Below are 115343 nucleotides of genomic sequence, written 5' to 3' on the forward strand. Positions count from 1 at the left end.
TTCTTGAAAGAGATCTTACTACCTTCAACAGGTTTAAGCTTTTTCCTAATGCAAGTGTTCAATACAGCCTGATGAACCAGGTATATATAGCAGCCAACTATAACAAAAAAATCAGCCTTCCGAGTATTTCTGCCCTAAACCCGAATAACGTAACGTTCGGCAGCCCAAATACACAGGTTACCGGTAACCCGGATCTTCAACCTACGATCTTTGATAATTATGAATTAAAAGTTTCAGCTTTTGATTATGCTTTTATCGGCTATAGCGTAAGTTCTGCTAAAGATCAGGTAGCACAGATCGTCATGAAAGACGGCAAGAACCTTTTCAACAAGCAGGTGAATATTTCGAATATGAGAATTCACAACTTTAACCTGGGTCTTCCGATTCCGTTTATGATTTTCAGCAAACCGATGAGCGAGATTATGAAGTTTAATTTTAATCCTGATAAAATTAATTTCATGTACTTGTACGCAGGCTACCAGAAGCATGAGATCGATAATTTAAATAACAAAGGGTTCTGGATATTTAATATCATGACCCAGTTGCTTTTACCGAAAGATATCAAAATGACGGCTAACTATAGCTATCTGACTCCAAAAGCAGGATATTTCTATTTTACGGCAGATAAACCATTCAACAATAATCTGGATATCACGCTGACGAAGAAGTTTATGAACAACCGTCTTACAGTTTCTGTGTTCGCGAATGATATTTTCAACGGACAGGTGATGCAGGTATATTCCAATCCACCAGAAGGACAGGCTGTGATGATCAGAAGTAAGTATGACACGAGAAATTTCGGAATTTCAATCAACTATAAAATTCCAACGAAAAATAAACTGGCGAAGGAGGATCCAAATATCCTGAACCAGACTAAAAAAGAGGATTCGGGCGTAATGCAAAGTCCACAGTAACTTATCCACATACAATAAGGCAGTAAAGAAATTTTACTGCCTTATTTTTTTCCCGCAAAGCAAGACAAAGGTTTTGTATTTCGTCCTAATTTTAAGATAAACAAAGCCGCTAACGCTTATTATCGAAATACAAGATCGGAGCCGAATACTTTTACTCTATACTCTTCTTTCTTGGTTAAAAATTTATCGTTTGGAATCTCCAGTGCAAAGTATCAATAAGGGTAAGTTGATCCGACTGTATAGAAAGTCCTGTGATGATCTTTAAAACCTGCATAGCCATCATACTTCCAATAATACCTGGCAGTGCTCCCAAAACTCCGAGACTGTCACAATCCGGGATATCTTCATCAAAAGGTGGTTCCGGGAAGAGATCTCTGAGATTTTTACTGCCTTTAAAATTAAATAAAGCAACTTGGCCCGAAAAACCCAGGATACTTCCGTAGACTAAAGGTTTCTCCAATTTCACACAGGTATCATTGATCAGATATCTGGCAGTAAAATTATCAGATCCATCAACAATAATATCGTACTGTGAAAGGGTCTCTTCTGCATTTAAGCTGTCAATCTTTTTATCGATTCCTGTAAATTGAACCTTGTGATTCAGTTTATTGACAAAAGCTTCCGCACTTTTGACTTTTGAAACCCCAACTGTATTTTCGTTATGAATGATCTGGCGGTTCAGGTTGTGAAGTTCCACCTCATCAAAATCTGCCACGCCTAAAGTTCCGACTCCGGCTGCTGCGAGGTATTGAATAACGGGACTTCCTAAACCTCCCGCTCCAATGACAAGAACTTTGGACGACCTGATTCTTTTCTGTCCCTCCAACCCGATTTCTTCTATGAATATCTGCCGGCTGTATCTTTCAAAAACATCTTCGCTTTTCATTTTGCTATAGTTATTTTAAACCATTAAGATTTTTTAAGCTATTAAGGAATATTAAGATGAGCCGTGCTTTAAGATTTAAAATCTATTTGATTTTTTCTTAATTAAACTTAATGACTTCATTCTTCTTAATGGTTTAATTTTTTAAATCCACTGTACGCAGGATCCCAGTCTTTCATTACCGGATCGTAACCTGCTTTTCTGATGCTGGTTTTCACTTCTTCCATGCTTCTTTCGTCACTGGTTTCAAACTGTTCCAAAGATTCTACATCTACGGCATAGCCTCCCGGATTTGTTTTAGAAGCGGCACTCATGGCTGTTGCCCCAAGTGAGATGATATTGTTCCTGAATTTTTCATTTTCTCTGGTAGATATGGAGATTTCCAGGTCTTCGTTCCATATTCTGTAAGCACAGATGAGTTGCAGCAGGTCTTTATCTTCCATGATAAAATTAGGTTCAATGATTCCTTCTGCGGGTCTGAGTCTTGGAAAGGAAACTGAAAAACGGCTTTTCCAGTATTGCTTCTGGAGATAATCAATGTGAAGGGCATTAAAGAAACTATCTACCCGCCAGTCTTCAAGCCCAAGCAGAACGCCAAGTCCGATCTTATGAATTCCCGCTCTGCCGATCCTGTCCGGAGTATCTAAGCGAAAATGAAAGTTTGATTTTTTCCCTTTGGGATGGTATTCTTTATAAACCTCCTGATGATAGGTTTCCTGATACACCAACACCGAATAAACACCTTCCTGATGCAGCTCCAAATACTCCTCTTCTGATAAAGGCTGCACTTCAATCGAGATATTGGCAAAATGAGGTCTCAGCAAACGAACGGCATTCAGAAAGTAAGAAATACCCACTGTTTTATTGGCTTCTCCACTGACCAGCAGAACGTGATTAACGCCCATCGATTTCAAAACGGAAGCTTCTATCATCAGTTCCGTGTCAGAAAGCGTTTTTCTCCGTACGTCATTATCCAGGCTGAAACCGCAATACGTACAGATATTCTGACATTCATTGCTAAGGTACATCGGTGCATACAGCTGAATGGTTTTCCCAAAGCGTTTTTGGGTAAGGCGTTGGGTCATTTTAGCCATCAATTCCAGCTCCTGTGTGGCAACAGGAGAAAGCAGATTCAGAAAATCATCCAATGTTTTATGCTTCTTCTGAAGGCTGCTCAATACATCTGAATGAGTCACTTTTCCGAGTCTGGCTTTTACCTCATCCCATTGATAGCGTTCAAAAACATCTTTAAAGCTGTTCATTATGTATCCGCTGTATTATTCAAATAAAAATGAGGTCAAAGGGCTTGAAGCTTCAGCGTGATCTGCTATAGCTCCCAACCCTGATTCAAAAGCTCTTCTTCCGGCAATAACCCCTTCTTTAAAGGCTAAGGCCATATTGACAGGATTTCTGGCAACGGCAATTGCAGTATTGACAAGAACCGCATCAGCTCCCATTTCCATTGCTTTTGCGGCATCTGAAGGTGCCCCGATTCCGGCATCTACCACAACGGGAACATTGCTCTGACTAATAATGATCTCCAGAAAATCTAATGTCCTCAAACCCTTATTGGTCCCGATTGGAGCTCCCAAAGGCATTACCACAGCAGTTCCGGCATCTTCCAGACGTTTACACAAAACAGGATCGGCATGGATGTAAGGCATTACAATAAATCCCAGTTTGGCTAATTCTTCCGTTGCATAGAGGGTTTCAATAGGATCTGGAAGAAGGTATTTCGGATCGGGATGGATTTCCAGTTTCACCCAGTTTGTTTCCAGCGCTTCTCTTGCAAGCTGAGCGGCCAATACTGCTTCTTTTGCCGTTCTGGCTCCTGAGGTATTGGGAAGAAGATGAACATGGGTTTCTTTTAATGAATCCAGCAATCCGTCTTCTGCTGCACCGGAATCTATTCTTTTCAAGGCCATGGTGACCATATCTGTTCCTGATGCAATTACGGAAGTTGCCATTTCGCTGAGGTTTCCGAACTTTCCGGTTCCGAGGAACAGTCTGGAGTTGAATATTCTGTCTGCTATTATTAATTTCTGATTATTCATATCATTGCTTTTTTAAATTCGCTGATTGCAGCTGGACGGTTGGTGATCTGTCCAGATACCGCAACTCCATAGATTCCGATCTGCTGCAGCTGTTGTATATCTTCAAGCACAACTCCACCAATCGCAAAGATCTTCGGAATGGTGATGGATTTTTCTTTTAAACTGTTAATCATATGCTGATAACCTTCAAACCCCAGCACCGGGCTGAGTTTTTCTTTTGTAGAAGTAAATCTCAATGGTCCGAGGCCGATATAATCACACTGCTCTTCAATTCTTTGAATCACGTCCGACACTGTGTTGGCAGTTCCTCCAATGATCTTACGATCTCCTAAAACAGTTCTTGCTTCTTCAATTGACAAATCATTTAAACCTAAATGAACCCCATCAGCATCAATTTCTTTTGCGATCTGAACATGATCATTGATGATACAGACTACCTGATATTCTGAACAGAGCTTTTTTGACACTTGACAGAGCTCGGTTAAGTCTTTCTCCGAAGCATTTTTCCAGCGGACCTGGACCCATTCTATACCATTGTCCAGCGCAGTTCGGATATTGAGTTCCTGTTCCTCTCTTGTCTGTCCCTGTGATATGTATTGTAATTTTTCCATGATTAATTAAACTGAATGATCTATGACTTTCTCTTTTCCGGATCTGTCTCTATGATAAAAGGACTTTCTCTCTGCACTTTCTGAATGAATGTATTGGGTCATCACTTTCCCATATTCCTCCTAAAAGCGCTGCTCCGTCTGCTCCATTTTCAAAGACCTTACTGATATTATTTTCATTAATTCCACCTAATGCAATCAGTTTGACATCATGATTTGCCCTACTTTTCAAATCGTCCATAACAGTAGACTGCTCACCATATCCCTTTTTAGAAATACTTGGAAAAACAGGACTTACAAATGCATATTCCCATTCTTTTCCCAGCGTATTAAAGGTTTCGATATCATGTACCGAGGTGGAAATACTATATTCGTCTGCATAAGACTTAAAACCTTCGGTTAAACGATCTGCTTCCCTGAAATGAAACCGGGAAATAGGATACTCCATTGCAAGATCATAAAATCCGTGCAATACCAATTGAGGATAAAATGTCTCATCAATACCATTCAGGAAGCTTTTCATTTCTTCCCTACTGATCATAGGTTTTCTGATATGCAGCCAATCCAATCCTTCCTGAAACAGCTGATTAATTATTTCCGTCTCGTTTTGAACAGGAGCCTCAGGAGTGATCACAAGGATCATATATAAATTTCTTTTCCTTTTTCAATAAACTCCTGTGATTTATCGAACATTCCTTTTTCTGCGGAATCACGGATTTCCTGAGTGATTTTCATGGAACAGAATTTTGGACCGCACATGGAACAGAAATGGGCTATTTTAGCACCTTCTGCCGGCAACGTTTCATCATGATAAGCTCTCGCTGTATCGGGATCCAGTGAAAGATTGAACTGATCTTCCCATCTGAATTCAAAGCGGGCTTTGCTTAATGCATTGTCTCTGTACTGGGCACCCGGATGTCCTTTTGCAAGATCTGCAGCATGGGCAGCGAGTTTATAAGTAATTACTCCGACTTTTACATCTTCTTTATTGGGAAGGCCTAAATGTTCTTTTGGCGTTACATAGCACAGCATCGCACAGCCAAACCAACCGATCATAGCCGCTCCGATTCCTGAAGTAATATGATCATAACCTGGCGCAATATCCGTTGTCAATGGGCCCAAAGTATAAAACGGAGCTTCCTGACAAACTTCCAATTGCTTCTCCATATTTTCTTTGATCATATGCATCGGCACGTGACCAGGGCCTTCAACCATCACCTGTACATTATGTTTCCATGCGATCTTGGTGAGTTCACCTAAAGTTTCAAGTTCTGCAAACTGGGCAGCATCATTGGCATCTGCAATAGAACCAGGACGCAGACCGTCTCCCAGTGAGAAAGCCACATCATATTTCTTCATGATCTCGCAAATCTCCTCGAAATGGGTGTACAAAAAGTTTTCTTTATGATGATACAGACACCATTTGGCCATAATAGAACCTCCTCTGGAAACAATTCCCGTGACTCTTTTCGCGGTAAGATGGATGTATCTTAACAATACTCCGGCATGAATGGTAAAATAGGAAACTCCCTGTTCTGCCTGCTCGATCAAAGTATCTTTAAAAACTTCCCATGTCAGATCTTCAGGAACTCCTTTTACTTTTTCCAATGCCTGATAAATGGGAACCGTACCGATAGGCACCGGGCTGTTTCTGATGATCCATTCTCTTGTTTCATGGATGTTTTTTCCTGTGGAAAGATCCATAATGGTGTCTGCACCCCAACGGCAGGCCCAAACCGCCTTTTCTACTTCCTCATCTATACTGGATGAAACGGCACTATTTCCTATATTGGCATTAATCTTAACCAGAAAATTACGTCCAATTATCATCGGTTCACTCTCCGGATGGTTGATATTATTCGGGATGATCGCTCTTCCGGCAGCGATTTCGTCTCTTACAAATTCTGGACTGATTTTACTTTTTGGAGTGTTTGCCCCAAAACTGTTTCCCGGATGCTGAAATGCCATTTCTTTCGGGGCAGTATCCAACTGTTCGATCCGTTGGTTTTCCCTGATCGCTACATATTCCATTTCAGGAGTGATGATTCCCTGTTTTGCATAGTAAAGCTGCGTAAGTTCTGATCCTTCTTTGGCAACCTTTGGCTTATGATCATAGGCAAAACGCAGTTCATCAAGACGGGAATCTGCCAGACGTGCTTTTCCGTATTCTGAGGTGATGCCGTTCAGGATATCTACATCCTTCCTGTCCAGAATCCATTGCTCCCGGATTCTTGGAAGTCCTTTCGTAATATCGATAGATGCATTTTCATCCGTATAAGGACCCGAGGTATCATAAATGGTAACCGGGGGATTTTCTTCCAGACTGCCGTTCGTAAGCCTGGTGGGACTGAGGTGAATTTCACGCATTGCCACGCTGATAGGATGTATTTTTCCTTCAACATAAATTTTCTTGGCGTTCGGAAATGGCGAACATGTGATTGAATGAGCCATAAATTTTTGTTTTATTAAATGAGAATTATCCGCCCTGAGTGGCGGTAATGATTAAAACTGAATCTTTGTCTTTAAGAAAGGTTTCTGCCCAGGCGGACAGTGGAATAATACGATTGTTAACAGCTACGGCAATCCCTTTTTTCTTTCCGGGTATTTCCATAGCCATAAGTGCTTCCAGATTATCGGGAAGTACTTCAAATGTTTTCGTTGTGTGGTTGATTGTAAGTTCCATTCCTAATTATTTTATATAAACTTTAGGAATGGCTCTTATTGTACAATAGAATGTACAGCAAAAGTCATTTACTTTTCCCTACGCTGGTATAATCCAGATCAGGTTCAAAGGGTAAAGTCTCAGTCTGTATGTCTACAGACACCCCTAAAGTTGTGACGAAGGTAGGTATTTTTTAAGAACAGGCAAAATCTAAGTTTCAAAAACAAAAGCCCGGAGCTGCTGAGAACTCCGGGCTTTTTATTTTCTGTTTAAAAATTTTATTTTTTAATCGCTTTTACATGAGTGGTACTTCCATCTTTCATAGCAAGATTCAGAATGTACAAACCTGATTTCAAATCTCCCAGATCTATTTCCTTAGAAGGCTGATCAATCGTTTTTATCATTCTTCCCGCACTGTCAAAGATGTGAATGGATTTTACTTTTTCAATATCTGTAATCGTGATGATATCTTTAAATGGATTAGGATATACTTTCATACGATCTTTAGCATCTACCTCTGCTGTACTTAAGCAAGCACTGTTCACTGTCGCAGTAACTGTAGTTCTTGCGCTTTCACATTTGGTGCTTATCTGCCAGTCATAAAAATAATAATACGATGTTGTGGGTGTGTTTGCAGTAAGATTTCCTGCCGTCACAGATAATGCCCCCGGAATGGTAAATGGATAGGCGCCCCAACTGGATCCCGATTCTCTGATCAATCCGGATACACCTCCTGATCTGGTCAGCATCATGAGTTTATAATTGCTTCCCGGTGGAACCGTAAAGTTTAAAGGAACATAGGTCTTTACATATGGAGCCCCAGAGCCTACAAGATTTACCGTAATCGTCTGTAATGTCACAGCGGGAGAAACATTTCCATCCTGCAAAGCAATTTCTACGGTCCCTGCTCCTGTACCCATTGGGTATACATTCACTCCATTAATAGTCGTTATAGAATAAACATCAAAAAGCAGACCTGCATCCAGAGTATAACCAGAGGTGGATATCGCATTCGGCATTCCGGTCGAAGAGGTCCCTCCTATTGAAGCGGCTACATAATAAGGTGTTGTACTGCTTAATGCAGGTGTTGTAAAACTTGGGCCTGTTCCCACTGCACTCCCTGCCGTAGGAGCGTCATACCACGTGATTGTAGCTCCTGTATCTGCGGTGGCTGACAATGTTGCCGGCTGACCAGGACAGACCGTTGCTCCGGCAGTTGTAATAATTGCCGGCGGCTGGCATTGTGTTATCACCTGTATTGGCTGAACCGACCATATGCTTGCATTTCCTGCTCCGCAATTTGATCTGATCCACACATAATATGCTGTAGAAGGCGCTAGTGGCCCGATTGAAGCTGCAGTTCCCGAAACATTCGGATTGTTAGGGGTTGTCGAAGAGGTAGGCGCTGTACTTGAGGTACTGTAATAAATATCATATCCTGAAGGAGATGACAGAGAAGTGATCCACGATATAGCTGCACTGTTATTGGTAGTTGCCCCTCCCGTCAGACCTGATGGAGCATAACATGTCGGAGGTGTCCACAAATAGGTTAATCCGGCGGCAGGCATACCGGGAACTGAGTTCGTGGTATTAAATGCCTGGGTACTGGTATTTGCTGTTCCCAGAGTAGAATTTATAAACTCCAGCGTCGTCCCGTTATTCCGGGTATTAAAATCAGTGGCTGCACTCCCTCGCAGTCCTATCTGGGAAGTTCCTGAAATAGCCGTGGTTCCCGCTAAATAAGCTCCGCTGCCATAAACCATCTGAATCGTATTGGAGGTTTCCTGCAAGCGGATCTGGAACGAAAAGGCATAAGCCGCCGTGGTGGAAGTACTGCTGTTTGGTCTGAAATTCTTCCATTGGACAACAGCTTCCCGATTGGGAGCTGTCCCGGTTACATCCCAGCTGATATCACCCGTAGCTCCACTGATATCGAAGATACTGCTTAAATCCCTTCCAAAAATGGAAATTGCACCATCATAAGCTGTAGTGCTTGATATAGGCGTAGTTGTCGTCGTTGTCGGAGGTGTTGCTCCAAAAGTTATAAATCCGTTTGTGGACACATTCAATGCATTATACGAAGTTCCGTTAAATACAAAATTGAATGGCAGTGTTAAAGGATAAACATTACTGTTAAGATTTGTTACCGAAGCATTACCTGTAGCTGCACCCAATAGAGTTCCCGATATGGGTGTATAGGTTCCGGTTGATTGTGCAAAGCTGTAAGCACTTACCTGCGCTGATATCACATTACTCCCTGCAAGAAACATACTAAAACAGAATAAAGCACTTTTAAAAGAATTTGCTTTTTCGTTTCGTGGAAAAAAGAATCTGTAAAATTTTTTCATATGGAATGGATTAAATTCCTAACTAAGATATGAATTTTTACAAATAATTAACCTTAAAACAGGTTTTAATGAATTATTATCAATTAAAATGATATAAGATGATTAATTTATCACTAATGTTAGAAAAATACAATGAATAAATCCCCAGCAATATCCGCTCTTGAAAGAGTCTAAAAAGAAAATCCTGCAAAGTATGCAGGATTATTTTTTATTCTTCACAGGCTCTCCATATCGCATCATTCTGCGGAACGGGAGCTATAATTTCAACTTTTTCCTTGGTGACGGGATGAATAAACTCCAGCTTTCTCGCATGAAGATTGATTCCACCATCCGGATTCGAGCGGGGCGCTCCGTATTTCAGATCTCCTTTGATGGGAATTCCGGTTTTAGAGAGCTGAGCACGGATCTGGTGATGTCTTCCGGTTTCCAGATCAATCTCCAGAAGCATGTAATTATCTAATGTTTTAATAATATGATAAGTCAGAATGGCTTCTTTTGCACCTTCGGTTACTTTTGGAAAAACACTCGCCTTATTATTCTTTTCATTTTTCTTTAAGTAATGAACAAGTCGCTGGCTCTGAGGAATCATTTCTTTTCCTACTACAGCCCAATAGGTTTTCTTTACTTCCCTGTTTTTTACCATCTGGGTAAGGCGGGAAAGCGCTTTGGAAGTTTTAGCATAAATAACCAGGCCCGAAGTCGGGCGGTCTATACGATGAACCAAGCCCAGAAAAACATTTCCCGGCTTGTCATCTCTTTTCTTTATAAAATTTTTGATGGACTCCAGCAAAGATTCATCGCCGGTTTTATCGCCCTGAACAAGCTGTCCTACTTTTTTGTTAACCACCAAAAGATGGTTGTCTTCATATGCAATCTGCTCCTCCATAATTCACTATTGACGTCTGTTGGATATCGAAAGGATAACTCCAGCCAGAAGACCAATGGTTTTAAGGTATGAAAGCTTTGAATCTGCCGGCAGAAAAGCCCCCAATACACAAGCTCCAGCGGCCGCATACATTCCGTACATAAAATTTTTATTGGCCATCGTAGGAGCCTGAATAAAGAAACTTGCTCCTATCAATATATAAAATACTTTTCCTGAAAGCAGATGGTTAACTTCAGGTGAAAACAGATTAAACCAGCCTATGGCCATACAGATCAATGCTGCAATTGATAAAATCCCCTGGATAGATCGTTGTTGTTGGTCTTTCATCAATTAATAGCTTTCATTTTCGTTAGGAAACTCTACATTTTTCACGTCTTTTACATACTGGGCTACTGCTCCGGTAATTTCTGTGTACAGATCAAGGTATCTTCTTAAAAACTTCGGACTGAAACCTTTGTTCATTCCAACCATATCGTGATAGACAAGAACCTGTCCGTCACAATCAGAACCGGCTCCGATTCCTATCGTCGGGATTGAAATGGCTTCAGTTACTTTTTTAGCCAAATCAGCCGGGATTTTCTCCAAAACAATGGCGAAGCAACCTAATTCTTCTAAAAGCTGGGCATCAGCAATTAATTTCTCTGCTTCCGCTTCATCTTTTGCTCTTACCTTATAGGTTCCGAATTTATAAATCGACTGTGGAGTCAATCCTAAATGTCCCATCACAGGAATTCCTGCGTTGATGATTTTTTTGATAGATTTTGAGATCTCTTTTCCACCTTCAATTTTTACGGCATGAGCACCTCCTTCTTTCATCATTCTTACTGCAGACTCCAATGCTTTCTCAGGATTACTCTGATACGTTCCGAATGGAAGATCCGCTACTACAAGAGCTCTGTCAGTTCCTCTCACCACACTTTGAGCGTGATAGATCATCTGGTCCAATGTGATAGGAAGGGTTGTTTCAAATCCTGCCATTACATTGGCTGCAGAATCTCCGATCAAAACTGCATCAACTCCTCCTGCGTCTACCATTTTAGCCGTGGTAAAATCATAGGCGGTAAGCATTGTTATTTTTTCCTTGTCGAATTTCATTTTTCGCAAGGTTTCAGTCGTAACTTTTTTAATTTCAGAGTGAACAGACATAATTTATCTATTTTTTAAAAGTTAAAAAGTCGGCTTTCGCCGACTTAAGTTTTTGTATGATGGTTATAAAACTACGTGACCTAGTTTCATCAGTTTGTCGTGGTTGAGAATTTTGATATTTCTTCCGTCTACTTCTATGAGACTGTCCTGTTTGAATTCAGAGATCAAACGGATGGCACTTTCAGTAGCCGTACCAATGATGTTGGCAATTTCTTCTCTGGTAAGCGAGATTTTGATAAATCCTTCAGGATCTACCCCCAGTTTCTGTTCCAGAAGGATCAGAATTTCTGCCAGTCTTTCTCTTACGGTCTTCTGAGCAAGGAAAGTAATTGTGTTTGATGATTCTCCCAGTTCATAAGAGATCTTCTGAAGCATAGCAAAAGAAAGTTGCGGATCTACTTCCAGAAGATACATAAAGATATCAGCAGGAAGGAAAATACATTCAATGTCTGTCATAGCCTCTGCTTTTGCCTGGAAATTTTCCCCGCAAAGCAATGAACGATAGCCAATGATGTCCCCCTCTTTGATAAATCTTAGGATCTGATCTTTTCCAAAAGCTCCCGACTTTGACAGCTTAGCTGCCCCTTTTTCTAAAACAAACACCCCTTTAGGCGTTTCTCCGTCCTCGAAAATAGTATCGTGCTTCTGAAAACTCAATCTTTTCTTGCCGTTAATATATTTTTCAAAATCAATGCTAGAAAGTCTTTCCTTAAATGATTTATCATTAAAAACTCTGGCGAACCTCTCTTCAATTGCAATCTGTTGTTCCTGCGACATTTTATATGACATTTATCACAAAAATAGAACTTTTTAACGCGATAAACAAAAAAAATTGTTATAATTTTGTCGTTCAATATATTATGTGGTGAGCGAGAACTGTTTTCATTGTGGTCAAGGGATAGAAAAAGAGAGAATTTTGTTTGATGAAAAGACTTTCTGTTGCAACGGATGTAAGTCTGTTTATGAAATTCTGAATATCAATAATTTAACTAATTTCTACGAGCTTAACAAAAGGGCCGGAATCCGTCCCAGCGACGAGAGTTCTTCACAGTTCGAATATCTTGATACACCGGAGATCTTCGAAAAGGTCACCGATTTCTCAGAGGGAAAGACCAGTCTCGTTACTTTTAAAATCCCTGTAATACACTGTTCTTCATGCATCTGGCTTCTTGAAAGTCTTCATACTTTGAATGAACATATCAACTACTCTCAGGTGAATTTCACCAGAAAAACCTTACAGATTTCATTCAACCATAACGATCTCAAATTAAGCGAACTAGCTAATTTCTTAACCAATCTTGGCTACAAGCCTGTTATCAGCCTTGAAACTGCCGATAAAAATGTAGATCATCTTGATAAATCTCTCCTTATAAAATTTGCGATCGCAGGTTTTGCATTCGGAAACGGAATGTTCCTGGCTTTCCCGGAATATGTAGGAGGCGAAGATTTCTGGATGGAGCATTATAAGGGGCTTTTCAGAACGCTGATGTTCCTTCTGGCCTGTCCGGTGGTATTTTATTCGGCTTCTGATTACTATAAATCGGCATGGTACGGATTAAAAAATAAGATCGTGAATATTGATGTTCCGATTGTGCTGGGGATTTTTGTTCTTTTCGGACGAAGTATTTATGAAGTAGTCACCGATTACGGTCCCGGATATTTTGACACCCTGTGTGGATTGCTGTTCTTTATGCTAATGGGGAAAATTTTCCAGAAAAGAACATACAGCGCTTTATCTTATGACAGAGATTATAAATCATTCTACCCTATCGCCGTTACCAAAGTAGATTTCGAAGGCAAGCAGGACAACATTCTTCTTTCTGAAATTAAAGTGGGGGACAGAATTCTTGTAAGAAATCAGGAAATCATTCCGGTAGACGCGATTTTGATTAATGGGGAAGGAAATATAGACAACAGTTTCATTACCGGAGAAAGTGAAAGCATCAGCAAGCAGCCGGGCGATAAAATTTTTGCCGGTGGAAAACAAATTGGATCTTCGCTGGAGCTTGAGGTGATCAAAGATGTTGACCAGAGTTATTTAACGCAGCTTTGGAATAAGGAAGCATTCAAAAAACACGAAACAGGCCTTGACACATTGACCAATAATGTCAGCAAATATTTCACATTCATTATTTTAGGTATTGCAGTTGTTTCCGGAACTTATTGGGCATTTATTGACCTGAATGTCATGTTCCAGGTGATTTCAGCGATTCTGATCATTGCATGTCCATGTGCACTGGCATTGTCTGCCCCGTTTACTTTCGGGCATATTATGAGAATTTTAGGACGTAATAAGTTTTACGTAAAAGATACCCTGACGATTGAAAAGATCGCGAAACTGGATACGATTGTTTTTGACAAAACAGGAACCATCACCCACAGAAAAAAATCAAACATCAGATATGACGGGATTGAAATCAATGATTTTGATCTACTGAATATCAAAACGTTATTAAAGAACTCCAATCACCCGCTTTCCAAATCGTTATACGAATTCATTGAGGTGAATGACGATTATTATCCTGTTGAAAAATTCCAGGAAATTTCAGGAAAAGGATACGAAGCCAGCATAAGAGGAAGTCTTTACAAGATTGGTTCAGCCCGCTACAACAATCAGGAACCTAAGAATCTTGAAACAGCGGTTTACATCAGCAAAAACGGTGAATTTGTGGGTAAATTCATTTTCAAAAACGAATACCGTCCGAAATTAAAAGATTTGTTTACGAAGTTAAGCACCTACAAAATATTCATTCTGAGCGGTGATAATTCTTCTGAGGAAAATCAACTTAAAGAACTGATCCCGAACTACAAAGGAATGGCTTTTAACCAAAGCCCCGAAGACAAGCTGAACTACATCAAAAACCTTCAGGATCAGCACATGAAAGTAGCTATGCTGGGAGATGGACTGAATGACGCCGGAGCCCTGAAACAGAGCAACGTAGGAATTGCCATCGCTGATGACACCAACAGCTTCACACCTTCCTCCGATGTGATCATGAACGGGGACAAAGTTGTGACTCTGGATAAGTACCTGAGCGTATGCAAAGGCTCGATCACTATTGTAAAAATGACATTCATAATCAGTTTCTTGTACAATATTGTCGGTTTAAGTTACGCAGTTACAGGCCATATGCATCCGCTCTTCGCAGCAATCATCATGCCAATCAGTTCGATCACGGTGGTCACATTCACTACTCTTTCTACCTGGATTTTGGGCAGAAAACATTTCAAAAAGCAGGCGTAGAAGCCCTTATTTAGACTGATTTTAAATTAGCTGAAATCGGCATTTCGTGACGAATGTCATTATTTTTCACTAAATTTGAACCCCGAAAATAGGTTAATTTTGTTGTCCAATGGATATTCTATATTTAATGATCCTCTGCAGTGTTTCTTTGGCTGCGATTTTCTTGGTCGTATTTATAGTGTATGCCCGAAAAGGACAGTTTGAAGATGACGAATCTCCGGCTGTCAGAATCCTTTTTGATAGTGGAGAAATCAAGGAAAAGGAGGAGGGCAACAAAGATAAAGACGAGAAAAAAATAGGAGAGAATAATAAAATTGAAGAAAAAAGTGAATAGTTGATATGGAAACACAAAAGTTTAGTTATGACAACAGTATTGTCCGTGCGTTCCTTTATGCGACCTTAGTTTTCGGTCTTATAGGATTTACGTTTGGGCTTACGGCGGCATTAATGCTTTTCTACCCTGAATTACCGGAATTTATATTCGGTACTGATGATACAACCATCAAGAGTCTTGCATCGGGCAATATTCAAGGGTTAATAAAAACTCATGGTGCATTTGGTTTTGGTAGAATCAGAATGCTTCATACCAATACCGTGATCTTTGCATTTGTATGTAATATCGTTTATACCGGTATTTATTACTCATTACAGAGATTATTAAAAACAAGAATGTACAGTGATACATTATCCTGGTTACATTTCTGGACTTGGCAGTTTATGATCGTTGCTACGTTCGTTACGTTCTTTATGGGGATCAATACCTCAAAAGAATACGCAGAACACGAGTGGCCGATCGACATATTGATTGCGTTCTCATGGATTATCTTCGGGATCAACATGTTCCTGACGATTGCAAAAAGAAGAGTAAGACACCTTTATGTAGCCATCTGGTTCTATATCGGTACCTGGATTGCAGTAGCAATGCTTCACATCTTCAACAACCTTGAGGTTCCATTATCTTTCACAGGCTGGAAATCTTATTCGGCATATGCAGGGGTAAAAGATGCTATTGTACAGTGGTGGTACGGTCACAATGCGGTTGCATTCGTACTGACGACTCCGGTTCTTGGTCTAATGTATTACTTCCTTCCGAAGGCAGCAGACAGACCGGTTTTCTCTTATAAACTGTCTATTATTCACTTCTGGTCATTAATTTTCGTCTATATCTGGGCTGGTCCTCACCACCTTCAGTATACAGCTCTTCCTGCATGGGCGCAGGCTGTGGGAACTGGTTTCTCTATCATGCTTATCGCACCGTCTTGGGGAGGAATGCTGAACGGACTTCTTACACTGAGAGGAGCGTGGGATAAAGTAAGGGAAAACCCTATCCTAAAGTTCTTTGTAGTGGCGGTTACATGCTACGGTATGGCAACATTTGAAGGTCCGCTTTTAGCAACTAAAAATATTAACAAAATTGGTCACTTTACAGACTGGGTTATCGGTCACGTTCACTTAGGAGCTCTGGGATGGAATGGTTTCATGGCATTCGGGGTTATCTATTACCTGGTACCTATCATGTGGAGAACAAAAATGTGGTCTCTAAAATTAGCTAACTGGCATTTCTGGTTAGGGACATTAGGAATTATTTTCTATGCAGTACCCATGTATATTTCAGGATTTACACAAGGGTTAATGTGGAAGCAGTTCAACCCGGACGGAACTCTATTATGGAAAAACTGGTTGGACACAGTAACTGCGATCATTCCTTATTTCAAAATGAGATTCGTAGGAGGTTTATTCTATATTTCAGGAATGATCTTAATGATCATCAACGTAGTTGCTACGGTAAGACAAGGTTCATTCCAGAAAGAAGTTCCTGCTGAAGCACCAGCGTTGGCCAACATCGGAAACAAACGTAAAGAAGGTGAAGGAACTCACTTATGGCTTGAAAGAATGCCGGTATTATTAGGTATTCTATCTTTCATTACCATCTCAATAGGAAGTTCAATTGAAATCATCCCTACATTATCTTTAAAGAAAAGTGTACCTACGATTTCAGCTGTAAAACCATATTCACCGCTTGAATTAGAAGGTAGAGATCTTTATATCCGTGAAGGATGTAATGCTTGTCACTCTCAGATGGTCAGACCATTCAGGGATGAGATCACGAGATTCAACGGTAAGAACGGACAGTATTCCAAAGCGGGAGAATTCGTTTATGACAGACCATTCTTATGGGGTTCTAAAAGAACAGGACCGGATTTACATAGAGAAGGAGGGAAAAACCCAAGTTCTTGGCACTACAAACACATGTATAACCCAAGATCTACATCTGCCGGTTCTATCATGCCTCGTTACCCTTGGTTAATTGCTACCAACCTGGACAGATCTAAAATGGTAGACAAAATGAAGCTGATGAAGAATGCATTTGACGTTCCTTATACAAAAGCTCAGATAGATTCTGCCAACGCATGGGCAGACAACCAGGCAACGAAAATTGTAAAAGATATCTTCTCTGAAGCAAATGACCTTAAAGTGGCCTATGCTAAGAGACCTCAGGGAGAACTGGAGAAAAAAGAGATTGTAGCTCTAATCTCTTACCTTCAGAGATTAGGAACAGATATCAAGACTACAGAAATAAAAACAGCAAGTACTAACTAAACATTAAAAGGTTCACATGATTCCTCAGAACTTTAAAGATATATTATCCAATACAGAAAACGCTGGTCTATACCAGACGCTGGCTCTGATTTTCTTTATGCTATTCTTCATAGCTCTGGTAATCTATGTTTTTAGCAGGCCTAAAAAATATTACAGAGAAGAAGAACAAGCACCGCTTGGGGATGATGAGGATGACGATTTTAATTTAAAAAATTAAACTATTTATTATGAAACAAAGAACACCTGTTGTTGTAAACATCTTAATAATAACTGGACTTCTAATAGTTTTTTATTATTTGTTTGTACAGAGCTACTCGTTCCTAGCTTCACCTTATTTCTGGGGAACTGTGGTAATCAGTGCTATTTTGGCATACATCCACAGCTCTATCGGAGATTTGATTGAAAACAATAAATTCAAAAAATTATCTCCGGAAGAAAAGGCAGCTTATTTAACAGAAAAGAAAGTGCCTTTCCTGAGAAGAATGTACGATGCTGCATTCAAGAAGCAATCTGAAACGGAAGAAAAGGATATCCTTATCGACCACGGTTTCGATGGGATTATGGAATTGGATAATCAGCTTCCAAAATGGTGGGTAGGATTATTCTATTTTGGGACTGCTTTTTGTATTGTATATATCGCAGCTTATTCTTTCACAGATTTCGCACACCCGTTGAGCGAATATGAGCAGGAATATAAGGAGCAGATGGCTAGTATTGCAGAATACGAAAAGTCTCAGCCTCCTGTAACAATAGAAACTGCAAAATATTCAGCTGATAATATCGCAGACGGAAAAGAACTATTCAAAACCAACTGTTCATCTTGTCACAAAGAAGACGGTAGTGGTGGTATTGGTCCAAACCTTACGGATAACTATTGGATCAACCAGCCTGAGAAGACTTTGTTTAAAACTGTTTTCCACATGGACTGGAATGGTTCTCCTACCAACCCTGCGATGAGAGCCTTCGGTAAAAACGGAGAGGTTTCCGGAGCAGAGATTGAGAAGATTGCAGCCTATGTATATCACATCAATCAGGAACAAACACCAGTGACGCAGGCTCAGGGAGGAGCAGCTCCTCAGGGAACTGAAGCGCATTGGGAAAAAGAATAATTTAAAAAATTAGAAAACATATGAAAAAAACATAATTTGTTATTAATAAAAATAGTAACGAATTATGTTTTTTCTTTTTTAAACCTATTACGAAATGTCAGATATAGAAGAAATAGAAGTACGCGGCGGACAGGGACAGGTTCTGGACCCTGAGACTTACAGAGATTCTATCGGGACAATGGAGCAATCCGGTAAGAGAAAATGGATATTTCCCCGAAAACCAAAAGGGAAATACACCAACTACAGAGACCTTGTAAGCTATTCTTTATTAATCATTTATTTTACAGTGCCATTCCTTAAGATCAATGGCAACCCTTTCTTTTTATTCAATGTTATAGACAGAGAGTTTTTCATTCTTGGACAACCTTTCTATCCACAGGACTTTTTCATCCTGACTTTAGGTGCTATCGCGTCTTTAATTTTTATTATCATTTTTACGATTGCGTTCGGAAGAATTTTCTGCGGGTGGATATGCCCTCAGACAATTTTTATGGAATCTATCTTCCGTAAAATTGAATATCTTATTGAAGGTGACCGAAACAGGCAAATGAAGCTGGACAGACAGGAGTGGAACACCGAAAAGATCTTGAAAAGAAGCTTGAAATGGACGGTTTATATCATTATTTCCCTGATCATCACCCACTTTATGCTGATGTATATTGTAGGTTATCAGGAAATCTTAAGAATCATCTCAGAAGGACCGTTTGCCCATCCGACCAATTTTATTATTATGGTGCTTTTCACCTCTGCATTCTACTTTGTATTTGCATGGTTCAGAGAGCAGGTTTGTACACTGGTTTGTCCATACGGTAGATTACAGGGTGTTTTGATTGATAAAGATACCATCAACGTTTTTTACGATTTTAAAAGAGGGGAAAACAGATCAAAATGGAGAAAAGGAGAAGACCGTAAGGCTGCAGGAAAAGGAGACTGTATCGACTGTCACCAGTGTGTAGTCGTTTGTCCTACAGGAATTGACATCAGAGACGGACAGCAGCTGGAATGCGTGAACTGTACCGCATGTATCGATGCCTGTGACGAGGTCATGGAAAAAGTAGGTCTTCCGAAAGGCCTGGTAAGATATGCTTCCGAGAACGAAATTGAGAATCAGACTCAGTTTAAGTTTACAGGAAGAATGAAAGGTTTTGCGGTGGTACTTGTGTTGTTGGTAGGATTCTTAGGATTCCTTCTTTACAGCAGAGGTGAAATGGAGGCTAAATTCATTAAACCTGCAGGAAGTACATTCTTTGTAAGAGACGGAAAAATTACCAACACATACAATTACACCTTCCTGAACAAGACCAACGACAAAAAAATCGTTACGATAAAAGTTCTGGAACCGGCCCATGGTGAGATCATCTACAGTGCATCCAGCAAAATCCAGGTAGAAAGAGACAAAATTTCGAAAGGAACCATCAATATCAGCTTCCCGGAAGACGATATGAAACTTTCAAAACAAAATATAACCATCGGAGTCTATGATATGAAAGGCAAGCTTGTCGATTCCTATCAAACTTACTTCGAGGGACCATTCAAACTGCAATTCTAATGTTAGGAAGCCTGGATAATTTCAAAAAATTGTGAAGGCTTCTTACGATCATAATAAATAAAAAAATCCGGAAGAAATGAAAAACTTTAGTTGGGGACATGGTGTTGTAATTGCATTATTTGCATTCATTGTTTTTATATTATCCATGATGTTTCTTTTCCCGAACGGGCAGAAGAATTCTGAAATGGTAACCGATAATTATTACGAAGAGGAACTTAAGTATCAGGATGTCATTGATGCTAAAAAAAGAGCGGATGACTTACAGGAAAAACCTGCATACAGCCAGGAAAAAGAAGGAATCAAAATTGTGTTTCCAAAAGACTATAACAATAGCAATACTACGGTAAAATTTGTTTTAAACAGAACCGACGACCAGAATTTGGACATCAAAAAACCTGTTCAGCTTGATGCCGCACAGTCTTTCATGATCCCTGCACAGGTATTAAAAGTAGGAAACTACACCCTGAGACTGATGTGGACAAAAGACAAAACAGACTACAGAATGGATTATGATGTGATATGGAAATAGGACTTATTTTATCGGCAATCGCATTAGGTTTTGCTTCCGGTTTTCACTGTATCGGAATGTGCGGACCTATTGCCTTATCGATGGGATTGACGAAAAAACAAGCTACCAATTTTTATCTTCAGAATCTCACCTATCAGTTCGGCAGAATCTTCACCTATTCTTTATTGGGGGCGATTTTGGGAATTATAGGCGAAGGTTTTGAGATGGCGGGATTTCAGCAGTATCTTACAATCGTTGCAGGAATTCTTCTGATCATTATGGCTTTGTTTTCGTTTGGTGGAAAAGATTTTGCCTCCAAAATTCCTTTTCTTTCTAAATTCCTGTATTCTGTAAAACTGAATTTAGGAAAATTACTACAAAAGGCAGATTACCGTTCAAGATTTTCTACAGGTGTTCTGAATGGCTTTCTACCGTGCGGAATGGTTTATATGGCTCTTACGGCAAGCCTTGCAAGCGGAGGAATGTGGCAGGGAGCTTCATATATGGCTTTATTCGGGCTGGGAACCCTTCCGTTCATGTTTGCAGTAGTTCTGGCCGGAAACCTCATGAATCAGGCTTTCAGAGTAAAGGTTTTAAAAGCAGTTCCTGTCATCATGATTATTTTAGGAGGATTATTTATCCTCAGAGGCCTTGAACTGGGAATTCCTTACATTTCTCCCAGAGCTGAAGCCATGACGATCTCCAAAGATCATAACGGCGCCAACTGTCATATTGAAGGACACGACCACAGTTCCACGAACTGTCATTAATACAACTAACTAATTCCATGAAAAAAATACTCTTCTTACTCACGGCAGCACTCTTTGTTTTGCAGTCGTGTACCATCAATTCTGAAATTGTATACCACAAAGATGCTGCATCTACTTCGGTTACAGATATCGACATGAGACAGTTTATATCCGAAATGAAAGCCATGACTCCAGATTCTCTTAAACAGCAGAAAGAATTCGGATATATGGATCAGCTGCCTACCACATGGACCAGTTTTCTGGATATCCAGAAAAAGGATGGAAAAAAGCAGCCTACAGATCCGGACTCTATCAGGATCATGAAAAAGATCTTTATGAAAATGAATAAAGAAAACAATGAGCCTGCCGGTATGTCTTTAAAAATGGATCACTTCACACAAACTGATTATCAGTTTTTGAGCGATTATAACAAAAAGGAAAAGCTGCCGCTGGATCAGAATATTTTCAATAACTGGAATGGAAAAACGCTGACCATCAACACAGAAAATTTCAACGTTAAAAATATTGAGCAGACCCTCAGAAGCAAAACATCAAAAGAGGAAGCCGAAAAAGTAGAAGGAATGATCACCATGTTCTTCAAAAGCATCGGAACCACCCTGAAATTTGAAAACAAAATAAAATCCATCACCGGAAAACATGACTGGGTAAAGCAGATCGATAATTATACCGTAAAAATAGACTACGATCTCAAAGCCATGTACGATAAAGAGGCTAAACTTAAAAATGCCGATAAGACTATCGTGATTGAGACAGAATAGAAACCGAACTTTAAACAGTATATGGAAAATCCCCTCTCAGTTTTGAAAGGGGATTATTTATGATATAGAAATATATTCTAGCTGATCAGATCGAATCTCGCGTATTCTGCGATTTTCTTAGGAATTCTGATTCCTTCTTCAGTCTGGTTGTTTTCAAGCAAAGCCGCCATAATTCTTGGAAGAGCCATAGCAGAACCGTTTAAAGTATGCACCAGCTGGGATTTTCCATCTGTTTTGAAACGGCATTTCAGACGGTTAGACTGGAAGGTTTCAAAATTGGACACAGAGCTTACTTCCAACCACATTTCCTGAGCCGCACTCCATACTTCAAAATCATAGGTCATTGCAGCTGCAAAACCGGTATCACCACCACAAAGTCTCAATACTCTGAACGGAAGCTCAAGGTCTGTAAGAATTTCTTTGATGTGCTCTACCATTTCTTCTAAGGCAGCATATGAGTTTTCAGGCTTTTCAAGTCTTACGATCTCTACTTTTTCAAACTGGTGAAGACGGTTCAGTCCTCTTACATGTGCCCCGTAACTTCCCGCTTCTCTTCTGTAACACTGAGAGAAAGCCGTATTTTTGATCGGAAGTTCTTTTTCTTCCAGCAATACATCACGGTACAGGTTGGTTACCGGAACTTCTGCTGTAGGAATCAGGTATAAATCATCCAGGCCAATGTGATACATCTGTCCTTCTTTATCAGGAAGCTGTCCTGTTCCGTATCCTGAAGCTTCATTTACAACATGAGGAGGATTCACCTCCATATATCCTTTGTCAATGTTTTTATCCAGGAAATACTGAACCAATGCTCTCTGAAGTCTTGCTCCTTTACCCAGATAAACAGGGAAACCGGCACCGGCAATTTTCACGCCCAGTTCAAAATCAATCAGGTTATATTTTTTAGCAAGCTCCCAGTGAGGAATAGCGCCTTCTCCAAGGCCTTCCACATCGTGAGATTGGTAGATATTTTCGTTGTCTTCTGCAGAAACTCCGCTTTTTACCAATTGGTAAGGAACGTTAGGAATCTGGTATAAGATATCCAGTAATTTTTTTTCCGTTACATCTAATTGGGACTGCAGTTCTTTACTCGATTCTTTGTACTGAAGTGTTTTAGATTTTGCAGATTCCGCTTCTTCTTTTTTACCTTCTTTCATCAAAAGCCCGATCTCTTTCGAGATTTTGTTCATTTCGGAAAGTTGGGAATCTAATTCAAACTGAATTCTTTTTCTTTCGTCGTCGGCAGCAACAGCGTCGTCTACCAACCCAAGATTCTTGAATTGTCTTTTCTTAAGACCTTCTAAAACGCGTTCTTTATCGTCGCGTAAAAAATTGACTTGTAACATTTTATTTAGATGTTAAATATTAGATGGTTAACTTACATATTAAGCTACCCGTTTTACAAATTTAAATTATTTTCTTATAATAAAGGTATTTATCGCATTGGGAGCATCCGCAGATTTAGAAAATACCACCTCGCCATTGTAACGCACCTCTGAAATCTGAAATACGGATGGGGTCCACCGGTAGCGGATTTCCATAGCATCTTTGACACTAACCGTCTGATTATTTACAATTTTGCTCAGTGTAAAAGTCAGATTTGATTTATAGGTTCTGTTGTCAGGGCTGATAGAATCTAAAGTAATCCTTTTCGCTCCTTTAATGTATTCAAAATAATATAGGGAATCCGTCGTCATTCTAAGCGGAACAGCCACGGCAGCCACAGCAGTAGCTCCATTATCGTCATTCACAGAATAACTGGTATAGGATCCTGCCTTTTTAGGGTTCATCAGATCCTGCCCTGCCACATTTTTTATGGAGAAATTCATAATCTGATCAATTCTCTGTAAAGAATCATCATCATTTCCGCATGAAACCATTAAAAAAAGGATAGCTATAAGTTTAAGTATGAAAATATGATTTAGCTTAGATTTCATCTTCCGTTAATTTTCAATAATTTTTTTTATGCAAATGTATAATTATATATTTGTTCTCGTAATATTTTACCATGTTTTTAAACAAACTCAAAAGATTAAACGGCAGCCACATCACCACCATCTTTAAGGGGAACTTTATTTCCAAGTTTGTTTTGGTGATCGGCGGGCTTTTGCTGGCTAAATATTACGGCTCATCTGAATACGGCATTTTCAGTATCTACCTGAGCATCATGAGCATATTTACAGTGGTACTCAGCCTTGCTCAGGAACACATGATTATGCTTGAGGGCGATGCAGATGAAGTGAATAATAATTTCAGTACGGCAGGTATTATTTCAGCAGCGGTCATGATTCTGGCTTTTCTGCTGATTCTTATTCCCTTTGACATTCCTAAAAACATTGTATTTCTTGGGATCTTTTCCGGTTTTTTGTATTTATTCACCAATAATGCCAAGTTTCTGCTGGCCAAAAAGAAGCTATTCAAGCTGGTTTCAGTACTTACCATTGTAGATTCGGTGGTGAGCTTTCTGTTTCAGGTGGTATTTGTCTTTATCAAGATAGAAAATGGTCTTGTGATCGGGAGTCTTATCGGGTATATTGCGGCTTTTCTTGCCGCTCTTTATTGCTCCAGAAAATATTTTGTAAAACCGGATCTGAAAAAATATAAGGCCAATGCGAAAAAACGGCCGGAACTTTTTAAATACTCTTACCCTTCGACACTGATCAATGCGTTGGGGAACAATATTATGCCGATCCTGATTTCGCTTTATTTTGCAGATTCGCTGCTGGGAGAATATTCTTTAGCGGTGAAAATCATGTCTGTTCCGCTTCTTCTGATCTCGTCTTCCATCGCAACCGTGTATTATCCGAGAGCTGCAGAACTTAACAACAGAGGGCGAAGCAGAAGTGAGCTGTTTTCGTATACAAAGAAGATGAGTTTAATGAACTTCTACATTATTTTCGCGTTATACATTCTGATCAACGTGGCCGGAATTCCTCTCCTGGAACTATTTTTCAATAAAAACTGGGAGCATCTCGGACTGTTTATTTTCCTGATGTCTTTCGGATATCTTACCCGGAGTCTTATCAACCCTATTTCCGATATTCTTACAATTTTAAAGAAAAACAATGTAGCCCTGATCTTTAATATTTACCTTTTTCTGGTGAATATAGCCGCCATTTTCATTGGAAAGGAGAAAGGAATCAGTTATCTGGTTGGTATTTTTTCGCTGTTTTTATTTATAGGCTATGGATTTTTGTATTTTTACATCATGTTTATTCTGAAGAAAAATGAATCCGTTTAAAAAATTTATTGAATACCAGATCTTCCATAGAATTAATAATTTTTTCTATCCGGACTATTACCGCCAAAAATACGAGTACATGCTGCCCCATGTTCTTTTTTTCTATTACCTGATCCCTCAAAAATTATTGAGAATAAACGGAAATGTCCCGTGGCCGGTGCATTTTACTTCGGAGGTCAGGAACTATACGAAAATTAAGAAAGGAATTATGTGCGACCCGGGTGATAACCCTAATATTTATATCCAGGCTAATAACGGCATCATTATCGGACACAATGTAGGTTTCGGAGCGGGAACTTCTTTAATTTCGGCCAATCATAATCACAATAATCACAGCATCCATGATGAATGCGGGCCTATTGTCATCGGAAATAATGTTTTTGTGGGAACCAATTCTGTGATCCTTCCAGGGGTACAAATCGGGGACAATGTAGTGATCGGGGCGGGTTCCATCGTTGCGAAAGATATTCCATCCAATTCCATTGCGGTGGGAAATCCATGTAAGGTGATCAAACAAAAAGAACCTTATATTGAAGACTTCACAAAGACTGTTTTTAACAGAAAACTTCCTGAAGGCGTCAATCTAAAGTTCTAGTAGATTGTATTTTATATCGGACTAAGCGATCCCTGCTGCCCAGCTTTTCTCAAATGGCAGAAGAAAGTGACTTAGAAAATCCAGATAGGTATTTTTGGAAAAATCAAAAACCTGGATGTCTTTTGGCAATTCTCCGCTTCTCAACTGAGCTTTAAAGTCCTGAAGTTTCAGGGTCTTTACTTCATTATTCTGTACAAAGCTCGCTTTCATTCTGTCGAAAAGGCCAAGCTGATACTGTTCATCGATCTCGCGCATGATCTTCCCTAAGGCGTCAATGCTGCATCCTGAAGCCATTTCTTTCTCTTCGTCTACACATACCACGATAAACTGATTTTTCTCTATTTTAAAGGATGAATCAAGCGGTTTTCCGTGTGCTGCCCAAGTCGCAAGGAAATCGAACAGTTTTTCGGTGATGGCTTTAGCTTCCTTTGTTTCAAAAGGTCTTGATGCGGGGTATATAATGACTCTGTAGTCGTTGGTTTCTACTATACTGGATTCTTCAATTTTCATATCCTGTCAATTTTAAAGTATAAAATTAAGAAATATTCCTGAGTTTATAATCAACAAAAACCCAAGCCTGTGCTTGAGTTTTTATATATCTTTAATGATGCTGTTATAAATCTTCTGCCTCAGCAAGAAGTTCTACAATATCTTTTACAACTACTTCTTCGTTTTTGTTAAAGTGCTTTACACCGTCTGTCATCATCGTATTACAGAACGGACATCCTGTAGCGATCACTTTTGGCTGGAAAGACAAAGCTTCTTCCGTTCTTTCAATATTGATGTCTTTGTTTCCTTTTTCAGGTTCTTTAAACATCTGTGCACCTCCTGCTCCACAACATAAACCGTTGGTTTTACAACGTTTCATTTCTACAAGCTCAGCGTCCAGTTTTTCAAGAAGAATTCTTGGAGCTTCATACTCATTGTTGGCTCTTCCCAGGTAGCACGGATCGTGGAAAGTGATCTTTTTTCCTTTAAAAGCTCCACCTTCGATCTTCAGCCTGCCTTCTTCCATTAAGGTTTTCAGGAACTGAGTATGGTGTACCACTTCATAATGTCCTCCCAGGCTCGGGTATTCATTTTTAAGGGTATTGAAACAGTGAGGGCATGCCGTAACGATCTTTTTCACTTCGTAAGCATTCAGGACCTCGATATTGGTAAGGGCCATCATCTGGAAAACAAATTCGTTTCCTGCTCTTTTTGCGGGATCTCCGGTACAGCTTTCTTCCTGTCCCAGAACGGCAAATTCAACTTCTATTTTATTTAATATCTTGCAAAATGCTTTCGTGATTTTTTTGGCGCGGTCGTCAAAACTTCCTGCACATCCCACCCAAAATAAAACTTCCGGGGATTTTCCTTCGGCAGCATATTCTGCCATTGTTTTTATATTGAAATCCATTTTTTCAAATTTACCAATATGTCAATGTACCAGTTTACCAATGATTGCTACATTGCTACATTATTTTACATTGTTACATTAATTAATCATTTGCCCAGTTCAAACGGTCTGCCTGGTTATACTGCCAAGGGGCAGCATTGTTTTCTACGTTCGTCATCATCAGATTCAGCTCCTGAGGGGCAGCGGACTGCTCCATCACAAGGAATCTTCTCATTTCGAAAATAATAGAAAGCGGATCCAGCAACACCGGACATGCTTCCGTACATGCATTACACGTTGTACACGCCCAAAGCTCTTCTTTGGTAATATAATCATTCAGAAGTTTCTTACCGTCGTCTTCGAATTTTCCGTTTTTGTCGATGTTTCTGCCTACTTCTTCCAGCCTGTCTCTTGTTTTCATCAGGATCAGTCTCGGAGAAAGTTTTTTCCCGGTGATATTGGCAGGACATACCGAAGTACATCTACCACACTCGGTACAGGAATAGGCATTTAGCAGCTGTATCTGATTAAGGTCAAATACATCCTCTGCCCCAAATTTAGACGGAGCTTCTGCAGCATCTCCTTCAGCCGGTGCGGCGTAAGGGTCAGCATTAGGATCCATCATTAATTTAATTTCCTTGGTTACAGAATCAAGGTTATTGAATTTTCCTTTTTTATCAAGATTCGCAAACCAAGTGCTTGGGAACGCCAAAATGATATGAAGGTGTTTTGAGTAATAAAGATAATTCATGAAGAAAAGAATCCCCACAAAATGGAACCACCAGGCTCCTTTTTCAACAAACATCAGAAATCCGTTGTCAAAACTGAAAACCTCTAAAAATGGAACCAATGTCATTTCACTGATCGGAAAGCTTCCATGTTCCGCAAGAACACCTCTCATCTGCAGAACATAATCTGCAGAATTCATGCTAAAGAACGCGATCATTAGTGCAAATTCAATGATAAGAATCCAGTTGGCATCGTTTTTCGGCCATCCGAAAAGTTCTTTCATGGTCAGTCTCTTAACGCCATAAAAGTTTCTTCTGATGAAAAACACAACCACTCCGATTACCACAAGCAACGCCAGAATTTCTAAAGTCGCTGTAAAGAAATTGTAGAAACTGTGTCCGAGGATAGAAGATAAAAATCTGTGGGTTCCAAAGATTCCGTCAACGATAATTTCGATCAATTCAATATTGATAATCACAAAACCTACGTAGACAAAAAGGTGAAGAATACCGGCTACAGGACGTTTTACCATTTTGCTTTGGCCCATCGCTACTCTGGCCATGGTTTCCCAGCGCTCAGATTTCCTGTCGCTTCTGTTGATTTCTCTTCCCAGCTTGATATTTCTGTAAATCTTTAGCAGGCTTTTTGCAAACAGCCCAAATCCAGCAACTAATAAGATCAGAAAAATAATGTTATCGATGTACTGCATAAGGTGATTAGTCTTTATTGTTCTTACCGAAAACTGAGAAATTAATATATCTCTTAGGATTGGCTTTCATATCTTCAATTAATGAATTCAGGTTGGTGGAAGCAGAGTTCAGATTATTGTAAAGCTGTTCATCTTTCATTAGCTTACCTAAGCTTCCTTGTCCGTTATCAACTCCGGAAATGACCTGATTAAGTTTTCCAACGGTAGCGTCTAAATTTGCTATTGTTGAATTCAGTTTTTTAGTATCAATGCTTTCTGCAAGATTCCCGTATTTATCCAATGTTACTTTACCACTTTGCATGGTAATCGCTGCATCATCAAGTACTTTCTGAAGTTTAGGATCATTATGGCCTACAAGGGTATTTACACTTCCTGCTGTAGTTTGCAAAGCACCTACCGTCTTATTAAGGTTGGAAAGTAACGCTTTGATCTCTGCTCTGTTCTGTGCATCTACCAATAGATTAGCATTAGCCATCAGAGAGTCTACACGATGTAAAACAGTTTGCAGCTGATCTTTCACCGGACCTACCTGAGAAGAAAGACTTCCCAAAGTTCCTAATTTGAAAGAACCCAAAAGCGTATCGCCGTCTTTTGCAGTCTGACCACCGTACATAAGGTTTACTCGCATCTCTTTTCCGGACATAAGACCCGGTTCAAAGATTTCAAGGGTTGAATTTTTCGAAAACTCGAACTTGTCATCCACCGTGATTTTCACAATAAAACTGATTTTTCCGTCTTTTGCCGTTTTAGGGATGATCTTGTCGACCTGTCCTACTTTCAGACCATTGATGGAAACTGCAGACGACTGTGCAAGCCCTTCTACATTATCGTATTTTGCGTAAAATATATTATCGGTGGTAAAAAGGCTTCTGCCTTTCATGAATTGAAACAACACTACAAAACCTACAATAGCCAAAAGTGCGATCACACCAGCTTTTATTTCTTTACTGAACTTCACTTGCTAATTTTTTTCTAATGAGCAAATATAACACATTTTAAATTAATCTTTTTCTTTATTGTTCTGCGTTAAATACAAAAAAGCGGCAGAAAATTCTGCCGCTTTTATATCTGTAAAAATAAATTTCTTACTGTTGTTGGTTTCCGATCTTATTCCAGATCTCGATTCTGTAATCTTCGATATCTGCATTATCCTGAAGACTCTTCATCCAAGCCTGTCCGAACATTCCTGCATTTCTCTGGGTAATAGATTCTGTAAACTGCTTAAGGTCACCCGGCTGCTTGTTTACGGTTTCTGATTTTTTGATCAAAACATAAACGCCTGTTCCGCCTTCGATAGGGTTAGAAAGTTTTCCTTTCGCCACACCGAAAGCTGCACCAGTAACTTTAGGTTCCATAGCACCTGCTACTGAAGGGTTAAGCATATTAACCTGAGCGGCCTGTTTCGTAGAAGCAAATAATTTAGCGATCTGATCTAAGTTGGAAGCTTTAGCTCCTGCAATTTTATCAGAGATCTGTTTTGCTGCTAATTTATTTTTAACAATCACTTCGATCTGGTCTCTTACTGATTCCGGATCTGCAAGACCTGCCTCCTGTTTTCCGTTAAGATATACTACAATCTTATCTCCTGTACCTTCTACAGTAAATAATTCTGAATCTCCTTTTGTTCTTTTCTTATCAAAAGCCCAAGCTAAGATCTCTCCGTCTTTATCGGTACCAAGACCCTGAAGCTGTCCGTCAAATCTTTTGGCTGCTTTAGGATTGGAGAACTGGTAGTTTCCTTTTTTAGCAATATTCACGAAATCGTTGAAAGATTTCCCCTGAACCTGCTGAATGAATCTTCTTGCTTTTTTATCAGACTCTGCTTCTGTAGCGTCTGATGGCTTCACTTCTTTCACAAGGTTAGCTACTTTATAGCTCATAGACCCTGCTTTTTTATCTTCAATATTGATGATATGGTATCCGAACTGTGTTTCTACAACACCTGTAGCACCTTTAGGGTTATTCGCTAAGTAAGTAAGGAATTCCGGTACGAAAGGTGTTTCCGGAGTAGTCCATCCTAAGCTACCTGCCTGAGCTGCTGAACTTGGGTCGTTAGAAAGTTTTAAAAACTCTGTAAATTTAGCCGGAGTGGCTTTAACAATAGCTCCGATAGAGTCTGCCAATTTCTTAGCCTGCTCTTTGGATCTCGTTACCCCTTCTCCTGCCGGGCTTCCTTTGAAAGCGATCAGGATGTGTCTTGACAATGTAGAATCAGAAGTCTTTTTATCCAAAAGTTTTGAAATTACATAGAAGTTCTGCTCCTTGTATGGTCCGAAAGTCTGTCCTACTGCAGCCGTTGCAATCTGTCCCTGGATGCTCTGAGGCAACTGGTTCGGTTTTGCATACTGGTTGTTGAAAGGCATATCAGAATTGGCCATTACAAACATAGAGTCGTTCTTCGTATTCTGGAAGTTTTCTGCTCCTCCGCTTGCGTCTGTACCCCCTGAGAATAGTTTATTGATCTCCTTCTGAGCTGCTGCATCATCTGCAGGGCTAGGTGTAGAAGGGAAATATACGATTCCAACATTTCTGCTAGGTTCTGCTTTAAACATTACAGGGTGTTGCTTGATGTAGTTTTCAAGGTCTGCCGTAGTAACGTTGATCTTCGTTTTCTGAAGATATGCTGCATAGTCGATCTTTACAAAATCGATGTCAGCTAACTGGTCTCTCTGCTTCATCAGCTCTTCAGCTTCTTTCTTGCCAGTAGTGATACCTGCTGAAATATTAGTAAACACCTGTCTTGCCATCAATCTGTATTCTACAGTTTTTCTGGTTTTCAACCACTGGTTGTATTGTTCAGGATTGGTGTTTTTTAATGTTTCAATTTCCTTTTTAAGCTCTTGAGTTTTAAAATTACCTTTCTCATCAAAGAACTGCTGTTGCTGGGCAAACATCTGATCATACTGGATCTGATTCCAGAAATAATCATCAGTCATCTCAAAGCCCAATTTCTCAAACTGCTGCTTGATAAGTTTAGATTGTACAAGTAACTGCCAAGCCTGCTCTTCCAGTCCCGTTTTTGGACGGCTCTGTTGTTCAGCCTGCTGCTGCAGTACGAAAAGCTGATCATTGAACTCTTCGCGGGTGACTTTCTCACCATTTACTTTTCCTAAAACATCAGGATTTTTTCCAAAAACCTTGTCGATGCTATCAGGGTTTACGAGAAACGCTAAAAGCGCCAATGCGATCACTCCCATCAAAAGCCAAGGCTTACTCCTAATCTGTCCTAAAATTGCCATTTTATATATTATAGTTTTTTATCAGTTTGCGAAAATACACATTTTTAAGAAATTAGAGAAGCAGAAGTCCTTTATTTTAATTTTTAAAATGAAAGATTATTGAAAAAAGGAAATTTTGACCATATTTTTCAGCAAAAAACAAATGGCATAGGTATTGTGCAATTTAGAGAACCGTAATACGCTGCACGTTTTCAGCGCATATTGTAAAATATCATTTTAACGATTTAAAACGAAGATGACAATTTGTCATTTCATTAACTATGACAGAATTTGAAGATATCAGTTTAGAGGAAATGATCAGCGATGGGTTTGACATTGTAGCCGAGGAGATCAATCTTTCAGACTTTTCGGAGACTGATAAGAATTCCGAACAGAGAATATTCCCTATACTTCCCGTAAGAAATATGGTCATGTTTCCAAACGTAGTAATTCCTATTACTGCAGGAAGAAAAACATCGATACAGCTGCTTGAAGAAGCACAGAAAAATGGTGATTTCATCGGGATCGTGAGCCAGAAAAACTCAGATCTGGAGCAGCCTGCCGAGAAAGATATGTATCAGACCGGTACGCTTGCCAAGATTATTAAGATCATCAAATTGCCGGAAGGTAACATCACCGCAATCACTAAAGGTTTTCACAGATTTAAGATCAAAAAGATCGTGGAAAATCAGCCTTATTTTAAAGCAGAAATCACCAAATTAAAAGATTCAAAGCCGAAAAACAGGGAAGAATACGACGCTCTTCTTGAAAACATCAAAGATCTTGCATTAAAAATCATTGAACTGGATCCGAATATTCCGAATGCAGCCAATTTTGCGATCAAGAATATCAACAATAATGATGATCTGCTTAATTTCATCTGCACCAATTCCAGCTTCCCTTCCATCGAAAAGCAAAGACTTCTTGAAGAAAAAAGCCTGATGGAAAGAGCCAACAAGTGCTACGAAATGATGCATGAAGATTTCAGAAAGCTGGAACTGAGAAATCAGATCCACCAGAAAACTTCAAAGGATCTTGATAAACAACAAAGAGAATATTTCCTGAACCAACAGATCAGAACCATCCAGGATGAATTGGGAGGCGGTCCGGAAAGCGATGTAGAAGACCTGATCATTAAGGCAAGAAAAAAGAAATGGAACCAGGAAGTGGAAGATCATTTCCAGAAGGAGATCAACAGACTGCAACGTCAGAACCCTAATTCTCCGGATTATAACGTTCAGAGAAATTATCTTGATTTCTTCACGGATCTTCCGTGGGAAACTTATACAAAGGACGTTTTCGATATAGCAAAAGCTGAAAAAACTTTAGATAAAGCGCACTTCGGATTGGAAGATATTAAGAAAAGGATTCTGGAGCACATGGCTGTTCTGAAACTGAAGAACAATATGAAATCCCCTATCCTATTGCTAGTAGGGCCTCCGGGAGTCGGAAAAACGTCTCTAGGAAAATCTGTTGCTGATGCTTTAGGCAGAAAATATGTAAGATTATCTCTGGGTGGACTTCATGACGAAAGTGAGATCCGTGGACACAGAAAAACATATATCGGAGCTATGGCGGGAAGAATTCTTCAATCTATCAAAAAATCAGGGACTTCCAACCCTGTAATCGTTCTTGATGAAATTGATAAAATTGCTCAGGGACTTCACGGTGACCCTAGTTCTGCGCTTTTAGAAGTTCTTGATCCTGAACAGAATAAAGCGTTCTATGATAATTTCTTAGAAATGGGCTATGACCTTTCCAAAGTGATGTTCATTGCTACAGCGAATTCGTTGTCTACGATACAGACTCCTCTTCTGGACAGAACTGAAATCATTCAGATCGCGGGATATACAATGGAAGAGAAAACGGAAATCGCGAAAAGACATTTAATTAAAAAACAACAGGAGGAAAACGGTTTGGATGCGAAATCATTTAAGCTTGGAAATCCTGAACTTAAACATATAATCGAAGCGCACACTTCAGAAAGCGGTGTAAGAACATTAGAGAAAAGAATTGCTTCCATTGCAAGATGGGTGGCTCTTCAGACTGCTCTGGTAAAAGAATACGATCCAAAAATCACTATTGAAAAAATAGATGAGATCCTTGGTGTACCGAGACCTAAAAGTCTTTCTGAAATCACAGGAGTACCTGGTGTTGTAACCGGTTTAGCCTGGACAAGTGTAGGTGGAGACATTTTATACATCGAAAGTATTCTAAGCAACGGAAAAGGAAGTCTTACCATGACCGGAAACTTAGGAACCGTGATGAAAGAATCTGCAACGATTGCTCTGGAATATATCAAAGCAAGACATGATGATCTGGGAATTGCACAGGAAGATCTGGATAAGAAAAATATCCACGTTCACGTTCCGGAAGGGGCAACTCCTAAAGACGGACCATCTGCAGGTATCGCGATGCTAACATCTATGGTTTCTTCATTTAAGAACAAGAAGGTGAAACCTCATCTTGCGATGACGGGAGAAATAACGTTAAGAGGAAAAGTACTTCCTGTAGGCGGAATCAAAGAAAAGCTTCTGGCTGCTACAAGAGCAGGTATCAAAGAGGTGATCCTTTGTGAAGCTAACAGAAAAGATGTGGAGGAGATCAAAAAAGATTATCTTAAAAACCTGACTGTTCATTACGTAAACAGAATGGAAGATGTGATCGATTTTGCAATCGAAAAATAATTCAGAACATATCAACTCTCAATAAGGAAACGCATCTCAGATTATGTCTGGGGTGCGTTTTTTTTTAAAATCCAACCACAAAAGACACAAAAGTTTTTTAACACTTTAGTAAATTTAAGTTACGTACATAGCGCGTAGGAAGAGCACTTAAGTTTTATGAAAATCTAAGAGTTTCTTCGGCAAAACAAACATATCTGTGCAATCTGAGAAATTTGCGCGAGATTTTTAAAATCTACATAGGCCATTAATAATAAAAATCGTTGAAATTATTTTAAAGAAAATACATACCACACGGCTCTGTTCCTACATCATATCATTCAAAAAGAATTATGTTAATTAAACTAAAAGACCCTATTAATTAGTTGTGTTTTCTTATTTTTATCCGACAGATTTGAAAAATTATGAATTTCCTTAGACTCCCGTTTCTTGTTAAATTGACAATGGTTACCATTTCCATCATTGGTCTTGGTTACCTTTTAGCACTCGGACAGAGCATTTTAGCGCCTTTCTTTCTGGCTTTTTTAATGGCTATGCTGTTTCTTCCAGCCGCGACTTTTATGGAGAGAAGGTTAAGATTTCCAAGATCCATCTCGACGATGACTTCGGTTTTTGTGATGCTCGCTATTTTAGCAGGGATTATTTATTTCTTCGGATCACAGCTTTCCGATTTCAGTAAAGATCTGCCGCATCTCAGGGAGCAGGTGACTACCGTTTTTAATAATCTGCAACATTGGATTTCAAAGACATTCAATGTAAAAATTGATGAACAGCTTGATTACATTAATCAAGGATTGAATAAATTATTATCCTCTTCCGGAGTGATTCTTGGTTTCACGTTCGGGATATTTTCAAGTGGATTTGGTTTTATTGTATTTTTCACCCTGTTTTTTATCTTTATCTTAAACTACAGAAGAATTCTTAATAATTTCATTGTAACGGTTTTTAACGAAAAGCATAAAGCCAGCGTACAGGAAGTGGTGACCGAAATCCGGGTAATGACGAAGAAATATATTTTCGGGCTTTGTCTGCAGGTTTTGATCGTTTCTATTCTTTCTTCTATTGTTCTTACCGTTTTAGGCGTAAAGTATGCGATTCTCCTTGCTGTTCTGACAGGGTTACTTAATGTTATTCCTTATCTCGGAATCTGTATCTCCCTATTAATTTCATGTTTCATTGCCTTTGCAACCGGAACACCTTCCACATGTGTGTATGTTGCTATTGGATATATCGCCATTCACATTATTGACGGAAATATCGTTCTCCCATTTGTAGTGGGTTCAAAAGTAAAGATCAATGCCCTCTTTTCTTTTATAGGAATTATTTTAGGGGAACATCTTTGGGGAATTGCAGGCATGTTTCTATGTATTCCGGCTATTGCCATCATTAAGATCATTTTTGAAAGAGTAGAAGGTTTAAAACCTTGGGGTAAACTGCTCGGTGAGGAAGAAAAGCCTAACAAAAAGAAGAAGAGCTACAAGATCTCTAAGAATATTACGCTGAAGGAAATGGACTGATCATAAATGATAAGTAATGGGTAATGAGCAATAAGTAATGACTGCTATTTGTTTCATTTATTACTAATTACTCATTGCTTATTACTTATAAAAAAAGAGGGCTGCCTTAAAAAAGACAGCCATTATTTTTAAACTATAGCAGCGCAGAATGGGCTCATTCCGCTTGGACAGGTTTGGTCACATGGAATATAAGACTGGTTGTCCGGGCAGTATCCTAAATCCGTTCCCGGATTGGTACCTCCACCACCTCCGCCACCTAAACAAGGGTGTCCTGGCGGAATTTTACAAGGACATCCTTCCAATCCGATATCACAGATAGGCTCTCTTCCTCCTCCATTAATTTTCTTTAAATTTTCGCGATCTAATTTTTGAAGTTTTTTCAACATAATACGATTGTTTAGTTTAATTTGAACCACAAATATATTAAATGAAATCAGAATTTACTCACAATACCGAGAGAAACAAATAACATTAACAAATTTTAATAATAATACACAAACGAATATCATTTTTGTTATACATTTGATATAAAATCAACAATCATGAAAATCGTAAAATTTATCCTTTCGTTCATTTTTGCATTGATGTTTATTCATGCCGGACTGAACAAATTCTTCCATTATTCACCTATGCCTAAAATGTCCGATGAGCAGATCAAGATCTTTGCTGCGTTCGGTGAAATCGGCTGGCTGTTACCTTTAGTGGGAGTAGTAGAAATTGTCGGCGGAGTATTATTCATCTTCCAGAAGACCAAAGCTTTGGGCGCTATCATCCTCCTTCCGGTCATGGTAGGAATCGTTATTCACAATATATACAGAGACCCGAATCAGACGGGAATCATCACGGCTGTAGTCATGTTCCTGATCAATATTTGGGCAATTATTGATGACAGAGAGAAATATAAAGCTTTGATTAGTTAAAAAGGTAATAGATAATAGGTTGCAGGTAGCAAGTAACATTGCGGAGATTAACCTGCAACCTATCATCTGCTACCTACCACCTTTTATCTATACAAATGCACTGAATCCGGTGATCGATCTTCCCACAATCAGTGAATTGATCTCTTTTGTTCCTTCGTAAGAGTAGATGGCTTCAGCATCGGCAACGAATCTTGCCACATCATATTCGAGGAGAATCCCATTTCCTCCCAGCACTTCTCTTGCTCTGGAAACAATATCTCTGGTTCTCAGGGTACAGAAAACCTTGGCTAGTGAAGCATGCTCGTCTTTTAAAATTCCTTCATCCTGCATTTCTGACAATCTGAAAACCATGGTCTGCATGGCCGTAAGATTAGAAAGCATTTCCACCAAATGCCCCTGAATCATCTGGAATGAAGCAATCGGTTTCCCGAACTGCTCTCTGGTTCTGGTATATTGTAATGCGCTTTCGTAGGCTCCTCTTGCACAACCTGTGGCCATCCATGCCACTCCGGCTCTGGTCATACGCAGAACTTTTCCGGTATCTTTAAATGAATTGGCATTTTGCAGGCGGTTTTCTTCGGTTACCAGACAATCTGTTAAAGTGATTAATCCGTTTTGCACAATTCTCAATGCCATTTTTCCTTTGATTTTTTCAACGGAATAGCCCGGATTATCTTTTTCTACGATAAATCCTTTGACTTCCCCACTATCAAGATCTCTTGCCCAGATAATGATCAGGTCTGCAAATGTTGCATTTCCGATCCATTTTTTCTGGCCGTTAAGAATCCAGCCCTCTTCAGTTTTTTTACAGGTTACAGTAAGTCCTCCCGCTGCTCCGGATCCTACTTCAGGCTCTGTAAGTCCAAAAGCTCCAATTTTTTCAAATTTCTGCATCTGGGGAAGCCACTTCTGTTTCTGTTCCTCTGATCCGCAGATATAAATAGAGCCCATCGCCAATCCGGACTGAACGCCGAAGAATGTAGCAATAGAAGCATCTATTCTCGCCATTTCCATCGCAATAACGCCTTCCATCAGAAAAGGCATGCCCGGACAGCCATATCCTTCATAGGTTACCCCGCAGATATTCAGTTTCTGGAATTTTGGAATAAGTTCGAAAGGAAATTCGTCTCTGAGCCAATAATGATTCACGAGAGGTTTCACTTCTTTTTCCATGAACGCTCTTACTTTAAGCTGAATCTCACGTTGCTCAGGAGTCAGTGTGTGATAGATATCATAGAAATCACCATCAATAGGCGGAAGTTCACGCTTTTTCTTATTGGGATCAAGCATTTTCATCATTCCGTTCAACTGTTTGTCGTCCAGTTTGGAGAAATTCTGCATCAGCTTGGGGAGGTCAACTTTTTGAGAAATAGTACTCAGCTGATCAAAATCTATGGATCTGAATAATTCTATAGCGTTTCTGATTTTGGAAAAAGTATTTGACATAGTAATGTTTTGTGGGATTGATTTGTAAAAGTTAAGCAAAAACTGCTCCGAAAACAAGTCATTCCATGACCATTTGTTTTACAAAATACTCATTTACAGTAAATTAAAACAGAAATATTTCTTTACAAACTTTTTGCGATTGATTTTCAAATATTACAAAGGATCCTGGCAGAACTTTGACCTAAGAAAACCCACAAAAATCAACGCTATGAAAACGACTTACATTAAATTATCCTTGTCAGCAGTTCTTTTATTAGGAATCTATTCATGTAAAAAAGGAGAAGCAGTCTCCACTGAAAGCTATTCTGCGGATTCTACTGTTGCCATGGTTACAGACAGTGTTTCTTCTGTAGCCACTATGAAAGTAAAGGACAAACAGTTCATTAAAACGGCTGATGTGAATATGGAAGTCAAAGACGTCTATGAAGCAACGGTTTCCATTGAAAAAACGGTTCAGGATCTTGGAGGATTTGTAACCCACAGCAATCTTCAAAGCAATGTCATTTCACAGGACACCTACAATACTTCCGATAATGACGCGATGCTGATCAAAAAATATCAGACGGAAAATACCATGAAGGTACGTGTTCCGACAGAAAAGCTAGGTGAACTGCTTGTAAAAATTAATGACAAAAAACTATTCCTGAATTCCAGAACGATCAACGCGGAAGATGTAACCTCGGGCATCAAGTATGCAGAAATGGAAGGCAAAAGAATTAAAAAGACGGAGGAAAACATCGGTCAACTGAAAACGAATAAAGACAAAGTACAGCTGGACAACGACAATATGGCGGAAGGAAACCTGCAGCAGTTAGCCAATATGGATACTACCGACAATATCAAATACAGCACGATAGACATTTACATTAAAGAACCTAAACTTCGTATTGCTGAAATCGCAGTGACCAATACCCGCAACATCGACAATAAATATAAATTCAATTTTATATATGATGCTAAAAATGCTTTTGTAGAAGGGTTTTACCTGATTCAAAAGATCGCTGTGGGACTTATCACCATATGGCCTTTACTCATACTCTTGGGTGTAGTTGTCTATTTTTTGAGAAAAAGAAAACTTACAAAGTCTGAACACACAAAAATTCAGGAATAATAAAAGCAATCCTAACCAACTGGTTATCATCATAATTTTAGATTTTACAGACCTCCTTTCCGGGAGGTTTTTTATTTTTTTCAAAAAAAACTGTAACGATCATTATACTCCCCTTACCTACTGATTAAAAGAATAAATAATCAAAAACTTTAATCATATGAAAAATTTAGTAAAACTTGGGTTCGCAGTAGTATTATCAGCAACCTTTATGACGGCAAGAGCTCAGAACACGGGCTCGGAAAACAGTACACTCTGGGAAGTTTCCGGAAATGGTCTTACCAAACCTTCTTATATTGCAGGAACCTGTCATGTGATGTGCAGCAAGGATTTTGAGATTAAGCCTAAAGTAATGAAAGCTCTTGAGAAATCTGATCAATTTGTGATGGAGATCAATTATACGGATCCTGCTGAAATGACAGCCATGCAGAAAATGTATCGGACGGATAAAAAACTATCAGATCAGCTTAATCCTGCAGAAGCAAAGGAACTGGATAAAATCCTCGCTGAATATGGAACAGATTTAAAGAAGATGGACAATTCCAGCTCACAGGCATTATATGCATTGATCTCAATGAAAGCCATCCCATGTCCACAGACTGAAATAAAACTGTATGAAATAGAACTTCTTCAAAGTGCGATGAAAAGCAAAAAGAAAGTCTTCGGGCTTGAAAAAGTGGAAGAACAGATGACCTCCATTAATAAAGCTTATGATCTGAAAGCAGTCATTCAGCAGCTAAAAATGGGAAAAGAATATGAAACCCTGCTTAATAAGATGGTCACTGCCTTTAAAAAAGAAGATGTGCAATCCCTTTATACCCTTTTTAAAGATGACAAAATGATGAATCCTACTCAGGAGAAAGCCATGCTTACGGACAGAAATAAAAACTGGGCAGAAAAAATGCCTGAGATGATGAAAAAAGAAAGTTCTTTCTTTGCAGTGGGAGGCGCTCATCTTATGGGTGACAACGGCGTGATCCGTCTCCTGAAAGCGAAAGGATACACCGTGAAACCGGTATCAAGCTTATAACGTATAACCAAACCATGAAATCATCGTGAGCAGTCAAACTGAAACCGCTTTTTTAAAGCTCGTCAACCAGCACAAAGGCATTCTGTACAAGGCCTCCCGTATCTACGCGGATTCTTTGGAAGACCGGGAAGACCTGCAGCAGGAGATCCTTATCCAGCTATGGAAATCTTATCAGAACTTCAAAGGAAACAGTGAATTTTCGACCTGGATGTACCGTGTGGCCATCAACACCGCGATCACTTATCTAAAAAAAGAAAAGCAGCGGACGAATAATCAAACCGAGGTGCCGCATCATTTTGAAGTGCAGAATGAAGACTACAATCCTGCAAAGGACAAGCAGTTAGAAATTTTTTACGCTGCAGTCCAGGAGCTCAAAGCACTGGAAAAAGCCGTCATCTTTTATTTCATGGAAGGAATGTCTCACAAAGAAATCGGTGATAACCTGGGGCTGAGCGAAGGCAACGCCCGTGTAAAACTCAACAGAACCAAAGAAAAAATACAGCAAATCATAAAAAAATCAGGCTATGAATTTTGATCAATTAAAAGAACAGTGGAATAACGAAGACGGCGACAGCGTCAACATTCCCAACACCATAGAACAGTTAAAGAAAAGCAAACATCCTATCGAAAAGATCCAGAAAAGTATGAAAGCGGAATTTCCGATGCAGGTCATAGCAGTAATTCTTATTGCATTTTTCCCACAACAGCTTCGTTTTCCTGAATCTCAGTATATTATTTACTATACCTCGTATGCGATGCTGGTCGTGATATCCTCCTACTATCTGTTCGGATTCTATAAATTTTATAAGCAGACCGAACTGTATGACGGAAACACCAAAAACAGCCTTTGGAAAATATACCATGAACTGAAGCTGAATATGGAAAGATACCAGTCTTTCGGATTTCTCCTGCTTCCGCACTTTATGATCACCTTAGGATTGGAGTTCTATAATATACTGGAGAAAAAAGGAGAATCTTTAGGAGATATGTCGAGTAATTATCAGCAGGCTTTAATCATCAGCGTTCTTATCGGAACGGGAGCCATCGTAGCGAGCATTGTGCTTTGGACAAAATACATCTACGGAAGAAATGCCAAACGTCTTGAAAACATCCTGAACGAAATGGATGAATAACTGCAAAACTTGGGGAAGAGATAAAGATTTTTAACGCAAGCTTCATCTTGCTAATGTTTAGTTTTTAAGGAAAGCAAAGACTGTGACTGCGTCACTGATGAAGTGATAGGCATAAAACACCCGCTTAATCGAATCCATGAAATTGATTCCGCCTTTGCTTCCCTTCATAAATAAGATAATCAATTTCTTTGCGTCCAAAAAGCCTATCTGCTCTATCCGTACAATCTGCAAGAACACATCATTATAACTTTCCCGGCTATCTTTTACAAAACAATAACCATGAAACCTCAGACCTTATCTGGGGTTTGTTTTTTAAAAAAATGTTATTTATCGTGCTCAAATTTATCTGAGGTTTTATTTTTCCTTAAATTTGCACATCAGAAATTAAATGATATGGATTTTAAACATTCTGATCCACACCATCATTTTCTGAATCTACAAAATTCCTAGAGTATGCTATCAAAAATAAATCCTATACAAACCAACAGCTGGAAAGCTCTTGACGAACATTTTGCAGGAAATGACTTTGATTTGAGAAGTCTTTTTCAGTACAATCCTGATCGTTTCAATGAATTTTCTCTACAGAAGGACAACTTCCTTTTTGATTATTCTAAAAACCTGATCGATTCAAGAACAAAAGAGCTTTTACTTCATCTGGCGGAAGAGTGTCAGCTGAAAGACGCTATTTCCAAAATGTTTTCAGGAGACAAGATCAATGAAACAGAGGGAAGAGCAGTTCTGCATACGGCCCTAAGGGATTTTTCAGACAAAGAGATCATCGTAGACGGTGAAAATATAAAGCCTCAGATCAGAAGAGTTCTTGGCCACATGAAAGCGTTCTCTGAAAAAATTATTTCAGGAGAGCACAAAGGATTCAGCGGAAAAGAAATCACTGATGTTGTGAATATAGGAATCGGAGGATCAGATCTTGGACCGGTGATGGTTTGTTCTGCTTTAAAACATTTTAAAACAAGATTAAACGTTCACTTCGTTTCAAACGTTGACGGGAATCACATTGCTGAAACCGTTAAAAAACTGAATCCTGAAACCACTTTATTCATCATTGCTTCCAAGACCTTTACGACTCAGGAAACGATGACGAATGCCAATTCTGCGAAAGACTGGTTCCTGAAAGCAGGAAAAGAAGAAGATGTGGCGAAACATTTTGTGGCTTTATCCACTAATGTTGAAGCCGTTAAAAAGTTCGGAATTGCAGAAGAAAATATTTTTGAGTTCTGGGACTGGGTAGGCGGAAGATACTCTCTATGGAGTGCTATCGGCCTAAGCATTGTTCTGGCAGTTGGTTATGAGAATTTTGAAGAGCTTCTAAAAGGGGCTTCTGACACAGACCAACATTTCCAGACTGCGGATTTCTCAGAAAACATCCCGGTTTTAATGGGACTAATAGGAATCTGGTACCGTAATTTTTATGCTGCCACCACGTACGCGATTCTTCCTTATTCTCAATATCTGGACAGATTTGCAGCTTATCTTCAGCAGGGAGATATGGAAAGTAACGGAAAATGCGTAGACAGAAACGGTGAATTCGTTGAATACGAAACAGGACCCATTATCTGGGGCGAGCCGGGAACAAACGGACAGCACGCCTTCTACCAGCTAATCCACCAGGGAACGGAACTTATTCCTGCCGATTTTATCGCTTATGCGAAAAGCAGCAATGCTGTTTCTGATCACCAACCGAAGCTTTTAGCTAACTTTTTCGCTCAGACTGAAGCACTTGCTTTCGGAAAATCTGAAGAGGAAGTAGAACAGGAATTAAGAAATGAAGGAAAATCTGATGAAGAAATTGACAGACTGTTAAACTACAAAGTCTTCCACGGAAATACGCCTACCAACTCTATACTATTCAAGGAATTAACTCCTTTTTCACTGGGACAGCTGATTGCTATGTACGAGCATAAAATCTTTGTTCAGGGTGTCATCTGGAATATTTTCAGCTTCGATCAGTTCGGAGTGGAGTTAGGAAAAGTTTTAGCCAACAAGATCCTTCCCGAGCTTGAAAGCAATGAGGCCGTAAGTTCTCATGACAGCTCTACCAACGGATTGATCAATTATTATAAAGGAAATAAATAGCAGATGTCTGCATTACGGTCATATTATTATAAACTTCCTCCAGGCCTCAGGCTTTTGGGGAGAAAGATCTATTATTTTCCGATAGACCTCTATGATGGGCTTACCGGAAAAAGATCTAAAAACGAGCCTAAGAAAGGAGATATTTATGTAGGAGGCAGCGACTTTATTCCTCACGGGATCCGTCAGGTGAATGCGTTGAAAAAACACATTGGCTTACAAAATACCGATCGTGTTCTGGATGTAGGATGCGGAATCGGTAGAACGGCTGTAGCCCTTACTGGAACCATTGATAAAGGAACTTATGATGGTTTTGATGCTGTAGAAAAGGGAATTAACTGGTGCAACAAAAATATCGGTCAAAAACATCCGAATTTTAAATTCAAGTTTACCCCGATTTATAACGATTTGTATAATACTTTCAGCCAAAAAGCGGAGAATTTTACATTTCCTTATGATGATGCGCAGTTTGACAAAGCATTTCTGTTCTCCGTATTCACTCACATGCAGATTCCTGAGATCAAAAGATACCTGAGCGAGATCAGCCGGGTTCTGAACAGCGGCGGACAGTGTCTGGCCACATTCTTCCTTTATGATGAGTCTAAAACGGAATTTGGAACCATGCCATTTCCGCATCAGTATGAAGGATACAGACTTATGGATGATAAAGTAACCGCAGCCAATATTGCGGTAAGCATTCCATTGCTGAACCAGATGGCAACAGAAGCCGGATTAAAAGTAACCACCGTAAAAGGAGGATTCTGGAGAACTGATGTAGAAAAGGAAGGTGCCGATGAATTCCAGGATATTGTTGTATTCAATAAAATCTAAATAAAAGTAAAAAAAGTAAAAATGGCAGAAATTCTTGACGGACTTAAAGTATCCAAAGAAATAAAAGCGGAGATCAAGGTTGAAGTGGATAAGATCCTTGAAAGCAAGAAAAGAGCACCGCATTTGGTAGCAATTCTTGTAGGAAACAACGGAGCGAGCAAGGCGTATGTAAACAGTAAAGTAAAAGACTGTGAGGAAGTTGGATTCCGTTCTACACTTGTAAAATTCCCAAGTACGGTTTCTGAATCTGAACTATTGGAAAAAATCGATGAGCTGAATAAATCTAAGTCTGTAGACGGTTTTATCGTACAGCTTCCTTTACCGGACCAGATCGATCAGGAAAAAATCATTATGGCTATTGATCCAAGAAAAGATGTAGATGGTTTCCACCCTGAAAATTTCGGAAAAATGGCTTTGGAAATGGACACTTTCCTTCCTGCTACTCCTTTCGGGATTCTGACATTATTGGAAAGATATAATATTGAAACCAAAGGAAAAGACTGTGTGATCATCGGAAGAAGTAAGATCGTAGGAAGACCTATGAGCATCCTGATGGGAAGAAAAGATTTCCCGGGTAACTCTACCGTGACTTTGACGCACTCTTACACAAAAGACATCGAAGAATATACAAAAAAGGCTGATATCGTTATTACGGCTTTAGGTGATCCTCATTTCCTGAAAGGAGATATGATCAAGGACGGCGCAGTAATCGTGGATGTGGGTATCACAAGAGTAGATGATGATTCTCCAAAAGGATATTACCTTGCAGGTGACGTAGATTTTGACAGCTGTGCAGCCAAAGCAAGCTGGATCACGCCGGTACCTGGAGGTGTAGGCCCAATGACCAGAGCCATGCTGATGAAGAACACCATCATCGCGTACAAAACTTCGGTCTATAACGACTAATTTTAAAATGAACAAAGAAGAAGATATTTTATTAAAAGAAGGTAAAATGCTCCCCGTAATGGAGCATTTTTACACTATTCAGGGAGAAGGTGCACATACCGGAAAAGCAGCTTACTTTATCAGACTGGGAGGTTGCGACGTGGGTTGCCACTGGTGTGATGTGAAAGAAAGTTGGGATCCTACGCTGCATCCCTTGATGAATGCTGAAGAAATTGCAGAAACTGCCGCAAAACATTGTAAAATTGTTGTTTTGACCGGTGGCGAACCATTAATGTGGAATTTAGATATTTTGACTTCTAAATTAAAAGACTTAGGTTGCACCATACATATTGAAACTTCAGGAGCGTATCCTTTGAGCGGACAAATCGACTGGATTACTCTTTCACCAAAGAAAACAGGGCTTCCGAAAGAAGAAATTTATGCTAAAGCTCACGAACTTAAAATGATTGTTTTTAATAATAATGATTTTAAATTTGCCACCGAGCAAGCCGCAAAAGTTTCTGAAAATTGCAGATTATATCTTCAGAGCGAGTGGAGCAAACGTGATGAGATGTATCCAAAGATCACTGATTTTATTCTGGCTCATCCGGAATGGCAGGCTTCAGTTCAGACTCATAAATACCTGAATATACCTTAAAGATCACCTCCTCTGAACTCTACAGAACAAATTTGAATTAAGCTATTTTTTATTCATATGGCTATTTTTCTACTGAAGTATCCAAGTAGTAGGCGGAAAATTTATAATATTCCTCTAAGGCGAGATATACCATAAAAAATATGTACCTTAGCTCTTCGTATCCGTTTAAACACCGATAGATGCAGAGAATTCGATACTCTAGATACCTGAAGTCGATTATTATTTTGCTTGACCTTATGGTTATTGCATCTATTTTCATATTCTTTTTTATAAGCAGAAATGAAAGTTTAAGATACCATAGAGAAACGTGGTATGAGAATATTTTTTCGCTGATATTGCTGTTTTTGTTCTGGATGCTTCTCAGTGGCAGGACAAAAATTTATAATATTCAGAGGAATCTTACATATACTTTATTTTTAGAACGCCTCTTGATTCACTTTCTTTTTTTTATACTGGGAGTTCTGCTGATCGGAAGGGTCAGCAAAAACGTTTTTTTCAATTCAGATATTTACTGGCTTTCGTTTTATCTTTTTTTCTTTATTTTCATGGCGAAATCGGTCATCTATTTTACCATCAAATATTTCCGTTCACTGGGGATCAATTACAGAAATGTAATGTTTCTGGGAGAAACGGGCTCTACCGAGATCTTAAGGAATATATTTAAAGACAGAAAGGATTACGGGTATAGAATATTCGAATACGAAACTATGGCCATCAAGCCTAATGAACTTGTCGGTTTCTGGAAAAAGAACGGAATTCATACCCTGTTTTTATCCACCGAAAATCTGTTCAATGAAGATATAGAAAGAGAAATCTTCAAGCTGGCAGAAGACAATAAAGTACACGTTTCTCTTATTCCCAGTATTACACAGAGTGATTTTTTCCTTTATGATCTTGGATATATCCAGACACAGCCGATTCTTAGCCAGGCAAAATATCCCCTGGACTTCTATTCCAATTTCCTTGTAAAAAGAACTTTCGATATTGCATTTTCAATATCCATATTACTATTTCTCTGCTCATGGTTATTTCCCATAATTGCCCTTCTCATCAAAGCAACCTCCAAAGGCCCTGTCTTTTTTATACAGAAAAGATACGGTTTCCATGAAGAAGTGTTTTCATGTCTGAAATTCAGGACGATGATCGTTAATGATGAATCGGCAACGAAAACTACGGAAGAAAATGATTCAAGAATCACAACAATCGGGAAATTTCTTAGAAAAACCAGTCTTGATGAGCTGCCACAGTTTATCAATGTTCTGAAAGGGGAAATGTCCATTGTAGGTCCCCGTCCACATATGCTGGCCGTAGACAATTACTATAAACCAAAGATCGGAAGATACAGCTTAAGAAGTATGGTTTCTCCCGGTATCACTGGTCTTGCTCAGGTAAGCGGACTTCGTGGTGATTACGGAGATGTGGAAGTGGAAATGAAAAAGCGAATCCTTGCAGATACTTTCTATGTAAGGAACTGGAGTTTTGTTCTAGATCTGGTCATTGTTTTAAAGACCGTTTTACTGGTAATCGGGGGGGATAAAAACGCAAAATAAATCAAACAAAAGGTTAAGATTAAATTTGAGGAATCATATTTGCTTCTAAGGTTAAATAAACCTTAGGCCTTCAATCTGGCCTTACTTAATTAAATAAAAAAGTCTAATTTAGCAGCATGTTAAAAAAGTTTTTTACAGCAGTAGGAGAATACATTATCCTTCTAGGTAAATCCTTGCAGAAACCCCAGAAAATGAGGGTTTTTTGGAAGCTGTTCATGAGAGAAATTAATGATCTCGGCGTCAATTCTTTTGGGCTTGTGATCTTCACTTCTATATTTGTGGGAGCAGTAGTCGCTATCCAGATGTTCAACAACTTTGCTTCTTCCTCTTTTCCTATCCCGCCATCGTTCGTGGGATATGCTACGAAAGCCGTTTTGGTTCTTGAATTTTCACCAACTATTATCAGTCTTATCCTGGCCGGTAAAGTAGGATCATATATTGCATCAAGCATAGGAACCATGAGGGTTTCTGAGCAGATCGATGCACTAGATATTATGGGAGTCAACTCTCCGAATTTCCTGATATTACCTAAAATTTTCGCCTGCGTTATTTTCAATCCTATTCTTATCGCCATCAGTATCGTTTTCGGTATCGGCGGTGGACATCTGGCAGGTATGCTGACCGGAAACTGGACTGAAAACGACTATATCGTAGGAATCCAGATGTATATGCCCAATCTGTTTGTGTATTACGCATTTCTAAAAACTACCGTATTTGCCTTTATTATTGCTACCGTTCCTTCGTACTTTGGATATAATGTAAAAGGAGGATCGCTTGAAGTAGGTAGAGCCAGTACACAGGCCGTAGTATGGACAATGGTATTCATTATCATTTCCGAATTAATTTTAACCCAATTAATATTAAGCTGATGATTGAGGTAAAAGATCTTAAGAAGAGTTTTGGTGATGTTGAAGTACTTAAGGGAATTTCGACTTCCTTCGACAAAGGAAAGGTGAACCTGATCATTGGGCAGAGTGGCTCGGGAAAAACTGTTTTCCTCAAAAGTTTACTGAATGTGTATCAGCCTTCATCGGGAGAGATCCTGTTCGACGGTACGGATATCAATACAATGAGCAGAGATCAGAAACAGCACCTGCGCTCAGAAATTGGAACCGTATTCCAGGGCAGTGCACTTTTTGACTCATTAACGGTGGAAGAAAACATCATGTTTCCGCTGGATATGTTTACCAACCTTACCTTCCGCGAAAAAAAGAAAAGGGTTTTTGAAGTAATAGGAAGGGTACATCTTGACAAAGCCGGCAGAAAATTTCCATCCGAAATCTCAGGAGGAATGCAGAAACGTGTGGCTATCGCAAGAGCCATTGTCAACAACCCGAAGTATCTGTTCTGTGATGAGCCTAACTCCGGTCTTGACCCGTACACTTCCAATATTATTGATGATCTTCTTCTTGAAATCACCCAGGAATATAATACTACCACGATCATCAATACACACGACATGAACTCTGTGATGACGATCGGGGAGAAAATTATATACCTGAGATTGGGAATCAAAGAATGGGAAGGGAACAAAGACGTTCTGATCACGGCAGGCAATAAAAATCTTATTGACTTCGTTTATTCTTCAGAACTATTTAAAGAACTGAGAGAATATTTACTTGAAAATAATAAAACGATTGAAAATACAATCACTAAAATAGACGATAATGAAAAAGATACTTAGTATAGCGTTAATCGGGTTTTCAATGTTCGCTTCTGCGCAGATTTCACTGGCAGCAAAAGCTAACTTAATATTCCCGACAGGCTCTCCTTCATGGAAAAACATTAAAGGAACAGTGAATGACGCCATTGAGGGAACAGGAAAGAACAACGCAGGTTTCAACGCGGGTCTTTCAGTAAAAGTTAAACTTCCAGGTTCATTTTATGTAATGCCGGAATTGTATTACACCCACTTCAAAAATGAATTCACTACGGAGAATACTACTTTTGATGTAAAAAGCAACCGTCTTGATATGCCTGTTCTTTTGGGACATAATGTTCTGGGCGACATGCTTGGGGTTTTCGTAGGACCAGTGGCCAGCTATAACTTAAGCAAGGACAATACCTACAATGATTTTAAGGAAAATGTTAAAAACAATTTCACCGTAGGATATCAGTTCGGAGCACAGCTTGAAATCAAAAAATTGCTTATCAACGCCAGATACGAAGGTTCATTCAGCAAAGACGAAAGAAACTTCATCAATAAGGTTTCCGGTTCTGAGATCAGATACGACAACAGACCTAACCTGTTCTTAGTAGGTATAGGCTATAAGTTTAAATAATTCGAAAATAACATCTATAAAAAACCCTCAAATATTTAAATTTGAGGGTTTTGATTTTGTCGCTGAAGTTCTGCTTCACGTTGGGCAATCTCTGCCGCCTGCTTTTCCAGTTCTTCTTTGTCTTTTTGCAATTGTTTGAATTCTTTCTTTTTCTCTTCAGCTTTCAGCGCACTTCCTTTGCTTACATATCCTACCATTCCGCCGATAATAAGCCCTATTCCTACGCCTGCCATTACACCCATCATATGGGAGATGGTAATTCCACCTACTGTAAAATCAGTAGTCAGATAAAAAAGCAGTGCTGAAACAGCCAGCAGGATAAGTCCGGTAATTGATAAACTTTTCATAAATATTGTGTTTAGTGGTTGGTGTTAAAAAAAAGCCTTACCCAATTGAGTGAAAATTAAATAAGGCTCTATACAAGATTAAAATTCTGACGTATTATATTTTTCCTCCAGCAGCCTTATAATATTCCAGGGCTTTCGGAAGGTCTCTATTGATATCTGATATCCTGCTTTCAGGATTCGGGTGGGTAGACAGGAATTCCGGCTGTCTGGCTCCTGAAGATGCTCCTTCCATTCTGTTCCAGAAAGGAACTGCTTCTCTTGGGTCATATCCTGCCATAGACATCAGGTACAGTCCCATCTGGTCTGCTTCTGATTCCTGGTTTCTTCCGTATTTCAACAGCGCTACCTGAGACCCGATTGGGTATACTTTCTGAAAAATACCGGCCCACTGTGAGTTGGAAATCGTTCCACCTAAGATTGAACCGCCGTATTGTGCTACCATAGCCTGTGAAATTCTCTCATTTCCGTGTCCTGCCAAGGCATGTGAAACTTCGTGTCCCATTACGACTGCAAGACCGTTGTCATTTTTCGTAACCGGAAGAATTCCTGTGTATACAGCAACTTTCCCGCCAGGCATACACCATGCATTCAGTTCATTGCTCTGAATAAGATTAAATTCCCAGCTGTAATTGGCCAGATCTGCTGACCTTCCTATGCTCTGGTAGTATCTCTCTGCCGCACTTTTTATTCTGCTTCCTACACTCACTATTTTTTTAGCGTCCGCAGTTCCTGAGATAATCTTAGATTTAGACAATGTCGTTTTATATTCCTGGGCAGACATTGTCAGGATTTCAGAGTTATTTGCAATCTGTAATGAAGATCTTCCCGTGATCGGGTTAGTCGTACAAGCTGCAATTGACAGGGCAACTGCTCCTATTCCTAATAGATGTGTAAATTTCATAGTTCGAGTGTTAATAATTCAACATTTACAATTTTTATTCCAAAACGGTTGAGAAGGAATATATTTGCATACATTTTGCTATTTAAATTTAACAATTAATATGGTTATGAAAAAGTATATTTCACTTATATTTATTTTTGGATTTCTTTTTTTCTTTCAGAGCTGCTCATCACAGGGCTCATTAGATTCCAAAACAGTAGATGCACTGGTAGATTCTCAGGAGCTTACTTTCTATGCACAGCGCGCCAATCCTACCAACTATGATGTGATCAAAGTTATGAATTCAATGCCGAATTCTACATCAACAAGGATTTTGGAACTTAATGGAGACTACACCATTACCATTACCAAAGACAATCTGGAGGTAGTGCTTCCTTATTTCGGAAGATTATTCAATCCTTCCTTCGGAAATACAGACAAAAACAGCTACAGATTCACGTCAAAGGACTTCAAGATCGATAAATCCCAGAATAAAAAAGGAAAGTGGACTTTAAGAATTAAACCTAATGATGTAAGTAATGTTGATGAAATTAATCTGGAAGTCTTTAAAAACGGAAAAGCATTCGTTTCCATCAGAAGTAGCGACAGACAACCGATTACTTATGATGGTTATGTTTCAAAAAACGAGGAAAAAGCTAAAGAAAAGGAGAAACTTTAATCTTTAGACAGAAATTTTTCAACAAATATTTTTGCTTCAGTACTGGGATTCGAAACCATTTCTGAAGCATTTTTTTTGTGCTGCATATAAGCTTCTTCTGCAGAATTGCTTCTTTTCATCATGGCCAGAATATATTCCTGAACCCAATATTCAAAGCGTTTTTCGGCCTGCTGGGTACGGACCTCGTTAAAACGTCCTGTTTTCTTTTTCAGATCAATGAATTCATAGATTTTATCATAAACCTCATCGAGCCCTTCATTGTAAAGAGCGGAACCCAGTAAAACAGGGATTTTCCAGCCTTTTTCTTTGGGAGGAATAAAATCCAGTGCGCGTTTCAGCTCGAGTCTTGTATTTTTTGCTTTCTGCAGATTGTCCTGATCTACTTTATTGATAAAAATAACGTCTACCATTTCCATGATGCCCCGTTTGATACCCTGTAGCTCATCTCCTCCTCCAATGATCTTAAGGAATAAAAATATATCGGTAATATCTGACACCAGCACTTCAGACTGCCCTACTCCAACCGTTTCGATCAGAATATAATCATATCCCGCGGCTTCGCAGATCATCATCGTTTCAAATGTGGTATTGGCAACGCCACCGAGAAATCCTGAACTTGGAGAAGGGCGGATAAAGGCATTTTCCTCTTTGGCCAATTCTTCCATTCTCGTCTTATCACCCAAAATACTTCCCTTGTTAATAGAAGAACTCGGATCAATAGCCAGAACTGCCACTTTTTTTCCGTTAGCAATCACTAGTCGCCCAAAATTTTCAATGAAAGTGGATTTCCCCGCACCCGGAACCCCTGTGATTCCTACTCTGACAGAATTTCCCGTAAAAGGCATAATCTGCTTCAGAAGCTCTTCTGCCTGGATCCTGTGCTCGGCTTTTTTACTTTCGACTAATGTAATAGCTTTTCCGATCAGGCGTTTATTTCCTGACTGTATTCCTTCGATTAGTTCTTCTGTAGAAAATTTCATTGATTCAAAAGTATAAAAATAACCTTCAAACTCCCATACAAACGGGCATTAATTTTATTTCTTCTAAATTAAAACAAGAGGTCGTCTTATCAACGGGAGAGGGAAATTCCTACATTTGTTATTCATCAAAATTAAGAAACATGAAAAAAATATCCGTTGCTGCATTATGTATCTGCCTATTTATGGCATCCTGTACCCCAAAGGCCTCTACAGCCGGACCTATAGGACCAGCCGTTTCCACTGCAGAACAAATAGCTCAAGGAAAAACAATCTTTGAAAATGCCTGCGGAAGATGCCACAAGCTCCCGGATCCTACGGCGCACACCTCTGTACAATGGGTAGGAATCATGAATTCAATGGCGCCGAAAGCTAAACTGACTGACGAGCAACATCAGTGGGTTTACGATTATATTGTTTCTGTGAAAAAATAATCACCAAATCAAAATATGGGTATGAAAAAAATAATTTTAAGTATGGTGGCAGGTGCCGTGTTTATGGTATCATGCGGCCCTAAAAGTACAGCTGTAGCCGGACCGAAGTATACCGCGTCTGAACAACTCGTTCAAGGGAAAACTATTTTTGAAAATTCATGCGCCAAATGCCACAAACTTCCTGACCCGGCCAAGCATGACGATCAGGGATGGATCAAAACATTAAGCAGAATGGCGCCGAAAGCTAAATTAAGCGATGATCAGCACCAAATGGTTTATGATTATCTGATTTCTGTGAATAAGAAGTAAAGGTTCTGGGTTGGAGGAATTTTGGTCGCAAAATTTATAATTCATATACTCTCCTATCTTTTATTCCAAAATCGTTGTAAGCGACAGAAGCTTTTGCTTATCAAACCTGAACAGCAATAAACAGATTTCCGAGCATTTCTGTTACAGAAATTGTGTTCTTTATTATTCAGTTTATCGCTGCACAGGTAATGAAACAGGTGTTCTTATGTACTGACACATTCTTATTGAGAACTTGTATATTTCAGCTAAGATTTTATCGCTAATTTCGATCACTATCTGAAAAAGTTTTCATGGAATATCTTTTGACCTCAGCAATCATTATCTCGGCCTTTCTGATTCTTTTATTAATTAGAAAACCAGATAAAACTGTATCCGATTATATCCTGATGATTTGGCTGATATCATTAGGCTATGTAACATTTTGCTATGATTTGGTTTATTCACAAAAGTATATTTTATTTCCGTCAGCTGTCATAAGTGGCTTTTGTATCCCTTTGCTACAAGGACCATTTATTTACCTGTATATAAAGTACCAGATAGAACCGATTCGCTTTCAAAGAAAGGATCTCTTCCATTTCTTACCTTTCATTTTTTGCTGTCTACTGTTTGTGGAAGGATATTTTTTGCCCGAAAGCCAGCAAGTGAAGTTGATAGAGGGAAGGCTCTCTGGCTATGACACGGCACAAATAATCAAATTAGCAGGAATTTATCTGTCCGGGATCATTTATTTTTCGCTCGGCCTTGTAAAACTCATCCGCTTTAAAAAAAAACAAAAAGAAGTATTTTCGAATATTGAACAAATCAATTTCAATTGGCTGCTATATCAGATTATTTTTCTTTGTCTAGTTTGGATCATCATCCTTTTTGTGAAAGACGATAAATTTATATTCGGTTCAGGTGCTGTTTTTATACTGTGGTTGGGATATTTTGGAATTTCGCAGGTTAATGTATTTAGCAAACAGGATATAAGACTGGAGAGCTATAATGATTTTTCTGAAATCAGTAATGAACATTTCGAGCCCGTAGAAGAAAACGATATGGGTCCTGCCAGTGCTCGTCTGGCAAAAATCTATCAGCACCTTCTCATCATATTGGAAGAAGAAAAACCTTATTTAAATGCCGAACTAAAGCTTTTGGATCTTGCCCGTCTTTTACAAATCCATACAAATGTTTTATCCAAGGCTATTAATGCAACCTCCAAAAAGAATTTCTATGAATTAATCAATGAAAAAAGGGTTGAAGAATTTATAAGAAAAATCAAAAATGGTGATCATCAAAAATATACAATTATTACCCTTGCCTATGATTCAGGATTTAATTCTAAAGCATCTTTCAACAGGAATTTTAAGCGGATAACAGGAATGTCCCCTACAGAGTTTATGGTACACAAAGAGTTCAAATAACCCGTCTCATCTTTCCTTCTGATGTCTCAATCAATACATTTACTTGATTTACAGTTATTTAATTTTATTTATGAAATAGTCTCAATACATGCATTGATACCGTTGATCATATGAGGATCAATACTTTTGTGATCTAAATTTAAATGAATATGATCACACGTACATCAATTTTCACAACTGCTTTTTCCCTGTTACTTTTACTATTCGCCTGTACAGATGGAATGCATGATGAGGCACTTTTGGTACCAAAGACTGTGGAAGAAGATTCTTCTTTACCCTCTGTTTTTATTAATGGCCGGCATCTTCACGCTGAGGCTTTTGGAAATCCAAACAACACATTAATTGTCTGTGTTCATGGCGGGCCAGGTGCTGACTATCGCTACCTTTTAAATGCCAAAGACCTTGCAAAACATGGATATAGAGTTGTATTTTACGACCAGACAGGTTCTGGCTTATCTCAACGCTATCATAAATCATATTATGACAATTTAGATATTGACGACATTTTTATAACTGAATTGCGAGGCGTTATTGCAAAGTATAAAACAAACCCCAATCAAAAGGTTATTCTTTTGGGGCATTCATGGGGGGCAATGCTGGCAACAGCTTATGCAGGAAAGTATCCTTCTGAAATAGCAGGTTTAGCTCTATTCGAACCGGGTGGTTTACAGTGGGACGATGTGATCACTTATATCATGAATTCTCAGACTTCCGGAGCGGGAGGCGAGTCCCTTGAAGGAAACAGTCATGAAATATTAGATTACAATATGTCATTGGCGGCTTCGGCGGACAATATAAATACCGGCGACCCTGGATTAAAACCGGAAGACTTCTGGAGAATGGGAGCGATCTTGCAAATGGTTGCAATAGAAAAAGGAGAGAAATCAAAACCAGATTTTTCAACGAATATAGGGCAGTTTACAAAACCTGTATTCTTTGGATATGGTGATAATAAAGCATATCCTGATTCCTGGGCGCAAAAAATCTCATCGCCATTTAATAATAAGAATCTTCATAAGTTCAACAACACCGGACATTCAGGGATGTTTACCAATAAGGAAATATGGACTCATTCTACTCTTCCCAAGCTGCTAAATTATTTTAAATCTTTATAAATAGTAATTAATTTAATCAACCCGTTTCAAAAAATAATGGAGGACTTTCACTTTCTGAAGCAGTCCTCCTTATTGTTTTCAACTACATTATTTTATTTTTTCTTCTTCTTTGGTTTTGTCATTTTGCTTTTGACAAATTTGGTTCTGCTTTTCAAAAAATCAGCCATAGCTTGATTATAGCTGTATTTTTTTGCCTCTTTCAAAGGTTCCAAAGCCTTTTTATAGTCACATCTGATCTCCAGCAGCAGCGATTTTTGGATCAATATCCGTGATTTATCTATTCCTTTAATTTTTAAAGCGTAGTTGATGAGTTTTTCGGCTTCATCAAGATCTTCATTGTCCAAAAGACATTTGATATAATGTAAAGGCGTGTTGAGATTGGCCACATTGCACTGCATAGCTTCTTCGAAATACATTTTCGCTCTTTCATAATCGGTGAGCATTTCGCTGTATATTCTACCCATCAGGCACAGGCTGTCTGCATCTTCAGGATCGTAGGACAAGGCATAATTCAACGCTTCCAGGCAATCCGGAAGGCTGTATGGGTAGTTGTCCAGAGCTTCAAAATAATATTTACTTTTAGTTAAGGTCATGTCTGTCGTTTTTTAATTCTTTTTTCAGGATATTTCGCTGTTTTTTAAATGATTTATCCTGATGGATCTTTTTAAAATCTGTTCCTGAAAATGTGCGGACCGGATTTCCTCTCTGCACTTGCAGATGATTGTTCCAGGTATCCTGCATCCTTTTTTCAAGCTGTTTGATATAAAGTGCGGTCACTTTTTCTTTCAGCCGCATAATGGCCAATTTTTTATTCTCCAGCTGTGACCGCGAATCCTGCGCAAATACACTTTCTCCGGTGGGTATGTGAGTTGCCCGGACAGCCGTATTCACTTTATTCACATTCTGGCCGCCGCTTCCCTGGCTTCTTGTGGTCTGAAACTGAATATCTTTTTCATAGAAATTGATCTTCTCCAAGCCTTCCAGCTCGAAAATGCCGATAAACCAGTTGCTTCTTTTATGGAGTTTCCTGAATGTACTCTTCTCGGTCCAGCATATGCTTCCTAACCATGTTTTTAGAAATGCATCCAATTCTTTTGCTTTTAAAAGTATCGTTGCAGACTTCAATGTCAGATTTTCGTCACCATTTTCACGGTGAATAATTTCATAATCGATTGTATTGTTTTTCACTTCCTCAAGGAAGACCTTCAGTACTTTAGCAGTAACCCACTGGCATTCTAAAGGTCCTCTTCCCGAGGTTATTTGTATGAGTTTTTCCATTTTTTTAAAATTTTTAAGACTGCTTCCCTGTTTTTTGCGTCTTTCACAAAAGCCGGCAGTCTTTCTACCATACGCATTCTGTAAGGCAGTGTTCTTAGTTCTGCTGAGACATAAGCTTCCATTTCCAAAAGATGTTCTCTGTTTTTTGCCCAAAATAAATTGCCTTTGCAGTCATCCTGAAAATAAAGCGGACAGCCGAAAACATCATCCTGTTTCAGACCCTGAGCTTTCCGGGAATAATTGCGGAAATACTTTTCATATCTCGGTTTAATATCGAAACGGCTATCACATTCTCCGCACTGAACCGAAATACTGGGATGCTTTTCTTTTTCACACCTTTCAAAACGTATCGGATGTGCACAAACAGGACAATGAAGCTTAATGACAGCTTTATATACCACCATGTCATACCCGGTTTTTTTCAAATTGCAGTGTCTGCATTCCAGAACAGCTTCCTTATAATCGTTTCCATTTTTAACAAGGGCATCTTTCCCGCATTCCGGGCAAACGACCAGACAATTCACATAGTTGGAAGAATATTGTTGTGTATATCTTTTTATATGAGATGTTCCCATTTTTTCTATTTTTTGTTGGTTAATACTGATAAGAATCTATATTAACATCGTTATTTATAAAACCTTATAGGTTTTTTGAAACCTATAAGGTTGAAGCTGTAGGTCTGTAATTGAAAGCAGATTTCTTCTCACTGACAGCTATAGACCAGCAACTTCATTATTTATCCATTCTCACAATTCTAGGCTGAAATGTTCCGAGGATGTCTACCAGTTCACTCTGTGCATTCATCACTTCATGGATGTCTTTGTAAGCCATTGGAGCTTCTTCCGTATTACCGCCCATCAAAGTGACTTTCTTCAGTTTCAGTTCTTTTTTGATGTCATTCTGAGTGAAAAGACTTCTGCATTCGCCTCTCGAATGCGCTCTTCCTGCTCCATGTGATGCTGATTTCAAAGAATCAGGATTTCCTTTTCCACGGACGATAAAACCTTTTGCCGTCATGGATCCCGGAATCATTCCCAATTCATTTTCGTTGGCCGGTGTAGCGCCTTTTCTGTGGACAATCACTTCTTTTCCGTTATGAATTTCCTTCCATGCGAAATTGTGGTGATTTTCTATCCTGGCCCTTACTCTTCCTCCGACAGCTTTTACCAACCTTCTGTGAATATCATCGTGACAGGCAGAAGCATAATCACCGGCAAGATTCATCGCCGTCCAGTATTCCAGACCGAGATGGGTATTCATATCCAGCCAGGCAAACTGTTGCGCTTCTTTTGGCAACGGGCACTGATCTGCAGCTACTCTTGAGTAATATTGTGCAATCTCAGCACCCAGACCTCTGGAACCACTGTGAGAAAGTATTCCCAGGTATTTTCCCTTCGGCAACCCGATCTGATCATCTTCTTCCGTGATCTCCACTTCTCCGAATTCCACGAAATGATTCCCACCTCCGGATGAGCCCATCTGTTTGATCGCTTTTCCTTTTAATCTTCTTAAAATCGGGATCATATCGAATGTATCTCGCTCAAAGATTTCATGATCTATGTGAGATTTGTGGGTTTCGTACATCCCGAATTTGGTGTGTTCAGCAAGAGCTTTTTCATATTTATCTCTTGCTCCGTCAAGATATAAAACCGGTATATCCAAAATACTGAGGCTCATTCTGCAGCCGATATCCATTCCTACTCCGTAAGGGATTACTGCGTTTTCTACCGCCAGAACTCCTCCTATCGGAAGTCCGTAACCGCTGTGTGCATCAGGCATTAGAGCCCCTTGCGTTGAAATCGGCAATTTTAAAGCCGTATACAGCTGGTTTTTGGCTTCTTCAGAAATATTGGTTCCAAAGATCTGGAAGGAAGCCCGTTGGGCATTGAGCATTCTTTTTTCTGTTTTTCTCGATGAAAGCAGCGATTCTGCAATCTGTCCGAAAGTCAGATCTTTTTCAAAGTTCTCCGGATTGAGGAGGATGTCTTTTAAAATAGATTTTACATGGTGAATATTCTTCGTTGCAAAATTTCTTTTCATGACTTCCAAAGCCACGTTGACACTTTGATTATTTGGATATCCCAGTTTTAATATATCTTTTCCTTTTAGTTTTAAATTTCCCATTGTTTTTGTTTCAAATCATATTGGACTTTATAAGTCCTCAAAATAGTCTGCAAGTTCTGTTGCAGACATGATGCAGGCGGTATATTTCCTGCTTTTGATAAGATCAGTTTCATATTTGATGAAACAGAAATTAGAAGTGAGATGTTAGAAATTAGTCCTTACAGGTCACAACAATCCTTATTCAACTAAAATTTAAGTTGATTGATTTTACGATAATGAACAGCATGAAACAGGATCATATGAGATCTTTTCATTTTGTTCTTAAATGACACTAAAAAATTTCGGGTAAACTGGAGTTTGAATATTGCGCAATAAAAAACCCGAAATCTTACGACTTCGGGTTTTGATATTTCGTTGTACTATTATTCTAAGAGTATACCAAACCACGAAGCCTTACCACCATAAGTGGTACTCCAGCTGAAGAATTTTGATTCGTTTTGAACATTGCTTCGTTGTTTTTTTATTGGTTAAACTTTATTTTCAGCTGCAAATATAGTATATTTTCTGAATATCAAAATATTTTTTTTACTTCATGTGGATCAGACTTAGAAAAATACCGTCTATTACTTTGGTCATTCTTGGAAGATCCAACGTTTCCACAGTATCTGTCGTCTGATGGTAATTTTTATTCCTGAAAAACGATGTATCCGTGATCATTAGGGCAGAATAGCCAAATTTCCAATAGTTAAGATGGTCTGAGAAATCTGTTCCTTTTACAAATTTAGGAGCGGTAAAAGTTTCTGTTTTAATCTGATTGGCTTCTTTAAACTGAGTCCTGAAATTATTTACAAAATCTCCGGCTCCAAACTTTTTGACCAATGTTATAAAATCTCCTTTATTGCCATAAACCCACGACAAAATCCCCAATGGGTAGCTTTGTGAGTTCTTTTCGTCCTTGAAATACCCTATCATTTCCACACTTGCCATTCCATATACATCGATATTATGATCTTTTAAATACTGAGCATGAATATGGCTTCCCATATTTTCAGTCCTGAAATAGGGCGGTTCTTCCAATGTATAGGCTACAAGATCTATTCTGTAATTCAGTTTTTGTCCCTTAAGCATTCTGGCGAGCTCCAAAAGGGCGGTGACTCCGGTAGCATTGTCGTCTGCTCCCTGCTGATCTCCGCAAACATCATAATGGGCACCGATAATGATTCTTTTTTTGTTTTCCGTACCGAAAGAAGTGATTACATTTTTATAGATTTTACCCTCAACATTATATTCCTGAAAGGTTGTACTGTCGCCATATTTACTGAAATCCAGTTTAATATAATCTGCAATGGCATTCAGCTGATCTATATTTTTGTGATTTCTGAATTCAGGGATTTGGGTAAGCGCTGTAAGGTGGTTTTTAACCAGGTTGATATCCGCCGGCACGGGAGATTTCTGAACCGGACGATTTCCGGAGCCTGTCGCAAAACAAAAAACAGCTATAAAAATTAAGCCTGCAACAATAATGATCTTACTGGCTGCAGGCTTTGTTATATTTTTAAAATTCATCTCACGGTATGCTTTATGATTGGAAAATTGAAATTAGTACTTTTCCACCAATCTGCACAGCACGTGAAGTTTTATTTTAGTTTTCTAAGAATTTCTGTAAGATTTCTACCGCACATTTCGGTAGATTGGTTCCCGGCCCGAAAATAAAATCGGCACCGTTGGCATACAGGAATTCATAATCCTGCTGCGGAATAACGCCTCCTACTACGATCGTTACGTCATCTGCTCCCAGCTTCTTAAGTTCTTCTACTACCTGTGGAACCAGGGTTTTATGACCCGCTGCGAGAGAAGAAACTCCAAGGATGTGAATATCATTTTCTACGGCCTGTTTCGCTACTTCTTCAGGCGTCTGGAACAATGGCGCCACATCGACGTCAAATCCCATATCTGCAAATGCTGTAGCTACTACTTTGGCACCTCTGTCGTGCCCGTCCTGCCCCATTTTAGCCACCATGATTCTTGGACGACGGCCTTCTGCTTCTTCAAATTTTTGAGTCAGGTGAAGGGCTTTTTCAAAATATTCGTTTTTCCCGGCGTTCATAGCATATACTCCAGAGATTGTTCTGATATTGGCTTTGTATCTTCCAAAAGTTTCCTCCATGGCATCGCTCATTTCACCAAGGGTTACTCTTCTTTTTGCGGCCTCGATGCATAAAGCTAAAAGGTTTCCGTTTCCTGTTTTGGCACTTTCACGGATCTCGTTAAGAATTTCTGTAACGGCTTCAGGATTTCTTTCTGCTTTTATTCGTTCAAGTCTTTCGATCTGTTTTCTGCGGACTTCCGTATTATCGATATCCAGGATCTCAATTCCGTCCTGTTTTAAAGTTGTTCTGAATGAATTCACTCCGATGATGAATTCTTCTCCACTGTCTATTTTAGCCTGTTTTTTGGCTGCAGCTTCTTCTATCCTCATTTTTGGAATTCCGGCCTCAATGGCTTTGGTCATTCCTCCTTCCTGCTCTACCTCATCGATGTATTTCATCGCCTCCTCAATCATCTGCTGGGTAAGGCTTTCCACAAGGTTGCTTCCACCCATTGGATCCACTACATCACAGATCCCGCTTTCCTGCTGAAGGATAATTTGGGTATTTCTTGCGATCTTCGCTGAATAATCGGTAGGAAGGGCAATGGCTTCATCCAGGGCATTCGTATGCAGCGACTGGGTTCCGCCTAAAGCAGAAGAAAGAGCCTCAATTGCGGTTCTTGTAATATTATTAAATGGTTCCTGCTCGGTAAGCGACCATCCTGAGGTTTGAGAGTGGGTTCTTAATGCCAAAGATTTTGCATTCTGTGGGTTGAACTGTTTTAAAAGAGTTGCCCAAATGTACCTTGCGGCGCGCATTTTTGCAATTTCCATGAAGTGGTTCATCCCAATCGCCCAGAAAAATGAAAGTCTCGGGGCAAAATCATCTACATTCATTCCGGCTTTGATTCCTGTTCTTACATATTCAAGCCCGTCTGCCAGCGTGTAAGCCATTTCCAGTACCGGAGTGGCACCTGCTTCCTGCATGTGGTATCCTGAGATCGAGATAGAGTTGAATTTTGGAATATTCTGCGCAGTATATTCAAAGATATCCGCAATGATCTTCATGGAAGGAGCCGGCGGATAGATATAGGTATTTCTTACCATGAACTCTTTCAAAATGTCGTTCTGAATGGTTCCGGAAAGAAGTTCCTGTTTTACACCCTGCTCTTCAGCAGCTACAATATAGAAAGACAAAATAGGAAGTACGGCTCCGTTCATCGTCATGGATACCGAGATCTGATCTAACGGTATCTCATTGAACAAGATCTTCATATCTTCCACAGAATCGATGGCTACGCCGGCTTTACCGACGTCACCTACCACTCTTGAATGATCGGAATCATATCCTCTGTGTGTGGCAAGGTCAAAAGCGACGGATAGTCCTTTTTGCCCTGCTGCAAGATTTCTTCTGTAAAATGCATTGGATTCTTCTGCTGTAGAGAAACCTGCGTACTGTCTTACTGTCCATGGCTTCTGTACATACATGGTAGAATACGGGCCTCTGAGATAGGGAGCAATTCCTGGAGAAGTCTGTGTTAAAGATTCATTTTTAACATCTTTTGGGGTGTAAGATGATTTTAACTCTAAACCGTCTTTTTCAAAATTATAGATCTCTCTTTCCAGAGGGTCTACGCTAAAGTCCGGTTTTTTCACAGAAATTGTCTTTCGCATTCCAATAATTTTTGTCAGCGTAAAGTTAATTTTTTTGAACGAAACATGAAACTTATGTTAACATTCAGTTTTCCTGAATTTTAAGCATAAAAAAAGACCGGACAAATGCCCGGTCTCAGTTATAGATATACTTACTTATTATTTTTTGATAAGTTTAGTATTGTACGTGTTTTTGTCATCTTTAAGAGTGATCACATACATACCTTTGATCAATGATGCAACATTAATTCTGTTGTTACCATCTGTCTGACCTTGCTGAACTAATCTTCCGTCTGCACTGAAGATGCTGTAGTCAGCTTTTCCTTTCAGGTTCTTCACTTCCACGAAAGTATCTGCAGGATTTGGATAGATAGAAATTTCAGATGTTTTTGGTCCGTTTACATCATCAACTGCCAATCCGCCAGTGATTTTTACAGAGAAATCTTTAAATGAACCCTGAGAAATAACTCCTCCTCCAGTTACACCAACAGATGGGAATCCACATGGTCCGGTAGCTTTGTTAAAGAAAGTATTTGCTACTCTCATTCTTAAAAGCTTATCACCTGCATAAGCTGTAGCTGGAACAGTAAATGTAAAGTTTCCTGTATACTGACCATTGCTAGCCGGTGGAACAGTAGCTACAGATCCTACTTTTTCTGAGGCTTCAAAAACTCCGTTTCTGTTATAATCTATCCACACTTCCATATTGTCATTATAAGTAACTGTTCCGTTACCTACATTGAAATAAGACAATGTGTATTGTGTTCCTTTTGTCAAATTGATCACCTTAGTTGCATCTTCAGTATAATCTCTATAAGTGCTGAAAATATTTTTATATGATAAATCTGAATAGGCTAAATTAGATACGTTCATTTGAGCCATACCACTATTATAGGTAAAGCTTGCAAAGCTATTTCCTCCAGTTGTCATTAAACAGTAATCTACTCCTGTCGTAAGACCTTTAGTCTTGAAAGTATAGTTACTTGAGAATGCTCCCGGAACAGTGTTTACTACAGCAGCAACCTGTACTTCGTAATTTGTTTCATCTTCAAGAGTGCTTAGCACCACTGAGTTTGTAGGGCTTGTTGCATTTGACCAGTTTGTTGTTCCTACTTTTCTGTAGTTAACTGAATATGTTGCACCTGGAACACTATTCCAAGCAACTTTGGCAGTAGTTTTGAAAATTTCCGATTTTATTGCGGCAACTCCTGTAGGTGCAGCCGTAGTAGAAGTAGGAGCTGTTCCTACAGTTACTTGCGGAGATACTGCATAGAATACGTTTCCGATAGCAGAAACTCTCAATTTCACAGCACCTGTTAAGGATGCAGGCATTTGACCCGTATAGCTTCCTGTATTTGGAGTAGAAGCTACCAATTCTGTCCACGTTGCTCCGTTTACCAGATCTGTAGTATATTCAATCTTTACATTAGGCGCATTATATGGTGCTGTATTGGTATTGGCAACATCCCATGAAATTGTATTGGATGCATTATTATATAGCACTGTAGAAGCGGTAAGTCCTGAAAATTTAAACGGTCCGTCATTTCCAACGGTAACAGTAGTTTCAGAAGAAGAAAGCATAGGTCTTCCTACATTCTCATCTCTTACAGTCACTGCATAATGTAAAGTTCTAGGAACATAAGATACAGTTTCCCAGTTTGGCGTTGTAGCAGCTCCCGGAACCGTTTTATTAGTTAAAACTCCGCTCATCACTATTGGCAAGCTTGGGAAATATCTTCTTCCGCTTGTTGTTCCGAAATAAGATCTTGTTAAAGCTCCCTGTGCGCTATATCCCCATCCGCTGTCTCCAGAAATGGAATTGTAAGAATCAACGCTGTCATACTGCTCCCAAGAATACTTAATAGCATCAGCATCTGTAGCAGAAGCCTCTAAATAGTAAGCAGTCCCTTTAGGTATATTGTAAACACCAAGAGCTGCAATTACAGGGGCAGTATTGGTTGTAATGGTTTCTGAAGTACCACAAGTAGTCTTACTGTCAAGACTGTTTAATATCTGATTAATAGAAGAATAATGGAAATAAGCATCAGTAGTAGCCTGTACATTATCTCCTGTAATTCCAGCATATCCCATGATCGTTGTACCACCACCAGGTTCAATATTCACTCCCGATCCTTCCGAAACGTGAGAGAATGTATGGTTAGCTCCCAACTGGTGACCCATTTCGTGAGCAGCATAATCAATATCAAAAAGATCCCCAGTAGGGTTTGTATTTTGAGTAAAAGCAGATCCTTTAGCTAAGGTCGTTGCAGTTGCTGGGTTTACACATGTTGATGCAATAGAACCTGCGTTTCCGTTTCCTCCTGCAGCATTGAATACGTGTCCCATGTCGTAATTGGCATTACCAACTACAGAGGTTAAAGTCTGCTGAAGATTTAGGTTTAAGTTTCCAGTATATGGATCCGCTGTAGGATCTGTGTATATGATAGCCGGAATGTCCTGAATGATCGCTTTAATACCGAATTCTTTTTCAAAAATACCGTTTACACGAGTCATAGTAGCATTCATCTGCACCACAGTATTTACAGTTCCTCCCGAAGGGTCAAATTTCTTTGTGTATTCACCTGTAGTAGAAAGTGCCAGTCTGTATGTTCTGTATTTTGTAATGGCAGGTCTGCTGGTAACTCCTAAGTTAGAAAGGTTCTTCTTACCGTTAGCTTCTAACGCCTTAATATCCTTAATAATCTCTTTTTCTTCCGTAGAGCACTCAAATCCGTGATCGCTTGCTGTTCTCTTCGTTTTGTAGAATACTCCGTAAGTCTGCTTATCTGTACTGATAGGCTCAATGAACTGGAATACCCCATCTTTGATGATCATAGACTGCATCTCTGTTGGAGCCGTACTGAATCTTATGTATTTGGAAGGATCATCTACCCCTACCCCTACGTAAGAACCTAACTGGTATCTGTCCGCCATAGACTGTACTACAACCGGGTCACTGTATACCGCAAATTTTTCAATTTTCCCTTCTGCTGTTGGAAGAGAAACAATAACAGCTTTTGCTCCTTTACCTGCTTCTACTGCATCTTTTAACTGATTTCTTAATGATGCAAGATCTACTTTGTAAGAATACTGAACTTCAACTTCTTTTCTGATTTCAGAAGTTTTTTGCGAGGCAGGTACCCACCTCTGTGCATTAAGACTGGCCAAACTACCTGCCAATGCACAAACTAGTAAAATTCTTTTTTTCATAACTGAACTACATGAATAGAATTAATAAATTTTAAATATCCAGAACAAAAATAACAATTTATAACATAGTACAATTAAAAAAAGTGGCTAATTTTAATAAAATTAGCCACTTTGGTTCTTTTTTTGTTATTTATAACTATTTATTAATTCCCATTTCATATAAAGCAAATGAAATAAGGTCCGCATTTTCACTGATGACCTGCTCGGTTGCTCTTCCCGCACCATGACCTGCATTTTTCTCAATTCTTAGTAAAATTGGATTCTTACATCCCTGTTTTTCCTGAAGCTCGGCTCCGAATTTGAATGAGTGCGCCGGAACCACCCTGTCGTCATGATCACTTGTAATGATCATTGTAGAAGGATAGCACGTTCCTTTTTTCACATTATGAACAGGAGAATAAGATTTAAGGTATTCAAACATTTCTTTGCTGTCTTCTGCCGTTCCATAGTCATATGACCAGCCAGCTCCAGCTGTGAACTTGTTGTATCTCAGCATATCCAGAACGCCTACACCAGGGAAAGCGACTTTGGCGAGATCAGGGCGCATCGTCATAGTCGCACCCACAAGAAGTCCTCCGTTTGATCTTCCGGACAGCGCCATATATTCTTTTGAAGTATAGCCTTTCTTCTGTAAATATTCTCCCGCAGCGATGAAGTCTTCGAAAACATTTTTCTTCTGGGTCTTCGTCCCTGCATCATGCCATTTTTTACCATACTCACCGCCACCCCTGATATTCGGTACGGCATAAATTCCTCCGTTTTCCATCCAGATAGCATTGACCACCGAGAATGAAGGCTGAAGGCTGATATTAAACCCACCGTAAGAATACAAAATAGTAGGATTTTTACCGTTAAGCTTGGTTCCTTTTTTATAATTGATCATCATCGGAACTTTCGTCCCGTCTTTTGAAGTATAGAAAACCTGCTCAGAAACATAATCGTCCGGATTGAATTTCACTTTCGGCTTCTGATAAACTTCCCATTTCCCTGAATCTGCATTAAATTTATATGTGGTTCCCGGTGTGATATAGTTGCTGAAAGAGAAATAAAGCTCTTTTTCCTCTTTTTTACCTCCAAAACCACTTACATTTCCTTTTCCCGGAAGTGTAATTTCTCTTACCAGCTTTCCTGTTTTATCGAACTGTTTTACCTGATCGATCGCATCCACCATATACGTTGCAAAAAAGTATCCGCCTCCTGAAGATACTCCTAAAACATTTTCTGTTTGCGGAATAACATCTTTCCAGGTTTCCGGGGAAGGATTGGCAATGCTTGTTTTTACCAGACGCATATTCGGAGCATCTTTATCCGTAAAGATAAACAGATCATCTCCCTGTGTATCCACAATATTGACATTGATATCAAATCCTTTGTTGATTTGCACAAAATCACCGCCTTTCTTAAGATCTTTGATATACAGTTCATTTCCATTCGTTGCATCAGCTGCAGAAATAATCAGGTATCTCTGGTCTTCAGAAACATCTGCCCCAAGGTATCTTCTGGGCGTTTTATCACCTCCGAAGATCAGTTGATCTACAGACTGCTTGGTTCCTAATTTATGGAAATATACTTTATGCTTATCCGTCATTCCTGAAAGTACGGTTCCTTCTTTCGGCTTATCGTAGCTTGAATAGTAGAATCCTTCATCACCCTGCCATGAAATGCCACTGAATTTTACATCCAGAAGTGTTTCGTCGATCTGTTTTTTGGTGATGGCATCGATGATGATGATCTTGTTCCAGTCGCTTCCGCCTTCAGAAATAGAGTAAGCAGCCAGATTTCCTTTTTTGTTGAATGACATATTGGAAAGCGAAGTGGTTCCTTTTTCTGAAAATTTATTAGGATCTAAAAATACTTCTGTTGCTTTGGTTTTATTGTTTGTTCTGTATAGGACAGACTGCGCCTGAAGGCCGTCATTTTTAGAATAGTAGGTATAATCTCCTTCTTTGAAAGGTGCTGAAATTTTTTCGTAATTCCAGATATCTTTCAGCTGATCCTTGATCTTATTTCTGAAAGGAATCTTAGCAAGATAATTCTGGCTGTAGACTACTTCATCGTCTACCCATTTCTTTGTAGCTTCAGAATCATTTTCAAGATCTCTGAAAGGGTCGGCTACAGCAGCACCAAAATAAGTATCTGTCTGGCTTCCCTTTATGGCATTAGGATAATTCATTTTTTGAGCATAAAAAGTTGCTGAAGAGAGGACTCCAGCGGTTAATAAAAGTGGTTTAAAATTCATAATCAAGGGTTTTCTCAAAAATACATAAAGTATATGAAATAAAAAAAGCCCTGATACCAGGGCTTTCTGTCATAAAAATATTTTCTATGAAATTTTATTTCGATCCAAAACTTTCAAAGTAAAAATCAGTCAATCCAGAAACCATTTCGTCAGGACTGCCATTCCAATAGTATGTTTTTCCGCCCTCATTCAACTGATACAGGCTAAATTTTTGTTCAGTAACGACTGTCTTGTCAGCATTTTTAAAATCCTGCACACTTTGTAGCAGGTATTTTTTAAGCTCTTCCGGCTTTACATTTTTAATATCCCCCGCTGGTATGTCGGAAAATTTTGCAGGAACCCTGAAACTCACGGAATAACTTACCTCAGCAATTTTCTGGTCTTCTACATGTTCATTCTGCACTATTTTTACGTCTTTAACGATGAGTTTTCCTTTTTTGAAATTCTCCATCATCGCACTAAAGTATCCTTCTGCTTCTTTTCTGCATGCATCAGCCGTTGCTTTGGGAAAAACGGATAAAAAATGATCCGTGCTTTCTTTCATCATTTCCAGCGATACTGTATTAAAATCAACCTGATAAGCCGTATCACCTTCTACGGTTGGTTTTAAATAATCGTTCAGTTTATTCAGAATAGCGGTATCATTATTAACGAAAGTACCGAAGTACATTTCGAAGACTTCCGAAGGTTTTTTCACCTCGGTCTGGGCCATCAGATTCTGACTTAGAACCGCCAGCATCAGCAATATAATAATCTTAAAATTTTTCATATTGATATTTTATTTTTCTAATGATTTAAGCTTTTAAAATAGGACTCATTCAGTTTCCAGACTAATTCCTGTAGTTTTTTAATATGCCAAATTTAAAGCAAAAAAAAGCTCTTGAAATTCAAGAGCCTGATTGATATATCTGTTTTTAATAGTTTTCTTCTTCTCCTTTCATTTTCTCTGCATTTTCTGCCATGATTACGGCATCAATCATTTCAGAGATGTCTCCGTTCATATAGGCATCCAGATTATACATGGATTTGTTGATTCTGTGATCTGTCACCCTTCCCTGAGGATAGTTGTAGGTTTTGATCTTTGCAGAACGGTCACCGGTAGAAACCATTGATTTACGTTGTGCTGCAATATCACCCTGAACTTTTTGCAATTCGATGTCGTATAGTTTGGTTCTCAACATTTCCATTGCCAATTCACGGTTAGCCAGCTGGGAACGTGCCTGCTGACAAACAACCACCATACCTGAAGGTTTATGCGTCAGCTGAACTTTTGTTTCAACCTTGTTTACGTTCTGACCTCCGGCTCCTCCTGAACGGGATGTCTGCATTTCAATATCGGCAGGATTCAGTTCGAAATCCACTTCTTCTGCTTCCGGTAATACGGCAATTGTGATGGCAGAGGTATGAACTCTACCCTGAGATTCCGTTTCAGGAACACGCTGTACACGGTGAACTCCGGACTCGAATTTCATAATTCCGTAAACACCTTCTCCTTCCACCTTCATAATCAGTTCTTTGTAGCCTTTTGCAGCTTCATTGGAATCGGTTACTTCATGTTTCCAGCCTTTTGTTTTGAAGTACATAGAATACATTCTATAGACGTCTTCCACAAAAATAGCAGCTTCATCACCTCCTGTTCCAGCGCGAAGTTCTACAATAATGTTTTTGTCGTCGGCAGGATCTTTAGGAATCAATAAAACCTTAAGCTCTTCTTCCAATCCCGGAAGTTTAGCCTGAGCTTCTACTTTTTCCTCCTTAGCCATATCTACTAAATCTCTGTCTGAGCCGTCAGCAATGATTTCTTCAGATTCTGCAATATTATCTAAAGCACCTTTATACTGATCGTACACTCTTACAATCTTTCCCAAATCACTGTACTCTTTGTTCAGAGAAGAATATTTTTTTTGATCTGAAATGATATCAGGCTGTATAATAAGGTCTGCAACCTCATTATATCTTTGTTTAATAGCTTCTAGTTTTGGAATTAATGATTTAGACATTCTGCAATTTTTGAGAGTGCAAAGATAAGAATTATTAATTCAAATCTCAATGCCATTTTTATAAAGCATAAGTATTTGGTATATATTCTTTTGTCTTAAAACAAAAGGGGCAAAAATTCCACCCTGCGATTTTAATGAAGATTTGGCCTTACTTATTGTGATGGCTTTTTAAAAAACTTTTTATCAACAACATAAAAGATAAGCCCGAATGCTACAATTCCCAGTCCTATAATGCTCTCTTTAGGATTATGAATGAGGGTAAAATAGAGGATATAAATACTGAAAAGCAGAAAAACTGCCGGAAATACATAGAACAGATTGGATTTAAATATTTTCCGCTGATCTTTTTTAAGAAAGAAAACCGTAGAAATAGAGAGGCTGGCGAATAACTGAAGGATAAATGCGGTATAGACAAATATCTCTTTAAAGCTTCCCGTCAGGATAATCACAGAAGCGATTACTGCATGGGCAAAAATGGCTCTTACCGGAATTCCCTTTTTATTATTGACCGCCAATGACCTCCACAAATGATTTTCTGTGGCAAAAGCCTGCGTCAGTCTTGAACCGACCCATAAATAACCACTGATCGTCGCAATCAGCTGCAGAGCAATAAAAATGTTGACTATTTTTCCAAAACCTATTCCCAGCATATTCCCCGCTGCTTCGCCCATCACATCTTCTTTTCCGGCCATCTGACTTACGGGGGCATGTTTCAGCATGATAAAATTGACCAGAAGATAACTCACCGTTACGAAAACCGTCCCCACAATCAAAGCTCTGGGAAGGTTCTTCTGAACTTCTTTTATTTCTCCCGCAATGTATGATGCGGAATTCCAGCCAGTGTAGGAATAGGTAACAAAAACCAGCGAAGTTGCAAAAGCGGGAAGCATGATTTCATCCTGCCAGCTGTTTCTAAATTCCAGACTGTTTCCTGCCGCGGACCCCGGAAGTACCACGCCAAGGATGACGAGAACAATGATAAAAGCAATTTTGATAAAGGTGAAAAAATTATGAAACCTGCTGGAAGTCTTCAAGCTGAACGATAATGTTGCCGCCACAAGAAATATGAACCCGATCGCAAAACCGTTTCCAAAGGTGTAATTAAAAGCTGAAAGGTATTTTGACATCGCCAGTGCAGCAAGCGCTACCGGTGCAGAAAATCCTATAATCAAAGAGATCCAGCTGACCAGATAACCAAATATAGGATGATAGGTTTCTTTGAGATAGATATAATCCCCACCGTTTCCTTTGAAATAAGATCCAAGCTCCGCGTAGCAAAATGCTCCGAACAAAGCGAGAATCCCACCGATGATCCACAACAGGAAAATGCTGTAGGTATTGGTAATATCAGACAGCTGAAAACCTAAAGTCGTAAATATTCCGGTCCCAATCATATTGGAAACTACGATAGCGGTAGCGGTTTTCCAGCCGATCTGGTGTGTAGCAGTACTCATTGATCTGTTAAAAATTAAAATTAAGTCTTCCGAAGAAGTAATTTCCCAGCGTTCCCATCTGAACCGGAGCGTATTTAAACACTCCATAATAAGAATTCGCATAGATCTGAAGATCCGGGAAAACATCAAATACATTATTCGCGCCCACGGTCAGGTTGATGGTTTTCGTTATATCATATCCTACGCTCACATCTGTTACGACCTTTGGAGAGAAGCTCTGTACTTTTCCGAACGGATAACCGTCTCTGATGACCTGACCAAAATACGTATTTCTTACCATGAAATTGAATTTTCCGATGGCATAATTCAATCCCAGCGAAGCTTTTGTTTTGGGTGAAAGGGTTTCTATGATATTGATCTGATCCGGGCCGAAAAACTGATCCTGTGTAGGCACCAGCTTTTCAGGAAAATGGAAGTCTTTGATCTTCGTTTCCGTATAATTTCCTGCTAAGTTGATATTCAAGTTTCCGCCGCCAAGTTTCCAGTCGTAGGTGACTACGACATCAACTCCTTTTGTCTCGGTATCAATGGCATTGGCGAAAAACCTTCCGCTTTCTACGTTGTACTGAGCCAATCTAGGATCTTCGATATTACTTGTGATTACAATTCTGTCTTTTACTTTAATCCAATATCCATCAACCGTTATAAACAATCTGTTGGCTGGTTTCAGCGTAAATCCTGCACTCGCGTTTACTGAAGTTTCCTGTTTTAATTTATCAAATCCGAGAGCTTTTGCCGCATCACTGTCGTTCCTGAAAATTCCTTTGGTCACAATTCCCAATCCTGAAGTAGAAATATCTGCATAGGAATTATTAAAATACTGCTGCTGAAGTGAAGGAGCTCTGAAACCGGTTCCCACAGCCGCCCGTACTGCATAGTTTTTTACAAACTCATACCTCACGGCAAGTTTTCCGTTGAAGGTATTTCCAAAATCTGAATAATTTTCAAATCTTCCCGCCAGATCTATATTTAACTTTTTAGCGATGTCATAGGAAACATCGGCATATACCGCCGCTGAATGTCTGGATTTCTTCAAAGCATTATCCGGTGAAAAACCGATAAACGACTGTGAACCTCCGTTTCCTTCCACTGTAGAACCCGGAACTGCCGGATTTCCATTGATGTCATAGCGCGTGTAAGATGCTTCATCGCCCGGCTTGATTTCATATTGTTCAAAACGGAATTCTCCACCAAATGCGATATTAAACTTATTCAGGTTTTTAGAAACATCAAGATTCACTGTATTCTGAAGGAAACTGTGCGCTCCGGCATAAAAACTAGTGGGAGATTTTACCCCTAATGAAGCGTTGTTTGTGTTATTAACATGGTAATTGAATGTATTGCTTCCGAATGTGTTGCTTAAATCAATGAACCAGTTATTCACATTATATTTCGCACCTACAGCATATGAAAAATCGTAAACCTGTGAGCCTAAAGAAGCCTGGAAGCCGTTTGGATAAATAGAAGACACCACGTTGGATGTTTCGCTTGGAAGTCTTCTGAAACCAAAACCTTTTCCTTCTTTAACACTGAAACCTCCAAAAGAATACAGTTTCAGGCTTTCACTTAACGGATATTCGGAGTTAAAAAATAACTGCGCTTGTCGGATCTGTGCATCTCCGATCTGAAAATTAAAATCATCACGGGTAAGCCCTCTTTCTCTTAATTTCTGATCATCGGCTGCTCTTGCGGCAAGAGGATCATTGGCAAATTCATAGGCAAAATTATTTCCGAAAATGTCGAGATCATGATTTTGAGTTCTTGTTGTCTTGCCCCGGTGGCTCAACTGTAGTGAAAGATTGACATAGCTGTCTTTTTTACCCAAAGAAGATCCGTAATTGATTCCCGCCTGATAGGTTTCGCCATCATTTCTCCCACTGATTCCATAGGACGCAGAAGCAGATGCTCCGATGTCTTTTTTGAGAATAATATTCACCACTCCTGCGATAGCATCAGAACCGTACTGAGCGGCTGCACCATCTCTTAAAACTTCAATCCTGTCGATAGCGATCACGGGAATGGTGCTCAGATCCGTTCCTACCGATCCGTTTCCTACGGTATTCTGATAATTGACCAATGAAGTGCTGTGCCTTCTTTTACCGTTGATCAGGACCAAAACCTGATCGGGTCCCATTCCTCTTAAAGTCACGGGATCGATATGTTCTGTCCCATCTGAAGCAGACTGTCTCACGGAATTAAATGACGGAATCACATAGTTCAGAAGATCCTGAACCGTAGTTTGCGGAGCAGATCTCTGCAGTTTTTCTATATTGATAATGTCTACGGGAACCGGTGTTTCCAGTTTTGTTCTTTTCGCATTCCGGTTTCCTACGATCACCACATCTTCGATCTGAGTTCCTTTTTCCTGCTCCTGTGCATTCACCAAAACAGCTCCCAGGAGTATCACAGACAGACTTAATTTTTTCATCTTTCGTTATTGTAAATTAATAATAAAATGTTTCCGCAGACCTGATCCGCAGATAACAAAAAGACTTCAAGAAATGGAATTGCTGTCAGAATAGTGACTTTGCTCATCTTCCCCGCAACGGGCTGGAATTAGCACCTTTACACTTTTTAGAGTCGTGCAGGTTGCTAAGGTTTCATAGGGCCAAATCCCTCCACCTTTCTTGATAAATCTACTGCAAAAGTAGACTAATATTTTTAATTGGCAAAAAGCAGATTTACATATTCCTGACGATCTGTAAAAAAGAAGAATAACATCCTAAGCTTTGAGAAAATTAATAAAAAAGACCCATGAAAGATTTCATGAGCCCTTACGATAAAAGTAATTGTAATGAACCTTTTTTAAAATAAATCAATTTATGCTTTTACAACAAAGGGCTTTCCTAAAAAAGCCCCTGCTGATCAATCAAACGTATCGGGACTTAGTTTTTAATAATTTTCTTAGAAAAAATCTGTCCGTTCTTTAACTTTAATTCTACAATATAAATTCCATTCGGAAGTCCGTTCATATTGATCTGGTTATTGGTGAACTGGATATTATTCAGCTTCTGTCCTACCATATTGATTACATTAACGTTTTCGATTATTAAATCTGCTTTGATATTAAGAACACCGTTCGTAGGGTTGGGATAAAACCCTACTGCTGAAGTATTTTTGATGATATCTGATGTTCCTAAAGCAGAACCTGTTTTGATACATCTTACCGCAGATCCCTGTCCTCTCATCGCTCCTGAAGAAGGATTGGCAATGGTAGAACCTATGTACAGGTATTTCCCTCCTGAGTTGGAGGTGTCAGAACTCCAGAAATATCCTCTTTGTCCCGCAAATGTAAGTGCTCCGTTGGAAGAGCTTCTGTACCCTGATGCAGGCAGCTTTAGGTAACTATTATAAGCTGTTCCCGGATTTGCTATATGATCTGACTCCACAGCCGCTGCCCATTCAGCCTGGGAAGGCATTTTCCAACCCGGTCCTGCAGCCATACAAGGATCTGCTCCTACATTTACAGATACATTCGCTGCATTGGAAGCGGTCCATTTATCCGTAGCTGCAAAAGTACCCCACCATGAAGGCGATCCGATGATGAAAGCATTAGAACCAGCCAATCCGTCCGGTGAATTCGGTGTTGTAGGTGCTGCCGTAGCTGAATTTCTCAGCTGGTGACCGTCGTCCCATCTTCCCCACTGGAACAGATCACCGTACGATGTTTCATCACCCAGTGCAGAGGCTACCTGAGAACTTCCGAGGTTCTGCTGCATCCAGATATTTCCATCAGCACCTCTTACCGTTGAATACGTTACCTTCTGTCCACGATAAGTAAAAGTCACACAGCCTGTATCTCCTGCATTGCTTCCCGGATCAGTATTGGTACATCCCGGAGGTGTTCCATTCAGTGGAATTCTTTTCACTTTGGTCACATCTTCGGAATAAGCAAGGACCAGATAATTATTAGCCTTATCAATCGCAAGATCGTTATATTTAGCTTCTCCGCCAGAAATAAAATCTCCTCCGTAGGTTACCCACTTCTGTGTAGCAGTATCGAACTTATAAACTGTATTTCTTAATAAATCGTTATCCTCAAAACGGCTGGCTGCCACAAAGGGCTGTCCGGATGCAGTCACTACAATAGCTACATGCTGTACCCTTCCGTCAGAAAAATCAGCCTGACCAAGCTGTATCCAAGCATTTCCGTTAAATTTCTTTACGTTAAGTTTCTGACCGTTCGCTGAGCTCGCAACATAAGCTACATACAGATTGTTGTTACCATCTATCGCAATATCAGACGTGTACTGTTCTGAAGAAGAAGCCGCATCTACAATCGTTCCTCCTACCAGTGTCCATGTATCTGTAGCTACTGCTGATGTACTGTTCTCATATACTCTCACACCTGATTCGATGTTGCACGTATATATTTTCTGATTGGACCCAATCACCATTTCTGCAAATGATGCTCCGTTTGAAAAGCCTGTATTTCCCACCTGCTCCCAGGCACCGTTTGCGTAACGCTGTACAGTTCCTGAGTCTTGTCCCCCGAATGTAAACAGGACATTGGATGGAGAAACCGCAGAAGCATGATAGTTTGTGGAAGATTCCGTAACTTTTGGAAGCTGTGTCCATGAAGTTCCGCTAAACTGACGAACGGCAATTCCAGATCCCGGATATCCTATCTGATTGGTGTAAAAAACATTTCCTAAACCGTCAAGGGATAATGAATTAAAAGTTGCTGTACCCTCTGTAATTCCTGCTGTACCTCCTACATAAGACCATGAAGTCCCGTTGAATTTCTGCACAGAACCTTTAGCCACAGATGTATCATAATAAGAAAGATAATAGTTTCCAGCCTGATCTACTGCCAGATTGTTATAACTGCTTCCTCCTGCTGAAACTCCCGGTACACCTCCTACATCCTCCCATTGCTGGGCATATAGATAACTTCCTGCGATGGTTAGCAAGGCCAAACCTGCTCCTATTTTACGGATCGCAAAATGTAAATTTTGAAACATATCTAATATTATTTTTAATTATTCTAAATTTAATTTAATTTTGCGCAAAATTACCTTTCATTATTAACGCTGAGTTATCATTTCCAAACTTTTTGTTATCCAATGCAAGGCTTTTATTTCAAATTGTACCCTACCCGTAAAATCATTTCCTATGAAGAATCTCTCCAGGAGCGGATTGCTATTCAGTTCCGACAACATTAAGATCGTCATGCAGGAAGACCCACAGCCTGAAAAGTTTTCAAAATGGCATATGATTGAAAGCAGGGCAAGTTTCAGCCTGCTTTTTCTGCTGAGTCCTAATATTAAACTGGAAGCCAATGACTGTGAGACAAAATTTCTCTTCAGGAAAAACCAGTACATTCTTCATTATTCTTCACAGGAAAGTACAGCCGAACTCTGGACAGAAAGCCAGGAAGCTTTGAAATATTTTCAGATCCAGATTAATTATCAATATATTTTTAACCTCATCGATCCGGAGTCGAGCAAAGAAAATGCGGATATCCTGGAAAACATGATCCGGAACAATTATATTTTCCTTCATAAAAGGACGCCACCTTATATGACTGTGGAAATGCATATGATTCTGAATGAACTGATCAGTTATTCAAAAAAAGGAATGGTACAGAGATTATTTGTGGAAGCCAAGATCATTAAACTTCTGATTCTGATTTTTGAACAGTTCAATGAAAAAAACACCATACAGGCCGAACCAGGAACTTCTTTTGTGATCAAAAAATTCATTGACGAAAATTATCACAAAAATATCCGTGCGGAAGATATCGGAAAACTTACTGGAATCAATCAGAATAAGATCAGGAAAGAATTTAAGGCGCAATACCAGATGACGGTTTCCGATTATATTTCAGAACTGAGAATGCTGAAAGCGAAGAAAATGATCATCGACAAAGGCATTATGATCAAAGAAATTGCAATTGAATGCGGGTATGAATATGTACAGAATTTCACCCGTGCATTTAAAAAGAAATTCGGAGTCTCTCCTGAAAAACTGAGAAACGGATAATAAAAAAACCGCCTAAAAAATTAAGCGGTTTATATATGTTGTTTTGCTATGATATTACTTTTTCAGAATTAAGGTGAAAAAGCAATGACAGTCAATTAATGATGATGTCCGTGATCGTGTAGGAAAGGTCCGTTTCCTTTAGGATTGCTGAAGACTACTTCTACGCCTTCCTGCTCGTTAAGTTCTTTTCTTCTGATATCTTCAGGATCAAAAGGTTTTACTTTTCCGAAATATTCTTTCAGACCTTCAGTTAACCACATTGGAATTACCAAACCGAAGAACATGAAGATACACCAGAATCCTACTAAGAACATAGTTATAAAGAATACAGTCCATAGGAACTGGTAGAACGGCCAAAATGCTGATAAAATCGTTATCATTCTCTTAAAGATTTTAGGCAAAAATAGGACTTTTTTGCGTTGTACACAAAACATACAAGCCCTATTTTCTAATTTATTTTGATTTTAAACTAATTAATGGGCAAGATCTGCGAAGAAATCATTCCCTTTATCGTCCGTAATGATGAACGCCGGGAAGTCTTTTACTTCGATCTTTCTTACCGCTTCCATCCCCAATTCAGGGAAGTCTACGATATCTACAGACACAATATTGTCTTTGGCAAGAATTGCTGCCGGTCCGCCGATAGATCCCAGATAAAAGCCTCCGTATTTACCACAAGCCGTAGTTACATCTTTACTTCTGTTTCCTTTCGCCAACATAATCATGCTTCCGCCGTGGCTCTGGAATTCATCTACATAGACATCCATTCTTCCCGCAGTGGTAGGTCCGAAGCTTCCTGAAGCCATTCCTTCCGGAGTTTTTGCAGGTCCTGCGTAGTAGATCGGGTGATTTTTGAAATATTCAGGCATCGGTTGTCCGCTGTCCAGGATTTCTTTAATTTTTGCGTGGGCAATATCTCTGGCAACGATCAGCGTTCCATTTAATTTTAATCTTGTTTTGATAGGATATTTGGACAGCTCAGCCAGTATTTCGGGCATTGGCTTGTTCAAATTGATGTCAACAGCTTCTTCCAGGTGTGGTGGCGTATCCGGTAAGAATCTCTTTGGATTTTCTTCCAGCTGTTCAAGGAAGATCCCATCTTTTGTGATTTTTCCTTTGATATTTCTGTCTGCAGAACATGAAACTCCCATTCCTACCGGACAAGAAGCAGCATGACGCGGAAGTCTGATCACTCTTACATCATGGGTAAGATATTTCCCTCCAAACTGTGCTCCGATAGCACTTTCCTGGCAGATTTTCTGAACTTTAGCTTCCCATTCAAGATCTCTGAAAGCCTGTCCGCCTTCATTTCCTTCTGTCGGAAGGTGGTCATAATATTTGGCAGATGCTTTTTTCACGGCAGAAAGATTCGCTTCAGCAGAAGTTCCTCCGATCACAAGAGCAAGGTGATAAGGCGGGCACGCAGCCGTTCCAAGGTCTGAGATTCTTTCTTTTACAAATGCTTCAAGAGACTTTTCATTCAATAATGATTTTGTCTTTTGGTATAAGAATGTTTTATTGGCAGATCCTCCTCCTTTCGTTAAAAACAAAAATTCATAATAATCTCCTTTTTTAGCATAAATATCGATCTGTGCCGGAAGATTAGATCCTGAATTTTTTTCATCAAACATCGTCAAAGGTACCACCTGAGAATATCTCAGATTTCTTTTCTGATAGGTATTGTAAATTCCTTTGCTCAGGTATTCTCCGTCATCCACTCCGGTGTAAACACTTTCTCCTTTTTTACCCATAACAATGGCCGTTCCTGTATCCTGGCATGAAGGAAGAGCTCCTTCCACCGCCACAGCAGCATTCTGCAAGAGATTGTAAGCAACGAACCTGTCGTTATCTGTAGCTTCCGGATCGTCGATGATTTTTCTGAGACTTTCAAGGTGAGAAGAACGAAGCATGAAAGAAACATCAGCCATAGCTTCTTCAGCCAAAAGCTCCAATCCTTTCGGATCAATGGTTAAGATTTCTCTTTCTCCTAATTTTTCAACCTTTACATAGTCTGATGTCAATTTTTTATACACCGTATCATCTTTCTGGATCGGATACGGATCCTGATATCTAAAATCCATTCAATTTTTGTTTGTGCAAAAATACGTCATCCTTAAAAAAACATGAGTAAAATCACTCATCCATATTGATATTTATAATGGTTATAAATTGCGGGATTCTGAGTTTATGATTAATTTTATAGAAACTTATTTTTCCCATAAAAGTTTTTAAAAGCAATAATTATTTAAGTTCAATGAAAAATATTTTAATCATACTTTTCTTTCTTGCTATTTGCAATAATAGTTTTGCTCAGAAAAAATCAGATAACATTTCCAAACTTTCAGGAACTTGGGTAGGAAAAATTGGAGAAGATCCAATTCAATTTCAAGTTGTGGAAGACAGTCAAAACTCTGTTACATTTTCATTCATTAATTTTCAAAATGAAAGGTTTACTGTACAAAAATCTGATGTAACAACAAATGAAAAAAATGAATTCATTATTCATATAAAAGAAGCTAAATTTTCTTCAACACGTTTTGAAAAATGTGTCTTTTCTAAAGGAACTATAACAATTTCCGATTTTTCAGAAAACAATATGAAATTAAACTTAAAATCAGTTGGGCCAAATTGTTTTTTAAGTTACGATGTAATAATGAATATGCCAGACATGGATGACACTCTACTAACAAAAGAAAAAATCAAATAAATAATATGAATTACAGAATAGAAAAAGACACCATGGGAGAGGTTCAGGTGCCTGCCGACAAGTTTTGGGGAGCACAGACTGAACGTTCAAGAAACAATTTTAAGATCGGACCTGAGGGTTCTATGCCTCACGAAATCATTGAAGCTTTTGCATTTTTAAAGAAAGCTGCTGCTTATACCAATACGGATCTTGGTGTTCTTCCCGCAGAAAAAAGAGATATGATCGCTAAAGTATGTGAAGAAATCCTGGAAGGAAAGCTTAACGACCAGTTTCCTCTGGTGATCTGGCAGACGGGTTCAGGAACACAATCCAATATGAACATCAATGAAGTGGTTTCCAACAGAGCTCATGTGAACAATGGTGGAACTTTAGGCGATAAATCTGAAATCCATCCGAATGATGATGTGAATAAATCTCAGTCTTCCAATGATACTTACCCAACCGCGATGCATATTGCAGCTTACAAAAAAGTGGTTGAAGTAACAATTCCGGCTGTTGAAAAATTAAAAAATACAATTGCTGCGAAGGCAGAAGCATTTAAAGACATTGTAAAAATCGGGAGAACCCACCTTATGGACGCAACTCCTCTTACGCTTGGACAGGAGTTTTCGGGCTATAAAGCTCAGCTTGAATATGGATTGAAAGCTTTAAAAAACACCCTTCCTCACCTTTCTGAACTTGCTTTGGGTGGAACCGCTGTAGGTACGGGACTAAACACACCCAATGGTTATGATGTAAAAGTAGCTGAATATATCGCGAAGTTTACAAATCATCCTTTCGTTACAGCTGAGAATAAATTTGAAGCTCTGGCTGCTCACGATGCTATTGTAGAATCTCACGGTGCTTTAAAACAACTGGCTGTTTCTTTATTCAAGATAGCTCAGGATATCAGATTGCTGGCTTCCGGGCCACGTTCGGGAATCGGGGAAATTCATATTCCGGAGAACGAACCGGGATCTTCTATTATGCCAGGAAAAGTAAATCCTACGCAGAATGAGGCAATGACCATGGTTTGCGCTCAGGTTCTCGGAAACGACACTACGATCTCTTTTGCGGGAACTCAGGGGAACTACGAACTTAATGTCTTCAAACCTGTTATGGCGTACAACTTCCTTCAGTCTGCCCAGTTAATCGCGGATGCTTGTATTTCATTCAATGATCATTGTGCGGAAGGTATTGAACCGAATCATGAGAGAATTAAAGAATTGGTAGACAAATCATTAATGCTTGTTACCGCTTTAAATACGCACATCGGTTACGAAAATGCAGCAAAAATTGCAAAAACAGCGCACAAGAACGGAACAACTCTAAAAGAAGAAGCTGTAGGCCTTGGCTTTTTAACAGCTGAGCAGTTTGACGAATGGGTGAAGCCGGAAGATATGGTAGGAAGCCTGAAATAAGGTTTGTTACATATAAAACATTGAGGCATTTTAAGCCCTTGTATTTCGGAAATAAGTGAAACGCCTTTGTTTATCTTACTTTAAAGAAATTAAAATCAATTCTTTGTATTTCTTTGCGTTTAATAATCACAAGAGTAAACAAAGGCATCCCATTTGAAAAAGAGTGAAACAAAAAACATTAGAAAAACCTCAGAAATTCTGAGGTTTTTATTTTTATTAAAACACTGACTTACAATTTTTTATCAAAACATATCTTGCAATTCTATTTTTTCATATATTAGTGATATAAATATATTCTAAACTAATCTATGAAAAATCTAAAAAAATTAAACCGAGAGCATCTAAGAGAAGTAATGGGAGGACACACGTGCCCGAATAATCTTGTTCATGTGGAATTCAACGGCTATCATGCGTGCTGCCTGAATATGCCTCCTGAAGGAAATCCGTGCAAAGGAAAATTCTGCTTTATTCCTGAGGGAATGTGTTCCAGTGAACCCATGTAAGATGAAATGCTAACTCAACTATTTTACTATGAAAAATCTAAAAAAATTCAACAGAGCCAATCTGAAACAAGTATTTGGAGGGGTGGTTATTCCACGCTGTCCACTGAACTGGTATCTTGTCCAATACAACGGTTATTATGCTTGCTGCAGTGTTCGCACAGATAATCCCTGCCAGGGGATGTGTATGGTCCATGTTGACATGTGTGGGGTACCGATAGAGGAAGATCCTATTTAAAATAATTGATGGAAAGGCCGGAACTTGTTTCCGGCCTTTTTATTTATCCTGAAAATTCATCCAGCATATTTCTGGTAGGAACAAAGAAAAGCGTTCCGGTAATTGCTGTACTGAAATCCAAAATTCTGTCATAATTGCCCGGCGGATCTCCGATGAACATATTCGTCAGCATTTTTTTCGTTGTGCTGAATGTACTTGAATAGGCAATAAAATAGGTTCCGAATTCATTGGAAGAAGGACTTCCAAAAGGCATATTATCTCTTACAATTTTAAGCTCTTCACCATTTTCACCTTCAATATTAGCCAGAGCAATATGGGAATTGGAGGGTTTTACAGAATCCGACATTTCTATATCTTTTTCCTTGGACCTTCCTATCACTCTTTCCTGCTCTTCTGTGGAAAGTCCTTTCCAGGCATCCATATTATGAAGGTATTTCTGAACAAATAAGTAGCTGCCCCCTTTATACTGAAGATCTTCATCACCGATTTTAGCAAAATAATCGCGATCTTCTCCGTGCGGATTTTCGGTTCCATCTACAAAACCGAGAATGGAACGGGCATCCCAATATTTGAATCCGTGGATTTCAAGAATACTTTCGGCAACGGAGCTCAAAAGTTTTGAAATCTCTATTGCCATATCGAAAATAAGGCTTTTATTATCCGCTCTCAGGTGAAAATGAAGATCTCCGGGCGTAGAAACAGCGGTATGTTTTACTCCTTTAATTTCTTCAAAACTGATCAGCTCTTTTGGTAACGGCTTCGGTAGCTCTAATTTTTCCCAGCCTTCCCCACCAATTCCCATCACACAGCTTGCCCTGCTGTCCGGAAACCTGTTGAAAGCCGAATTATTAAGATTGAGAACCAAAGCGCAAAGCTGCTGGAAAACATCTTTCAGTTGTGGGCTGTCATTCAGTTTCCACACCATAAAAATAGTGTTGCTGTTGGGATAGTCTGTGACGTTTTGGGATTCTATGCTCATTATTTTTTATATCGAAGTTGTTTAAACTTTTATTTTCCTCAAGAGTGAAAATAGAAAAAGAAAGTCATGTACATTGGATCCAATTGATATTCAAAGTTTCAAACCCTCCTAATAAAGTTTTGAAACTATCCAGCCAGACATTTTTATATTCTTTATAGTTGGAAAAACGCAAAGGGACGCAAAGTTTGAACAAAAATAAGAATATTTTAAGGCGCAAGAAAATCAAAGATTTTCAGCAAGTTCGTTAGCATTTATTGAGCGGTCTACAATTTTATCGCAGATAAAATCCTGGCGCCTTAAAGCATCATCTTTTCAAATTTCTTTGCGTCCCCTTGCGTTTTTCCAACAAAAAAAGTTCAAAACAGTTGATCAATTAAACTTCTGCCGGTGTAGAAACCTGATCTGCAAAATATTGTTCCAGATCTTTCAATGTTTCCGGATTGGTTTTGATATCTTTCACAAGCTGTCCTTTGTTCACAACGACAATTCTGTTACAGACTTCTGTGGTATGGGAAAGATCATGGCTGGAGATAAGAAAAGTAACTCCGTCTTGCTTTGAAAGTTCTTTTATTAAATTTTTAAGCTTGATCTGCGTGGAAGGATCCAGATTCGCAAAAGGTTCATCAAGGATTACAATTTCCGGATTTCCGATGACAGCTCCAATGATTCCTACCTTTTTCTGGTTTCCTTTCGATAAATCACGGACATATTTTCCAGAATTAAGAATTTCTCCATTGAAAAAATCATGGAAAGGTTTTAAAAATTCGTCTACAGAAGCTTTATTCTGACCTCTCAGTTCTCCGATGAAATAGAAATATTCTTCAGGCGTCAGATAACCGATCAGGAAAGTATCATCCACAAAAGCAGATACTTTGTTTTTCCAGGCTTCAGATTCATTGACTTTAATATCCTCGATGCTTACAAAACCTGTCGTAGGCTGGATCAGGTCAAGCATAAGACTAAAAAGCGTGGTTTTTCCCGCTCCATTATTTCCTACCAGCCCAAAAGTTTCACCGTTAGGAATTTCAAGATGCTCAATATTAAGAACTGTAGCAGTCCCGTAGGTCTTGGATAAGTTATTGATCGTAATCATAATTTAGTCTTTGTTTTTAAATGCGTCCAGCGTACTGTATTTTTCGCGTTTGTATTGTTTGACGATGATATCGAATATTTTTTCTCTCAGCAGAAATCCTATAAGCCCCAAAATAGCAATACTTACAACGCCTGCCGTGATTCCGAAGAAGTATTTTGACAAGGCAAAAACACCCATTGGAAGTAACATTTTCGGGATCAGAAGAAGCATGGCTTTAAGATTAAAACTGTTTTTCTGTCCTATTCTTTTTTCTTTTGAATTAAGATCAATCTTGGTTTTATTGAATGCCCCGGACCAAAGGGTAAGCTGGGAATTTACTCCGATATTATAAATTCCTGCTGCAAAAAATGTGATATAAAGTTCCCAGCCGAAATAGGCATAAAATAAGGCAATGATGATTGAAGCCGCTGTCATGATGTTGATCAGCCACCATTTTGCTTTGAGATATTCTTTGTAAGGAACGTTCAGCGTCATCATTAACGAGTAATAAGAACTGTCGAAAGATGGAACCCTCTGCCCGAAAAGAAACTGAAACCCTCCGGTCACAAACAGTCCCATAAACATCATCATGGCCGGTTTTTTATAAATAACGGAAGTATACATCAGCAATCCGTAGAAGAGGAAGAAAAAACTTCCAATCAGAATTCCTTTCGTTACTTTATTCCGTCTCAGCATTTTAATATCGTTGTTGATAAATGTTCCAATGACGCCGTATTTATTTAAGAAGGCAATATTTTCGGTTTTCCCAAACTGTTTCTTAGCTTCCAATCCCTGATCCAGATAGAATTCTTTACGAACGTAGCTGAAACAGATTCGCCATAAAGCAAAAAACAGGACAACTGGAATTATAACCCAATAAGGAGTCTGGTAGAAACTATAAATAAATTTTTCCGAGTAAGAAAGTACCGGCACAATATTGTAATAGCCAAGCGCACCCACTCCGGCAAATATACAGCCTATGATAATCGCAATCGTTTCTTTATCATTGAACAGGATATTGATAAAATTATTCAGATAAAATAAGAAGGAAATTCCGATGAACCAGGTTAAAATCCCGACAATGCTGTATCCATTGAACATAGCTATGATCGCAAATGTAATGAAAAACAGGGAATTCAGCCAGCTCAATGCGGAAAGAAAGGTTTTCACGAGCATATAATTGACCAGGGTATTCTTAGGAATATTCTGAGTCAGGAACGGTTTGATATTCTGGGTAGACATTTCCTGCCAGACATACTTTAAAATCAAGTCTGCGGCCCATGCCATCACTAAAAATTTTGAAACTACTTTTAAAGGATCCTGATGCATTTCGTCCCGTACGTAGAAGAACGCCGCAAAAGCTCCTCCTGCCAGACAGGCCATAAAATAAAGGATTCCAATAAAACGAAGGATCTTCATCGCAAGATTCACGCCTACAGAAGTACCGCGGAAAAAGCTCTTGATTTCCAGTCTGAGGAACTTTAGAAACATATTTTAGTTTTTTATATTAGTCAATATAAAGTAAAATATGTTACAGTTTTCTAGCCAATTAATTCTTTCGCCTGTGCCAGTGCAGCCTCAGTAATTTTACTTCCGGACAGAAGCTGGGCGATCTCGTTCAGCTTTTCTTCGTCATTCAGAGGAATGATGGTAGACTGTGTTTTGCCGGAAATGTCACGTTTTACGACTTTGTAATTGTCATTTCCTTTGGCTGCAACCTGAGCGAGGTGGGAAATAACGATGAGCTGCATATCCGTTGACATTTCTCTCATCAGATTTCCGATTTCCTCGGCTACTTTTCCTGAAACGCCGGTATCAATTTCATCCAGAATCAGAGTTGGAAGCTCATCACTTTCAGCAATAATTTTTTTCACCGCAAGCATTACCCTGGACCTTTCACCCCCGGAAATGGCGGTCTGAATTGGTTTTAAAGGGAAACCTGAATTGGCCTGGAAGAGTAATTGTATATTTTCTTTTCCGAATGCGTTAAACTCTGTGGTATCATCAAGTTCAATATCCACTTTCGCTTTTTCAAGACCTAATTTTTTCAGAAGTCCTTCTGCTTTTTTAATGAAGACAGGAACGGATTTTTTTCTGTTTTTTGAAAGCTTTTCGGCAAGAGCCTGAAGTGTTTTTTCTTTTTTAGAAATATTTTCTTCTATCTCTGCAATATGATCTTCAAGTTCTGAAGCGCCTTTCTGCTCACCTGCCAGCTGATCTCTGAGTTCTTTCAGTTCGTTGAGATCAGAAACATTATGTTTGAGAAATAAAGCATTGATCTTGTTATTAAGTTCCACAAGAATCGCCAGATTGGCCGGATTAATTTCTATTCTTTCCGATTCATTTTCAAGTTCGGAAATGATATCTTTCAGTTCTACAAAAGAGGTTTCCAGCCTTTCATCAAGTTCTGAAAAACCGTTGGATACTTCTGCTATTCTGGAAAGTTTGTGTTTAGCTTCGTTAAAAAAAGACAGGATTCCTACTTCTTCCTGATGAAACCTGGAAAGGATCTGTACAAGATTTTCGGAGATCATCTCTGCATTTTCCTGAATAGACAACTGATTCTGAAGGTCTTCATAATCTACATCATCCAGTTTCAATTCTTCCAGTTCGTTCAGGAGAAAATCTTTGTAATCGCTTTCTTTTCTGTTCTCAGAAAGCTGGGCCTGAAGCTTTTTAAGCTGTATTTTTAAACTCTGGTAGTCTGAAAATTCATTCTGATAGTCTTCAATAACCTTCTTGTTTTCAGAAAGTCCATCAATAATTTTAAACTGATATTCTGACGTAAAAAGATTGGAAGTTTCAAACTGGGAATGAATATCAATAAGTTTTGAAGATAGTTCTTTAAGCACATCAAGGGTCACCGGCACATCATTGATGAAAGCCCTGGATTTTCCGGATGGAAGAATTTCCCTTCTAATGATGGTGTGATGCTCATAATCCAGATCATTTTCGATGAAGAATTTTTTGAACTGGTTATTGAGATCAAATTCAGTTTCTACAATGCTTTTCTCCTCCGATTTGGAAATAGATTTTACCTCCGCCCTTTCGCCAAGGATCAATCTTAAAGCTCCTAAAATAATAGATTTACCAGCTCCGGTTTCCCCGGTAATTACCTGCAGACCGTTATTCAGTGATACTTCAAGGGTATCAATCAGGGCAAAATTTTTAATGTAAATTCTCGAAAGCATGGATAATAGCTGATTACTTTAAGTAATGCAAATATAGAATTTAGTATTCGGTATTCAATGACTAAAGCCGGTGGATTTTATTTCCACTTGCTCCATTTATTCTCAGAATATTTGGGCGTAAAGATCATCATCTGCTGCTTAAGGTCATTCATGACAAGTCCACCATTGTTTCCTGAATTGAAAACATTGAAAATTTCATCACTTTTATTGTCCAAAAATAAATTGAAGTAATAGGACTGCTGAAATGAGTTTTCATACATTTTCAGCTGCATAAGCGCATCAAAGATCACCTTTTTTGCGGCCGTCTGATCCTGATTGAACAGATTATCTAAACCTGCCCTGTGATACGTATACATGGTAGATCTTAACTGACTCCAGTTTGGATTGATGATCTCATTGATCAGTATCGTACGGCTTCTGGGTTCATTGATGACATTCCACCCTTCATAGTTCCTGTTCTGCGAATTTTGGGCTATCTGCTGCGCTTTTGAGAACCATTGCGTTCCTCCCATCGACTGGAAGCTGTCTGCGTCATAACCTAAGATCACATAGACATAAAAACTGACCACATCGATCAGGTTTTTTCCTGAAAACTGTCTTTCATTAAACACAAGGTTTTCATTTTCCACATATTCAAATGCAAATCTCTGATCCTGAAGATTGACCAAAGGTGACTCATAGCTGGTATTGTATACCGGACGAACAGCCTGGATCACAATACTTCCTTTGAATCTATTCCCGTCTCTTTCTGCAATTACAACGGCAAAATTACATTTTATCTTTTCGAAATTCTGCAGTTTTTTTCCGGTCCAGCTGGTATTGTTGATAAAGTCTCTAAGACTTTTCTCCAACGCTTTATAGGCCTGCTGGTTACTTCCCCCCAGCTGTTGGGCGTTGATCTGTACTGTTGCAAGCAGTTCCTGGGAAAAACTCAGATTATATATAAAAAGCAGCAAGAATAGGCTTATGATTTTTTTCATTATCTATTAAAAATTGAGAACGGAAATTTATTAAAATTATTTTAAAAGTTGAGACTCAACAAAATCCAGAATATCTACAGCGACTTCATCTTTGGATTTCAGGTCGAATTCCTTTTTTCCTGTTTTGGTAAATATCTTAATTTTATTGGTATCGTTTTTAAAGCCTGCTCCTTCATCACGAAGAGAGTTCAGGACGATCATGTCAAGGTTTTTCTTTTCCAGTTTTCCTTTGGCATTTTCTTCCTCATTCTGGGTTTCAAGCGCAAAACCTACCAGAAACTGATGGGTTTTCTTTTCACCCATCGTTTTAAGAATATCAGGATTTTTCACCAATTCGATGGTTAAATTATCATCATTCTTTTTAATTTTCTCCTTCGCAACCTCTTTTGGAGCGTAGTCTGCCACTGCAGCGCTGGCAATACCAATATCTACGCGGTCATAAAATTCAAAAACTTTATTCAGCATTTCTTTGGCGGAGGTTACTTTATGAAGTTCAATATTCTTATCATCGGTGGTTTGAGAACTTGGTCCGGAGATCAGAATCACTTTAGCACCTCTTTTTGAAGCTTCTTCAGCAAGCGAGAACCCCATTTTTCCAGAGGAATGATTTCCGATAAACCTTACAGGATCAATAGCTTCATAAGTAGGTCCGGCTGTGATCAGCACAGTTTTTCCTTCAAGGCTTCTGCTATGATTTTGAGAAGCAAAGAAATTGTCAACGGTTTTAAAAATCGTCTCCGGTTCCGCCATTCTTCCCTGTCCTATCAGACCGCTTGCCAGCTCACCACTTTCTGCCGGAATAATAAAATGTCCGTAATCTTCCGCCATTTCAAGATTCTGTCTGGTAGAAGGATGCGTATACATATCAAGATCCATAGCAGGAGCAATAAATATGGGGCATTTCGCAGACATATAGGTGGCAATGACCAAATTATCACACATCCCGTGGATCATTTTGGCTAATGTATTGGCCGTGCACGGAGCAACGATGATGACATCTGCCCAAAGGGCCATTTCCACATGACTGTTCCAGGTACCGTTATCACTGTAAAAATCTGAATATACAGGTTTTTTTGAAAGCGTTGAAAGACTTAGTTTCGTTACAAACTGTTCTGCATCGGGCGTCATAATCACCTGAACTTCGGCTCCTTTTTTCACAAAATCCCGGATCAGGAAATGAATTTTATAGGCCGCAATTCCTCCAGAAACAGCGATAAGTATCTTTTTACCGGAAACACTCATTTAGTTTTAATTTTTGAAATACTAAATTACTTATTTTTTCGCACAAAGACGGGTACAAACAGACAAAGGTCATAAAAGAATTGAATTCCTTTATGACCTTCATATGATTAAAAACAAAAATAATTATTTTCTGTCTTCTGTCTTTCTGAAATAGATATCTTCATTCAGCCATTCTTCGATAGCAATAGAAGTAGGCTTAGGAAGTTTTTCGTAATGTTTAGAGATTTCAATCTGTTCTCTGTTTTCGAAAACTTCTTCCAATGTAGAATTGTGCACAGCAAATTCGTCTAATTTATTGTGAAGTTCCGTACGGATCTCCGCGTTGATCTGCTCTGCTCTCTTTCCCATGATAACAATAGCTTCATAGATTGAACCTACTTTATCTTCAATCTTGTCTTTATCGTAAGTAATAGTATTTACTTCTGCTTTTGTATCTTTTACACTCATTTTGAGAAAATTATTTTATTTTAAGATGGCAAATTTACGAATTATCTTTGGATTTTGAAAGTGGCTGCCGGAGGAGGGGTACTAAGTGCCGCACTGTCCCTCTGGATCTGCATTGCCTTCTTTTCGTTGCTGATCTGATCTTTGATCTGCTGCTCCGTTTTATTTTTTTCTGCCGTCTTTTCAGCCTCCTTTTTCTGTTTTGCCGTTAATGTTGCAATTCTTGCTTCCGTTTGTTTTTTTATAACCGCAAAGTTAGCCTTTTCTTTTTCCAGTTTTCCTCTCAGATCTATCGCTGTTTTGGAATATTCTGTATTCGGAAGTTCTTTTTCTACCACTTTGGTATAAGCCAAAGCACTTTCTATACGCTCCCCTTTAAGTTCATACACTGATTTTGAAGCCAGTTCATAACGGGATTTCATGATAAAATCATAGATCTTCGGACGAAGTTTTGTACTTGGAAAATCTTCCAATACATTTTCTAAAGCCACGTTAGCTGCTTTATAATCACCCATCTTGAAATACTGTTTTGCATTTTCGTATGCTTTGAACTCTAATTTATAAGACAGTTCATCAATTAGCTGACTGATATTTTTAGATCGCTCAGAATTAGGATAATTCGTCAGGAAGTCCTGAAGCTCATTGATCGCTGTTTCTGTAGTAGACTGGTCCAAATTATAATCCATAGAACCTTCGTAGTAGCATAATGCAGACATGTATGCAGCTTCTTCAGCTCGAGGGTCTTTCGGGAAGTTTACGGCAAAGTTTTTAAACTGATGTCCTGCCAGTTTATAACTCTTGTCATAATAATTGGCATAAGCAGTATTAAAACCTACGTTAGGAAAATCATCTGTTCCCGCCACAAGGTTAGTCAACCTGTCATATAGAGCCAATGCATTTTTCCACTTCTTTTTGGTAAAATTCTCATTCGCTGCCTTTAAGATTACGTTCTTGTCAGCACTCTTCATTGCTCTTTCCTGCTGGCTTACGCATGAAGAAACAACTGCTACAGCAAAAAGACCTAAAATATATTTTTTCATATAAAAAATTCAACAGTTTTCGGATTCTACAGCCGATTTACTAATTTGCAAAAATATAACTTTTTTGTCAATAGATTTTTTTTTATGAATATTTAACGTAATTTTAGTCTGCAGCGTATCCCAAAATGGCAAAAACACTGAGTAAAAGATTCATTCTTACTTTTTTCTCCGCTTCTTTTGTATAAGCTTCCTCATTTTTACTTGGCACATACAGCTCATAGAAGTTTTTATTCCGAATGACAAATAATGTAGAACCTATGATCATCGTAAGGATATCTTCAGGTTTGGGAGTGAAAGTAAATACGCCCGAAGCCACACCCTTTTTAATCACATCATCCAGTTTTTTTACAAACAGCTGATAGAAGTCCAGCAGCTCGTCTTTTAAATTTTCGGTATGTCTGAGTTCCTGAGTAACGAACCCGTGGAAATAATTGTATTTGAATAATTGGGAAACAATATATTTAATGATTTCTCTCAGCTGCATTTCAGGCTTGCCGTCCTTGATGGTATCTGCAAATTCTGAAAAGTTCTCTCTGGTCTTCAGTACCCGGTACTGATAGAGGTAAGACATCATTTTTTCTTTGGAACCGAAGTAATAGGAAATCATCGCCACATTGATGTTGGCTTTGGAACAGATATCTCTTACAGAAGTCCCCTCATACCCTTTTTTGGCGATAAGTTCCTCTGCAATATCCAGAATATGGATCTGTTTTTCCGTAAATTTTTTTCTCATGAAGTGCACTTTGAGTAAAGTTAAGAAATTTTTAACACATTTATAAACGTTCGTTTAATAATTTTAAATTAATTTTCTGAATAATCGTACTTTTGTTAATGGATCTTTTTGATTTTCACCACCATAAGAAGAATACAGCCTATGGGATTTACAATATAGACTTCGGAACGGCTCCCCCGGAATCGCCCTATTCTATAGGTATACATCCTAAAGATATCGCTGTGGATTCTGTGGAGCAGCAGTTCAGCTGGCTGGAATCAAATATCACCGAAAACTGTCTGGCCATCGGAGAATGCGGGCTAGACTCTATAGTTCAGATTCCTCAAAAGATCCAGGAACAGATTTTTTTAAGACAGGTCCTTATTTCCAACGAGATCAAAAAACCTTTGATCATTCACTGTGTAAGAAAGTTTTATGAAGTGATTTCTTTTAAAAAGAAAGCCACCCAGGCCGTTATTATTCATGGTTTCAACAAAAAGGAACGCATTGCTGAAGACCTGCTGAAAAATAATTTTTATTTGAGTTTTGGAAAAGCTGTTTTGTATCATTTATCTTTGCAGGAAATTGTAAAGAAAACACCCTTAGATAAAATCTTTTTAGAAACTGATAATGAATGCTTTAATATTGAAGAATTGTATTCAAAAGTTTCGGAGTTAAAGGGAATTTCTTTAGAAAAACTGAACGAACAGATTTTAGAAAATTTAGACACGATAAAGAATGGATAAGTACTGGCTGGAGAGAACGGAGCTCCTGATGAAAGAAGAAGGACTGGAAAAGCTTAATAAGGCTAATGTCCTGGTCATAGGTTTAGGAGGCGTAGGTTCTTTCGCTGCGGAATTCTTGGCCAGAGCAGGTGTGGGACACATGACGATTGTAGACGGCGACACCGTAGACATCACGAACATCAACAGGCAGCTTCCGGCATTGCGCTCAACGGTAGGACAGCATAAAGTAGAAGTAGTGGCTGAAAGGCTTCTGGACATCAACCCGGATCTTAAATTAGTCAAGATCAATGAATTCCTGAATCCGGAAAGAATGGATGAAGTTCTCGATTCTGACAAGTTCAATTATATTTTAGACTGTATCGACAGCGTTACCCCAAAACTGTTTTTAATTAAGGCCGCCAAAAGAAGAAAAATAAAACTGGTGAGTTCTATGGGAGCCGGTGGAAAAACAGATCCAAGTAAGGTGATGGTAAGAGATATCAGCAAAACTCAGAACTGTTTCCTTGCAAGACAAATCAGAAAAAGACTTAAAAAAGAAAATATCAACAAAGGTTTCAGATGTGTATTCTCCAATGAACTTCAACAGGAGGAAAGTCTGAAACTAACGGACGGGGCCAATTATAAAAGGTCTTTCTACGGCACTATCAGCTATATTCCTGCGATCTTCGGGTTGTATGCAGCCGCTGAAGTGATAAATTATTTAGTGAAACAAGATTAATGAACTATACGTACTCCAGAGAAGAAAAACTCAAGAAAAACACTGAGATTGCTTTACTTTTTGACAAAGGTAAATGGAGGACCTGTGGAAATCTAAGAATTATCATTCTGAAAGATAAACCTAATCTGCAGGTAGACAGCCATAAATTTGGAGTTTCTGTTTCTAAAAGATATTTTAAGAAAGCCGTGCACAGAAATCGTGTAAAAAGGCTTTTAAGAGAATGTTATCGTCTGAATAAGGATTTATTTAAAGAAGCTTTCGGAGAAAAAACGCTGGCGATGATGTTTTGGGTTTCGCCTGAAATGCCGGCTAAGTTTCAGGATGTAGAGGAGCAGTTTATTAAGCTGTGCCAGATGCAGAAAAGACCCTAATAATGGAGCAATGGAGCAGTGTAACAGTTTACCAATGAAATTAACAATGCGTAAAATGTGAGACTGTTTAATTAGTTGTTCTTTTATTTTTTCCCACGGATTACACAGAATACACAGATGAGGAGTGGGAAATAAATGTTCCTTCTCCAAATATGTCAGCATTCTATTTTTGTTTCGGATGCAAGAAATTTTATCAATGAATGTCGGTATTTGTGTATTAAAAAAATGATAGAGGTTTAAATTTTTATAAAAGGCTTGCATAGTTTTTGTAATTTTAGGGAAAACAATAAATCTGAAAATTAAAATGTTAGATCATATTCCCTACCTCTCTTACGTACTCAGTGCCTTTATCGGTATCGGACTGGCTGCGGCAACAGGCTTCAGAGTTTTTCTGCCGATGTTTGCGGTAAGCCTTGCGTCTTATTTTCACTGGATTCCGATGAATGAGCATTTTGAATGGCTTTCGGGGCTTCCTGTGCTTATTACGACCGGCATTGCCACTATTGCTGAAATTTTAACCTATTATATTCCTTTTGTAGATCATTTGCTGGATACCATCTCGGTCCCTCTGGCTACTGTAGCGGGCTCTGTTTTATTTGCCAGCCAGTTTGCAGATTTGGGAACTTTTCCACAGTGGGGCCTTGCGCTGATTGCCGGCGGAGGAACTGCAGCCACGATAAGTTCGGGTTTTGCGGGGATACGGGCGGCTTCTACCGCTACCACGGGTGGTTTGGGAAATTCGGTGGTGGGAACTACTGAAACGGCTGGAGCAGGCATTATGTCTATACTGGCGATGGTTGCGCCGGTAATTGCCGCAATATTTGCCATTATTCTGATTATTCTTGTGGTTATTTTCGGTAGGAAAGCGTGGCGTAAGTTGCGTAGTCTCAAAAATAAACCTGATCATATATAAAAAAATGAAAGGCCGAACACCTCTGTGATCAGCCTTTTTTATATCTTTTGCATCAGGATTAACCTTTGCTTCTGAAATCTTTTATCTCCTTGATTTTGGTTTGGAAATGTTCTTTTTTCTCAGGATTTTTCTTGATCAGAATTTCAAATGCCTTGATGGCTTTAGTATAGAGTTTCTGCTCAAAATACAGGTTAGCCAGCGTTTCCGTCATTAAATGTGAAATATCATCATTCTTTTCTCTGACAACATACGTGCTTTCATCTCTTAACTGACTAATCTTAGGATTGTTTTCAATAAAGGCTTCGATAACCTTTTCCTGAATAGGTACTACTTCTTTTTTCTCTACAACAACCTCTTCTTCTGTCGGTCTGTCTATTTTAAGCCAGCTCTGCCATGTGTTGATAAACCCGGGAACATTGCTGTCAGATGGTGTCTGTGTAGTATTTTGAGCTTTAACTTCCTGAACGGGCTCTTCTGCTTGTATGTTTTCTTTTTCTCTTTTTTCTACGGATAAACTTGAGATATCTGAACCGAAGAAAGAAACATTCATCACCGGAGCTTCTCCTTTTGATATTTTTATTTCAGTAGCTTCTTCTGCATTCTTTGCCTCTTCATGCTGTTCTTCTGCCGTTTCAGGCGTTTCTTCTGCAACAGGTGCAAGATGCTCTTCCGAAACTATTTCAGATTCTTTTTGAGGCTCTTCGATCGTTTCTACAGCAGGAATCTCTTCCGGTGTCGGAGCTTCAGTTTTTGGAGTGGGAGCTCTTTGTTCTTTGGAGATCATAGAATCCGGTACATTAGATTCCAGGCTCATCGGTTTCCATGCGGAGACTTCCTGAGCGAAGATCTTCTGTTCTTCCGGTTTTTCTTCTTCTATTACTGTCGGCTCTTCGTTTTGTATAGGCTGTTCTGTAGTCTCTACTTCTTTTTCAGGAATAGATTCTTCAGCAGTTTTTGGTTCTTCTTTTTCAGTGGACCAGAAGTGGAAATTCTGTGTTTCGGCAAAACTGATTTCGTGATCGGCAGTTTCAGGCTCCTCATTGTCAACTTTTGGAGCTGACTGAGCTTCTTTCATTTTCTTTTCTACCTCTTCGATCAGGCGTCTCATTTCTTCCTCATGCTTATTGACATTCGGTTTGGAAACTTCCGCAATTACAGCTTCATCATCACTGTTTGCCTGGATTTTAACATCCGGAAGGAATTCATCCATTCCATGGAAACTGATTTCGGCATGCGGTTCATCTGCATTTCCGGTTTCATCAATGATTTCAGAATCCTGCTCTGCTTCAACGGTTACTGGCTCTTCAACAATTGGTTTCTCTTCTTCTTCCTCTGTAACTTCTGTTTCCGGTACTATTGTTTCTACCTCATGGAAACTTACCTCTTCCTCTTTATCGATTTCCTGTTCTTCGGCAGGTTCTTCGATTTGATCTTCATCAATAATCAATTCGGGAGTGAATTCTACTCCGGCTTCTGAATCTTCTGACTGTTCATTCTCTTGTGCTTCCGGCTCCTGTACAGTCTCTTCTTTAAGATCTTCTGTAACAGCTTCCGTTTTTTGGGTCACGATTACGCCTGATTCCATTGTGGATTCAAGGTCTATAATGTCTGAATGGGTTTCATCAAGAAAGTTTTCTTCGCCTTCAAAAAGAATTCTGTTTCTCTCTCCATTCACATGGATATGTCTGATCTCCTGAACAGGCGGGATCATAGATGCCGCTGCCTCATACTGATCCTGCTTTTTATCGGAAGCCTCTTCTCTTTTTATAGGGAAAGCTTTGTCTTTGTAGGAATATTTTACAGCCTTTTCGGTGGTTTTGGAAGACTGTTTTTCTTCTGCCGTTTCAGGCTTTGGTTCGCGCTGGATCTTCCCGTTGATCAGCTGATAAAGAAGTTTTTTATCGGTGGTATAGGCCGCCGTTGTAGAAAGTTCTTTCTGATAGTTTTCTTTATCATAAAGGTGTACCCCAAACAAATGAAGTGCCCTGATGTTCTGAACATAAGGAAAAGCATGGATTTCTTCTTTCAAAAGACCGAGATCTTCTGACTGAATATTTTTGGGGTTCTTTAATAATTCTAAAACTCTGGGATTCATCTTACCAATTGGCTACAATATCGTTAAATATCTTGTTAATAATTCTGTCTGTCACAAGCTTCACCTGGGAAGCTTCTATCTGACTCTGCGTCAGGTCACTGTTGAAAACCGCTTCATCCGTATAGGTCCTGTCGAAACTGGAATCCGGATGTATTTTGTTTTCGTAATGTACTTTTACACTGATCGTCAGTTTGCTCTGTGCCTGCTGTACCACACCACCTGAAGGGTTTGTGGATGTATTGGAACTGATCGTAGTAGGTGAGAAACCGTAGTCGGAAATTTCACCTTCTATCAAAATATCAGGATTTGATTTTGTTCCTTTTAAAGTGGTTCTCTGCAGGAATCTGTTCTGGATATCCGTAGAAAACTGCTGGGAAAGAGTAGGGTTTACAAGTGCTGCATTGTTCGGAAATTCATTGATCTGAACGGTCTTTTCATCCGTCAGTGAAGATCCTGTAAAAGAGTAACACTGATGAAACAGCGAAAGAATGACCAACCCGAATATTATTTTTAATTTACTCATACCATTTTTTGATTTAACGACTCCAAAACATCTTTATAAGCAGCATATTTAATGCAGATCCCCAAAGGTATAGAAAACAGGATTCCTATTCCGCATGCAATAATTCCAAGCTGGGATATGAAGCCTACTACAATGGAGAATAAAAGGATCATAAAAAAGTTTTTCTTGGCAATTTTCCAGGAAAGTCTGTATGCTTCTCTTACGCTTGTGATTCTGTACAGCGAGATCAAAGGCTGTATAAAATACATGGATATAGAAAGAATCATAATAAATATCATGATCATCATCATCCACAATCCCATTCCACCTGCCAATAAAGCTGCCCCGGCATCTGATACCTGTCCGCCTTCAGTGTCAGCAGCAATCAAAAATGGAACCAGCGTAAATTGTATCGGAATCATTGCCACAATACATATGGCGAAAATAAGCAGAAACAATTTCAGATACACTACGAAATCCGTAAAGTCGAAAATATCTCCTGCTGAAACCTGCTGACCTTCATCTACTTTTTTGCAGATCTTATAGAAGTTCCCCAATCCAAGAATACCACAGAAAGGGATAAAGCTGATGACAAATAAGAGTAGCGTAGCCACTATGAACCCACCAATATCTTTTTTGAATAAATCTGTTCCCTGGGATACATATTTCCCGATATTAAAATCATATTCTTTTACATTAAGTCCTTCTAAATTCTTCATTCCTGTTAATTAGTCTTCTAAGTTATATTGTTTTATTTTTCTGTATAATGTTCTCTGTGAAATGCCAAGCTCGTCCGCCGCTCTGTTTCTGCGCCCTTTATGCTTCTCTAACGCTTTGATAATTAAATCTTTTTCATTATTCTGAAGCGATAAAGATTCCGGTCTGTTCTCTTCTATTTCTATCTCTTCAATATCTTCGTAGCTGTCATCAGCATTTGACATAATAGTTGGTGAAGACTGTACCACCGGCGATTTATCTTCGAAATACAGCAGTGAATTCTGTGCTACAGGCTGGCTTTGTTCCGCAGAATAAATCCTGTTGATCAGGTTTTTTTCCTGATTGCTCAGATCAGCTGTTCCTTTGTTTTTGATCAGTTCTGAAGTTAGCGATTTTAAATCATTAAGATCACTTCTCATATCGAAGAGAATTTTATACATGATCTCTCTTTCGCTTCCGAAATCACTCTGCTTCTGAGCGTTCTGATTATTAACCACCATAGGAAGGTGGGTTTCCATAGGAATATATTCAGCGAGTTTCTCCACTGTTATTTCGCGGTTTCTTTCCACCACGGTCATCTGCTCTACCAGATTTCTTAACTGACGGATGTTTCCCGGGAACGTATAATTTTCAATATAATGAACGGCACCAGGTTCAAGCTCCAGTTCCGGCATTCTGTATTTTTCTGCAAAATCTATAGAAAACTTCCTGAACAGTAAGTGAATATCTCCTTTTCTTTCTCTCAAAGGAGGCATATCGATCTGAACGGTATTTAAACGATAGAATAAATCTTCACGGAATCTTCCGTCGTGAATGGCCTTCATCATATTGACGTTGGTAGCTGCCACAATTCTCACATTGGTTTTCTGAACCTGTGAAGAACCTACTTTCATAAATTCACCGCTTTCTAAAACTCTCAAAAGACGAACCTGGGTCTGAAGGGGAAGTTCTCCCACCTCATCTAAGAATATGGTTCCACCGTCTGCCACTTCAAAATATCCTTTTCTTGTGGCTGTAGCTCCGGTAAATGCACCTTTTTCGTGCCCAAAGAGCTCAGAATCTATGGTTCCTTCCGGAATGGCTCCACAGTTGACTACGATATAGGGTTGATGCTTTCTTTTAGATTCTGAATGGATGATTTTCGGAATAAATTCTTTCCCTACCCCACTTTCTCCAATCACCAGAACTGAAATATCTGTGGGTGCCACCTGAATTGATTTTTCCAGGGCCCTGTTCAGTGCAGGAAAGTTTCCGATGATTCCAAAGCGGTTTTTTATGTTTTGTAAGTCGTTGCTCATAAGTAAATTTTTGATTATTGATTTAATAATAATCTACAGGGCCTCAATCTGTTTCCTGTAGACTTTGTTAAAGTGATGAGTGTAGACATCTTTCATGGTCTTACCTTCATCATAAGTCCCTAATGCTAAGGTTTTTAAATCCAAATAATCTTTGTTTCTGATCTTAGAAACTTTACTTTTAAAATATATATTCTCCGCAAAGTCGTATTCTTTGCTCTGTTTTTCGAAATTTTCTGAAGCTTTGTCGTATCTGCCCAACTCGAAATAGGTCACTCCCAGCTGGTAATGGTCATACATTCCTTTGAAGTAGCCTTTTGATACCAGCGCTTTTTCAATAATCGCGGCAGCTTTTTCTTTCTGCCCCAAAGCACTGTAAGCCATGGCTTTCACCACTTCCAGGTGATAATCTCCGTTTAAAGATCTTCCTAAGTCCTCGGGATAGTATTTTTTTAATGCTTCTAAATCCTGAACAGCTCCGTTGTAATCGCGCAGGAACTGGAATTTACACCAGCCTCTGTAGCCCAGGTGCATTTTAGGATCTACGGCAACAGCTTTATCAATAAGAATTTTCCAGGTTACAAAATCTCCGTTCTTAAGATATGGAACGGCTTTTTCCATATATGAATTAGAGAAATCGGGGCACAATCCGATGGCTTTATCAAAAGCTTCCTGAGATTCTCTGCTGCCCTGTCTGTCTGAAGCCCAGTTGTATAACTCACAAGCTTTTTTGCAGTTCTCACCCCCTACTGCGTTACAGTTGACCTGCGCAATAGTATTGGTGTAAACGATAAGCATCAAAAAGCTAAGGTAATACCTCTGAAACTTTTCCATTTTCAATTTTATAGGTTAAATACTGATAATAGCCTACTTTAAAACCTTTTATCTCTTTCGGAATCCAGCCGTCCAGAGATTTTGTAAACCTCAGCAAACGGTCTCCCAGTTCTTTATCTAAAACTGTTTCTTTAAGTTCCGCATTCATTTGCTGAACTCTGAACAGTCCTGTTTTTCCTTCACAATTTACTAAAAATCTTACGGTAATATAACCGTTCGTTTTAGTTTCGGAAGATATTTTTTCTTTTTCAAGTTTTTCTGTAATGGCGATTTTCTCTCCTTTATAGTCAAACTCTTTTGATCCCTGATAATACTGAAGATGAATCAGCTTTTCCGTGGTGCATCTTTTAAATGCAGGATCATCCAGTTTTTCATCAAATTCAATATCTCCAACGGTTAAAGGATATTTGCTCACGCTTTTTTCGGTCTGACATGATATCAGCACAAAAGAAAATAATGCAAAAAAACAAACCGCTTTGATCAAGATCTTAAATTATTCTGCTGTTCTCCCTAAAAGTGTGCCCTGTGTATTGTCATAAACAAAAACGTCCACAATGTCACCTATTTTCTGTCCTTCCAGCACATCAAATACGCAAACCGCGTTCTGCGAATTTCTTCCTTTCCACTGGTTTTCATTTTTTCTGGACGTTCCTTCAATCAGAATCTGGTGCGTTCTTCCTACGTAAGTTTCCATTCTTTTTCTGGATAACTCGCGTTGAAGTTCAATCACTTCATTCAGACGTTTCTGCTTTACTTCAAATGGAATATTATCCTCCATCTTTTTATGCGCAGGCGTTCCTGGTCTTTCTGAGTACGCGAACATATAACCGTAGTCATATTCCACTTCCTTCATAAGACTTAAGGTATCCTGGTGATCTTCTTCCGATTCATTACAGAAACCGATGATCATATCCTGAGAAAAAGAAATATCCGGAACAATCTCCTTGGCTTTTCTTATTAAATCTAAATATTCCTCGCGGGTATGCTGTCTGTTCATCGCAAGAAGCATATTGTTGCTTCCGCTCTGCACAGGAAGATGAACGTATTTACAGATATTGTCGTGTTTTGCAATCATTCTGAATACATCCAGACTCATATCCTGAGGATTGGAAGTAGAGAATCTGACTCTCATTTCAGGAACGGCTTTAGCTACTAAATCAAGCAACTGAGCAAAATCAACTGCCGTGGCCTTCTGCATTTCAGAAGCTTTAACGAAGTCCTTCTTGGGACCTCCTCCATACCATAAGTAAGAGTCTACGTTCTGACCTAAAAGGGTAATTTCTTTATATCCGTTATCTAAAAGATTTTTACATTCTTCAATGATAGAGTGCGGATCACGGCTTCGTTCTCTTCCTCTGGTAAACGGAACCACACAGAATGTGCACATATTATCACATCCTCTGGTAATGGTTACAAATGCGGTAACTCCGTTTCCGCCTAAACGGACCGGGTTGATATCTGCGTACGTTTCTTCTTTTGAAAGGATCACATTGATGGCATCTCTTCCGTCTTCCGTTTCCTTAAGCAGGTTCGGAAGGTCTCTGTACGCATCAGGGCCTACTACAAGATCTACCAACTGCTCTTCTTCTAAGAATTTGGTTTTCAGTCGTTCTGCCATGCATCCTAAAACACCAACCGTCATGCCTGGCTTTTCCTTCTTCAGTCTTTTGAACTGAGCAAGGCGCATTCTTACGGTCTGCTCCGCTTTTTCACGGATAGAACAGGTATTTAAAAGGATAAGGTCTGCTTCTTCTACTTTCAGCGTGGTATTGTACCCCTGCTCATTAAGAATAGATGCAACAATCTCAGAATCAGAAAAATTCATCTGACAGCCGTAGCTTTCCAGAAAGAGCTTTTTAGAATTCTCAGGACGTTCAGCGATGGCAAAAGCTTCTCCCTGTTTTGTTTCGTCTATATATTTTTCCTGCACAATGATCAATTTAAGTTCAATGTTTAAGAGGTAAAGTTCAGTCTTGATCCATGAATTTTCACTCCTAAACAGATTAGTCTGCAAAGATACAAAATATTGTGACAGAATGGCAGGAGATTATTTCGGAGGATGGAAAGTCATCGGAAGTGTATAAAAGGACTCTACAGGCTCTCCGTTTCTTTTTGCAGGAGTCCACCTTTTCTTTCGCATTCTTTTAATACCATCCAGTATCCTTTGGTCAAATTCGGAATTTCCTGAAGATTCTTTCAGTTGTACATTCTCCATTTCTCCTTCATTGCTAACGACAAAAGTTACCACGAGCTTAAAAGGCTTGTTCCACACAAAATCACTGATATCAATCTGCCTTGCCACTTCTGCTCTAAAACTGCTCATTCCTCCCGGCATTTCCAGGATTGTTGCAATGTCCTGTGTAGTATATCCATCTTTATATCTATTGAACATAATATCAGGTGAAATAAGAAAACTTGTTACTGCCGGTTTTTTTATTCCATTAATAACTGCAGGTTTCCATTTGTTCATGTACTCCAGAACTTTTACTCCCAATTCGAAAGCACATTTATTGTTGGATGCGGCTGATGAATTATCTATCCCATATTTTACAGAGGCATCTTCGTATACAACTAACTTAAGATTATACGACTCATTCTTGTCTTTGCAAGGTTTCAATCTTTTATCTATAAGTATTTGGTGAAAGTCACGATAAAACTGTACTTCTCCACCATCGTAGGAATCCATCCCTTTTGGATAATCTACTGCCGCTTCCTGCCCTGATAATTTCAAAGAGAATACAGTCAGCAATAAAAACAGTATTCTAATCATGATCATATCCGTTGGTGCTAAAATTAACCTTCACCATAATTTTAGAATCTACAGGTGTATTTTCTTTCATGGCCGGCTTCCATTTTCCTTTGATCTTTTTCATCGCATACTTTACGTCATCTATAAACATTTCACTGTTTTTGATTTTGGGAAGAACATCCAGACGGTTCATTTTACCATCCGCAGCAATATTGATCACAAAAGTTACTTTTCCGTTGATGGCATAGCTCTGGGCATCTACATACGCATGAAGCATGTCCATGAATTGCTTACGGAAAGCTTCATCACCGCCCGGAAATTCTGCTTTCTGAGTATATGATGGTGTTACTTCAACCTGCGGTGTCTGTTGAGAGAAGCCTTTAATTCCAATGAACAATAAAGGCAGTAATAAAAGGTATTTTTTCATCCGATTGGTTTAGAGATCTGTGGCTATTGAGGAGAAACTCATTTTAAGTTTGATTTGGGAAGAAACGGGCTGCCGGTTGCATGAAGCAGGTACCCAGCTTTTTTTGATACGTCTCACCACATATTTCATATCGTCAAAAAAGTAGGTGCTGTTGGACACTTTAGGACTTCCTTCAATATGGGTTACTTTTCCGGTCTGATCTACGGTAAGGGTGAAGGTAAAATCTCCGTTCAGAACATAAAAATCTGAATTCAGATAATCATACATGAATTTTCGCAGTGTTTCTTTGTAAACCGCGACACCGCCTTCAAATGCGGCAGGTTTAAAATCATTACAGTTTTTCACGGCAACCTGCAAAAGAGGTTCCTTGATATCTATTTTCAAGAGGTTTTTGTTGATCTCCGTGATCGGATTATCATCTCTGTCTTCAACGTCCTGCTGGGCCAATGCAAAATTGGCAACAAGGAGTGCTATAAATAATGTAAAAGCTTTCATAGAACCATATTCATTGGTTATTAATACAAAGTTAATTATTTAAATGCTTTACTAAAAAGAAAAACTTCAGGCTTTCACCTGAAGTTGATTATTTATTTAAATTTCTTTTAAGCATTCAAAGCTTGCGTCTGTGCTTTGCTTCCCGTTTCTTTTAACATGAATGAAATCAAAACAGCCAATACAATTCCTGCGATCCAGAACAATATGGAATACTGAAAATGCAGAGCTCCTGATGAAGCTTCCAGACTTTTCCCGAACCACATACTGAATAGCGGACTCACCAATGTCGTCACTCCAAAAGTGATAAAATTAATAGCACCGGTGGCACTTCCTTTCACATAATCCGGATTGGCCTCTTTAATGATAGAATACGGAATCATTGCTGCTCCGGAACCAAGCCCGAAAATAAACATGCTGATCTTTGCCGGATACAATTCAGGAAAGTAGATCAACTGCAGAAAGCTTAAGATCATCAAAATTGCCCCACCAATCAGGACAGGCTTCCTTCTTCCTATTTTATCTGTAATAAATCCTAAAAGCGGACATCCGAATACCCAACCAAAAGCTACCATAGCACTTGTAATAGCAGCATCATGAAATACAAATCCTTTATCTTTTTCAAAGAAAGCAACGCCCCAGGTCATGGCAAATATCGTTGTTGGTGCAAACAGAAGCCCTGAAATAATGCCGCACAGCCAGGATTGAGGGTTTTTAAAAACGATTTTATACGGTTCTAAATATCCTACTTTTTTAACCGTTTCCCCAGACTGTACTTCAGACTGTTTTTCGCCGGGAATGACCAGAAACAGACCGAATGCTGTAATCACGGTAATAATCCCTGTCCAAAGCCAGAAAGTATCGATATTAATCCCTTCTTCTACCCATGGTCCTACAACAAATTGCCCGGCAGTTCCACCCAGCATTCCGATGCATTGTGTAAATCCAACAGCCGTTGCCAGAGATTTAGAAGAAAAACCTTTGCTTGCCAGATAGACACATCCCGGAAACGCAAAAGCACATCCCGCTCCCTGAAGTAGCCTTCCTGCTACACCACCTGAATAGGCAGATGCTAGAAAAAGCAGACAGCCGATTCCCAGGATTAAAGCTCCGGCAAAAAGAGATCTTTTCCCTCCGAATTTATCCAGAGCTATTCCCGCAATCAGGCTACAGGTAGAATAGGTATAATAATAGGTTCCGATCAGGCTGACCAGCTTCAGCTCTGTTGTACTGAAATTGCTGACCAGTTCCGGAATCATCACTGCCGGCGCTGAACGGACCACATAATCCAGAAAATAAAACACCAGCCCGAATAGCCAGGCGATGATATAGAATCTTTTTAAGGAGGCATTCATTACAGCAGTCCTTTAATATGTTTGTAATTGGTTTTCACCGTATCCAGAACTTCTTCCATTTTGCCACCCAACATGAGCTGAGCCATAGATTTTGTCATCCCCAATACCTGATCGAAATCTATTTTTGGAGGAAGAGCCAGTGCATTCGGATTCGTAAAGATGTTGAGAAGGTAAGGTCCGTTATAGGCCAGACATTCTTTTATAGCATCTTCCACTTCTTCAGGCTTGTGAACGTTTTTCCCGGGATAGCCCATTGCCTGTGCTACCATGGCAAAATCCGGATTGATCATATCGGTTTCATTATCCGGCATTCCGCCTACTTCCATTTCCAGTTTTACCATTCCAAGGGTTCGGTTATTGAAAACAATTAATTTGACCGGAAGTTTATACTGAAATATCGTTGCCATATCTCCGAGAAGCATCGACAATCCGCCATCTCCACACATAGCAATCACTTCTCTGCCCGGATGAGCCAAAGAAGCCCCTATAGCCATCGGCATGGCATTGGCCATTGATCCGTGATTGAAAGATCCCAGCATTTTCCTTTCGCCGGTTCCGGTAATAAATCTGGCTCCCCATACACAGCACATTCCTGTATCTACTGTAAAAATAGCGTCTTTCTTCGCCAGCTGATCTAAAGTATGCGCTACATATTCAGGCTGAATAGCATCTTCTTTTCCGGAATCTTTCACATAGGTAAGCTGATTCTCTTTTACTTTTTCATAAAATGCCAGCTGCTCATTCAGGAAGTGGATATCTGTTTTTTCTTCAAGTAACGGAAGCAAAGCTTTAATGGTTTCTTTGACATCTCCTGCCAGTCCCAGCTCCAGTTTTGCTCTTCTTCCCAATCTTTCAGGACTTTCGTCGATCTGGACAATTTTATTTTTTACCGGCATGAACTTTTGATAGGGGAAATCGGTTCCCAACATGATCAGAAGGTCAGCCTCGTGCATTGCATGATATGCGGATGGAAATCCAAGAAGACCCGTAAGTCCAACTTCATTAGGATTATTAGGCTGAATGGCCATTTTTCCACGGAAAGAATACCCTACCGGAGCTTTTAAAAACTTTGAAAGTTCTACTACCTCAGCATTGGCTTCTCCTGCCCCAATTCCGCAATAAAGCGTTACTTTTTTGCTTTCGTTAATCAACGTTGCCAGACGTTTCAATTCGTCGTCTGAAGGTCTGATTATGGGATTGGTTTTAAATATCTGGGTAGAAGTGGATCCTTCTTCGGCATCAAGTTCTGATACATCGCCCGGAAGTCCGATCACCGCTACTCCTTTTTTTGAAATAGCATGCTGAATCGCGGTCTGTAATGTTCTCTGTACCTGTTCAGGCCTTGTGATCATCTGATTGTAATGGCTGCAGTCATCAAACAACTTTATGGTATTGGTTTCCTGGAAATAATCCATTCCCATTTCGTCGCTCGGAATAGTGGATGCGATGACAAGCATCGGAACGTGAGATTTGTGTGCCTCATAGACTCCATTGATCAAATGCACGTGTCCAGGGCCACAACTTCCCGCACACACCGCAAAACCATCGAGCTCAGCCTCGGCGGCGGCGGCATAGGCACCTACTTCTTCATGTCTAACATGGATCCATTCGATGCTGCTTTTTTTAACGGCAATATTAAGGTGATTAAGACTGTCGCCGGTTACTGCATAAATTCTTTTCACATTGGCATTTTCGAGCATTTCAACAATCTGCTCTGCTATGTTTTTAGCCATAATTGGTATTTTTTGGTGTTTATTTTAGTTATAGAATACTGAAGAAAATATAGATGGGCAGGCATTTGTTAATCATGAAAAAATCCTTCCCTCTCTCAAATTTAGCTAATAAATTATAATTCCTATGCCTATAAACTATTAAAATTTCAACATATTGGAATAGGTATAACCTGAATTCGGGTTAAGAAAATTAAAATCGGAGGGTGAAAGTTACGAGGTGCGGGGTTGAACGTTTCGGGATAGAGGTGAATCCGTTACTGGTTGCTAGTTAATCGCAATTAAGTACAAATTATACCACTAAATTCTAATTTCTAGCTTCTAATTTCTAATAAAAAAAACTCCGCATTAATTTGCGGAGCCTTTATTATGTATAGTTGATATTAAATTACTTCTATCTGATTTCTTAGCAGATCTTCAAACTCATCTCTCTTACGGATCAGGAGCGCTTTTCCATCTAAGAACAATACCTCAGCCGGCTTTAATCTTGAATTGAAATTTGAACTCATTTCAAAACCGTAAGCTCCTGCATTGTGGAAAGCCAGAATATCGCCTTCTCTTACCTCATTCAGCTTTCTGTCCCATGCAAAAGTATCAGTTTCACAGATGTTTCCTACAACCGTATAAATTCTTTCTGCTCCTTTTGGATTGGAAAGGTTTTCGATTTTATGATAAGAGTCATAGAACATCGGACGGATCAGGTGGTTAAATCCTGAATTTACGCCTACAAATACAGTAGCTGTCGTTTGCTTAATGACATTAGCTTTTACTAAAAGATATCCGCTTTTTCCTACTAAGAATTTTCCTGGTTCAAACCAAAGTTCGAATTTTCTTCCTGTAGATTTTGTGAAATCGGATATTACTTTTTCCACTTTCTTACCCAATGTTCTCACGTCCGTTTCTTCTTCACTGTCCTGATAAGGAATTTTGAAACCGCTTCCCATATCCAGATATTTAAGATTAGGGAAATGCTCGGAAAGCTCCAGCATGATATCCAGTGCCTGAAGGAAAACGTCCGGATCCTTGATCTCGCTTCCTGTGTGCATGTGAAGACCTTCCACATTAAGGTTGGTACTTTTCATCACTCTTTCGATATGACGAACCTGGTGGATAGAAATACCGAATTTGCTGTCGATATGTCCCGTTGAAATTTTATAGTTTCCGCCTGCGAAAATATGCGGGTTGATTCTTACAAGAATGGGATAAGTATTTCCATATTTATTCCCGAACTGCTCAAGAATAGAAATGTTATCTATGTTAATATGAACTCCGCAAGCCATTGCTTCTTCTATTTCAGCCAGGTCGACACAATTGGGAGTAAATAATATTTTTTCTTTCGGAAATCCTACTTTTAGTCCAAGTCTGACTTCATTAATAGATACACAATCCAAAGAAGCACCCAAGTTCTTGACGTACTTCAAAATGTTGATGTTTGTCAGCGCCTTTGCCGCATAGAAAAACTTGGTGTGTTTTAAAAAAGAAGATGTAAGTTTCTCGTATTGAACTTTGATGGATTCAGCATCATAAACATACACCGGGGTGCCAAAATCATTGGCAATCTTTAATAACTCTTTTGAATTCATAATTTCATTTTAACATAAAAAAAGGCAGATTCTTAGATAAAGAACCTGCCACATTGATTATTTTTATGCAAGACAAGTCTTTTAAATATTCCAAACCTTAGAGAACTTTACAGTTCCCTTCTTTCCAGTTTTAATTTGTTTAAAATGTTGCATTGCTTCTATTTATTTTTTACAAAAATACTATTTATTTTTTATTTCAGGAAAATTGATTTGAAAGCGTCTTCTTTTGATAAAAATTATTTCGGTAACGGTAATGTCTCAAAATCACCACGAAGCAGCGCCAATTGAAGATCATTATGGAGATCTACAGAAGGCAACGGAAGATCAATTTTCAGTTTCGTGAGCTTGCTCATCGTTTGAATCTGTGTAAAAAGGTCATAAAAACCATAAGACATAACTTTTCCGTTTTCAATGATCAGGAACATTTTTTCTCCTAATTTTTTTCCCTGTCCCAGCCAAAGTTCATTTCTTTTTCTGAAATCAATCTTTTTCATGAAAACATCTACATCATTAAATTCTTCATGCAGATTGATAAACTGAACAGCTTTTGTGCCCTGGGTAAATGATTTGAATTTAAGGATAGGCTTCTCCGCTTTGTTGAGCTTATTTTTCTCAACAATGTATTTATTGTTCTTGAAATACAGTCCGAACTGAAACGCTTCTTTTTTCTTGATATTTTTGGAATTCAGGATCAGCTTGGCAATAATATCTGAACCCGTAAGCTCATAATTGATCTGCTCAACCTCTCTCTGAATCTCTTCCCACCTCTTGGATTTGGAATTAAAGACTTTCTTTGAAAATTTATTGATATCCTGAACATAATCCGATAAAATGATTTTCCCCGCTTCATTCTGGAAGTAGACAAAACCTTTTTCATTCGGAAGATCCTGGGTCAGGATTTTGATTTTATTAATATAGGTCTTCGCATTGGTTTCGTCATGCTGCTTCTGGATGATCTCATTTTCTGTGTCTTTTGAGATCAGGAGTTTGAACAATTCCAGTGTAGCTCTTGCATCACCATCTGCTCTGTGATGATTCGTTAACGGAATTCCAAGCGATTTCACCAGTTTTCCCAATGAGTAACTTACCTCATCCGGGATCATTTTCTTCGCTAAAGGAATGGTATCTAAAGTACTGGTCTGAAAATCATAACCCAGCCTTTTGAAAGACTGACGCAGCATTCTGTAATCAAAATCAATATTATGCCCTACAAGAATCGTATTCTGAGTGATTTCAATAACTCTTTTGGCAATTTCATGAAATTTAGGAGCGGTTTTTACCATTTTAGGCGTAATACTTGTCAGTTTCTGCACAAAAGGGGTAATGTCGCTTTCAGGATTTACGAGAGATATAAACTGGTCAGTAATTTTCTGACCATCGTACCTGTAGATGGCTATATCTATAATGCATTCATTTCTATAACCTGCACCATTACTTTCTATATCTATAATCGAATACATTGAATTGTAGTTATACTGCTATTTTTATGATTAATATTAATAATTTCCGTTATCATCAGCCCGGAGCATAAACTTATGAGCCTTAATACATAACCCATGCCATATGTCCACTCCGACGGCAATTGTATCTGTTGCCATTCTTTGATATTCAATAATAATACCCTAGAAATTACATACAGATGATCCCTGAAATTATTCTTCCAAATAGCTGATACAGCCATTTTTTATCCACCGGCAAAGGCAGTCCTGCTAAAATAACAAAAAATATGTCAAAAAAAGTAAAATGGCCACTGATCCACTTCATCATCAGATTTAAAACAATCAGTACGATCCATTAAAAAGCTGATACTCTTTTCTTAGCAGAATTATTTTTTATAGAATTAATTTTAAAATTCTATCTTTTTCTTCCCCCTAATCCGAACATTCCCAGGATGGCTTTTGCTCCTTCACGCATTAAGGTGCTGGTAAAAGTTCTTCCGGCCTTACTTTGAAGAACCTGCTCAAACATTCCCGGCTCTTCTTTCACTGGCCTGGATTTTTGGGTTGATTCAGGATTCTGAGCGGCCTGCTCCATTCTGTTCGTTAATATTTCGTAAGCTGATTCTTTATCAACAGGTACTTCATATTTCGCAACCAAAGCTGAATTCCCAGTTAATTCCGAAATTTCTGCATCACTTAGAACGTCCATTCTGGATTCCGGAGAGATCAGATACGTATGAACAAGCGGTGTAGGAATTCCTTTTTCATCCAAAGCGGTCACAAATGCTTCCCCGATTCCCAGATTCTGGATCAGGCTTGATGCATTATAAAATTCCGTTGTCGGATAGTTTTCAACAGCTTTCGTGATTTCTTTTTTATCTTTTGCTGTAAATCCTCTCAAAGCGTGCTGGATCTTCAGTCCCAACTGTGACAAAACATTTTCAGGAACGTCACCCGGAATCTGAGTGATAAAGTAAATCCCCACTCCTTTGGAACGGATCAGCTTGACCATCGTTTCAATCTGTGAAAGCAATGCTTTTGAAGCTTCATCAAAAATAAGGTGGGCTTCGTCTATGAAAAGGACCAATTTAGGTTTTCCGCTGTCTCCTTCTTCAGGAAAAGTCATATAAATTTCAGCAAAAAGTGACAACATAAATGTAGAGAACAACTGTGGTTTACTCTGAATCTCGGCCACTCTTAAAATGTTTACCACTCCTTTCCCATCTCTGGTTTCCAGAAGATCATGAACATCAAAGCTTAATTCACCAAAGAAATCAGAGGCTCCCTGTTGCTCAAGGGCAACGATAGACCTTAGAATTGTCCCCAAAGAAGCCGAAGCGATAGATCCGTAGTTGGCCGCTAATTCAGCTTTTCCTTGTGCATTATCTGTTACGTATTGCAGAACTTTCTTTAAATCATTTAAATCAATTAATGGAAGACCTTTATCATCACAATATTTGAAAACGATAGACATAATACTTTGTTGAGTATCATTCAGTTCAAGAATTTTGCTTAATAAAACCGGCCCGAATTCTGTCACGGTCGCTCTCAGCTTCACTCCTTTTCCTCCGGAAATACTCATCAATTCTACCGGAAAGGCCTGTGGATTGTAAGGAAGCTGTGTTTTAGCATACCTTTCTTCAATGATGGGATTCATCTGCCCAGCTTCTGCAATTCCTGAAAAGTCTCCTTTAATATCTAAAACCAAAGATGGAACTCCCGCGTGAGAAAGCTGTTCTGCAAAAACCTGTAGCGTTTTCGTCTTACCTGTTCCTGTAGCTCCTGCAATAAGCCCATGTCGGTTAATGGTTTTCAAAGGAATCGTTACGTTCACTTCCGGAACTACTTCCCCGTCCAGCATTCCTTTTCCCAATATAATGTGTTCTCCTTTCGGAGTATATCTTGCATTCAGTTCTTCAATAAATTGTGTTTTGTCTGCCATCTGATCTTTTTTTAACTTATAAATATAAAATTTTTTGTAAAATATTCGGGTATTAAAGTCATATTCCACAATAATCTTACTTAATACACCGGAAAAAACATTTCAGAACCATCCTCTGCAAATTTTAAACCATGAAGAAAAATATACTTCACACAATGTCCTTTACCAAAGACCTACATAATTATTTTCACTTCCGGAGCATGATAAAAAACAGTCTGCAAAATTGAAGTTCTTTTCTTGATGTTTTTCGTTTGACAACACAGGACTTTAAGGCTTATAGACGCATAATATTGAAATAAACTATCGTCCGGATTTAACATTTCGTTTACAATTCATCTAATACTTTGTATCTTTATCTAAAATTTAAAAAAGACCCCCAATGAAAATTGAACAAATATATACGGGCTGTCTGGCTCAGGGTGCCTATTATATTGTATCAGAAAATGAAGCTGTAATTATTGATCCGTTGAGAGAGGTTAAACCCTATCTGGATCGCCTTGACAAAGACAATGTAACTTTAAAATATATTTTTGAGACCCATTTCCACGCTGATTTTGTTTCAGGACATTTGGATCTGAGTAAAAAGACAGGAGCTCCTATTGTTTACGGACCTACTGCTCAACCCGCATTTGAGGCTATCATCGCCGAAGATAACCAGATCTTTGAGATCGGAAACATAAAAATAAAAGTACTTCACACTCCCGGACATACGATGGAGAGTACTACTTATCTTTTAATCGACGAAAACGGAACTGAAACCGCTATTTTTACCGGTGACACTCTGTTTTTAGGAGATGTTGGAAGACCAGATCTTGCGCAGAAAGCAACCAATCTTACTCAGGAAGATCTTGCGGGAATTCTGTATGAAAGTCTTCATACCAAAATACTTCCACTTGATGATAGCATTACGGTATATCCTGCACACGGTGCCGGTTCAGCATGCGGAAAGAATATGCAGAAGGAAACGGTAGATATTCTGGGAAATCAGAAAAAAACCAATTATGCCCTCAACCAGCCGGACAAAGAATCATTTATCAGAGAAGTTCTTGACGGTCTTACCGCTCCACCGAAATATTTCGGAATGAATGTAGCGATGAACAAAGGCGGATACGAAAGCCTGGATGTGGTGATGAATAAAGGATTAAGTCCTGTTGCTGCAGAAGATTTCGAAGACTTTGCAGAAGAAACAGGTGCATTGATTTTAGATACAAGAAGCCCGGCAGAATTCCACAAAGGATTTATTCCTAATTCTGTAAACATAGGTTTGAAAGGAGATTTCGCGCCGTGGGTTGGAAATATGATCGTAGATGTGAAACACCCTATTCTACTTGTTGCTGATGAAGGAACTGAAGAAGAAGTGATTACCCGATTAAGCAGAGTCGGATTCGACAATGTTGTAGGATATTTAGATGGAAGCTTTGCAGCATGGAAATCTTCAGGAAAAGAAATTGACGAAGTTAAAAGAATATCTCCTGCTGAATTCGCTGAACAGTTTACAGAAAACGCCAAAGTAATCGATGTAAGAAAACTGAGCGAATATTCTGCTGAACACGTTGACAATGCATTCAACAAACCTTTGGACACCATCAGCGACTGGGTAAAAACCATTGATGATTCTGAACATTTCTTCCTGCACTGTGCCGGAGGATACAGAAGTATGATCGCAGCAAGCATCCTTAACGCTCACGGAATCAGAAACTTTACAGAAATAGAAGGCGGTTTTAGCGGCATCAAAAAGACAGAAAAATTACCGACTACAGATTTTGTTTGTCAGTCAAAAACATTATAGCATGCTGAAAGGAAAGATCTTCGGATATATTCTGATTTCTACTTTAGCGTTAACAGCCTGTAAAACAACAACTACAGCGGCCCATCCAAAAGCAGACATCAAACAAATAGTCAACAGTTCTGATGTCACGTTGGTAGATGTACGAATCCCGGAACAGTATGAAGCAGGAACCGCAAAAGGTGCTATCAACATTCCTTTAGCTGAAATACAGAACAATATCGGTTCGCTGAAGGGCAAAAAGGTGGTTGTTTTCTGCAACAAGGGAATTCAGGCTGACCAGGCCATGGAAATCTTAACGAAAAACGGTGTGGAAGCTTACGACGGCACCAGCTGGAAAAATGTAAAAGCTATTCAGGACGAGACCACTTCCGGAAAATAAATATAATGAGCCATCAGGATTGATCTTATGAACCCTGATGGTTTACAAAAAACCATAACTATGTCACAAAAATTTCAGGAAATCATCAATTCGGAAAGACCGGTACTTATTGACTTTTTTGCCACGTGGTGTCAGCCATGTAAAGTACAGTCATCCGTTTTAAATACCGTAAAAGAAAATATAGGCGAAGGAGCCAGAATCATTAAGGTAGATGTAGACCAATATCCGGCTTTGGCTGCTCAATACGGAGTAAGAGGTGTTCCTACCCTTGCTATCTTCAAAAATGGTGAACTCTTATGGAAAGAAAGCGGTGTACATGACGTGAATTCACTTACGGAACTGCTTAAACAATATGCTTAATCAGGCCGAGACTAAGGTTTAGATTCATATTAAAGTCTAAACCTTAGTTTCAATCTGCTACTATAATTCAATTGAAAATTTATCTCTGTCATTCAGAAACTGAAAATGCTGTCTGAAATCTTTTAATTCATCTATATTCAACTCTGCAGAGATTATATTTCCGGTCTTTTGAGAAATTTCTGTCCCATCGGCAAAAAAGCAGTGTGAACTTTCCTGATAAAAAAGATCATTCCCATCTGTT

General features: G+C 39.0%; 108 protein-coding genes and 2 riboswitches (2 of these 110 cut by a window edge). Of the genes, 44 read left to right on the forward strand and 64 right to left on the reverse strand.

Annotated features, from left to right (window positions below):
• On the forward strand, positions 1 to 914 hold the 3' end of the coding sequence (locus N0B48_RS21250) for an outer membrane beta-barrel protein (RefSeq protein ID WP_259841352.1). It extends 1309 nt beyond the left edge of the window; 914 of the gene's 2223 nt are visible here — the last part of the coding sequence; its start codon lies beyond the left edge, outside the window; the stop codon is at positions 912 to 914.
• A 175-nt stretch (positions 915 to 1089) separates the two neighbouring features.
• Here the strand turns inward: N0B48_RS21250 and N0B48_RS21255 are convergent, their stop codons facing one another.
• The 12 genes from N0B48_RS21255 to N0B48_RS21310 all read right to left on the reverse strand — a co-directional run bounded on the left by N0B48_RS21255 (position 1090) and on the right by N0B48_RS21310 (position 12278).
• Entirely contained in the window at positions 1090 to 1800 is a 711-nt protein-coding gene (locus N0B48_RS21255; RefSeq protein WP_259841353.1) for a HesA/MoeB/ThiF family protein, read from the reverse strand.
• 125 nt (positions 1801 to 1925) lie between these two features.
• Positions 1926 to 3059, reverse strand: a complete 1134-nt coding sequence (thiH, locus tag N0B48_RS21260; RefSeq protein ID WP_259841356.1) for a 2-iminoacetate synthase ThiH — start codon at positions 3057 to 3059, stop codon at positions 1926 to 1928.
• A 15-nt stretch (positions 3060 to 3074) separates the two neighbouring features.
• On the reverse strand, positions 3075 to 3851 hold the full coding sequence (locus N0B48_RS21265) for a thiazole synthase (protein WP_259841357.1): 777 nt from the start codon (positions 3849 to 3851) through the stop codon (positions 3075 to 3077).
• Positions 3848 to 4462 carry a thiamine phosphate synthase gene (locus tag N0B48_RS21270; protein WP_259841359.1) on the reverse strand — a complete coding sequence of 205 codons (615 nt, stop codon included), beginning with the start codon at positions 4460 to 4462 and terminating at the stop codon, positions 3848 to 3850. The genes N0B48_RS21265 and N0B48_RS21270 overlap by 4 nt, the downstream gene beginning before the upstream one ends.
• Positions 4463 to 4511: 49 nt before the next feature.
• The gene (locus N0B48_RS21275; RefSeq protein ID WP_259841361.1) at positions 4512 to 5102 is read right to left on the reverse strand and encodes a thiamine phosphate synthase; all 591 of its coding nucleotides are present in this window, start codon (positions 5100 to 5102) and stop codon (positions 4512 to 4514) included.
• Positions 5099 to 6910: a phosphomethylpyrimidine synthase ThiC gene (gene thiC / locus N0B48_RS21280; protein WP_259841363.1), complete on the reverse strand. Its 1812-nt coding sequence runs from the start codon at positions 6908 to 6910 to the stop codon at positions 5099 to 5101. Before thiC ends, N0B48_RS21275 begins: the two co-directional genes overlap by 4 nt.
• 25 nt (positions 6911 to 6935) lie before the next feature.
• Complete coding sequence (gene thiS / locus N0B48_RS21285) at positions 6936 to 7142, reverse strand: sulfur carrier protein ThiS (protein WP_259841364.1); 207 nt, start codon at positions 7140 to 7142, stop codon at positions 6936 to 6938.
• A gap of 58 nt (positions 7143 to 7200) precedes the next feature.
• A riboswitch (TPP riboswitch) is annotated at positions 7201 to 7298 on the reverse strand.
• Positions 7299 to 7399: 101 nt separating this feature from the next.
• The gene (locus N0B48_RS21290; protein WP_259841366.1) at positions 7400 to 9469 is read right to left on the reverse strand and encodes an NIDO-like domain-containing protein; all 2070 of its coding nucleotides are present in this window, start codon (positions 9467 to 9469) and stop codon (positions 7400 to 7402) included.
• Positions 9470 to 9677: 208 nt separating this feature from the next.
• Positions 9678 to 10355, reverse strand: a complete 678-nt coding sequence (locus N0B48_RS21295) for an RluA family pseudouridine synthase (protein ID WP_283950731.1) — start codon at positions 10353 to 10355, stop codon at positions 9678 to 9680.
• A 6-nt stretch (positions 10356 to 10361) separates the two neighbouring features.
• Positions 10362 to 10682, reverse strand: a complete 321-nt coding sequence (locus N0B48_RS21300; protein ID WP_259841368.1) for a hypothetical protein — start codon at positions 10680 to 10682, stop codon at positions 10362 to 10364.
• A 3-nt stretch (positions 10683 to 10685) separates the two neighbouring features.
• The gene (gene panB / locus N0B48_RS21305) at positions 10686 to 11501 is read right to left on the reverse strand and encodes a 3-methyl-2-oxobutanoate hydroxymethyltransferase (protein WP_259841370.1); all 816 of its coding nucleotides are present in this window, start codon (positions 11499 to 11501) and stop codon (positions 10686 to 10688) included.
• A 63-nt stretch (positions 11502 to 11564) separates the two neighbouring features.
• Positions 11565 to 12278: a Crp/Fnr family transcriptional regulator gene (locus tag N0B48_RS21310; protein ID WP_047452719.1), complete on the reverse strand. Its 714-nt coding sequence runs from the start codon at positions 12276 to 12278 to the stop codon at positions 11565 to 11567.
• An 88-nt stretch (positions 12279 to 12366) separates the two neighbouring features.
• Between N0B48_RS21310 and N0B48_RS21315 the strand changes: the two genes are divergently transcribed.
• The 9 genes from N0B48_RS21315 to N0B48_RS21355 all read left to right on the forward strand — a co-directional run bounded on the left by N0B48_RS21315 (position 12367) and on the right by N0B48_RS21355 (position 22040).
• Positions 12367 to 14745 carry a heavy metal translocating P-type ATPase gene (locus N0B48_RS21315; RefSeq protein WP_259841374.1) on the forward strand — a complete coding sequence of 793 codons (2379 nt, stop codon included), beginning with the start codon at positions 12367 to 12369 and terminating at the stop codon, positions 14743 to 14745.
• 109 nt (positions 14746 to 14854) lie between these two features.
• Positions 14855 to 15079: a cbb3-type cytochrome oxidase assembly protein CcoS gene (gene ccoS, locus N0B48_RS21320; protein ID WP_034701371.1), complete on the forward strand. Its 225-nt coding sequence runs from the start codon at positions 14855 to 14857 to the stop codon at positions 15077 to 15079.
• A 5-nt stretch (positions 15080 to 15084) separates the two neighbouring features.
• Positions 15085 to 17346: a cytochrome-c oxidase, cbb3-type subunit I gene (gene ccoN, locus N0B48_RS21325; protein WP_259841379.1), complete on the forward strand. Its 2262-nt coding sequence runs from the start codon at positions 15085 to 15087 to the stop codon at positions 17344 to 17346.
• Positions 17347 to 17362: 16 nt separating this feature from the next.
• Positions 17363 to 17563 carry a cbb3-type cytochrome oxidase subunit 3 gene (locus tag N0B48_RS21330; RefSeq protein WP_259841381.1) on the forward strand — a complete coding sequence of 67 codons (201 nt, stop codon included), beginning with the start codon at positions 17363 to 17365 and terminating at the stop codon, positions 17561 to 17563.
• 10 nt (positions 17564 to 17573) lie between these two features.
• Entirely contained in the window at positions 17574 to 18455 is an 882-nt protein-coding gene (locus tag N0B48_RS21335) for a cbb3-type cytochrome c oxidase N-terminal domain-containing protein (protein WP_259841383.1), read from the forward strand.
• Positions 18456 to 18549: 94 nt separating this feature from the next.
• Positions 18550 to 20004, forward strand: coding sequence for a cytochrome c oxidase accessory protein CcoG (gene ccoG, locus N0B48_RS21340; RefSeq protein WP_259841385.1), 1455 nt, complete (start codon positions 18550 to 18552; stop codon positions 20002 to 20004).
• A gap of 76 nt (positions 20005 to 20080) precedes the next feature.
• Positions 20081 to 20533 carry a FixH family protein gene (locus N0B48_RS21345; RefSeq protein ID WP_259841386.1) on the forward strand — a complete coding sequence of 151 codons (453 nt, stop codon included), beginning with the start codon at positions 20081 to 20083 and terminating at the stop codon, positions 20531 to 20533.
• Complete coding sequence (locus tag N0B48_RS21350; protein WP_259841388.1) at positions 20524 to 21282, forward strand: sulfite exporter TauE/SafE family protein; 759 nt, start codon at positions 20524 to 20526, stop codon at positions 21280 to 21282. The genes N0B48_RS21345 and N0B48_RS21350 overlap by 10 nt, the downstream gene beginning before the upstream one ends.
• A 17-nt stretch (positions 21283 to 21299) precedes the next feature.
• Positions 21300 to 22040 carry a hypothetical protein gene (locus tag N0B48_RS21355; protein WP_259841390.1) on the forward strand — a complete coding sequence of 247 codons (741 nt, stop codon included), beginning with the start codon at positions 21300 to 21302 and terminating at the stop codon, positions 22038 to 22040.
• Positions 22041 to 22117: 77 nt separating this feature from the next.
• Here the strand turns inward: N0B48_RS21355 and serS are convergent, their stop codons facing one another.
• Both serS and N0B48_RS21365 read right to left on the reverse strand, forming a co-directional pair.
• Positions 22118 to 23386: a serine--tRNA ligase gene (serS, locus tag N0B48_RS21360; protein WP_259841391.1), complete on the reverse strand. Its 1269-nt coding sequence runs from the start codon at positions 23384 to 23386 to the stop codon at positions 22118 to 22120.
• Positions 23387 to 23452: 66 nt separating this feature from the next.
• Positions 23453 to 23977 (reverse strand): hypothetical protein, encoded by a 525-nt coding sequence (locus N0B48_RS21365; RefSeq protein ID WP_259841393.1) that lies wholly within the window; start codon positions 23975 to 23977, stop codon positions 23453 to 23455.
• Between the two features lie 71 nt (positions 23978 to 24048).
• On the opposite strand from N0B48_RS21365, the gene N0B48_RS21370 reads away from it, so the two are divergent.
• Complete coding sequence (locus tag N0B48_RS21370; RefSeq protein ID WP_259841394.1) at positions 24049 to 25281, forward strand: oligosaccharide flippase family protein; 1233 nt, start codon at positions 24049 to 24051, stop codon at positions 25279 to 25281.
• Positions 25268 to 25876: an acyltransferase gene (locus N0B48_RS21375; RefSeq protein ID WP_259841397.1), complete on the forward strand. Its 609-nt coding sequence runs from the start codon at positions 25268 to 25270 to the stop codon at positions 25874 to 25876. Before N0B48_RS21370 ends, N0B48_RS21375 begins: the two co-directional genes overlap by 14 nt.
• Before the next feature lie 21 nt (positions 25877 to 25897).
• On the opposite strand, the gene N0B48_RS21380 is transcribed toward N0B48_RS21375, so the two are convergent.
• From N0B48_RS21380 to N0B48_RS21400, 5 genes are all read right to left on the reverse strand, one after another.
• Positions 25898 to 26386 carry a hypothetical protein gene (locus N0B48_RS21380; protein ID WP_259841399.1) on the reverse strand — a complete coding sequence of 163 codons (489 nt, stop codon included), beginning with the start codon at positions 26384 to 26386 and terminating at the stop codon, positions 25898 to 25900.
• A 103-nt stretch (positions 26387 to 26489) separates the two neighbouring features.
• Positions 26490 to 27275 (reverse strand): (Fe-S)-binding protein, encoded by a 786-nt coding sequence (locus N0B48_RS21385; RefSeq protein ID WP_259841401.1) that lies wholly within the window; start codon positions 27273 to 27275, stop codon positions 26490 to 26492.
• A gap of 82 nt (positions 27276 to 27357) precedes the next feature.
• Positions 27358 to 28692 (reverse strand): 4Fe-4S dicluster domain-containing protein, encoded by a 1335-nt coding sequence (locus N0B48_RS21390; protein WP_259841403.1) that lies wholly within the window; start codon positions 28690 to 28692, stop codon positions 27358 to 27360.
• Positions 28693 to 28699: 7 nt separating this feature from the next.
• On the reverse strand, positions 28700 to 29650 hold the full coding sequence (locus N0B48_RS21395) for an MlaD family protein (protein WP_259841405.1): 951 nt from the start codon (positions 29648 to 29650) through the stop codon (positions 28700 to 28702).
• Positions 29651 to 29777: 127 nt separating this feature from the next.
• Positions 29778 to 31931 (reverse strand): peptidylprolyl isomerase, encoded by a 2154-nt coding sequence (locus tag N0B48_RS21400; protein WP_259841407.1) that lies wholly within the window; start codon positions 31929 to 31931, stop codon positions 29778 to 29780.
• Between the two features lie 260 nt (positions 31932 to 32191).
• Here N0B48_RS21400 and lon point away from each other — a divergent pair, with 260 nt between their 5' ends.
• Together lon and N0B48_RS21410 are read left to right on the forward strand one after the other, a co-directional pair.
• Entirely contained in the window at positions 32192 to 34597 is a 2406-nt protein-coding gene (gene lon / locus N0B48_RS21405; protein WP_259841409.1) for an endopeptidase La, read from the forward strand.
• Positions 34598 to 34998: 401 nt separating this feature from the next.
• Positions 34999 to 36111, forward strand: coding sequence for an AI-2E family transporter (locus N0B48_RS21410; RefSeq protein WP_259841412.1), 1113 nt, complete (start codon positions 34999 to 35001; stop codon positions 36109 to 36111).
• A gap of 128 nt (positions 36112 to 36239) precedes the next feature.
• On the opposite strand, the gene N0B48_RS21415 is transcribed toward N0B48_RS21410, so the two are convergent.
• Positions 36240 to 36497, reverse strand: a complete 258-nt coding sequence (locus tag N0B48_RS21415) for a hypothetical protein (RefSeq protein ID WP_259841414.1) — start codon at positions 36495 to 36497, stop codon at positions 36240 to 36242.
• A 156-nt stretch (positions 36498 to 36653) separates the two neighbouring features.
• Between N0B48_RS21415 and N0B48_RS21420 the strand changes: the two genes are divergently transcribed.
• Positions 36654 to 37031 (forward strand): DoxX family membrane protein, encoded by a 378-nt coding sequence (locus N0B48_RS21420; RefSeq protein WP_259841415.1) that lies wholly within the window; start codon positions 36654 to 36656, stop codon positions 37029 to 37031.
• Between the two features lie 87 nt (positions 37032 to 37118).
• Here N0B48_RS21420 and N0B48_RS21425 read toward each other — a convergent pair whose 3' ends face one another.
• Positions 37119 to 38477 carry an acyl-CoA dehydrogenase family protein gene (locus N0B48_RS21425; RefSeq protein WP_259841417.1) on the reverse strand — a complete coding sequence of 453 codons (1359 nt, stop codon included), beginning with the start codon at positions 38475 to 38477 and terminating at the stop codon, positions 37119 to 37121.
• Between the two features lie 208 nt (positions 38478 to 38685).
• On the opposite strand from N0B48_RS21425, the gene N0B48_RS21430 reads away from it, so the two are divergent.
• From N0B48_RS21430 to N0B48_RS21485, 12 genes are all read left to right on the forward strand, one after another.
• Complete coding sequence (locus N0B48_RS21430) at positions 38686 to 39588, forward strand: DUF4349 domain-containing protein (RefSeq protein ID WP_259841418.1); 903 nt, start codon at positions 38686 to 38688, stop codon at positions 39586 to 39588.
• Between the two features lie 157 nt (positions 39589 to 39745).
• Positions 39746 to 40615, forward strand: a complete 870-nt coding sequence (locus N0B48_RS21435; protein ID WP_259841419.1) for a TraB/GumN family protein — start codon at positions 39746 to 39748, stop codon at positions 40613 to 40615.
• Positions 40616 to 40640: 25 nt separating this feature from the next.
• Positions 40641 to 41150: an RNA polymerase sigma factor gene (locus tag N0B48_RS21440; protein WP_259841421.1), complete on the forward strand. Its 510-nt coding sequence runs from the start codon at positions 40641 to 40643 to the stop codon at positions 41148 to 41150.
• Entirely contained in the window at positions 41140 to 41748 is a 609-nt protein-coding gene (locus tag N0B48_RS21445; RefSeq protein ID WP_259841423.1) for a DUF8845 family protein, read from the forward strand. The genes N0B48_RS21440 and N0B48_RS21445 overlap by 11 nt, the downstream gene beginning before the upstream one ends.
• Before the next feature lie 453 nt (positions 41749 to 42201).
• Entirely contained in the window at positions 42202 to 43842 is a 1641-nt protein-coding gene (pgi, locus tag N0B48_RS21450; RefSeq protein WP_259841424.1) for a glucose-6-phosphate isomerase, read from the forward strand.
• A 3-nt stretch (positions 43843 to 43845) separates the two neighbouring features.
• Positions 43846 to 44670 (forward strand): class I SAM-dependent methyltransferase, encoded by an 825-nt coding sequence (locus N0B48_RS21455; protein WP_259841426.1) that lies wholly within the window; start codon positions 43846 to 43848, stop codon positions 44668 to 44670.
• Between the two features lie 21 nt (positions 44671 to 44691).
• Complete coding sequence (locus N0B48_RS21460) at positions 44692 to 45576, forward strand: bifunctional 5,10-methylenetetrahydrofolate dehydrogenase/5,10-methenyltetrahydrofolate cyclohydrolase (protein ID WP_259841428.1); 885 nt, start codon at positions 44692 to 44694, stop codon at positions 45574 to 45576.
• Between the two features lie 7 nt (positions 45577 to 45583).
• On the forward strand, positions 45584 to 46213 hold the full coding sequence (locus tag N0B48_RS21465; protein ID WP_259841430.1) for a 7-carboxy-7-deazaguanine synthase QueE: 630 nt from the start codon (positions 45584 to 45586) through the stop codon (positions 46211 to 46213).
• Positions 46214 to 46392: 179 nt separating this feature from the next.
• Positions 46393 to 47763 carry an exopolysaccharide biosynthesis polyprenyl glycosylphosphotransferase gene (locus tag N0B48_RS21470; RefSeq protein ID WP_259841432.1) on the forward strand — a complete coding sequence of 457 codons (1371 nt, stop codon included), beginning with the start codon at positions 46393 to 46395 and terminating at the stop codon, positions 47761 to 47763.
• A gap of 116 nt (positions 47764 to 47879) precedes the next feature.
• The gene (locus N0B48_RS21475) at positions 47880 to 48632 is read left to right on the forward strand and encodes an MlaE family ABC transporter permease (RefSeq protein WP_047452742.1); all 753 of its coding nucleotides are present in this window, start codon (positions 47880 to 47882) and stop codon (positions 48630 to 48632) included.
• Positions 48632 to 49447 carry an ABC transporter ATP-binding protein gene (locus N0B48_RS21480; protein ID WP_259841433.1) on the forward strand — a complete coding sequence of 272 codons (816 nt, stop codon included), beginning with the start codon at positions 48632 to 48634 and terminating at the stop codon, positions 49445 to 49447. The genes N0B48_RS21475 and N0B48_RS21480 overlap by 1 nt, the downstream gene beginning before the upstream one ends.
• Positions 49431 to 50045: an outer membrane beta-barrel protein gene (locus tag N0B48_RS21485; RefSeq protein ID WP_259841434.1), complete on the forward strand. Its 615-nt coding sequence runs from the start codon at positions 49431 to 49433 to the stop codon at positions 50043 to 50045. Before N0B48_RS21480 ends, N0B48_RS21485 begins: the two co-directional genes overlap by 17 nt.
• A gap of 35 nt (positions 50046 to 50080) precedes the next feature.
• Here N0B48_RS21485 and N0B48_RS21490 read toward each other — a convergent pair whose 3' ends face one another.
• Positions 50081 to 50392, reverse strand: coding sequence for a hypothetical protein (locus tag N0B48_RS21490; RefSeq protein ID WP_259841435.1), 312 nt, complete (start codon positions 50390 to 50392; stop codon positions 50081 to 50083).
• 94 nt (positions 50393 to 50486) lie between these two features.
• Complete coding sequence (locus N0B48_RS21495; RefSeq protein WP_259841436.1) at positions 50487 to 51293, reverse strand: M48 family metallopeptidase; 807 nt, start codon at positions 51291 to 51293, stop codon at positions 50487 to 50489.
• A gap of 106 nt (positions 51294 to 51399) precedes the next feature.
• Between N0B48_RS21495 and N0B48_RS21500 the strand changes: the two genes are divergently transcribed.
• Complete coding sequence (locus N0B48_RS21500; RefSeq protein ID WP_259841437.1) at positions 51400 to 51951, forward strand: DUF4251 domain-containing protein; 552 nt, start codon at positions 51400 to 51402, stop codon at positions 51949 to 51951.
• Here N0B48_RS21500 and meaB read toward each other — a convergent pair.
• Positions 51948 to 52931 (reverse strand): methylmalonyl Co-A mutase-associated GTPase MeaB, encoded by a 984-nt coding sequence (gene meaB / locus N0B48_RS21505; protein ID WP_259841438.1) that lies wholly within the window; start codon positions 52929 to 52931, stop codon positions 51948 to 51950. The two genes, N0B48_RS21500 and meaB, sit on opposite strands and share 4 nt — an antisense overlap.
• Before the next feature lie 140 nt (positions 52932 to 53071).
• Here meaB and N0B48_RS21510 point away from each other — a divergent pair, with 140 nt between their 5' ends.
• The 4 genes from N0B48_RS21510 to N0B48_RS21525 all read left to right on the forward strand — a co-directional run bounded on the left by N0B48_RS21510 (position 53072) and on the right by N0B48_RS21525 (position 56189).
• Entirely contained in the window at positions 53072 to 53362 is a 291-nt protein-coding gene (locus N0B48_RS21510; RefSeq protein ID WP_259841439.1) for a c-type cytochrome, read from the forward strand.
• A 21-nt stretch (positions 53363 to 53383) separates the two neighbouring features.
• Entirely contained in the window at positions 53384 to 53671 is a 288-nt protein-coding gene (locus N0B48_RS21515; protein WP_259841440.1) for a c-type cytochrome, read from the forward strand.
• Positions 53672 to 54312: 641 nt separating this feature from the next.
• Positions 54313 to 55074: a helix-turn-helix domain-containing protein gene (locus N0B48_RS21520; protein ID WP_259841442.1), complete on the forward strand. Its 762-nt coding sequence runs from the start codon at positions 54313 to 54315 to the stop codon at positions 55072 to 55074.
• Between the two features lie 149 nt (positions 55075 to 55223).
• A complete protein-coding gene (locus N0B48_RS21525; RefSeq protein WP_259841443.1) occupies positions 55224 to 56189 on the forward strand; it encodes an alpha/beta hydrolase in 966 nt (321 codons plus the stop codon).
• A gap of 92 nt (positions 56190 to 56281) precedes the next feature.
• Here the strand turns inward: N0B48_RS21525 and N0B48_RS21530 are convergent, their stop codons facing one another.
• The 13 genes from N0B48_RS21530 to N0B48_RS21590 form a co-directional block, all read right to left on the reverse strand.
• On the reverse strand, positions 56282 to 56782 hold the full coding sequence (locus N0B48_RS21530) for a tetratricopeptide repeat protein (RefSeq protein ID WP_259841444.1): 501 nt from the start codon (positions 56780 to 56782) through the stop codon (positions 56282 to 56284).
• Complete coding sequence (gene prfH, locus N0B48_RS21535) at positions 56769 to 57467, reverse strand: peptide chain release factor H (RefSeq protein WP_259841446.1); 699 nt, start codon at positions 57465 to 57467, stop codon at positions 56769 to 56771. Before prfH ends, N0B48_RS21530 begins: the two co-directional genes overlap by 14 nt.
• Positions 57446 to 58042 (reverse strand): hypothetical protein, encoded by a 597-nt coding sequence (locus tag N0B48_RS21540; protein ID WP_259841448.1) that lies wholly within the window; start codon positions 58040 to 58042, stop codon positions 57446 to 57448. Before N0B48_RS21540 ends, prfH begins: the two co-directional genes overlap by 22 nt.
• 157 nt (positions 58043 to 58199) lie before the next feature.
• Complete coding sequence (locus tag N0B48_RS21545; protein WP_259841449.1) at positions 58200 to 59591, reverse strand: RtcB family protein; 1392 nt, start codon at positions 59589 to 59591, stop codon at positions 58200 to 58202.
• Between the two features lie 525 nt (positions 59592 to 60116).
• Positions 60117 to 61097 (reverse strand): M28 family peptidase, encoded by a 981-nt coding sequence (locus N0B48_RS21550; protein ID WP_259841450.1) that lies wholly within the window; start codon positions 61095 to 61097, stop codon positions 60117 to 60119.
• A gap of 76 nt (positions 61098 to 61173) precedes the next feature.
• Entirely contained in the window at positions 61174 to 63294 is a 2121-nt protein-coding gene (scpA, locus tag N0B48_RS21555; protein WP_259841451.1) for a methylmalonyl-CoA mutase, read from the reverse strand.
• A 138-nt stretch (positions 63295 to 63432) separates the two neighbouring features.
• Positions 63433 to 66483, reverse strand: coding sequence for a reprolysin-like metallopeptidase (locus N0B48_RS21560; RefSeq protein ID WP_259841452.1), 3051 nt, complete (start codon positions 66481 to 66483; stop codon positions 63433 to 63435).
• A gap of 136 nt (positions 66484 to 66619) precedes the next feature.
• Positions 66620 to 68722 carry a prolyl oligopeptidase family serine peptidase gene (locus N0B48_RS21565; RefSeq protein ID WP_371830628.1) on the reverse strand — a complete coding sequence of 701 codons (2103 nt, stop codon included), beginning with the start codon at positions 68720 to 68722 and terminating at the stop codon, positions 66620 to 66622.
• A 94-nt stretch (positions 68723 to 68816) separates the two neighbouring features.
• Positions 68817 to 69491, reverse strand: coding sequence for a hypothetical protein (locus N0B48_RS21570; RefSeq protein ID WP_259841453.1), 675 nt, complete (start codon positions 69489 to 69491; stop codon positions 68817 to 68819).
• Between the two features lie 145 nt (positions 69492 to 69636).
• Entirely contained in the window at positions 69637 to 70722 is a 1086-nt protein-coding gene (prfA, locus tag N0B48_RS21575) for a peptide chain release factor 1 (protein WP_073328887.1), read from the reverse strand.
• 152 nt (positions 70723 to 70874) lie between these two features.
• Complete coding sequence (locus N0B48_RS21580) at positions 70875 to 72176, reverse strand: APC family permease (RefSeq protein WP_259841454.1); 1302 nt, start codon at positions 72174 to 72176, stop codon at positions 70875 to 70877.
• A 7-nt stretch (positions 72177 to 72183) separates the two neighbouring features.
• Positions 72184 to 74604, reverse strand: a complete 2421-nt coding sequence (locus N0B48_RS21585; protein WP_259841455.1) for a TonB-dependent receptor plug domain-containing protein — start codon at positions 74602 to 74604, stop codon at positions 72184 to 72186.
• 100 nt (positions 74605 to 74704) lie between these two features.
• Positions 74705 to 74813: riboswitch (SAM riboswitch) on the reverse strand.
• A gap of 248 nt (positions 74814 to 75061) precedes the next feature.
• The gene (locus tag N0B48_RS21590) at positions 75062 to 77140 is read right to left on the reverse strand and encodes a T9SS type A sorting domain-containing protein (RefSeq protein ID WP_259841457.1); all 2079 of its coding nucleotides are present in this window, start codon (positions 77138 to 77140) and stop codon (positions 75062 to 75064) included.
• 151 nt (positions 77141 to 77291) lie between these two features.
• Between N0B48_RS21590 and N0B48_RS21595 the strand changes: the two genes are divergently transcribed.
• Positions 77292 to 78161, forward strand: coding sequence for a helix-turn-helix transcriptional regulator (locus tag N0B48_RS21595; protein WP_259841459.1), 870 nt, complete (start codon positions 77292 to 77294; stop codon positions 78159 to 78161).
• A 95-nt stretch (positions 78162 to 78256) separates the two neighbouring features.
• On the opposite strand, the gene N0B48_RS21600 is transcribed toward N0B48_RS21595, so the two are convergent.
• Positions 78257 to 78541, reverse strand: a complete 285-nt coding sequence (locus tag N0B48_RS21600; RefSeq protein WP_259841460.1) for a hypothetical protein — start codon at positions 78539 to 78541, stop codon at positions 78257 to 78259.
• Between the two features lie 93 nt (positions 78542 to 78634).
• Complete coding sequence (locus N0B48_RS21605; protein ID WP_259841462.1) at positions 78635 to 80242, reverse strand: fumarate hydratase; 1608 nt, start codon at positions 80240 to 80242, stop codon at positions 78635 to 78637.
• Between the two features lie 173 nt (positions 80243 to 80415).
• Between N0B48_RS21605 and N0B48_RS21610 the strand changes: the two genes are divergently transcribed.
• The 4 genes from N0B48_RS21610 (at position 80416) to N0B48_RS22970 (ending at position 83006) form a co-directional block, all read left to right on the forward strand.
• On the forward strand, positions 80416 to 80868 hold the full coding sequence (locus N0B48_RS21610) for a hypothetical protein (RefSeq protein WP_259841464.1): 453 nt from the start codon (positions 80416 to 80418) through the stop codon (positions 80866 to 80868).
• Positions 80869 to 80873: 5 nt separating this feature from the next.
• Complete coding sequence (fumC, locus tag N0B48_RS21615) at positions 80874 to 82268, forward strand: class II fumarate hydratase (protein ID WP_259841466.1); 1395 nt, start codon at positions 80874 to 80876, stop codon at positions 82266 to 82268.
• Between the two features lie 308 nt (positions 82269 to 82576).
• Positions 82577 to 82771: a bacteriocin-like protein gene (locus N0B48_RS21620; RefSeq protein WP_259841468.1), complete on the forward strand. Its 195-nt coding sequence runs from the start codon at positions 82577 to 82579 to the stop codon at positions 82769 to 82771.
• 28 nt (positions 82772 to 82799) lie between these two features.
• On the forward strand, positions 82800 to 83006 hold the full coding sequence (locus N0B48_RS22970) for a bacteriocin-like protein (RefSeq protein WP_442867486.1): 207 nt from the start codon (positions 82800 to 82802) through the stop codon (positions 83004 to 83006).
• A 43-nt stretch (positions 83007 to 83049) separates the two neighbouring features.
• Here N0B48_RS22970 and N0B48_RS21625 read toward each other — a convergent pair whose 3' ends face one another.
• From N0B48_RS21625 to N0B48_RS21665, 9 genes are all read right to left on the reverse strand, one after another.
• On the reverse strand, positions 83050 to 83985 hold the full coding sequence (locus tag N0B48_RS21625; protein WP_259841470.1) for a Dyp-type peroxidase: 936 nt from the start codon (positions 83983 to 83985) through the stop codon (positions 83050 to 83052).
• Between the two features lie 373 nt (positions 83986 to 84358).
• On the reverse strand, positions 84359 to 85078 hold the full coding sequence (locus N0B48_RS21630; protein WP_259841472.1) for an ABC transporter ATP-binding protein: 720 nt from the start codon (positions 85076 to 85078) through the stop codon (positions 84359 to 84361).
• Between the two features lie 3 nt (positions 85079 to 85081).
• Positions 85082 to 86548, reverse strand: a complete 1467-nt coding sequence (locus N0B48_RS21635; RefSeq protein ID WP_259841474.1) for a DUF5687 family protein — start codon at positions 86546 to 86548, stop codon at positions 85082 to 85084.
• 50 nt (positions 86549 to 86598) lie between these two features.
• On the reverse strand, positions 86599 to 88248 hold the full coding sequence (locus tag N0B48_RS21640; protein WP_259841476.1) for a DNA repair protein RecN: 1650 nt from the start codon (positions 88246 to 88248) through the stop codon (positions 86599 to 86601).
• Between the two features lie 77 nt (positions 88249 to 88325).
• Entirely contained in the window at positions 88326 to 89228 is a 903-nt protein-coding gene (gene porD, locus N0B48_RS21645) for a type IX secretion system protein PorD (protein ID WP_259841478.1), read from the reverse strand.
• 36 nt (positions 89229 to 89264) lie between these two features.
• Positions 89265 to 90470, reverse strand: a complete 1206-nt coding sequence (gene coaBC / locus N0B48_RS21650; RefSeq protein WP_259841480.1) for a bifunctional phosphopantothenoylcysteine decarboxylase/phosphopantothenate--cysteine ligase CoaBC — start codon at positions 90468 to 90470, stop codon at positions 89265 to 89267.
• Positions 90471 to 90593: 123 nt separating this feature from the next.
• Positions 90594 to 90917, reverse strand: a complete 324-nt coding sequence (locus tag N0B48_RS21655) for a DNA-directed RNA polymerase subunit omega (protein WP_027372958.1) — start codon at positions 90915 to 90917, stop codon at positions 90594 to 90596.
• A 41-nt stretch (positions 90918 to 90958) separates the two neighbouring features.
• Positions 90959 to 91954, reverse strand: a complete 996-nt coding sequence (locus N0B48_RS21660) for an outer membrane protein assembly factor BamD (protein WP_259841482.1) — start codon at positions 91952 to 91954, stop codon at positions 90959 to 90961.
• Positions 91955 to 92057: 103 nt separating this feature from the next.
• Positions 92058 to 92687, reverse strand: a complete 630-nt coding sequence (locus N0B48_RS21665; RefSeq protein ID WP_034726870.1) for a TetR/AcrR family transcriptional regulator — start codon at positions 92685 to 92687, stop codon at positions 92058 to 92060.
• Positions 92688 to 92785: 98 nt separating this feature from the next.
• Here N0B48_RS21665 and N0B48_RS21670 point away from each other — a divergent pair, with 98 nt between their 5' ends.
• The 4 genes from N0B48_RS21670 (at position 92786) to N0B48_RS21685 (ending at position 95414) form a co-directional block, all read left to right on the forward strand.
• Positions 92786 to 93412: a TatD family hydrolase gene (locus N0B48_RS21670; RefSeq protein ID WP_259841483.1), complete on the forward strand. Its 627-nt coding sequence runs from the start codon at positions 92786 to 92788 to the stop codon at positions 93410 to 93412.
• Positions 93405 to 94130, forward strand: a complete 726-nt coding sequence (locus N0B48_RS21675; protein WP_259841484.1) for a tRNA threonylcarbamoyladenosine dehydratase — start codon at positions 93405 to 93407, stop codon at positions 94128 to 94130. The genes N0B48_RS21670 and N0B48_RS21675 overlap by 8 nt, the downstream gene beginning before the upstream one ends.
• Positions 94130 to 94501, forward strand: a complete 372-nt coding sequence (rnpA, locus tag N0B48_RS21680; RefSeq protein ID WP_259841485.1) for a ribonuclease P protein component — start codon at positions 94130 to 94132, stop codon at positions 94499 to 94501. Before N0B48_RS21675 ends, rnpA begins: the two co-directional genes overlap by 1 nt.
• A 304-nt stretch (positions 94502 to 94805) precedes the next feature.
• The gene (locus tag N0B48_RS21685; RefSeq protein WP_259841486.1) at positions 94806 to 95414 is read left to right on the forward strand and encodes a DUF4126 domain-containing protein; all 609 of its coding nucleotides are present in this window, start codon (positions 94806 to 94808) and stop codon (positions 95412 to 95414) included.
• A gap of 58 nt (positions 95415 to 95472) precedes the next feature.
• Here N0B48_RS21685 and N0B48_RS21690 read toward each other — a convergent pair whose 3' ends face one another.
• From N0B48_RS21690 to N0B48_RS21760, 15 genes are all read right to left on the reverse strand, one after another.
• On the reverse strand, positions 95473 to 97509 hold the full coding sequence (locus tag N0B48_RS21690) for a DUF8458 domain-containing protein (RefSeq protein WP_259841487.1): 2037 nt from the start codon (positions 97507 to 97509) through the stop codon (positions 95473 to 95475).
• Position 97510: 1 nt separating this feature from the next.
• Positions 97511 to 98032 (reverse strand): LPS assembly lipoprotein LptE, encoded by a 522-nt coding sequence (gene lptE, locus N0B48_RS21695; protein ID WP_259841489.1) that lies wholly within the window; start codon positions 98030 to 98032, stop codon positions 97511 to 97513.
• Entirely contained in the window at positions 98029 to 98730 is a 702-nt protein-coding gene (locus N0B48_RS21700; RefSeq protein ID WP_259841490.1) for a DUF4013 domain-containing protein, read from the reverse strand. The genes lptE and N0B48_RS21700 overlap by 4 nt, the downstream gene beginning before the upstream one ends.
• A gap of 9 nt (positions 98731 to 98739) precedes the next feature.
• Positions 98740 to 100026 (reverse strand): sigma-54 interaction domain-containing protein, encoded by a 1287-nt coding sequence (locus N0B48_RS21705; RefSeq protein WP_259841492.1) that lies wholly within the window; start codon positions 100024 to 100026, stop codon positions 98740 to 98742.
• Positions 100027 to 100059: 33 nt separating this feature from the next.
• A complete protein-coding gene (locus tag N0B48_RS21710; RefSeq protein ID WP_259841494.1) occupies positions 100060 to 100857 on the reverse strand; it encodes a tetratricopeptide repeat protein in 798 nt (265 codons plus the stop codon).
• Positions 100829 to 101272 carry a hypothetical protein gene (locus N0B48_RS21715; RefSeq protein ID WP_259841496.1) on the reverse strand — a complete coding sequence of 148 codons (444 nt, stop codon included), beginning with the start codon at positions 101270 to 101272 and terminating at the stop codon, positions 100829 to 100831. The genes N0B48_RS21710 and N0B48_RS21715 overlap by 29 nt, the downstream gene beginning before the upstream one ends.
• A gap of 78 nt (positions 101273 to 101350) precedes the next feature.
• Positions 101351 to 102787 (reverse strand): tRNA (N6-isopentenyl adenosine(37)-C2)-methylthiotransferase MiaB, encoded by a 1437-nt coding sequence (gene miaB, locus N0B48_RS21720; protein WP_259841498.1) that lies wholly within the window; start codon positions 102785 to 102787, stop codon positions 101351 to 101353.
• Between the two features lie 117 nt (positions 102788 to 102904).
• Positions 102905 to 103627: an energy transducer TonB gene (locus N0B48_RS21725; RefSeq protein ID WP_259841500.1), complete on the reverse strand. Its 723-nt coding sequence runs from the start codon at positions 103625 to 103627 to the stop codon at positions 102905 to 102907.
• Complete coding sequence (locus tag N0B48_RS21730) at positions 103620 to 104033, reverse strand: energy transducer TonB (protein WP_259841502.1); 414 nt, start codon at positions 104031 to 104033, stop codon at positions 103620 to 103622. Before N0B48_RS21730 ends, N0B48_RS21725 begins: the two co-directional genes overlap by 8 nt.
• Positions 104034 to 104042: 9 nt before the next feature.
• Entirely contained in the window at positions 104043 to 104528 is a 486-nt protein-coding gene (locus N0B48_RS21735; protein ID WP_259841504.1) for a hypothetical protein, read from the reverse strand.
• 107 nt (positions 104529 to 104635) lie between these two features.
• Positions 104636 to 105880: an MFS transporter gene (locus N0B48_RS21740; RefSeq protein WP_259841506.1), complete on the reverse strand. Its 1245-nt coding sequence runs from the start codon at positions 105878 to 105880 to the stop codon at positions 104636 to 104638.
• Positions 105880 to 107613: a thiamine pyrophosphate-dependent enzyme gene (locus N0B48_RS21745; protein WP_259841507.1), complete on the reverse strand. Its 1734-nt coding sequence runs from the start codon at positions 107611 to 107613 to the stop codon at positions 105880 to 105882. The genes N0B48_RS21740 and N0B48_RS21745 overlap by 1 nt, the downstream gene beginning before the upstream one ends.
• Positions 107614 to 107993: 380 nt before the next feature.
• Positions 107994 to 109193: a diaminopimelate decarboxylase gene (gene lysA / locus N0B48_RS21750; RefSeq protein ID WP_259841508.1), complete on the reverse strand. Its 1200-nt coding sequence runs from the start codon at positions 109191 to 109193 to the stop codon at positions 107994 to 107996.
• Positions 109194 to 109429: 236 nt separating this feature from the next.
• A complete protein-coding gene (locus tag N0B48_RS21755) occupies positions 109430 to 110653 on the reverse strand; it encodes a 3'-5' exonuclease (protein ID WP_259841510.1) in 1224 nt (407 codons plus the stop codon).
• A gap of 394 nt (positions 110654 to 111047) precedes the next feature.
• Positions 111048 to 112574: a helicase HerA-like domain-containing protein gene (locus tag N0B48_RS21760; protein ID WP_259841512.1), complete on the reverse strand. Its 1527-nt coding sequence runs from the start codon at positions 112572 to 112574 to the stop codon at positions 111048 to 111050.
• A gap of 379 nt (positions 112575 to 112953) precedes the next feature.
• Here N0B48_RS21760 and N0B48_RS21765 point away from each other — a divergent pair, with 379 nt between their 5' ends.
• From N0B48_RS21765 to N0B48_RS21775, 3 genes are read left to right on the forward strand one after another with little or no spacing between them, the layout of a single operon-like run.
• On the forward strand, positions 112954 to 114363 hold the full coding sequence (locus N0B48_RS21765) for an MBL fold metallo-hydrolase (protein ID WP_259841513.1): 1410 nt from the start codon (positions 112954 to 112956) through the stop codon (positions 114361 to 114363).
• A 1-nt stretch (position 114364) separates the two neighbouring features.
• On the forward strand, positions 114365 to 114742 hold the full coding sequence (locus tag N0B48_RS21770) for a rhodanese-like domain-containing protein (RefSeq protein WP_259841515.1): 378 nt from the start codon (positions 114365 to 114367) through the stop codon (positions 114740 to 114742).
• A 60-nt stretch (positions 114743 to 114802) separates the two neighbouring features.
• Positions 114803 to 115102, forward strand: a complete 300-nt coding sequence (locus N0B48_RS21775; protein ID WP_259841517.1) for a thioredoxin family protein — start codon at positions 114803 to 114805, stop codon at positions 115100 to 115102.
• 60 nt (positions 115103 to 115162) lie between these two features.
• Here the strand turns inward: N0B48_RS21775 and N0B48_RS21780 are convergent, their stop codons facing one another.
• Positions 115163 to 115343: the 3' end of a nitrilase-related carbon-nitrogen hydrolase gene (locus N0B48_RS21780; protein ID WP_259841519.1), read on the reverse strand. The gene runs 572 nt beyond the window's last position; the window shows 181 of its 753 coding nt (coding positions 573–753); its start codon lies beyond the right edge, outside the window — the gene reads right to left on this strand; the stop codon is at positions 115163 to 115165.

This window comes from Chryseobacterium herbae, from assembly GCF_025154075.1.
In the GTDB taxonomy this organism is placed as follows: domain Bacteria; phylum Bacteroidota; class Bacteroidia; order Flavobacteriales; family Weeksellaceae; genus Chryseobacterium; species Chryseobacterium herbae.

Bases quoted from the DNA above. Each gene is read 5' to 3' on its own strand.
- lysA (WP_259841508.1), bottom strand. From the start codon at position 109,193: ATGAATTCAAAAGAGTTATTAAAGATTGCCAATGATTTTGGCACCCCG.
- N0B48_RS21700 (WP_259841490.1), bottom strand. From the start codon at position 98,730: ATGAAGAATTTAGAAGGACTTAATGTAAAAGAATATGATTTTAATATC.
- serS (WP_259841391.1), bottom strand. From the start codon at position 23,386: ATGTTACAAGTCAATTTTTTACGCGACGATAAAGAACGCGTTTTAGAA.
- N0B48_RS21345 (WP_259841386.1), top strand. From the start codon at position 20,081: ATGAAAAACTTTAGTTGGGGACATGGTGTTGTAATTGCATTATTTGCA.
- N0B48_RS21625 (WP_259841470.1), bottom strand. From the start codon at position 83,985: ATGAGCATAGAATCCCAAAACGTCACAGACTATCCCAACAGCAACACT.
- N0B48_RS21685 (WP_259841486.1), top strand. From the start codon at position 94,806: ATGTTAGATCATATTCCCTACCTCTCTTACGTACTCAGTGCCTTTATC.
- N0B48_RS21485 (WP_259841434.1), top strand. From the start codon at position 49,431: ATGAAAAAGATACTTAGTATAGCGTTAATCGGGTTTTCAATGTTCGCT.
- thiC (WP_259841363.1), bottom strand. From the start codon at position 6,910: ATGGCTCATTCAATCACATGTTCGCCATTTCCGAACGCCAAGAAAATT.
- N0B48_RS21490 (WP_259841435.1), bottom strand. From the start codon at position 50,392: ATGAAAAGTTTATCAATTACCGGACTTATCCTGCTGGCTGTTTCAGCA.
- meaB (WP_259841438.1), bottom strand. From the start codon at position 52,931: ATGAAATTTTCTACAGAAGAACTAATCGAAGGAATACAGTCAGGAAAT.
- N0B48_RS21665 (WP_034726870.1), bottom strand. From the start codon at position 92,687: ATGAGAAAAAAATTTACGGAAAAACAGATCCATATTCTGGATATTGCA.
- N0B48_RS21390 (WP_259841403.1), bottom strand. From the start codon at position 28,692: ATGCAGTACATCGATAACATTATTTTTCTGATCTTATTAGTTGCTGGA.
- N0B48_RS21735 (WP_259841504.1), bottom strand. From the start codon at position 104,528: ATGAAAGCTTTTACATTATTTATAGCACTCCTTGTTGCCAATTTTGCA.
- N0B48_RS21610 (WP_259841464.1), top strand. From the start codon at position 80,416: ATGAAAAATATTTTAATCATACTTTTCTTTCTTGCTATTTGCAATAAT.
- N0B48_RS21480 (WP_259841433.1), top strand. From the start codon at position 48,632: ATGATTGAGGTAAAAGATCTTAAGAAGAGTTTTGGTGATGTTGAAGTA.
- N0B48_RS21515 (WP_259841440.1), top strand. From the start codon at position 53,384: ATGAAAAAAATAATTTTAAGTATGGTGGCAGGTGCCGTGTTTATGGTA.
- N0B48_RS21385 (WP_259841401.1), bottom strand. From the start codon at position 27,275: ATGGATTTCAATATAAAAACAATGGCAGAATATGCTGCCGAAGGAAAA.
- N0B48_RS21640 (WP_259841476.1), bottom strand. From the start codon at position 88,248: ATGCTTTCGAGAATTTACATTAAAAATTTTGCCCTGATTGATACCCTT.
- N0B48_RS21495 (WP_259841436.1), bottom strand. From the start codon at position 51,293: ATGAAATTTACACATCTATTAGGAATAGGAGCAGTTGCCCTGTCAATT.
- N0B48_RS21595 (WP_259841459.1), top strand. From the start codon at position 77,292: ATGAAGAATCTCTCCAGGAGCGGATTGCTATTCAGTTCCGACAACATT.
- N0B48_RS21755 (WP_259841510.1), bottom strand. From the start codon at position 110,653: ATGTATTCGATTATAGATATAGAAAGTAATGGTGCAGGTTATAGAAAT.
- N0B48_RS21475 (WP_047452742.1), top strand. From the start codon at position 47,880: ATGTTAAAAAAGTTTTTTACAGCAGTAGGAGAATACATTATCCTTCTA.
- N0B48_RS21690 (WP_259841487.1), bottom strand. From the start codon at position 97,509: ATGAATCCCAGAGTTTTAGAATTATTAAAGAACCCCAAAAATATTCAG.
- N0B48_RS21410 (WP_259841412.1), top strand. From the start codon at position 34,999: ATGAATTTCCTTAGACTCCCGTTTCTTGTTAAATTGACAATGGTTACC.
- pgi (WP_259841424.1), top strand. From the start codon at position 42,202: ATGCTATCAAAAATAAATCCTATACAAACCAACAGCTGGAAAGCTCTT.
- N0B48_RS21675 (WP_259841484.1), top strand. From the start codon at position 93,405: ATGGATAAGTACTGGCTGGAGAGAACGGAGCTCCTGATGAAAGAAGAA.
- N0B48_RS21265 (WP_259841357.1), bottom strand. From the start codon at position 3,851: ATGAATAATCAGAAATTAATAATAGCAGACAGAATATTCAACTCCAGA.
- N0B48_RS21635 (WP_259841474.1), bottom strand. From the start codon at position 86,548: ATGTTTCTAAAGTTCCTCAGACTGGAAATCAAGAGCTTTTTCCGCGGT.
- N0B48_RS21525 (WP_259841443.1), top strand. From the start codon at position 55,224: ATGATCACACGTACATCAATTTTCACAACTGCTTTTTCCCTGTTACTT.
- N0B48_RS21335 (WP_259841383.1), top strand. From the start codon at position 17,574: ATGAAACAAAGAACACCTGTTGTTGTAAACATCTTAATAATAACTGGA.
- N0B48_RS21295 (WP_283950731.1), bottom strand. From the start codon at position 10,355: ATGGAGGAGCAGATTGCATATGAAGACAACCATCTTTTGGTGGTTAAC.
- N0B48_RS21370 (WP_259841394.1), top strand. From the start codon at position 24,049: ATGTTTTTAAACAAACTCAAAAGATTAAACGGCAGCCACATCACCACC.
- scpA (WP_259841451.1), bottom strand. From the start codon at position 63,294: ATGCGAAAGACAATTTCTGTGAAAAAACCGGACTTTAGCGTAGACCCT.
- N0B48_RS21365 (WP_259841393.1), bottom strand. From the start codon at position 23,977: ATGAAATCTAAGCTAAATCATATTTTCATACTTAAACTTATAGCTATC.
- N0B48_RS21500 (WP_259841437.1), top strand. From the start codon at position 51,400: ATGAAAAAGTATATTTCACTTATATTTATTTTTGGATTTCTTTTTTTC.
- N0B48_RS21470 (WP_259841432.1), top strand. From the start codon at position 46,393: ATGCAGAGAATTCGATACTCTAGATACCTGAAGTCGATTATTATTTTG.
- N0B48_RS21420 (WP_259841415.1), top strand. From the start codon at position 36,654: ATGAAAATCGTAAAATTTATCCTTTCGTTCATTTTTGCATTGATGTTT.
- N0B48_RS21275 (WP_259841361.1), bottom strand. From the start codon at position 5,102: ATGATCCTTGTGATCACTCCTGAGGCTCCTGTTCAAAACGAGACGGAA.
- N0B48_RS21660 (WP_259841482.1), bottom strand. From the start codon at position 91,954: ATGAAAAAATATATTTTAGGTCTTTTTGCTGTAGCAGTTGTTTCTTCA.
- thiH (WP_259841356.1), bottom strand. From the start codon at position 3,059: ATGAACAGCTTTAAAGATGTTTTTGAACGCTATCAATGGGATGAGGTA.
- N0B48_RS21255 (WP_259841353.1), bottom strand. From the start codon at position 1,800: ATGAAAAGCGAAGATGTTTTTGAAAGATACAGCCGGCAGATATTCATA.
- N0B48_RS21620 (WP_259841468.1), top strand. From the start codon at position 82,577: ATGAAAAATCTAAAAAAATTAAACCGAGAGCATCTAAGAGAAGTAATG.
- N0B48_RS21435 (WP_259841419.1), top strand. From the start codon at position 39,746: ATGAAAAATTTAGTAAAACTTGGGTTCGCAGTAGTATTATCAGCAACC.
- N0B48_RS22970 (WP_442867486.1), top strand. From the start codon at position 82,800: ATGAAAAATCTAAAAAAATTCAACAGAGCCAATCTGAAACAAGTATTT.
- N0B48_RS21460 (WP_259841428.1), top strand. From the start codon at position 44,692: ATGGCAGAAATTCTTGACGGACTTAAAGTATCCAAAGAAATAAAAGCG.
- coaBC (WP_259841480.1), bottom strand. From the start codon at position 90,470: ATGAGTGTTTCCGGTAAAAAGATACTTATCGCTGTTTCTGGAGGAATT.
- N0B48_RS21425 (WP_259841417.1), bottom strand. From the start codon at position 38,477: ATGTCAAATACTTTTTCCAAAATCAGAAACGCTATAGAATTATTCAGA.
- N0B48_RS21465 (WP_259841430.1), top strand. From the start codon at position 45,584: ATGAACAAAGAAGAAGATATTTTATTAAAAGAAGGTAAAATGCTCCCC.
- N0B48_RS21600 (WP_259841460.1), bottom strand. From the start codon at position 78,541: ATGATAACGATTTTATCAGCATTTTGGCCGTTCTACCAGTTCCTATGG.
- N0B48_RS21310 (WP_047452719.1), bottom strand. From the start codon at position 12,278: ATGTCGCAGGAACAACAGATTGCAATTGAAGAGAGGTTCGCCAGAGTT.
- N0B48_RS21745 (WP_259841507.1), bottom strand. From the start codon at position 107,613: ATGGCTAAAAACATAGCAGAGCAGATTGTTGAAATGCTCGAAAATGCC.
- N0B48_RS21545 (WP_259841449.1), bottom strand. From the start codon at position 59,591: ATGGGAAATTTAAAACTAAAAGGAAAAGATATATTAAAACTGGGATAT.
- N0B48_RS21455 (WP_259841426.1), top strand. From the start codon at position 43,846: ATGTCTGCATTACGGTCATATTATTATAAACTTCCTCCAGGCCTCAGG.
- N0B48_RS21725 (WP_259841500.1), bottom strand. From the start codon at position 103,627: ATGATTAGAATACTGTTTTTATTGCTGACTGTATTCTCTTTGAAATTA.
- N0B48_RS21430 (WP_259841418.1), top strand. From the start codon at position 38,686: ATGAAAACGACTTACATTAAATTATCCTTGTCAGCAGTTCTTTTATTA.
- ccoG (WP_259841385.1), top strand. From the start codon at position 18,550: ATGTCAGATATAGAAGAAATAGAAGTACGCGGCGGACAGGGACAGGTT.
- N0B48_RS21350 (WP_259841388.1), top strand. From the start codon at position 20,524: ATGGAAATAGGACTTATTTTATCGGCAATCGCATTAGGTTTTGCTTCC.
- prfA (WP_073328887.1), bottom strand. From the start codon at position 70,722: ATGTCTAAATCATTAATTCCAAAACTAGAAGCTATTAAACAAAGATAT.
- rnpA (WP_259841485.1), top strand. From the start codon at position 94,130: ATGAACTATACGTACTCCAGAGAAGAAAAACTCAAGAAAAACACTGAG.
- N0B48_RS21550 (WP_259841450.1), bottom strand. From the start codon at position 61,097: ATGAATTTTAAAAATATAACAAAGCCTGCAGCCAGTAAGATCATTATT.
- N0B48_RS21400 (WP_259841407.1), bottom strand. From the start codon at position 31,931: ATGGCAATTTTAGGACAGATTAGGAGTAAGCCTTGGCTTTTGATGGGA.
- N0B48_RS21290 (WP_259841366.1), bottom strand. From the start codon at position 9,469: ATGAAAAAATTTTACAGATTCTTTTTTCCACGAAACGAAAAAGCAAAT.
- N0B48_RS21705 (WP_259841492.1), bottom strand. From the start codon at position 100,026: ATGAGCAACGACTTACAAAACATAAAAAACCGCTTTGGAATCATCGGA.
- N0B48_RS21375 (WP_259841397.1), top strand. From the start codon at position 25,268: ATGAATCCGTTTAAAAAATTTATTGAATACCAGATCTTCCATAGAATT.
- N0B48_RS21445 (WP_259841423.1), top strand. From the start codon at position 41,140: ATGAATTTTGATCAATTAAAAGAACAGTGGAATAACGAAGACGGCGAC.
- prfH (WP_259841446.1), bottom strand. From the start codon at position 57,467: ATGGAAAAACTCATACAAATAACCTCGGGAAGAGGACCTTTAGAATGC.
- ccoS (WP_034701371.1), top strand. From the start codon at position 14,855: ATGGATATTCTATATTTAATGATCCTCTGCAGTGTTTCTTTGGCTGCG.
- N0B48_RS21655 (WP_027372958.1), bottom strand. From the start codon at position 90,917: ATGAGTGTAAAAGATACAAAAGCAGAAGTAAATACTATTACTTACGAT.
- N0B48_RS21510 (WP_259841439.1), top strand. From the start codon at position 53,072: ATGAAAAAAATATCCGTTGCTGCATTATGTATCTGCCTATTTATGGCA.
- N0B48_RS21270 (WP_259841359.1), bottom strand. From the start codon at position 4,462: ATGGAAAAATTACAATACATATCACAGGGACAGACAAGAGAGGAACAG.
- fumC (WP_259841466.1), top strand. From the start codon at position 80,874: ATGAATTACAGAATAGAAAAAGACACCATGGGAGAGGTTCAGGTGCCT.
- N0B48_RS21580 (WP_259841454.1), bottom strand. From the start codon at position 72,176: ATGAGTACTGCTACACACCAGATCGGCTGGAAAACCGCTACCGCTATC.
- panB (WP_259841370.1), bottom strand. From the start codon at position 11,501: ATGTCTGTTCACTCTGAAATTAAAAAAGTTACGACTGAAACCTTGCGA.
- N0B48_RS21760 (WP_259841512.1), bottom strand. From the start codon at position 112,574: ATGGCAGACAAAACACAATTTATTGAAGAACTGAATGCAAGATATACT.
- N0B48_RS21380 (WP_259841399.1), bottom strand. From the start codon at position 26,386: ATGAAAATTGAAGAATCCAGTATAGTAGAAACCAACGACTACAGAGTC.
- N0B48_RS21630 (WP_259841472.1), bottom strand. From the start codon at position 85,078: ATGATTACGATCAATAACTTATCCAAGACCTACGGGACTGCTACAGTT.
- N0B48_RS21565 (WP_371830628.1), bottom strand. From the start codon at position 68,722: ATGAATTTTAAACCACTTTTATTAACCGCTGGAGTCCTCTCTTCAGCA.
- N0B48_RS21415 (WP_259841414.1), bottom strand. From the start codon at position 36,497: ATGTTGAAAAAACTTCAAAAATTAGATCGCGAAAATTTAAAGAAAATT.
- N0B48_RS21770 (WP_259841515.1), top strand. From the start codon at position 114,365: ATGCTGAAAGGAAAGATCTTCGGATATATTCTGATTTCTACTTTAGCG.
- N0B48_RS21300 (WP_259841368.1), bottom strand. From the start codon at position 10,682: ATGAAAGACCAACAACAACGATCTATCCAGGGGATTTTATCAATTGCA.
- ccoN (WP_259841379.1), top strand. From the start codon at position 15,085: ATGGAAACACAAAAGTTTAGTTATGACAACAGTATTGTCCGTGCGTTC.
- N0B48_RS21765 (WP_259841513.1), top strand. From the start codon at position 112,954: ATGAAAATTGAACAAATATATACGGGCTGTCTGGCTCAGGGTGCCTAT.
- N0B48_RS21670 (WP_259841483.1), top strand. From the start codon at position 92,786: ATGGATCTTTTTGATTTTCACCACCATAAGAAGAATACAGCCTATGGG.
- N0B48_RS21740 (WP_259841506.1), bottom strand. From the start codon at position 105,880: ATGAATGCCTCCTTAAAAAGATTCTATATCATCGCCTGGCTATTCGGG.
- N0B48_RS21710 (WP_259841494.1), bottom strand. From the start codon at position 100,857: ATGGAAAAGTTTCAGAGGTATTACCTTAGCTTTTTGATGCTTATCGTT.
- N0B48_RS21540 (WP_259841448.1), bottom strand. From the start codon at position 58,042: ATGGGAACATCTCATATAAAAAGATATACACAACAATATTCTTCCAAC.
- N0B48_RS21330 (WP_259841381.1), top strand. From the start codon at position 17,363: ATGATTCCTCAGAACTTTAAAGATATATTATCCAATACAGAAAACGCT.
- lon (WP_259841409.1), top strand. From the start codon at position 32,192: ATGACAGAATTTGAAGATATCAGTTTAGAGGAAATGATCAGCGATGGG.
- N0B48_RS21730 (WP_259841502.1), bottom strand. From the start codon at position 104,033: ATGAAAAAATACCTTTTATTACTGCCTTTATTGTTCATTGGAATTAAA.
- N0B48_RS21590 (WP_259841457.1), bottom strand. From the start codon at position 77,140: ATGTTTCAAAATTTACATTTTGCGATCCGTAAAATAGGAGCAGGTTTG.
- N0B48_RS21585 (WP_259841455.1), bottom strand. From the start codon at position 74,604: ATGAAAAAATTAAGTCTGTCTGTGATACTCCTGGGAGCTGTTTTGGTG.
- N0B48_RS21570 (WP_259841453.1), bottom strand. From the start codon at position 69,491: ATGAAAAATTTTAAGATTATTATATTGCTGATGCTGGCGGTTCTAAGT.
- N0B48_RS21355 (WP_259841390.1), top strand. From the start codon at position 21,300: ATGAAAAAAATACTCTTCTTACTCACGGCAGCACTCTTTGTTTTGCAG.
- N0B48_RS21775 (WP_259841517.1), top strand. From the start codon at position 114,803: ATGTCACAAAAATTTCAGGAAATCATCAATTCGGAAAGACCGGTACTT.
- N0B48_RS21605 (WP_259841462.1), bottom strand. From the start codon at position 80,242: ATGGATTTTAGATATCAGGATCCGTATCCGATCCAGAAAGATGATACG.
- N0B48_RS21530 (WP_259841444.1), bottom strand. From the start codon at position 56,782: ATGACCTTAACTAAAAGTAAATATTATTTTGAAGCTCTGGACAACTAC.
- porD (WP_259841478.1), bottom strand. From the start codon at position 89,228: ATGAAAAAAATCATAAGCCTATTCTTGCTGCTTTTTATATATAATCTG.
- thiS (WP_259841364.1), bottom strand. From the start codon at position 7,142: ATGGAACTTACAATCAACCACACAACGAAAACATTTGAAGTACTTCCC.
- N0B48_RS21560 (WP_259841452.1), bottom strand. From the start codon at position 66,483: ATGAAAAAAAGAATTTTACTAGTTTGTGCATTGGCAGGTAGTTTGGCC.
- lptE (WP_259841489.1), bottom strand. From the start codon at position 98,032: ATGAGTAAATTAAAAATAATATTCGGGTTGGTCATTCTTTCGCTGTTT.